Source organism: Pseudomonas sp. Ost2, assembly GCF_018326065.1.
GTDB classification, from domain to species: Bacteria; Pseudomonadota; Gammaproteobacteria; order Pseudomonadales; family Pseudomonadaceae; genus Aquipseudomonas; species Aquipseudomonas gingeri.
Window position 1 is genome coordinate 706,717 of record NZ_AP021904.1, and the last position, 108,284, is coordinate 815,000.

A 108,284-nucleotide genomic window follows, 5' to 3' on the forward strand; every position below is an offset into this window, starting at 1 on the left:
CAAGATCCTGGGTGTTGAGCCGACGGCGGACGACAAGACCATCAAGGCCGCGTACCGCAAGCTGGCGCGCAAGTATCACCCGGATGTCAGCAAGGAAAAGGACGCCGAGGCGAAATTCAAGGACGCCTCCGAAGCCTATGAAGCGCTGAAAAGCGCCGACAAGCGCGCCGAATATGACGATCTGCGCAAATACGGCCAGCATGGCCAGCCGTTCCAGGGCCCGCCGGGCTGGCAGGGACGTGGCGCGGGCGGCGGTTTTGGTGGCGCTGGTGGTGGTGACTTCTCGGACTTCTTCAGTTCGATCTTCGGCTCGCGCGGTGCCGGTTTCAGTAGCGGACAATCGGGCCGCAGCGCCGGTCGTCGAGGGCAAGACGTGGAAATGGAACTACCGATCTTCCTGGAAGAGAGCCTGACCAACGAATCGAAGAAGGTCACCTTCCAGGTCCCGCAGTACAACGCGGCCGGCCAGCATGTGAGCAACACCAGCAAGAGCCTGAACGTGAAGATTCCGGCGGGGGTGACCGACGGCGAGCGCATCCGCCTCAAGGGCCAGGGCGCGCCGGGGCTCGGTGGCGGGGCCAATGGCGACCTGTACCTGACGATCCGCTTCGCACCCCATCCGAAATTCGATGTCGAAGGTGAAGACCTGATCATCACGCTGCCCCTGGCGCCGTGGGAACTGGCACTGGGCACCGAAGTGGCGGTGCCGACCCTGACCGGCAAGATCAACCTCAAGGTCCCGGCGGGCAGCCAGAACGGCCAGCGCATGCGCGCCAAGGGCCACGGCCTGTTGAACAAAGCCGGGCAGCGCGGTTATCTGTTCGTGCAACTCAAGGCGGTCATGCCCAGGCAGAGCGACGATGCCGTGAAGGCGTTGTGGCAGGAACTGGCGAAGAAGGCCGCATTCGACCCGAGAGAGCAATGGAGTAGCTGATCATGAGCCCAGCCCTGAGCGTCGTTCAACTGGATATGCAAGCCTTCTGCGAGGCGTCCGACCTGCCGGTCGCCTACGTGATCGAAATCGTCGAACACGGCATCCTCGAACCTCAGGGCCGCTCACCGGAGGCCTGGCGCTTTCTCGATCATGAACTGGTCATCGCCCGGCGCGCGGCGAAGCTGCGCCACGACCTCGAACTGGAGTGGGAAGGCGTCGCCCTGGCCCTGGAGCTGCTGGGCGAGGTCCGTGAGCTGCGGGCGGAAAACCGCATGCTCAGGCAGCGCCTGGACCGGCTGGTCGACGAGTAGCCCGACCGCCGCTCAGGATTCGGCGCGCGAGACTCGCGGCAGCACGACCCTGAACCGCGTGCCTTCTTCCTCGCTGGAGCTGACCTCGACACTGCCCTGATGGGCCGTCACCACTTCCTTGACGATAAACAGGCCCAGCCCCAGGCTGGTCGAGGCGCCCGTCTGGCCGAGTTCCTCGGCGGCGTTGCGGACCAGCGGATCGAAGATCGTCGCCAGCGACTCGGCCGGAATCGGCGGGCCGAAATTGTGCATGGACAGGCTGACGCTGTCTTCGCCACCGATCAGGGTCAGGGTCACCTTGCGCTGGCTGGCACCGTGCTGCAGGGCATTGCCGATCAGGTTCTGCAACATCTGTTCGATCCGCCCCCGATCCCAGACCCCATGCATATCGCCTTCGACCTTCAGGCTCGGGCGACACTCCGGCTGGCCGGCCCAGGCTTCGTTGAGGACGGCTTTCGCCGCGCTCACCAGGTCCATGGGCGCCGGGTCTATCGGCAACTGGCTGCCCAGGCGGCTGCGCACGAACTCCAGCAGGTCGTTGACCATCGCGCCCATGTGGCGGGCGCTGCTCTTGATGTTCTTCACATAACCCATGGCGGTTTCATTGAGCTGGGTCTTGCGCACCAGCATTTCCGCGGACATGGTCACCGCCTGCAAGGGCGCGCGCAGGTCGTGTCCGAGAATGGCGAGGAAGATGTCCCGCGAGCGATTGACCTGCTCGGCATAGGCGACGGTGGACTCGGCGAGGGCTTCATCGATGGCTTCGTTGAAGCGGATCATGTCCTGGAAGTAGGTCAGTTGCGGCGAGGACAGGTTGTTGACCCAGCGCCGGATCACACAGGCGCGCAGGTGACGGAACTCCGACGTCATCTGGACCAGGTCGAAACCGACGTTATGGCGCAATTCACCATGGCTGGCGGCGGCGATATCGAGGCTGGGGCTGTTCTCCGGGCCTTCGCCCTTGGCCTTGTCCGCCTGCTGGCTGGCGCTCTGGGCTGTTTCCATGTCCCGCGCGGCCGCCAGCAGGATCGACTTGGCATGATCGCGCAGGGCGACCCGGCCCATGCTGTCCGCCGCTGGCGTCAGGGTTTTGGCAAACTGCTCCCAATCATCGACGATGGCGTCAACATGCTGCACGATAAAGTCAGACAGGCGCATGACCGATACCTTGATGAAGACTGCGAAAGGGGCTGGATGTGTTGCATCTTAGCCCCTAATCATTGCCCTGCCTGCTCCTAGAAGAGGAAATACCTCTGCGCCATCGGCAGCACCTCCGCCGGCTCGCACCAGAGCAGCACGCCATCGGCCTTGACCTGGTAGGTCTGCGGGTCGACGTCGATATCCGGCAGGTAGTCGTTATGGATCAGGTCGGTCTTCTGTACCGTACGGCAACCCTTGACCACGGCGATCCGTTTCTTCAGCCCCAGGCTTTCGGGCAGGCCCGCATCCCGGGCCGCCTGGCTGATGAACGTCAGGCTGGTGGCGTGCAGCGAACCGCCATAGCTGGCGAACATCGGCCGGTAGTGGACCGGTTGCGGCGTCGGGATCGAGGCGTTGGCGTCGCCCATGAGGCTGGCGGCAATCGCCCCGCCCTTGAGGATCAGGGTCGGCTTGACGCCGAAGAAGGCCGGGCGCCACAGCACCAGGTCGGCCCACTTGCCGATCTCGATGGAACCCACCTCATGGCTGATGCCGTGGGTGATCGCCGGGTTGATGGTGTACTTGGCGATATAGCGCTTGACCCGGAAGTTGCTGTTGCCCTCGCCATCGCCCGGCAGCGGCCCGCGTTGCTTGTGCATCTTGTCGGCGGTCTGCCAGGTACGGGTGATGACTTCGCCGACCCGGCCCATGGCCTGGCTGTCGGAACTGATCATCGAGAACGCACCGAGGTCGTGGAGGATGTCCTCGGCGGCGATGGTTTCCCGGCGGATGCGGCTTTCGGCGAAGGCCACGTCCTCGGCGATGCTCGGATCGAGGTGATGGCAGACCATCAGCATGTCCAGGTGTTCGTCGATGGTGTTGCGGGTGAAGGGCCGGGTCGGGTTGGTCGAGCTCGGCAGGACGTTGGCGAAGCCGCAGGCCTTGATGATATCCGGCGCATGGCCGCCACCCGCACCCTCGGTGTGATAGGTGTGGATGGTACGACCCTTGAACGCGCCGAGGGTGGTTTCGACAAAGCCGGATTCGTTGAGGGTGTCGGTGTGGATCGCCACCTGCACATCGTACTGGTCGGCCACGCTCAGGCAGTTGTCGATGGACGCGGGCGTGGTGCCCCAGTCTTCGTGGAGCTTGAGGCCGATGGCGCCGGCCCTGACCTGCTCGACCAGCGGTTCCGGCAGGCTGGCGTTGCCCTTGCCGGTGAGACCGATGTTCATCGGGAAGGCATCGGCGGCCTGCAGCATGCGCGCCAGATGCCAGGGCCCGGACGTGCAGGTGGTGGCGTTGGTGCCGGTGGCCGGCCCGGTGCCGCCGCCGATCATGGTGGTGACGCCGCTCATCAGCGCTTCTTCGATCTGCTGCGGGCAGATGAAGTGGATGTGGGTGTCGATGCCGCCGGCGGTGAGGATCATGCCTTCGCCGGCGATGACTTCGGTGCTGGCGCCGATGGCGATGGTCACGTCGGGCTGGATGTCCGGGTTGCCGGCCTTGCCGATGGCGGCGATGCGTCCGTCCTTGAGGCCGACGTCGGCCTTGACGATGCCCCAGTGGTCGATGATCAGGGCGTTGGTGATCAGCGTGTCGACCACCTCGGCGGCCAGCAACTGGCCCTGGCCCATGCCGTCACGGATGACCTTGCCGCCGCCGAACTTCACTTCTTCGCCGTAGGTGGTGAAGTCCTTTTCCACTTCGATCCACAGGTCGGTATCGGCCAGGCGCACCTTGTCGCCGACCGTGGGGCCGAACATGTCGGCGTAGGCTTGTCGGGAGATTTTCATGCAGGTTCCTTGTCCAGGTCGCCCATGACGCGTCCGGCAAAGCCGAACACCCGGCGCAGCCCCGCCAGATCCACCAGTTCCACTTCGCGGGCCTGGCCCGGTTCGAAGCGCACGGCGGTGCCGGCCGGGATGTTCAGGCGCATGCCGCGGCTGGCGGCACGGTCGAAGTCGAGGGCATCGTTGGTTTCGAAAAAGTGGTAGTGGGAACCGACCTGGATCGGTCGGTCACCGCTGTTCGCCACGTTCAGGCGCAGGGTGCGACGACCGGCATTGAGCTCGATCTCGCCGGGCTGGATCTGGTATTCGCCAGGAATCATGCGGGTAACCCCAGTGTCTTGTAGTAGAGGGTGGTCGCCTGGTGGCGACCGTCCGGTGTCATGCAGTAGTTCGGCAGCTCGCCGACGCGGGTATAGCCCAGGGCGCTGTAGAACGCCTCGGCGTCGGAGCCGGCCTGGGTATCGAGGTACAGCAGGCCGCGCTTGTGGTCCCGGGCCGCCTGCTCCACGGCCTGCATCAGTTGCTGGCCGAGGCCATGGCGGCGCGCTTCGCTGAAGACCAGCAGTTTCTGCACTTCGGCGCGGTTCAGGCCGTTGGGCTTCTGGCACAGGCCCAGTTGCACGCTGGCCTGCACCTGCTCGTTGCGCACCACCACCCAGAGCAGCAGGCTGCCGTCCCGCAGGGCGGCCTGCACCTCGTCGAAGTAGGTGCGGGCCTGGTGGGCGTCGAGGTCGGCCATGAACCCCACGGAAGCGCCATGCCCCACGGCATCGAGCAAGAGATCGATCAGACCCTGGCGGTAGTGCGCAAAGCTTTCGGCATTGACGCGACGCAGTTGGGCGGCGTTCATCGGCGGATCACTCCTGGTTGGCGGTGGGCGGTTCTGCGCCCGGATTCAGGCAGAGCTGCATGAAAGTCAGGTCGAGCCAGCGGCCGAACTTGACGCCCACCTGGGGCATCTGCCCGGTGCTGGCGAAGCCCAGGCGCTCGTGCAGGCGGACGGAGGCGGCGTTACCGCTTTCGATCGCGGCCACCATGATGTGCTTGCCGCCTTCCCTGGCGCGCTCGATCAGCGCCGCCATCAGCCTTGGACCGAGGCCGTTGCCGCGCTGGTCGTTGCGTACGTAGACCGAGTGTTCGACGGTGTGGCGGAAACCTTCGAAGGGCCGCCAGTCACCATAGGAGGCGTAGCCGAGCACGCTGTCCGTGGCATCGACGATCACCAGGATCGGATAGGCCTGGGCCTGGCGGGCGCTGAACCAGGCCTGGCGATTGCCCAGGTCGACCGGTTGCTCGTTCCAGATCGCGGTGGTGTTGAGCACCGCGTCGTTGTAGATGTCGCGAATGGCCGGCAGGTCGGCATGCTGGGCGTCGCGGATAACGTAGGACATGAAGAGCCTCAGGCAATCGGTTGGTGGACGGTGACCAGCTTGGTGCCGTCGGGGAAGGTCGCTTCCACCTGGATCTCCGGGATCATCTCCGGGATACCTTCCATCACTTGTTCCCGGCTGAGCAGGGTGGTGCCGTAGTGCATCAGTTCGGCCACGGTCTGGCCGTCACGGGCACCTTCGAGCAGGGCGGCCGAGATATAGGCCATGGCTTCCGGATAGTTCAGTTTCACCCCGCGGGCCAGGCGCCGTTCGGCAACCAGACCAGCGGTGAAAATCAGCAGTTTGTCTTTTTCGCGGGGAGTCAGGTCCATGGTTCAAGGATCCATTGGCAGGCAGGGAAAAGGCAGGCAGTTGAACAGGCACGTCATGTGTTCCAGATCCTTGGCGGCACCGCCTCACGACCCAGCAGTGCCGGGCGCAGCAGCCGCCACAATTCGATCAGCCAGGCCCGGGCATGCAGGGCCTGGCCAGCCAGGCAGCGGGCCACCAGCAGGCCGGGGAGCTGGCTCAGGTCGCCGCGTACGGCTGTCGACAGGTTGCGACAGCGCTCCAGCAACTCGTTGTCGATTTCACCGGTGACCAGCAGGGTGGCGAACACCGGCTGGCCGTCGAGCCCGATCGGCGAATCCAGCAGGCCGTCGTCGCCCTCGATGCGCTGGCGCTCGTGCCACAGCGGCTGGCCGTCGCGGCGGATATCGAGGTGCGCCTGGAAGTGCCCGCGGTCGAAACGTTCGCCGCTGGCCGGGCGGCCGAGGGCGACCATGTCCCAGTAGAACAGTCGCGCGTCGCCCTCCAGCTCGATGCGGGTGGCGAGCTCGGCCTGGGCCGCGCTGAAGACGATGGTTTCCTGGGGCAGCCATTCCAGGGTGGCCCCGGCGGCGACCTTGAGGCTGAGGGTCTGGCTGGCCGGGCCGGTTGCGCGATACCACTTGGCGGCACCGGGGCTGGTCAGCTGTGCCCAGGCATCGCGTTCGACGCTGGCGCGGATATCCAGGCGATCACCGCCGGCAATCCCGCCCGGCGGGTGGACGATGATGTGCTGGCAGACCTCCGGGCCTTCGGCATACAGGTGTTTCTGCACCCGCAGCGGGCCCTTGTGGCGGCGCTGGACCGGGCGCGTGGTGGCGCCGAAACGGGCGTAGCCGAGCTCCAGCTCGGCGTGCCAGCTGGGGGTGAACAGGGCGGTGGAGGCGGGCAGGTTCATGAGTTCCGATTATCGTCAGGACGCTACAGGTTAGATCGTAACCAGGCCGCGTACACCCTCGGCTTCCATATTTTCTCCGCGACCCTGCTGGACGATCTCGCCCCGGGACATCACCAGGTACTGATCGGCCAGTTCGGCGGCAAAATCATAGAACTGTTCCACCAGCAGGATGGCCATGTCGCCGCGGGCCGCGAGCTTCTTGATCACCGCGCCGATCTCCTTGATCACCGAGGGCTGGATGCCTTCGGTGGGTTCGTCGAGGATCAGCAGGCGCGGACGACTGGCCAGGGCGCGGCCGATGGCCAGCTGTTGTTGCTGGCCGCCGGACAGGTCGCCGCCACGGCGTTGCTTCATCTGCAGCAGGACCGGGAACAGTTCGTAGATAAACGCCGGGACTTCCCTGGCTTGCGACCCCGGGAAGCGCGACAGGCCCATCAGCAGGTTTTCCTCCACCGTCAGCCGGCCGAAGATTTCCCGACCCTGGGGGACGTAGGCGATGCCGGCATGCACCCGCTGGTGCGGCTTGAACTGGGTGATGGGCTTGCCTTCCCACTGCACGACACCTTCCTTGGCCGGCAGCAGGCCCATCAGGCACTTGAGCAGGGTGGTCTTGCCCACGCCGTTACGGCCGAGCAGGCAGGTGACTTCGCCGACCTTCACGTCGAACGACAGGCCCCGCAGGATGTGGCTACCGCCGTAGTACTGGTGCAGCTTGTCGACTTGCAGCATGTTCGGATTCCTTGTGGTTCAGCGCCCGAGGTAGACCTCGATCACCCGCTCGTTTTCCTGCACCTGTTCCAGCGATCCTTCGGCCAGCACGCTGCCCTGATGCAACACCGTGACATGGTCGGCAATCGAGCCGACAAAGCCCATGTCGTGTTCCACCACCATCAGCGAATGCTTGCCGGCGAGGGTCTTGAACAGTTCGGCGGTGAACTCGGTCTCGGCATCGGTCATGCCTGCCACCGGCTCGTCGAGCAGCAGCAGTTGCGGGTCCTGCATCAGCAGCATGCCGATCTCGAGGAACTGCTTCTGGCCGTGGGACAACAGACCCGCCGGGCGATTGACCGAGGCCGTCAGGCGGATGGTTTCCAGGACCTGGGCAATGCGGTCCTTCTGCTCGCCGCTCAGGCGCGCCCGCAGGCTGGCCCACACCGACTTGTCGGTCTTTTGCGCCAGCTCGAGGTTCTCGAACACGCTGAGGGCCTCGAACACCGTGGGTTTCTGGAACTTGCGGCCGATCCCGGCCTGGGCGATCCGCACTTCGCTCATCTGCGTCAGGTCGAGGGTTTCGCCGAACCAGGCCTTGCCGTGGCTGGGCCGGGTCTTGCCGGTGATCACGTCCATCAGGGTGGTCTTGCCCGCGCCGTTGGGACCGATGATGCAGCGCAGTTCGCCGACGCCGATATACAGGTTGAGGTCGTTCAGCGCCTTGAAGCCGTCGAAGCTGACGCTGATATCTTCCAGGGTCAGGATGGTCCCGTGGCGGGTGTTCAGGCCCGTGCCAGCGGCCTGGCCGAGACCGATGGCATCGCGGCTGCTGCCGGCGTCCCGATTGGCATCAAAGGCAGGGGGTTCGAGAATGGGTTCCAGCATGAACTGCGCCGTTGCTGTGATTCTCATTGTTCACCCCTTTTCTTCAACAGGCCGATCACACCCTTGGGCAGGTACAGGGTCACGACGATAAACAGCGCACCGAGGAAGAACAGCCAGTATTCCGGAAAGGCCACGGTGAACCAGCTCTTCATGCCATTGACCAGGCCAGCGCCGAGCAGCGGGCCGATCAGCGTGCCGCGCCCGCCGAGGGCGACCCAGACGGCGGCCTCGATGGAGTTGGTCGGCGACATTTCGCTGGGGTTGATGATGCCCACCTGCGGCACATACAGCGCCCCGGCCAGGCCGCACAGCACCGCGCTCAGGACCCAGACGAAGAGCTTGAAGCCGCGCGGATCGTAGCCGCAGAACATCAGGCGGTTTTCCGCGTCGCGCAGGGCGGTCAGCACCCGGCCGAACTTGCTCCGGGCCAGCCGCCAGCCGCAGTACAGGCTGGCGACCAGGAGCAGCACGGTGGCGAGAAACAGGACCGCGCGGGTGCCCGGCTCGGTGATGCCGAAACCGAGGATGCTGCGGAAGTTGGTGAAGCCGTTGTTGCCGCCGAAGCCGGTCTCGTTGCGGAAGAACAACAGCATGCCGGCGAAGGTCAGGGCCTGGGTCATGATCGAGAAATACACGCCCTTGATCCGCGAGCGGAAGGCGAAGAAACCGAAGACCAGGGCCAGCAGTCCCGGCGCCAGTACCACCAGGCACAGGGCCCAGAGGAAATGGCTGGTGCCGGTCCAGTACCAGGGCAGCTCGGTCCACGACAGGAAGGTCATGAACGCCGGCAGTTCATCGCCGGAGGCCTCGCGCATCAGGTACATGCCCATGGCATAGCCGCCCAGGGCGAAGAACAGGCCATGGCCCAGGGACAGCAGGCCGGCATAACCCCAGACCAGGTCCAGGGCCAGGGCGACAATGGCGTAGCAGAGAATCTTGCCCACCAGGGTCAGGGTATAGGCGGAGACCTGCAGCGGGTTTTCCGGCGCCAGCAGCGAGAGCAGCGGCAACGCCAGCAGCAACAGCAGCACCACGGCGCCGACGATCAGGGTCACCTTTGGCCCGGCCTTCTGGCTCGCGGTCAATATCAGGGGCTGGTTCATCAGTCGATCACCCGTCCTTTCAGTGCGAACAGCCCTTGCGGACGTTTCTGGATAAACAGAATGATCAGCGCGAGGATCAGGATCTTGCCCAGCACGGCGCCGATCTGCGGTTCCAGGATCTTGTTGGCGATGCCCAGGCCGAAGGCAGCCATGACGCTGCCCGCCAACTGGCCGACGCCGCCGAGGACCACCACCAGGAACGAGTCGATGATGTAGCTCTGGCCCAGGTCGGGGCCGACGTTGCCGATCTGGCTCAGGGCCACGCCGCCGAGGCCGGCGATGCCGGAGCCGAGGCCGAAGGCGAGCATGTCGACGCGACCGGTGGGCACGCCGCAGCAGGCGGCCATGTTGCGGTTCTGGGTCACCGCCCGCACGTTCAGGCCCAGGCGGGTCTTGTTCAGCAGCAGCCAGGTCAGCACCACGACGAACAGGGCGAAGGCGATGATCACGATACGGCTGTAGGGCAGGACGAGGTTGGGCAGGACCTGGATGCCGCCGGACAGCCACGCCGGGTTGGCGACTTCGACGTTCTGCGCGCCGAACACCAGGCGCACCAGCTGGATCAGCATCAGGCTGATGCCCCAGGTGGCGAGCAGGGTTTCCAGGGGGCGGCCGTAGAGGTGGCGGATCACCGTGCGTTCCAGGGCCATGCCGATGGCCGCGGTGACGAAGAACGCCACCGGCAGGGCCACCAGCGGGTAGTAGTCGATGGCCTGCGGCAGGAAGCGCTGGAACAGCAACTGCACCACGTAGGTGGCGTAGGCGCCGAGCATCAGCATCTCGCCGTGGGCCATGTTGATCACCCCGAGCAGGCCGAAGGTGATCGCCAGGCCGAGGGCCGCCAGCAGCAGGATCGAACCGAGGGACATGCCGCTGAAGGCCTGGCCGAGGATCTCGCCCACCATCAGCTTGCGCTTGACCTGGGCCAGGCTTGTCTCGGCGGCGGTATGCACGCCGGCATCGGCTTCGACGCCGGGGGCGAGCAGGCCTTCGAGGCGGGTCCGGGCCAGGGGATCGCCGGTCTCGCCGAGCAGGCGTACGGCGGCCAGGCGCACGGCCGGGTCGCTGTCCACCAGTTGCAGGTTGGCCAGGGCCAGGCTCAGGGCCGCGTGGACATCGGCATCGGTCTCGCCGGCCAGTTGTCGGTCGAGGAAATTCAACTGTGCGGGCTTGGCGCTTTTCTGCAGTTCCCGGGCGGCGCCCAGGCGCACCTTGGCGTCGGCGGCGAGCAGTTGCTGGGCGGCGACGGCGGTCTCGATCAGGCCGCGCAGGCGGTTGTTCAGGCGCACGGGTTGCGGGGGAGCGCCGTCGACGCTGATCTCGCCCTGTTGCAGGCTGTTGATCAGTTCGACGCGCGCGGGATCGGGCTGGGCGGCCCAGCTTTCCAGGAGCTTGGCCTGTTGCAGCGGATTGGCCGCGACGAAGTCGCTGGCATCGCTGGCGTGGGCGGCCATCGGCAATAGCAGCGCGAGGGCGAGGAACAGACGGTATAGGGCAGTGGACATATCATCGGCCTTGCATAAGACCCTGTAGGAGCCGGCTTGCCGGCGATGAGGCCGGCAAGTCCTGCGTCGACCTTGCGGCCGCCATCGCCGGCAAGCCGGCTCCCACAAGTGGTGTGGTTCAGCCCGCGTACAAGCGTCGGGCTCGACCTTCAGCGGCGGTTCAGTTGCTCTTCACCGCATAGTCCGGCTTCTTGTCGTTGCCCGGGATGAACGGGCTCCACGGCTGGGCACGGATCGGCCCTTCGGTCTGCCAGACCACGTTGAACTGACCGTCCGGCTGGATCTCGCCGATCATCACCGGCTTGTGCAGGTGATGGTTGGTCTTGTCCATGGTCAGGGTGTAGCCCGACGGCGCGGCGAAGGTCTGGCCGGCGAGGGCCTCACGGACCTTGTCGACGTCGGTGGACTTGGCTTTCTCGACCGCCTGGGCCCACATGTGGATACCGACATAGGTGGCTTCCATCGGGTCGTTGGTCACGGCCTTGTCGGCACCCGGGAGGTTTTTCTTCTTGGCGTAGGCTTTCCAGTCGGCGACGAATTTCTTGTTCGTCGGGTTATCCACCGACTCGAAGTAGTTCCAGGCCGCGAGGTTGCCCACCAGCGGCTTGGTGTCGATACCGCGCAGTTCTTCCTCGCCCACGGAGAACGCCACCACCGGTACGTCGGTGGCTTTCAGGCCCTGGTTCGCCAGTTCCTTGTAGAACGGCACGTTGGAGTCGCCGTTGACGGTGGAGATCACCGCGGTCTTGCCGCCGGCGGAGAATTTCTTGATGTTGGCGACGATGGTCTGGTAGTCGGCGTGGCCGAACGGGGTGTAGACCTCTTCGATATCCTTGTCCGCCACACCCTTGGAGTGCAGGAACGAACGCAGGATCTTGTTGGTGGTGCGCGGATAGACGTAGTCGGTGCCGAGCAGGAAGAAGCGCTTGGCGCCGCCGCCGTCTTCGCTCATGAGATATTCCACCGCCGGGATCGCCTGCTGGTTGGGCGCGGCGCCGGTGTAGAACACGTTCGGCGACATTTCCTCGCCTTCGTACTGCACCGGGTAGAACAGCAGGCCGTTGAGTTCCTCGAACACCGGCAGCACCGATTTGCGCGATACCGAAGTCCAGCAGCCGAACACCACCGCGACCTTGTCCTGGGTCAGCAACTGGCGACCTTTCTCGGCGAACAGCGGCCAGTTGGAGGCCGGGTCGACCACCACCGGTTCGAGCATCTTGCCGTTGACGCCGCCCTTGGCGTTGATCTCGTCGATGGTCATCAAGGCCATGTCCTTGAGCGAGGTTTCGGAGATCGCCATGGTGCCGGACAACGAATGCAGGATCCCGACCTTGATGGTTTCGGCGGCCTGGACGGTCCAGGTCATGCCCATGGCGGCAATGGATGCCGTCAGTGTGAAAGCCTTGATCAAGCTACGACGCTTCATGGTGCGATCTCCAGATTCTCAACGTTTTTTTTGGTTGGCAGATGCAGATGCTGAAGGGGCTTTTGCAAGGGGTGTGCCGAGTGGCCTGTGTGACCGGTCAACTTCGGCGCCATAAGCCCTCGCCCTGTGTTGCCGTTCCTCGCCATGGCGGGCCATGACTCGTCACAGCGCCTTGGCCAGGAACTTCCGGCATCCGAATCTGAGCCGGCTGACAGGTGGTTTTTGCGGGGCGCGTGGTCTGAACAGTTGCACCAGGCGGGGGCGACATTGGCGTTGTGGTGCGCGAGGAGCGCCAGATTGGTGCCGATGGCCTTGGCGGTGGGCTTGTCGGGACGCCGCACCGCCACGAAGAGGACCTTACGACTGCCAGCGCAATAGCCGCGGCAGTCGAGCACTGTGGGAGCGGGCTTGCCCGCGAAGCTTTTAGCGACGGCGCATCAAGCCGATGAAGAACAGCCCGCCAATGGCCGCGGTCGCCACGCCGATCGGCAAGTCCTCGGGGGCGATCAGGGTTCGTGCCGCGACATCGACCCAGACCAGGAACACGCTGCCCAGCAGTGCCGACACCGGCAGCAGGCGGCGATGCTCGGCGCCCACCAGGCGCCGGGCAATATGCGGCACCATCAAGCCGACAAACCCAATGGAGCCGCTGATGGCGACCAGCACGCCGGTCATCAGCGAGGCGATCAGGAAGACCCGCAAGCGCACATTGCGTGCATTCAGGCCAAGGGTCACGGCGGTCTGTTCGCCGGCCATCAACGCATTCAGCGAGCGGGCCATGCTCAGCAGCAGGACCAGCCCCAGCAGCACGATCACCGACGGAACCGGCAGCAGTTCCCAGCGCGCCAGCCCCAGCCCGCCGAGCATCCAGAACAGCACCGCGGAGCTGGCCCGGTGGTCGCCGAGAAACAGCAGCAGGTTGGCGATCGCCATCATCACGAAGGACACCGCCACCCCGCACAGCAGCAGGCGATCGCTGTCCAGCCGGCCCTTGCGGCTGGCGATGGCGAGCACCGCCACCATGCTGCCCAGGGCGCCGATAAAGGCGGCGATGGGCAGCGTCAGCAGGCCGATGATTTCACCGACGTGCAGCACCACGATCACCGCGCCGAGGGTGGCGCCCGAAGTCACGCCCAGCAGGTGCGGGTCGGCCAGCGGGTTGCGGGTAACGGCTTGCAGCACCGCGCCGATCAGGGCCAGTCCGGCGCCGACCAGGGCGCCGAGCAGCATGCGCGGGACGCGGATCAGCCAGACGATATGTTCCTGGCCGGCGCTCCAGTCGACCGTGCCGGTGCCCAGCAGTTTGTACAACAGGATCCGCCACACCACGTCCACCGGCACCCGCGCCGGGCCGAAGCCCAGCGACACCACGCACGACACCAGCAACAGTGCACCGAGGGCGACCAGCAGCAGGGGGTAGCGGCGGCTCATCATTGTGGGTGGAAACCCTTGGCCAGGGTTTCGATGGCCTTGACGTTATCGATCCCCGGCGTCGCCTCGACATAGGGAATGACGATAAAGCGCTTGTTGCGAATCGCATCCACCGACTGCAGGGCCGGGTTGGTCTCCAGGAAGTGCTGTTTCTGCTCGGCGGTGACTTCGCTGTAGTCGACGATGACGATCACCTGCGGGTTCTTCTCCACCACGGTTTCCCAGTTGACCCGGGTCCAGCTGGCGTCGACATCGTTCAGCACGTTGCGCCCGCCCGCGGCTTCGATCAGCGCCTGGGGCATGGCCAGGCGGCCGGAGGTCATGGCGCGGTCCTCGCCGCTGTCGTAGAGGAATACCCGTGGACGCTCGGCGGGCAGGTTCTTGCGCACTGCGGCGACCCTGGCCTGCATCTGGCTGATCAGGGCTTCGGCGCGGTCCTGGACATCGAAGATGCGGCCCAGGTTACGCAGGTCGTTGTAAGTGTCGTCGAGACTGGCGCCCGGGCGCTTCATCACGAAGGCACAGGACTCGGTCAATTCGTAGACATTGATGCCCAGCGGCGCCAGGGTCTGCGGGGTGAGGTCGCCGCCGATGCGCATGCCGTAGTCCCAGCCGGCGAAGAAGAAGTCGACGTTGGCATTGAGCAGGGTTTCCACGGACGGGTACTTGGCCGCCAGTTCCGGCAGGCCGTCGAGGATCCTGGCCATTTCCGGGGTCACCGCTTTCCAGCCGCTGATGCCGCTGTAGCCGGCCATCCGCGACTTGAGACCCAGGGCGAGCATCATCTGGGTCATGTTGATGTCGTGGCTGACCGCGTGTTTCGGTGCCTCCTTGAAGGTCACCTGGCGGTTGCAGCTCTGCACCGTCAATGGGTAGTGGGTGGGCTCGGCCAGGGCGGTGAGGGAGGCGAACAGGGAACCGAGGCAAAGCGCCAGACGCAGTAACTTCATGGTTGGGTTATCCAGGTGATTCGTGGGTAGCCGCAGAGGGGGTGGCTGTCGATCAGGGCCTCGACGCCGAACACGGCGCGCAGCAGATCCGCCGTCAGCACCTCGTCGGGCGTGCCGCTGGCGACGATGCGGCCATGGTTGATCACATACAGCCGGTCGCAGAACGCGGCCGCCAGGTTGAGATCGTGGATGCTGGCGAGCGTGCCGATCTTCAGGCGCTTGACCAGGGTCAGCAGCTCCAGCTGATAGCGCGGATCGAGGTGGTTGGTCGGTTCGTCGAGGATCAGCAGTTGCGGCTGCTGGGCCAGGGCGCGGGCGAGGATCACCCGCTGTTTTTCACCGCCGGACAAGGTGGCGAAGGCGTGCTCTTCGAAGCCCAGCAGGCCGACCGATTCCAGGCATTGGCGAACCAGCTGGCGATCGAACTCGCTGTCGCCGTCGAACAGTTTCTTGTGGGGCGTGCGGCCCATGGCGACCACTTCGTCGACGGTCAGGCCAAAGGCATCGGGAAACTCCTGGAGCACCACCGCGATACGCTGGGCGCACCAGCGGGGCGACTGTTTCCAGACGTTCTGGTGTTCGAGCAGGACCTCGCCGCTTTCCGGCTGGCTGAAGCGATAGGCGCACTTGAGCAGGCTGGTCTTGCCGCTGCCGTTGGGGCCGATCAGGCCGACGAATTCACCCGCCGCCACCCGCAGGTTGGCGTCACGCAGCTGGAACTGGTGATGGCAGTGGTTCTGGCCCAGGGGTGTCCAGGCCAGGTTGGCGAGGGTCAGCGAGGTCATTCCATTCCTGTCTGTGATTGATCGTTCCCACGCTCGGCGCGGGAACGCATACCGTGACGCCCTGCGTCACAAGAGCGGACGCGGAGCGCCCATAGCGGCGTTCCCACGCCGGAGCGTGGGAACGATCCCGGTACTGTCAAAAGGTGTAGTCCGCGGTCACGAAGAACGAGCGTGGCTGCCCCATGATCCATTGTTGGCCGCTATTGTATTGGCTTTGCGCGTACTGGCGGTCGAACAGATTGTTCAATTGCAGGCCCAGGGTGGTGTTGCGCAAGGCTTTCCACGACACGTTGGCATCGACCACGGTGTAGCTCGGCAGTTCGGCGGTATTGGCGAGGTCGGCATAACGCGCGTCGACATACCGCACACCGGCACCGGCTTTCACCTCGTCGGTGATCGCCTTGCTCAGCCAGAGGTTGGCGGTGCGGCGGGGCACATCCACAGGACGGTTGCCCTTGTAGGACACGACCGTGCTGCCGACCGACTGGTCGAAGTCATCGTATTGCGCCCTGAGGATCGAGGCATTGGCCTGCAACTGCCAGTCGCGGGCCAGTTTCAGGTCGAGGCTGGCCTCCAGGCCGTCGGACGATTGCTGGCCGACCTGCAACTGGTTCTGCGAGTTGCCCGGGTCGGTGGTCAGCAGCTTCTTCTTGACGATGTGATAAGCCGCCAGGGTCCACTCGCCGCGCTGGTCCCAGAACATCTGCTTGAGGCCCACTTCCGATTGCCTGGCGGTGGACAGGTCGAAATTCTGCGCCTTCGGCCCCAGGGTCACCAGGCCGTCGACGCCTTCGGTGCTGGTGGCGTATTGGCCGTAGAGCGACGTGTCTTCGCTCAAGGCGAACACCAGGCCGACTTTCCAGTTGTTGCCGGCCAGGCTCTTGTCGCTGCGGGTGTCGTTGATCTGGTCGTCATTTTCGATATGCACATAGTCGCGGCGCACCCCGGTCACCAGCGACCAGCGCTCGCTCAGTTGCGTGCGGTTTTCGGCGAACAGCGAGAACTGTCTGGTGGTCGTCGCGAACTGGGGCTGGTAGGCGTCGGCACTTTCGAACTGGCCGGGTTGCGGGTGGTTCAGGTCCAGTGGCGGGCTGCCGGGCAGGTCGTCGAAGCCGGCGTTGCTGTTGAGCTGGAAGCGGATACGGTTGATATCCACGCCGGTCAGCGTCTGGCTGTCGAGCCCGAACAGGCTGTGTTTGAAGGTGAAGGTCTGGCGGTCGCCGGTCTGCTCCTCCTCGTGCTTGATGCCGATATAGCTGGCCCGCGACAAGGTCTGCGTCGCCGGGTCGAAGTTGTAGTTCTCGGCGTTCTGCCAGCGGCGTCGGGCCTTGAGGTAATACAGTTCGTTGCTGGAACTGATGGCATCGGAGATCTGCCAGTCGGTGCGCAGGCGGGTCCATTGGTCGTTGTAGTGCAGCTTGTCGTTGCTGACGTTGTAGTTCTTGAAGCGCAGGCTCTTCTGGTAGCTGCCGTTGATCAGTGGCGAACCGAAGTAGTCGGTGGGCTGCTGGTCGCCATAGTCGGTGGACAGGGTGAACACCAGGTCATCGCTGGCCTGCCAGCGCAGGGCAGCGCTGAAGAAATTGCTGCTCGATTCGCCACGGTCGACCCAGCCGTTGCTGGCCAGGCGGTTGATATTGACGCGATAGCTCAGGTTGTCGGTCAGCGAGCCGCCGCTGTCCAGGGCCTGCTGCTGGCTGTCGTAGGAACCATAGCCGAGGCGCACATGGTTTTCGATTTCGCCCGAGAACGGTTTTTTCGGGAGGGTGTTGATCACCGCGCCGGTGGCGCCTTCGCCATAGAGGACCGAGGCCGGGCCGCGCAGGACGTCGACCCGCTCGACCGACCAGGCATCCACCGGAAAGGTCACGGTGCCCGCGCCGCTGTACAGGCGGGTGCCGTCATACAACTGCATCACCGAGTTCTGCCCGGTGAAACCACGGGCCTGCAATGACGTGCCGCCATCGCCGGGCGTGCCGGTGCGGCTCAGGCCGGTGCTACGCGACACCGCGTCCTGCACGGTGTTGTCGCCGCGTTCGCGAATACGTTCCCCGGTGAGACTTTCCGTGCTGGCCGGTGTTTCAAGCGCGGTCAGGCCCAGGCGCGAGCCTGCCGTGGTGGGCGTCTTCAGATCGACTGCGTCGCTATCGACGGCAGGCGCGGTGATGGTGCCGGTGGGCAGGGTCAGCGTGGCATCCGCCTGGGCATGGTTGACCGCCAGCAGGCAGAGGCCGGATACGAGGTACTTGTTCATCGGGGTGGTAAGTCGCTTATCTTCAGGAAGACCCGCAGCGGGCGGCTGTGGGTCGGGTATCTCGCGATATTGTTATACTATAACAATATAGGGTTGCAAGACGATGCTCCCGAAAGTTTATAGAACCCTCTGTTTCGCGCATCTCAACGCTTTTCAGGATGAAGGTGAGGTCGATTCATGTTGGCGGTTCAGGCGCGACAGCACTAGCTTGTCGACCACCCAGATCACGATCAGCGAGACGCCCACCAGCGGGAACAGGATCGCCAGGGCAAACATGATCAGCATCGCGCTTTTCCACTTCGGCAGGTCGTGACGCAGCGGCGGAACCCCGAGGCCACCTTGCGGGCGCCGTTTCCACCACATGATCACGCCGCTGATCGAACTCAGCAGGATCATCAGGCAGATCAGCAGGATCGCCAACTGGTTGAGCGGCCCGAAGAGTTTGCCTTCGTGGAGCATCACCCCCATTTCCGTGGCCCGGGCGACATTGCCGTATTGCTGCCAGCGCACGTCGGCGAGAACCGTGCCGGTGTACTGGTCGACATGCAGGGTGGCGTCGTTGCGCGGGTCGTCGGCGAACACCGCGATGGTGAACACGCCTTCGGCGGTACTCGGCGGGGTGATGCTGTAGCCGGGTTCGATGCGGCGCGCCCGCGCGATCTCGACCACCTGTTGCAGGGTGATGGTCGGCGCGGCCGGACCGGCGTGGGCCGCGCCATGGTTCATGTGCTCGGCGTGGTCGCCGGACATCGGCATCGGCGTGTTTTCCATGGCCCAGGGCACGGTCTGGCGGGTGGCGGTGTTGAGGCTGCGGGCCTCGACGTCGGACTTGGGCACGCTGTTCCACATGGCATCCGGGAACTTGTTCCAGACCTCGGCATATTGCTTGCCCCAGAAGCCGGTCCAGGTCATGCCGCTGAGCAGCATGAACAGCAGCAGCGCCGCGCCCCAGAAGCCGGTGACCGCATGCAGGTCGCGCCACAGCAGTCGGCCACGGCTGGTCAGGCGCGGCCAGAGCACGCCGGCTGGAGAGCGCCCGCGCGGCCACCAGAGATAGACCCCGGACACCACCAGCACCACGCCCCAGCCGGCGGCCAGTTCCACCAGGCGGTCGCCGACCGTGCCGATCATCAGCTCTCCGTGCAGGGCGCGGGCGATGGCTTGCAGGTTGCGCTTGGCATCCTGGTCGCCGAGGACGTTGCCGCGGTAGGGGTCGATGAACACGTTGAGTTCCCGCGCATCCTGGATCACCACGAACTGCGCGCTGTGCCCGGCGTCGACCGGCGGCAGGTACTGCTTGATGCGGCCCTGTGGATAGGCGGTCTGGACCCGCTGTAATTGTTCATCGGCGCTGATCAGGTGATGACCGGGCTCGACCTTCAGCAGATTGCCGTACATCAGCGGATCGAGCTGGGGCTTGAACAGGTAGATGATCCCGGTCAGGGCCAGCAGGATCATGAACGGGGCGACGAACAGCCCGGCGTAGAAATGCCAGCGCCAGGCGAGGTTGTAGAAGGGTATCTTTGGTTGGCTCATCGGGAGTGCTCCGCAAGATTTGGGTTTATTTGAGGCTGTACCCTGTGGGGGCGGCTTGCTGGCGATCCAGGCGACGTGATCCAGCGAGGCCGCCACGTCGATGCCATCGCCGGCAAGCCGGCTCCTACAGGTTCTGCGGTGTGTTTAGAAACTCATGTCCACCTTGGTCCAGAAGGTCCGGCCCGGTTCGTTGATGGCCCGCGGGTCATTGGCCGGATACCCGAACCCGGCATTGCCCGCCAGGTTCAGGTGTTCGGCGTAGGCTTTGTTGAACAGGTTGTCGACGCCGGTGCTGACCTTCAGGTGCCGGTTGATCCGGTAGGCGCCATTGAGGGAAAACACACCGAACCCGGCACTGTTGGAGAAGTCCTTGCCGACCACGTTGCCCTTGTCCGGGTCGATGCGGTTCTGCGCCGAAACCATTCGCCACAAGGCACCGGCGCTCCAGTCATCCTGGCTGTAGGTCAGGCCCAGGCGGGTATCGAGTGGTGGTATCTGCGGCAGCGCCCTGCCGTCGCTGGTGTTCTTGCCCCAGGCATAGGCCAGGGTCGCATCGGCCTTCCAGTTGGACGTGAGCGCGTAGGCCGCGCCCAGTTCGCCGCCCATGATCCGTGCATCGATGTTCCGTGCCTGGGAGGTCATGCCCATCATCCCCGGCTGGTAGTCGAACAGGATGAAGTCGCGCACCTGGCCGACGTAGCCCGATGCCCAGGCCTCCAGGTCGGCGGTCTTGTACTGCACGCCGAAGTCCAGTTGCGTGGTCTTCTCCGGCTTTATCCCGTCGAAGGCGTTGGCTGAACCGGCCGGGCCGCTATCGGGGGAGAACAGCTCCCAGTAGTCGGGGAAACGTTCGGCGTGACCGAGACCGGTATAGAAGGTGGCCGGGCTGTCGGCGAGGTCGTGCTCATAGCGTACGAAACCGCTGGGCAGGGTATCGGCGCGGGTGTCGTTGGCGGTCGGGTTCGCGCGGGCGCCCATGCCTGAGCCGATGCGTTGCCGAAAGTCCCGGGCCGAGGCGCGGTCCACGCGGGCACCGCTGATCAGGCGGTCATGTTCGGCGGCGTACCAGGTCAGCTCGCCGAATACCCCGTAGTTGTGGAAGTCGGCGTCCCTGGTGCGTGGCAGGTCCTTGTAGGTATCGATGCCCATGCTGCTGCGGGCGCGATGTTCGTTGGTCTGGGCATCGAGGCCGCCGATCAGTTGCCAGTCGGCCCAGCGCCAGGTGGCCTTGAGCCGCGCACCCAGGGTACGCCGGTCGACATTGGAGGCCATGGGGCCGGCCATCATCCCCGTCCCGGAGGGTTGGCGCAGGGTGTAGTTGTCCATCACGTGGTCGGCGTAGTTGTAGTAGACCTGGGCCTCGAGCTTGTCGAGCACGTCGCCGATATCGGACTTCTCGAAGCGCAGGCCCAGGCTTTCGCGCTTGAACTGCGAGCCGTCCATGCCCCGCCCGGCGTAGCGCGCCTCGCCGTCGCCCTTGCCGGCGGTCAGCTCCAGCAGGGTGTCGGCGTCCGGGGTCCAGCCAAGGGCGACATCGCCGTTCCATTTGTCGTAGCGCGAAGCCACGGTGTCGTTGTTGCCGTCCTTGTAGTCATCGGCGTGGGCCTGGTTGCCGATCACCCGCAGATAACCCAGGGGGCCGCCGGCGGCGGCGTCGATCACCTTGTCGAAGCGGCCGTTGGAGCCGGCCAGGACGCTGGCGTCGAGCCGCGTGCCGAGTTCACCGAAGTGCTCGGGCTCACGCTCGAAGAGGATGGTGCCGGCCGAGGCGCCCGGCCCCCAGAGCACGGTTTGCGGACCCTTGATCACGGTCAGCCGGTCGTAGGTTTCCGGCGAGATGTAGGACGTGGGTGCGTCCATCCGGCCAGGGCAGGCGCCGAGCATCATGCTGCCATTGGTCAGGATATTCAGGCGCGAGCCGAACATGCCACGCAACACCGGATCACCGTTGGTGCCGCCGTTGCGCACCAGGGCGAAGCCGGGGATGGTCTTGAGGTAGTCGCCACCGTCGCTGGCCGGTACCGGCTGGCGCGGATCCCCGGGGTTGGTGACGATTGTCAGTGGCGAGCTGGGGGCGACGGCGGTAATGACTGTCGGACTGATTTCCCGGGCTTGCGGCGAGGGATCGTCGACCGTCTCGGCGGCGAACAGCGTCGGTGCCAGCAGAGCCCCGCACACCAGGGTGGTGGCCTGGCGCAAGCGGGCACGGGGTTCGGCGGGAGCGAAAGGGAGTGCCGCCCGCGTAGCGCGCAGGCGAGTGTTTGCTGTGGACATAAGCGTTCCATCATTCAAGCGAATACAACACAGTCACCGCGCAGCAGCTGTTTGCCACCGTGCGGGACGACCGTGTGAGCGTTGTGGGATTGCCTAGCCGAATGCGGGTGGGGCGCGGGTGCGGGCACCGGGGAAGATGGTGCGCTGGGCATGGCCCAGGCGGGTTTGCGTGGCGGTCTGCGCCGTGGGCCGGGGGCCGTCGAGGGCGGCGAAGGTCAGGGTCTGGGGCAGGGCCGGGCAACTGAACAGCAGTGTGCAGTAGCCGCACTTTTCCCAGAGGGCGTGATGTTCGCCGCCGCTGCCGTGATGTCCTCTACCGGCATGCCCTGCATCCGCGTCCTCCTGTCCGGGCATGTCCATGGGCATTGCCATGTTCATGTCCATCGACATCGACATGGCGTGATGGTCCATCGGCATCGCCTGGGATATCAGCGGGCCGACAAAGATCATCAACATGGCGAACAGGCTCAGCCAGCCGCCACGTACCTGGACGTGGGAGGGCTTGGGCCTGAGGTGGGAACGGCGCATGGCGCTCAGTGGGATCGTCGGTTACTGGGCGTGCTGATGTTCCGTGTCGCCCGTCGTGGCGGGCGCCTGTTTCTGCACCGCGACCTCGACGGTCACGCTGCCGGCCTTTTCAAAATGCAGGGTCAACGGGAAGTGCTTGCCGTCCTGCAGCAGGCTGCGATCCTTCAGGTCCAGCAGCATCACGTGGTAGGCCATGGGCGCGAATTTCACCTCGCCCTTGGCCGGGATGTCGACGCCCGGTACCTGCTGCATCTTCATCAGGTCGCCCTGCATCACATGTTCATGCAACTCGGCCTTTTTGGCGATGGGGCTGTCGACGCCGGTCAGGCGGTCGGGTGTGGCTCCCTGGCTATGAATCACGAAATAGGCGGCTACGGTCGGCGCGTTGGGCGGTAGTTCCTGTGACCACGGGTGGGTGATTTGCAGGTCGCCAACCTTGAATTCATGAGCATGGGCAAAGCAGGCAGGCAACATCAGCGCCATCAGGAACAGGGCATTCTTGAGCATGGGAGTTCTCCATAACGATTCAAAACGCAAAGGGTTGCGAGTGTGAATCAGCTTGGCGGAGAGGCTCGGGGGTTGAGCGAGGGCCATTGCTGGCGGGGTGTGGGTGTATCGACAGGTCGGCCGGCACGGCTGTGGCTGGCGTCCAGGCGCGCAACCTGTAGCTGGGGCATGTGTCCGGGTAACGCCACCAACGGCGCCGAGCCGGAACAGCACCAGCAGTGCTGCATATTGGAGTGTTCGTCGCTCGCCGGGGCCTTCTGCTCCAGCTTGCCGAGGTCGATGGCAACGAGCCGGCTGCCGCTGGCGGAGCAGAAGCTGCCCCACAGCAGTTGTTCCGACACGGAGCGATCCAGCGATTGCGCCATGGCCCCGGAAATCGGCATGGCGAGCAGATTGAACAGCACTGCGCAGCAGGCGATCCAGGTAGCTACTGCGAGCCGTTGTCGGGACATGGAAGGATTTCCGTCAGATGTTTCAAGGCAGTGGGTTATTTAGCCTGAACGTCCTTCATAAGTAAAAGCAGGCGCTGCGGTGAAAGGTCGCAACAAGGCAGGGGATTTATCCCCGGCAGGCTTCGGTGAAGCGTAGCAGCAAGCACTCAGGTTGCCGGCACCGCGTGTACTTCAATGCTGACCCCCAGTGTTGTGCGGATCACGGAAAAAATGGCTGCCAGGTTGTCCATGCTGGGATTGCCGTTGGCGGAGAGCATGCGGTGCAGGCTTTTGCTGGGTTTGTCGGTTTCCCTGGCCAATCCCTCGAAGCCGACTGTCGCGTTGACCAGGTCGCGCAGGATCACCCGGGCCATTTCCGGTTCGCCATTGAGAAACAGGCTGGCGGCTTCGTCCAGCAACGCCTCGGCGAATGCCGGATCGCGTTGTGCCCGTTCGGCGACGGTTTGCTTGAAGCTGCGGGTCAGGGCCATTGGCGTTACCTCGTATGCAGTTCTGCGCTTTTGCGGCGCTTGTATTCGTCAACCAGCAACTTGGCGCGCCGGATGTCTTTTTTCTGGCTGGACTTGTTGCCCCCGCCAAACAGAATGATCAGGCGCTTGCCATCCTGTATCAGATAGATCCGATAACCAGGGCCCCAGTCGATACGGTATTCCCCGAGCCCGTCAAACCATTTGATATTGGAGGTATTGCCCATTTCCAGCCGAAGGAGGGCGGTGGAAACCTTGGCGGCCGCTTGCACATCCAGTGAAGCGAACCACTTTTCGAACGGGTTGCCGTGGTTGTCCCGTATGTATTCTTCGACATCGATCATCCGCGTCCTCAAGGTAACAAATAAGTTACTATTTTGACAAGCGACGATCGTGATCTATTGAAGGGCGATTGCCAACGCCTCAAGTGTTTCCTCGAGCGTCTGGAACTCGCGTGCCGCAGCCGGTAATACCGGGCGCTTGAGGATCAGTACCGGCAGTGCGCGTTCGCGGGCCACCTGCAGCTTGGGCTCGGTCGCGCTGCTGCCGCTGTTCTTGCTGATCAGCACGTCGATGGCGCGACGTTCGAACAGGGCTCGCTCGTCCTCCAGGCGGAACGGGCCACGGGCACCGATCACTTCGCAGCGTTCGTTGCCGGGGTACTCGTCGAGCGCGCGCAAGGTCCAGAATTGTCCGGCGGGGATTTCGTCCAGGTGTTGCAGCGGTTCGCGGCCGAGGGTGAACAGCGGTCGCTGGAACGGTTTCAGGGCGTTGACCAGTTCGGCCCAGTCCGCGACTTCCCGCCAGTCGTCCCCGGGCTCGGCCACCCAGGCAGGGCGGCGCAGTGCCCAGCAGGCAATGCCGCTGATAGCGGCCGCCGCGACGGCATTGCGGCTGATCTGCGCGGCATAGGGATGGGTGGCGTCCAGCAGCAGGTCGATGCCCGCTTCGCGGATAAAACCCGCCAAGCCCTCGGCCCCGCCATAGCCGCCGACCCGTACCTGGCAGCGCAGGTCGCCCGGCACCCGGCCAACCCCCGCGAGGCTGTAGATATGCCGCGGACCCAGCGTACGGGCGATCGCCAGGGCTTCAGTGACGCCGCCCAGCAGCAATACCTTCATCGGAAAGCTCCCGCATGACCCACGACACCGCCCTGGCGATCGATGGCGAAGACTTCGACCTGTACCTGCGCCGGAACCACGCTGCGGGCAAAGTCCAGCGCATGCCGGCAGACCGCGTCGCCGAGGGCGATCCCGGCGGCGCTGGCCATGGCGAGGGCCTGCTGGCTGGTATTGGCCTGGCGGATGGCGTCCTGCAAGGTCTCATCGGCCCCCACCGCCGCGGCCCATTCGGCCAGTTGCGGCAGGTCGATGCTCGAATGCCGGCTGTGCAGGTCCATGTGCCCGGCGGCCAACTTGCTGATCTTGCCGAAGCCGCCGCACAGGCTCAATTTATCCACAGGCACTTTGCGCAGGTGCTTGAGCACGGCACCGACGAAGTCGCCCATTTCGATCAGGGCGATCTCCGGCAGGTTGTACACGCGGCGCATGGTGTCTTCGCTGGCGTTGCCGGTGCAGGCGGCGATATGCAGGTAGCCGTTGGTCTTGGCGACGTCGATGCCCTGGTGGATCGAGGCGATATAGGCCGCGCAGGAAAACGGCCGGACAATGCCGCTGGTGCCGAGGATCGACAGCCCGCCGAGAATGCCCAGGCGCGGGTTCATGGTCTTCAGGGCCAGGGCTTCGCCGCCCTCGACGTTGACGGTCACCGAGAAACCACCGGCATAGCCGTGTTCGGCCGCCAGTTGCCGCAGGTGGTCGCTGATCATCTTGCGCGGCACCGGGTTGATCGCCGGTTCGCCGACCGGCAGCACCAGGCCCGGGCGCGTCACGGTGCCGACACCGGCACCGGCGTGAAACTGCACGCCGGGCTCGGCGATCAGGCGGACTCGCGAATACAGCAGTGCACCGTGGGTGACATCCGGATCGTCGCCGGCATCCTTGAGGGTCCCGGCCTCGGCACCGTCTTCGTGCAGGCGGCAGAACTCCAGGCGCATTTCCACCTGCTTGCCCTTGGGCAGGATGATCCGCACCGCATCGTGGCTGACGCCGGCCAGCAGCAGCCGCGCCGCCGCCAGCGAGGTGGCGGTGGCACAGCTGCCGGTGGTCAGGCCGCTGCGCAGGGGGGCGGGTTGTTCGGCGGTTTCGTCACGCATCGCGAGACTTGACCACATCGAGCAGGGTGATGGGCAGCGCCTGGCGCCAGGTATCGAAGTCACCGAGGGGCTGGGCCTGGGCGATATGGATACGGGTCAGCTCGCCGCCATGGACCTGCCGCCAGTGCATCAGGAGCGCTTCGCTTTGCAGGGTCACGGCATTGGCCACCAGGCGTCCGCCGGGCTTGAGCCGGGCCCAGCAGGTGTCCAGCACGCCGGGGCGGGTCACGCCGCCGCCGATAAAGATCGCGTCCGGCGGCTCCAGGTCCGCCAGGGCCTCCGGCGCGCTGCCGCGCACCAGGCGCAGGCCGGGCACGCCGAGGGCGTCGCGGTTGTATTCGATCAGTTGCTGGCGACCGTCGTCCGCCTCGACGGCAATGGCCCGGCAACCGGGGTGGGCACGCATCCATTCGATGCCGATGGAGCCGCTGCCGGCGCCGACATCCCACAGCAGTTCGCCGGGCACCGGGGCGAGACGGGCCAGGGTGATGGCGCGGACGTCGCGCTTGGTCAATTGGCCGTCATGGCGGAAAGCCGAGTCCGGCAGGCCGCCGATCCGCGACAGGCGCGGCGTCGTCGGATCGGCCAGGCAGTCGATGGCGACCAGGTTCAGTTTGGCGATGGTGGGCTCCTGCCAGGTGTCTGCCACCCCATCGACGCGACGCTCCAGCGCACCGCCCAAGTGTTCCAGTACGCTGATACGGCTCGGCCCGAAACCCCGTTCGCGGAGCAGGGCGGCGATCGCGGCGGGACTCTGCCCGTCATTGCTCAGCACCAGCAGGCGCACGCCCGTATGCAGTTGCGCACTCAGGGCCGCGACGGGCCGGGCGACCACCGACAGGCACACCACATCCTGCAGGGCCCAGCCCAGGCGGGCGGCGGCCAGCGAGTAGGCGGAGGGTGCGGGCAGCACCTGCATGTCCTCTGCGCTCACCTGGCGCGACAGGCTGGCACCGACGCCGAACAGCATCGGGTCGCCGCTCGCCAGCACGCAGACCGACGTACCGCGCAGGGCCAGCACCGGTTCGATGGAGAACGGGCTGGGCCAGGCCTGGCGTTCGGCACGGATGCACGCCGGCAGCAGGTCGAGCTGGCGTTGCCCGCCGAATATCCGCGCAGCCCCCAGCAGTGCGCGCCGGGCATTTTTGCCCAGGCCACTGAAGCCGTCTTCACCGATTCCCACTACTGTCAGCCAGGGCGTCATCTAAAATCCTCAAAACACGGCTGTTCCGACGGGCAGTCTTTTCATGCCTTCGGACAAAGCAGGCATAATACCGCGCCTTCGACGGCGAAACGCCTTTCCCTTACTGTCGGTTGCCCCTTGAACGAACACCCGCTTGCCAATGCCATCCGCCCCTCGGCCTGTCCGGGGTTGTTGCGCATCGTCCCGGCACTGGATGGCGGTATCTGTCGGATCAAGCTGGCCGGGGGCGTGATCAGCGCCGTCCAGGCCCGGGCCGTCGCCGAGGCCGCCGAGCGTTATGCCGGCGGGGTGATCGAGGCGACCAACCGGGCCAACCTGCAGATTCGCGGGATCGGCGAGCAGCATGCGGCCCTGGTCGCCACCTTGCTGGCCGCCGGTCTCGGGCCCGACGCCGAGGCGACGGACACCGCTCCCACAGGAGCAGTGATCTCCACAGGGGGGCAGGTTGCCAATCAGGCGCAGACCTCCGGCGCCGATGACGTGCGCAACCTGATGCTCAGCCCCAGCGCCGGTATCGACGCCCGGATGCTGATCGACACGCGCCCCCTCGCCGCGCAGATCCTCGCCACGTTGCAGGGCCAGCGGCGCTTCCATGAGCTGTCGGCCAAGTTCGCGTTGCAACTCGACGGCGGCGAAGCCCTGGCGATGCTCGAACATCCCCATGACCTGTGGCTGTCGGCGCTGTCGATCGAGGGCAGGCCGTGGCTGGCATTCGGTCTCGCCGGCTGTCCGGCCCATGACGCGCCCCTGGCCGCAGTGCCTCTGGAGCAGGGCCACGACCTGGTGGTGGCGGTGCTGGAACTGTTCCTCGACCTGGCCCGAGCGGAGCAGACGCGCATGCGCCACCTGCTGGGCGAGGTGCCGGTCGAGTCGTTCCTGGCGCAGTTGGCCGCGCGTCTCGGCAGCGCACTGACGCCGGTCCCGCACTGGCAACGGCCTGCCGCCACCGACCTGCGGCATATCGGCACTTATCCACAGCGCCAGCCGGGCCTGGTGCATATCGGTGCCGTGTTCCCGTTGGGACGCCTCGATGCCCCGATGCTCGACGGCGTGGCCCGGCTGGCGCTGCAACAGGGCGATGGCAGCCTGCGCCTGACGCCCTGGCAGAGCCTGCTGCTGCCCAATATCCGCGAGGAGGACGCGGCCAGCGTCACCGCGCGCCTGCGACAACTCGGCCTGCTCTGCGACGCCGACCAGGCGCTGGCCCGGATCATCGCCTGCACCGGGGCCGGCGGCTGCGCCAAGGGCCTGGCCGACACCAAGGCCGATGCCCGGCGCCTGGCGACGCTGCTGTCCGGGCGGGCCCAGGCCGTCCACCTGTCCGGTTGCGGCCGCTCCTGCGCCGCGGCCCATGTGGCGCCGAGCACCTTGCTGGCGGTCTCGCCCGGCCACTACGACCTCTATTTCCGCGATGCAGCCCAGCCCGGCTTCGGCCTGCTGCACGCGCGCAACCTTACTATTGATGCGGCGGGCGCGTTGCTCGAAGCCCGCTCACGGAGCAGTACCGATGATTGATTACATCCGCGATGGTCAGGAGATCTATCGCAACTCCTTCGCGATCATTCGCGCGGAAGCGAACCTGGCGCGTATTCCCGCCGATCTCGAAAAGCTCGCCGTGCGGGTCATCCACGCCTGCGGCATGGTCGATGCCATCGACGGCCTGCAGTTCTCGCCGGGTGCCGGCAAGGCCGGGCGCGATGCCCTCGCGGCCGGCGCGCCGATCCTCTGTGACGCGCGCATGGTTTCCGAAGGCATCACCCGCGCCCGCCTGCCGGCGAACAACCCGGTGATCTGCACCCTGCGCGACGAGCGTGTGCCGGAGCTGGCGCGGGAGCAGGGCAACACCCGCTCGGCGGTGGCCCTGGAGTTGTGGCGGCCGCATCTGGAAGGCAGCGTGGTGGTGATCGGCAATGCCCCGACCGCGCTGTTCTACTTGCTGGAAATGCTCGATGCCGGCGCGCCGAAGCCGGCGCTGATCCTCGGTTTTCCGGTGGGCTTCGTCGGTGCCGCCGAGTCAAAGGCGATGCTCGCCGCCGACAGCCGTGGCGTGCCGTTCGTGATCATGCAAGGCCGCCTGGGTGGCAGCGCCATGGCCGCCGCCGCCGTCAACGCACTCGCCACGGAGATTGAATGATGCAGCAGCCTGGACGTCTGATCGGCCTCGGCGTGGGGCCGGGTGACCCGGAACTGATCACCGTGAAGGCGCTGCGCCTGTTGCGCGAGTCGCCGGTGGTGGCGTACTTCGTCGCCAAGGGCAAGAAGGGGAATGCCTTCGGTATCATCGAGGCGCACCTGCAGCAAGCACAGACCCTGTTGCCGCTGGTCTACCCGGTGACCACCGAGGCCCTGCCGGCGCCGCTGTCCTACGAGCAGGTGATCAGCGACTTCTATGACGAGGCCAGCCTGGAAGTGGCCGCGCACCTGGATGCCGGCCGCGACGTGGCGGTGATCTGCGAAGGCGATCCGTTCTTCTACGGCTCCTACATGTACCTGCACGACCGCCTGGCCGAGCGCTACGACGCCGAGGTGATTCCCGGCGTGTGCTCGATGCTCGGTGGCGCTTCGGTGCTCGGTGTGCCGCTGGTGTACCGCAACCAGAGCCTGTCGGTGTTGTCCGGCGTGCTGCCCCATGACGAACTCAAGCGGCGCCTGGCCGATGCCGATGCGGCGGTGATCATGAAACTGGGGCGTAACTTCCACAAGGTCCGCCAGGTGCTCGAAGAGCTGGGCCTGGCCGGTCGCGCGCTGTATGTGGAGCGGGCGACCATGGCCAACCAGAAGATTGTGCCGCTCGATGAGGTCGAGCCGATGTCCTCGCCTTACTTCTCGCTGATCATCGTGCCCGGCGAACGGTGGCAGGGATGAGTCGCCCGCAACCGGCCATTGTCATCCTCGGCAATGGCAGCCTCGCGACGGCCCGCAGGCTGCAACAGATCTATCCGGATGCGCTGGTCTATGGCCTGGCCGAGCGGGTCGACGGCGCGGACCGGCTGTATCACGAATTTGGCGCGACGATGCGCCAGCTCTACCAGCAGGACACGCCGATCATTGCCCTGTGCGCCGCCGGCATCGTGATCCGCACGCTGGCTCCGGTGCTCCTGGAAAAAGGCGCCGAGCCGCCGGTACTGGCCGTGGCCGAGGACGGCAGCGCGGTGGTGCCGCTGCTGGGGGGCTCGGTGGGGTGAATGTCATGGCCCGGGAAATGGCGGCAGGCCTGGGTGTGGCGGCGGCCATCACCACCAGCGGCGAGCTGCGTTTCGGCACCTGCCTGCTGAACCCGCCCAGTGGCTACGCGCTGGGCGACCTGGAGCTGGGCAAGCGGTTTGTCTCGGACTTGCTGGCCGGCGAAAGCGTGCGTATCGAAGGGGCGGCGCCCTGGCTGGCGCAGGCGCACTTGCCGGAGGACCGTCAGGCGCGCCTGTCGATTCATGTCGGCAGCGCCGAGCGTGCGCCGGTGGCCAATGAGTTGCTGATCTATCCGCGCAGCGTCCTGGTGGCGGTGACGGCCGCGGTGCCTGGGCTGGCCGGTGCGGTTCGTGACGCCTTGCACGGGGCGAACATCGCCTGGCAGTCGCTGGCCTGCCTGCTGGCGGCGGACAGCGAGATGGCCAGTCCTGCGCTGCGTGAAGCGGCGGTCGAGTTGGGCGTGCCGTTGCGTTTTATCGCGTCGAACGGCTCTGTCGCGACCATGGCGCAACAGGCGGTACCGCAGTTGCTGCCGCCGATCTGTGTCGGCGAGGGCCTGGCGATTGCCGTCGCCAGCCAGCCGCTGGAACCTGAGCGCATCGGTCGTCCGCGCGGGCGCCTGGCGGTGATCGGCCTCGGGCCCGGCGCTGCCGAGCTGATGGTGCCGGCGGTCAAGGCCGAGCTGGCCCGGGCCAACGACGTGCTGGGCTATGAAACCTATGTGCGCATGGCCGGACCGTTTCGTGCCGACCAGGTGCTGCATTGCACCGACAACCGCGAGGAAATGCAGCGCGCCCGGCATGCCTTTGAACTGGCGGCCGAGGGCCGTTCAGTGGTGGTGGTGTCATCCGGCGATCCGGGCGTATTCGCCATGGCCGCGGCGGTGCTCGAAGCCCTGCATGAGTCCGACGATTCGGCCTGGCACAACGTCGAGCTGGAAATCCTCCCCGGCGTTTCCGCCTCGCTCGCCACGGCGGCCCAGGCCGGTGCTCCCCTGGGGCATGACTTCTGCGTGATGTCCCTGTCGGACAACCTCAAGCCCTGGACGATCATCGAGAAGCGTCTCGACCTCGCGGCCCAGGCCGACCTGGCCCTGGCGTTCTACAACCCGATCTCGCGCTCGCGTCCGTGGCAACTGGGTCGTGCGCTGGAAATCGTCGCCCGACACCGCACGCCGCAGACGCCGGTGGTGCTGGGCCGGGATATCGGCCGGCCGGGACAGACCTTGCGGGTGACCACCCTGGGTGAGCTGACGCCGGAGCAGGTGGACATGCGCACCATGGTCATCATCGGCTCGTCCACCACCTGCGTCTTCCCGCGGGCCGACGGCGGCGAGTGGGTCTATACGCCGCGCTGGTACGGTGAAAAGCCTGGTTCCTGAGGGCGTCGGTGACCGCACCGGGTCCTGATTTCACGGCACCAGGTAGCCGCGCACCCCAGTGAAGATGATCTGCGCCGCCAGGGCGCAGACGAACAGTCCCATCAGGCGGCTGACGATCTGCAGGCCCTGGTCGCCGAGGATCCGTTCGATCCGGTTCGACAGGTACAGCACCACGCCGACGGTAAAGCTCGCCAGGGCGATACTGACGATGGCGGTGAGCTTGTCGTCCCAATGGGGCTGGCTGACGCCCATGACCAGCAGGGCGCCGATGGTGCCGGGGCCGACGGTCAAAGGAATGGTCAGCGGGACGATGGTCACGTCTTGCTGCACGTTGTCGGTCTGCACGGCCGACTTGCCCTGGGCCATGCCCAGTGCCGAGATGAACAGCACGCTCCCCGCGCCAATGCGGAAGGCGTCCACGGTGATGCCGAACACACTGAAGATCACTCTCCCGAACAGATACAGCAGCACGCTGGAGACCAGGGTGGCGAGCGCCACTTTCCAGGCCAGGCGCCGGCGCTCCTTGCTGGAGTAGCCGCGGGTCAGGCTGATAAAGCAGGACAGGACGAAGAACGGGCTGTAGAGCACCAGCATCTTCAGGTAAACGCTGAACAACACGTGGAGCATGGCTTGAGCTCGAACGGAGGAGGGCGGACGCAGTCTATCAGGCGCCGCGCGGTCTGTCGGCTCAGGAGGTGGTGGGGGCCTGGACTTGCTGGCTGTCGCGTTGGGCGACCCAGTGCTCCACCAGCTCGCGCAGTTGCGAGAGTTCCACCGGCTTGGCCATGTGGCCGTCCATGCCGGCCTGGCGCGCCCGTTCCTTGTGCTCGCTGAGGATATGCGCGGTCAGCGCCACCACCGGCGTGCGCACGCGCTGGTTGCCGACTTCCCATGCTCGCAGTTGCTGGGTCGCGGAGAAGCCGTCGAGGATCGGCATTTCGCAGTCCATCAGGACCAGGTCGTAGCGCTGGGCCTTCATCGCGCGCAGGGCTTCTTCGCCGTTGCTGGCGGTGTCGGGCTGCAGGTTGAGCTTGCCCAGCATGCCGCGAATCACCTTGGTGGAGATGCTGTTGTCTTCGGCCACGAGGATGCGGAAATCGCTCGGCACGGTGATGGGGGCCACGGCCGGCGTGCTCGGGGCGGGCACCGCGGCCGGGCCCTTGCTGCGCTGGGTCAGTTCGTCCGCCAGGGTGGTCTTGAGGGTGTAGCCGGCCACCGGCTTGGCGAGGATGCGCTTGATACCGGCATTGCGCGCGATGATCTTGCTCGGCGCATTGCTGATACCGGTCAGCATGATCAGCAGGATGTCGTGGTTGAGGCTCGGGTCTTCCTTGATCTTCGCCGCCAGTTGCATGCCGGTCATGCCGGGCATGTTCTGGTCGAGCAGGACCACGTCGAAGTAGTCGCGCAGGTGCGCCTTGGTGCGCAGCAGGGCCAGCGCTTCCTTGCCCGAAGGCACGGCGCTGACGTTCAGGCCCCAGGCGCTGCATTGCTGCACCAGGACCTTGCGACAGGTGTCGTTGTCGTCGACCACCAGCACCCGCGCGCCCTTGAGCGGGCCGTCGAGGTCGGAGGTCGGGTGTTCCAGGTGCAGCGGATCCAGCGGCAACGTCAGCCACAGGGTGCTGCCCTGGTTGGGGCTGTTCTTGATACCGAACTCGCCATGCATCAGCAGGATCAGCTGACGGGCGATCACCAGGCCCAGATGGCCGCCCAGGCGGGTCGCGGCGAGGAAGTTCTTGCTCTGCAACTCGGCGTGCAGCAGGGCATCGCGCTCTTCGTCATCCATCGGCATGCCGCTGTCCTGCACCGCGATGCGCAGGCGTGGCTGGCCACTGCGTTCGTCGAGGGCGACGACGATGAGGATCTCGCCCTCGTCGGTCTTTTTCAGGGCGTTTTCCAGCAGGCTGAGCAGGGCCTGGCGCAGGCGCGTCGGGTCGCCGCTGATCACCCGCGGGACCTGCGGCTGGATGAAGCTGATCAGTTCGACGTTCTGCTGCTCGGCCTTGGCGCGGAAAATACTCAGGCAGTCTTCGATCAGGGCATTGAGGTCGAATTGCACGTCGTCGAGCTCGATCTGCCCGGACTCCAGCTTGGAGATGTCGAGAATCTCGTTGATCAGGGTCAGCAGTTCGTTGCCGGCGCTGTGGATGGTCTGCACGTAGTCGCGCTGCTTGACCGACAGCGGCGTGCCCAGCAGCAGCTCGGTCATGCCCAGCACGCCGTTCATCGGGGTGCGGATCTCGTGGCTGATCTTCGCCAGGAACTCGGCCTTGGCGGCGATTTCGGCGTTGCTCGCGGCCAGGTCGCGGCTGACGCTGAACTGGTCTTCGGTGATGCTGCGGCGGCGCTCGCCGAGGGCGATGCTCATCAACAGGCCGCTGATGCAGATGAAGATCAGCAGGGCGACGATCAGGCCCTGCGGCGGCACCAGGGTCAGGCCCAGCAGGGCGGGGAGGATGACCAGCGTGCCGATATTGAAGATGACCATGGCGACGACGAACAGTCGCGCCGGACGATAGCCCTTCTGCCAGTGATAGGCGGCGACCAGCAGGATGCTCAGGCTGGCGAGCCCGACCAGGCCGTAGGTCATCACGTTCAGGGGCAGGGTGTCGACGAACAGCAGCAACAGCCCGCCCAGGCAGATCACCAGGATGTCGCCCAGCAACAGCTTGTTCAGCGGATGCGGCCCCAGGGGGGAGAAGAAGCTGTAGGTGAACATCAGGCCGCAGGGCGCGGTGAGCAACAGCGCCAGGTAGGCGCCGGGCGTCTGCGCGCCGTGCCAGTCGGGCAGCCACGGCCCCGCCAGGTTGAGCAGGAACAGGGCGCTGAGCAACAGCAGGGCCTCACAGGACGCCAGCCACAGGCTGCTGCGCGAACGGGTATAGGCGAAGCGGGTCAGGTTGTGCAGGATCAGCATCGACAGGCAGCCGAACAGCAGGCCGTAGAGCAACGTCTGGCCCTGGTCGGCGGCGCTCATCACCGCCGATTCGAGGGTGATATGGGGACGCAGTTCGTGTTTCGAGACCAGCCTCAGGTAGATGTCGAGGGGCTTGGGGCTTTGTATCAGGGGCAGCATGAAATCGCTGCTGGGCAACGGTCGTTCGGCTTTCGACAGGTCATTGCCGCTGCGGACCTGGTCGATCAGCGTGTCGCCGTCGAGGGTGTACAGGTCGAGGCGGGCGAGGTCGGGGGCAAAGACCCGCAGCAATTGTTCGTGTTTGCCCGGCTGCAGACGGAAGCGCAACCACAGCGCGCCATCGGGCTCGGCGGCGGTCAGGCGGTCGAGTTCGACGGGGCTGAATTGGTTGATGTAGCGCGAAGAGCGGATATCGCTGAGTTGCAGGTCGGCCTGATCGTCGAACAATACCGCCCAGCCACTGCCTTGCGAGGCGTGGGCGGCCGATGCGAGGCAAAGCAGGGTCAGCAGGCTGACGGTGAAACTTATGGCAATCCTGAGCCAGCGCACGGCGAAATCCCTTCGTAGGTTGATGCCTGAGTCATAACTATGCGCGGGGCGGGAATAAGACGGCAAGGGCCTGAAGCCCTTGCCTATCCGATCGGATAGCTTATTCCTGGCTTTCTGCGCGTTCGCGTGCAATTGCACGATAGCCGATATCGCTGCGGTAGAAGCAGCCTTCCCAATTGATTTTAGCTGCCAACCGGTAAGCCTGCTTTTGTGCCGCGTCGACGCTGTTGCCCAGCGCCGTGGCGCAGAGCACCCGGCCACCGGAAGTCACGACCTGGCCATCCTTCAGCGCGGTACCGGCGTGGAAGACCTTGCCTTCCAGACCAGCGGCATCTTCCAGGCCATTGATCGGCGCGCCCTTGGCGTAATCGCCCGGGTAACCGCCGGCGGCCAGGACGATGCCCAGGCTCGGACGCGGGTCCCACTGGGCTTCGACTTTGTCCAGGGCCTGGGCCAGCGCGGCCTCGACCAGCAGCACCAGGCTCGATTGCAGGCGCAGCATGACCGGCTGGGTTTCCGGGTCGCCGAAGCGGCAGTTGAACTCGATGACTTTCGGATTGCCGGCCTTGTCGATCATCAGCCCGGCGTACAGGAAGCCGGTGTAGACGTTGCCTTCCTCTGCCATGCCGCGCACGGTCGGCCAGATCACCAGGTCCATGACACGCTGGTGCACCTCGGAGGTGACCACCGGGGCCGGGGAGTAGGCGCCCATGCCGCCGGTGTTCGGGCCGCTGTCGCCGTCGCCGACGCGCTTGTGGTCCTGGCTGGTGGCCATCGGCAGGACGTTCTTGCCGTCGACCATGACAATGAAGCTGGCTTCTTCGCCATCGAGGAACTCTTCGATCACCACCCGCGAACCGGCTTCGCCGAACGCATTGCCGGCGAGCATGTCGCGTACGGCGTCTTCGGCTTCGGCCAGGGTCATGGCGACGATCACACCCTTGCCGGCGGCCAGGCCGTCGGCCTTGATCACGATCGGTGCGCCTTTCTCGCGCAGATAGGCCAGGGCCGGCTCGATCTCGGTGAAGTTCTGGTAATCGGCGGTCGGGATCTTGTGGCGGGCCAGGAAGTCCTTGGTGAAGGCCTTGGAACCTTCCAGCTGGGCGGCACCGGCAGTCGGGCCGAAGCAGTCCAGGCCGCGGGCCCGGAACAGGTCGACAACACCGGCTACCAGCGGCACTTCCGGGCCGACGATGGTCAGGGAAACGTTTTTCTCGGCAAAGTCGGCCAGTTGCTCCAGGGCCAGGACGTCGATGGCGACGTTCTCGCACTTGGCTTCGATGGCAGTGCCGGCGTTGCCCGGGGCGACGAAGACTTTCTCGACACGCGGATCCTGCGCCACTTTCCAGGCCAGGGCGTGTTCACGGCCACCGCTGCCGATGATCAAAACATTCATTTCAAAAACCTCGATGACGCTGAATTCTAAGAGAGCATTGCAGGAGCCGGCTTGCTGGCGATAACGGCCGCAAGCTCAATGCCAGGCTCGCTGGCCTCATCGCCAGCAAGCCGGCTCCCACAGGGGCTGTGTTATCAGTGACGGAAGTGGCGCATGCCGGTGAATACCATCGCGATACCGGCTTCGTCGGCCGCGGCAATCACTTCATTGTCACGCATCGAGCCGCCCGGCTGGATCACCGCGGTGATACCGACCTTGGCCGCGTTGTCGAGGCCGTCGCGGAACGGGAAGAACGCGTCCGAAGCCATGACCGAGCCCTGCACCTGCAGGCCAGCATGCTCGGCCTTGATTGCAGCAATGCGAGCGGAGTTGACGCGGCTCATCTGGCCGGCGCCGACACCGATGGTCTGGCGGTTCTTGGCGTAGACGATGGCGTTGGACTTGACGTACTTGGCGACTTTCCAGGCGAAGATCAGGTCATGGATTTCCTGTTCGGTCGGTGCGCGCTTGGTCACCACCTTGAGGTCTTCGCTGCCGATCATGCCGATATCGCGGCTCTGTACCAGCAGGCCGCCGTTGACCCGCTTGTAGTCCCAGGCCGGGGCGCGGTTGGCATCCCACTGGCCGCAGGCCAGCAGGCGCACGTTGGCCTTGGCGGCGACGATGGCACGGGCCTCTTCGCTGACGGACGGGGCGATGATCACCTCGACGAACTGGCGCTCGACGATGGCCTTGGCAGTTTCGGCATCCAGCTCGCGGTTGAAGGCGATGATGCCGCCGAAGGCCGATTCGCTGTCGGTGGCGTAGGCCAGTTCGTAGGCCTGGCGGATACCGCCCTCGGCGTCAGGGCTCACGGCCACGCCGCACGGGTTGGCGTGCTTGACGATGACGCAGGCCGGCTTGACGAAGCTCTTCACGCATTCCAGCGCGGCATCGGTGTCGGCCACGTTGTTGTACGACAGCTCCTTGCCTTGCAGCTGGGTCGCGGTGGCGATGCCGACTTCGGCCGGCCTGGCTTCCACGTAGAACGCCGCGCTCTGGTGCGGGTTCTCGCCGTAGCGCATTTCCTGGGCCTTGATGAACTGGCTGTTGAAGGTGCGCGGGAATTCGCTGCGGCCTTCGGTGCTCAGGGTTTCGGCGGCCTGGTTCACGGTGCCCATGTAGTTGGCGATCATGCCGTCGTAGGCGGCGGTGTGTTCGAAGGCCTTGAGCATCAGGTCGAAACGCTGGGCGTAGGTCAGGCCACCGGCCTTGAGGCTTTCCAGGACCTGGGCGTAGTCGCCGGCATTGACCACGATGGCGACGTCCTTGTGGTTCTTGGCCGCCGAGCGGACCATGGTCGGCCCACCGATGTCGATGTTCTCGATGGCGGTCGGCAGGTCGCAGCCCGGCTTGCTGATGGTGGCTTCGAACGGGTAGAGGTTGACCGCGACCAGGTCGATCGGGCGGATGCCGTGCTCGCTCATGATGTCATCGTCGATGCCGCGACGGCCGAGGATGCCGCCGTGGATTTTCGGGTGCAGGGTCTTCACCCGGCCATCCATCATTTCCGCAAAGCCGGTGTAGTCCGCGACTTCCACGGCGGCGACGCCGTTGTCCCGCAGCAGCTTGAACGTACCGCCGGTGGAGAGGATTTCCACGCCCAGGGCTTCCAGTTCACGAGCGAAATCGAGGATTCCGGTCTTGTCGGAAACGCTGATCAGGGCGCGGCGGATCGGCAGGCGGGTAGTCTGGTCGGTCATCTCAATGTCCATCAAAAGCAAGGGGTCAGCAAATAAGGCGACCGGTTCCGGGTTCTGTACGGAAACTGCCTGCGCGACAATCATGCTGCGTTGAAAACAGGCTCGGAATGCTCATGTAGGCCTCTACACTCCGCTTCCTCGCCTGTTTTTGCCTTGCCTGATCGCCGCTTGGCGAGTTTTCTTGCAGGCCCTGGGGCGCCTTTCTGGTTTGATTGAATGCTTACAGCAAATCGTACTGCTTGAGTTTCTTGCGCAGGGTGCCGCGGTTCAGGCCGAGCAGTTCGCTGGCCTTGGTCTGGTTGCCCTTGACGTAGTTCATCACGCTTTCGAGCAGGGGAGCCTCGACTTCGGAGAGCACCAGGTTGTACACGTCCGTGACGGCCGCGCCCTCAAGGTGGGCGAAATAATTGTGCAGCGCCTTCTCGACGCTACCGCGAAGGGTCTGGCCTTCTTCGCTCGGCGTATTGAGGTGCTGTTTCAAATTGACGTTGTCGCTCACGGGCGTTGTTCCACTCACTAAAGTCTCGGTCATCATCGTCATGCGGCCACCCCCTCTCCGTCCCCTGTCACCAGGCTCTTGTAACGTTCGGCAAAGAACTCACGAACGTTGGCGCATTGTGCTTCCGTATCTTCCAAACGATTGAAGTGGGCGCGAAACTCCCTGGCGCCCGGCAAGGTTGCGAGATACCAGCCGACATGCTTGCGGGCAATGCGGACGCCCATGACCTCCCCATAGAAGGCATGCAGCGCGGCCAGATGCTCTAGCAGAATGCGTTCCACTTCGAACAGCTCCGGTGCCGGGAGGGTTTCGCCGGTACGCAGAAAATGCTCGATCTCACGGAAAATCCATGGCCGCCCCTGGGCGGCCCGGCCGATCAACAGGCCGTCGGCACCGGTCGCCTGCAACACGTACCGGGCCTTTTCGGCCGAATCGATATCGCCGTTGGCGAAGACCGGGATCGACACCGCCTGCTTGATCGCGGCAATGGTGTCGTACTCGGCTTCACCGGTGTACAGGTCGGCACGGGTTCTGCCGTGCACCGCCAGGGCGGTAATGCCCGCCTGCTCGGCGATCTTCGCCACCGTCAGGCCGTTCTTGTTCGCCCGGTCCCAGCCGGTCCGTATCTTCAGGGTGACCGGGACATCGACTGCCGCCACGACGGCGTGCAGGATTTCCCTCACCAGGTCTTCATCCTTCAGCAACGCGGAACCGGCGGCCTTGTTGCAGACCTTCTTGGCCGGACATCCCATGTTGATGTCGATAATCTGTGCCCCCAGCTCGACATTGGCCCGGGCCGCATCCGCCAGCATCTGTGCATCACCGCCGGCGATCTGTACCGAGCGGGGCTCGGGATCACCTTCGTGGATCATGCGCAGACGCGACTTGCGGCTGTTCCACAGGCTCATGTCGCTGGTTACCATTTCCGAAACCACCAGGCCCGCGCCCAGGCGTCGGCAAAGCTGACGAAAGGGCTGGTCGGTGACCCCCGCCATCGGGGCGAGAATCAAGCCGTTCTGCAGTGTGTATGGGCCGATGCGTACCGCCGACATAGGACTTCCCTGTTGTGGGGCCGGATCATTAGAGTTCGAAAAAGGGTTGGCATGATACCCGCTCTCGATGACCGGATAAAGGCAAAATTGGATAAAATCTGAACAGTTATTCCGTTATCGCCAGCAGTTTGGTTACCGCCGGAAAAACACCGTCAACGAGCACGGCAGGCCCTGAATCACTCGGGTGAGTGGAAGCTGAGGCTGTAGTTCACGGCCTTGGCGCCTGGATCGAGGATGTCCAGGGCGATATGGATCGGGGTCTGCGGTGGCATTTCGCTCTGGCCGCTGAGGTCGCCGCCCAGGTATTCGCCGGGTTTGAAGCGCCGGCTGGCGATCAGATGGCCGTTGAGATCGGCGAAGCGCAGCTCCAGCAGCGGGAATGGCTGGGAGAACGATGCGCGATTGTAGATGATCGCGTCCACCACCAGCGCACCATTGAAGTCCGGGTGGCTGCGCACCACCAGGTTGCTGCTCTTGATTCGGGCGATATCGACCTTGGAAGGCACCTTGCAGCCGATTTCCGGGCACAGTTGCTGGAACCACGGGCGATACTGGTCCTGGCGCGCCAGTTCGTCGAAGTGATAGGCGATGTATTGGCCGGCCAGGGCCGCGGCGGCCAGCAGTACCAGCAACAGCCACAGCAGGCGCTTGCCCCAGGGGGACCGGCGGCGTTGCCAGTCGAGATGAATCGGGTCGTCCTCGAGGTCCAGCAGCACGTCGTCGTGCATGCCGGGTTCGCTGCGGGTGCGCGCAGGCTTCTTCGGGGCGGCGGCCGCGGGTTCGTCTTCGTCGTGCTCGTCGGCGGCCAGCGGTTCGTGGGTCGTGGCGTCTTCCAGCTCGTCGTCTTCGATTTTCAGGCGCGGAGCCTGGGGCTCGTCATCGAGGTCGGCGAGATCGAACGACAGCGACGGCTCGGTACGGCTCGGCCGCGGTGGCTCTGGCTTGCGCTCGGTCCTGGTCGTGACGGTGGGCGCGGGCGGCCCGTCGTCGGCGATTTCATCGTGTGCGCCGGCCGGTTCGCTGAACAGGCTGCCTGACCACTGGGCCTCGTCGTCATCGCTGTCGCGGCGGGCGCTGAAGGACTCGCCCTGGCCGCCGTGCTCGCCGAAGGCCTTGGCCGGCTGGATTTCCCGTTGCTCCAGGCGGGCCAGTTCTTCGTCGAGATCGAGGTCGTCCAGATCCAGCTCTTGCGTCGTCCACTGCTTCTGGCTGATGGCCCGTGGCGGTGGAGCGGGAGGTGTCGCCGGAGTGGGGGGCAGCAGGGGCGCGGGGGGCGCGACCGGGGTGGCCGCCGCGACCGCTGCCGGCTGGGCTGTCCCGGCTTCCCGGGCCGCGCGTTGCTCCAGCAGTTGCCGCGCGGCGTTGAACACCTGCAGGCAGGAGCCACAACGAACCACCCCGCGCGCCACGCTCAATTGGGCGTGGCTGACGCGGAAGCTGGTCTGGCAATGCGGGCACTGGGTGACGAAGCTGTCGGTCATGCGGCGATCCGGTTTATCCAAGCGCCCATTCTAGCGCCGACGGCCACTGATGCGCACCCAACCATCGCGATCGGCAATCGGGTCCAGATCGAAGTCCTTGGCATAAGCGGCAGCCACTTCCTCGCCCTGTTCGGCGAGGATGCCGGACAGCGCCAGGCGGCCGCCCGGCCTGACCAGGGTGGACAACTGCGGGGCCAGGGAAACCAAGGGGCCGGCGAGGATGTTGGCGACCAGCACATCAGCCTGTACCTGTGGCAATTGCTCCGGCAGATACAGCGGGAACAGTTCCTCGGCGATGTTGTTGCGTCCGGCGTTGTCGCGGGAAGCTTCCAGGGCCTGCACGTCGATATCGGTGCCGACCGCTTCGCGGGCGCCGAGCAGCAGCGCGGCAATCGCCAGGATGCCCGAGCCACAGCCGAAGTCGAGGACATTGCAGTCCTTGAGGTCCTGGCCGTCGAGCCATTCCAGGCAGAGCGCGGTGGTCGGGTGCGTACCGGTGCCGAAGGCCAGGCCCGGATCGAGCAACAGGTTGACCGCGTCCGGCTGCGGGGCGGCATGCCAGCTGGGCACGATCCACAGGCGCTGGCCGAAACGCATGGGCTGGAAGTTGTCCATCCAGCTGCGTTCCCAGTCCTGGTCCTCGATCACTTCGCTGTGGTGCTCGGGCAGTGGCGAGCCGGTCAGCAATTCCAGGTGCGCGAGGACGCTGGCCGCCTCGGTGCCGCCTTCGAACAGCGCCAGCAGGTGGGTATGGGACCACAGCGGGGTGGTGTTGAGTTCGGGTTCGAAAATCGGCTGATCTTCGGCGTCCATGAAGGTTACCGAAACAGCGCCGACTTCAAGGAAAGCGTCTTCGTAGGTTTCGGCTTGTTCCGGGCTGATGGCGAGGCGTACTTGCAGCCAAGGCATGGCGGGCACCTGTGAAAAAAGTGAATGTGCAACCGGCTCGGTTGCGAGAAGCGCGCCAGTTTACGCGAGCAGGCGCATGGGCGGTATGCAAAAACGACAAAGCCGCTCGAAAGCGGCCTTGTCGTTGGGATCACCGGCTCATTGATGGGCGAGCTTGTGTTCCAGGTAGTGAATGTTCACACCACCTTCGCAGAACCCGGCGTCGCGAACCAGGTCGCGGTGCAACGGGATGTTGGTCTTGATCCCGTCCACGACGACTTCGTCCAGGGCATTGCGCATGCGCGCCATGGCTTCGTCGCGAGTGGCGCCCCAGGTGATCAGCTTGCCGATCAGGGAGTCATAGTTCGACGGAACCTTGTAGCCGCTGTACAGGTGCGAGTCGACCCGCACGCCGTTGCCGCCTGGCGCATGGAAATGCTTGACCAGGCCCGGGCTCGGAATGAAGGTCTTCGGGTCTTCGGCGTTGATCCGGCATTCCAGCGCATGGCCGTGGATCTTCACGTCGTCCTGGGTGTACGACAGCGGATTGCCAGCGGCGATGCTCAGCATCTCCTTGACGATATCGATGCCGGTGACCATTTCCGATACCGGATGCTCTACCTGCACGCGAGTGTTCATCTCGATGAAGTAGAAGCGGCCGTTCTCGTACAGGAACTCGAAAGTGCCGGCACCGCGGTAGCCGATATCGATACAGGCCTTGACGCAGCGGGCCAGCACTTCTGCGCGCGCCTGCTCGTCGATGCCCGGTGCCGGGGCTTCTTCCAGGACCTTCTGGTGACGGCGCTGCAGCGAGCAGTCGCGGTCGCCGAGGTGGATCGCATGACCCTGGCCGTCGGAAAGCACCTGGACTTCCACGTGGCGTGGGTTGGTCAGGAACTTTTCCAGGTAGACCATCGGGTTGCTGAACCAGGCACCGGCTTCTTCGCGGGTCTGCTTGGCCGCTTCGATCAGCTCGTCTTCGCTGTGTACCACGCGCATGCCGCGACCACCGCCGCCGCCAGCGGCTTTGATGATCACCGGGTAGCCGACTTCGCGACCAATGCGCAGGGCGGTTTCCGGATCTTCGGGCAACGGGCCGTCGGAGCCGGGAACGGTGGGTACGCCGGCAGCGATCATCGCGGCCTTGGCCGATACCTTGTCGCCCATCAGGCGAATGGTGTCGGCTTTCGGGCCGATGAAGGCAAACCCGGATTTCTCGACCTGTTCGGCAAAATCGGCGTTTTCCGCGAGGAAGCCGTAGCCCGGGTGAATCGCCGTGGCGCCGGTGACTTCGGCGGCCGCGATGATGTTCGGGATATTCAGGTACGAGCGGGTAGCCAGGGGCGGGCCGATGCAGATGCTTTCGTCCGCCAGTTTCACGTGCATCAGTTCCGTATCGGCCGTCGAGTAAACAGCGACGGTCTTGATGCCCTCTTCCTTACAGGCGCGCAGGATACGCAGGGCGATCTCGCCGCGGTTGGCGATCAGGACTTTTTCCAGCTTCGCAGGTTTCAACATCGAAGGCGCTCCGCGGTTCAAACGATGGTGAACAGCGGCTGGTCATACTCAACCGGCTGACCGTTTTCTACCAGAATGGATTCGATCACACCGCTGGCTTCGGCCTGGATGTGGTTCATCATCTTCATCGCTTCGACGATGCAGATGGTGTCGCCTTTCTTGACGGTCTGGCCGACTTCGACGAACGCCGGGGAAGTCGGGGCCGGGGTGCGGTAGAAGGTACCGACCATCGGCGACTTGACCACGAAACCGTTCAGCTTCGGTGCGCCAGCGGCTTCAGGAGCTGCGGCGGCGGCAACCGGAGCGGCCGGGGCGGCGACGGGAGCCGGAGCCTGGGCAGGCATCGGAGCGTAGTACTGCTGCGCCGGGGTCTTGCTGTGGCGGCTGATGCGTACGGACTCTTCGCCTTCCTTGATCTCGAGTTCGTCGATACCGGACTCTTCCAGCAATTCGATCAGTTTCTTAACTTTACGGATATCCATGAATCATCAACTCCCAAGGGTCGGTCAGGGGCGTTTAGCTTGTAGTTCAAGCTGCTCTAGTGCGGCCTCCAGGGCCAGTCGGTAACCGCTGGCGCCAAGGCCGCAGATCACTCCTACCGCAACATCTGAAAAGTAGGAGTGATGGCGGAAAGGTTCGCGTTTATGCACGTTCGACAAATGCACTTCGATGAATGGGATGCTCACCGCCAGCAGCGCGTCACGTAATGCGACACTTGTATGTGTAAAAGCTGCTGGATTGATCAGAATGAAATCCACGCCTTCGCCGCGGGCGGCGTGGATCCGGTCGATCAATTCGTACTCGGCGTTGCTCTGCAGATACATCAGATGGTGCCCGGCTTCCCGGGCCCGACGCTCCAGATCCTGGTTGATCTCGGGCAGTGTGACCGCGCCGTAGACACCCGGCTCGCGGGTGCCCAGCAGGTTCAGGTTGGGTCCATGCAGGACCAGTAGGGTCGCCATCGGCTGTTTCCTTGTTATCTGTGCGCAATTGTCAATGCGCGCCGACTATGCCGCAAAGCCCGGATGACTGTCCAGTTACCTGCAATAGCCAGCACGATGTCCGATGTTTGCGCGAAATTTGTGACTCATTTGTTAAAAGCGGTCATTCGCTTTCGTCACGCGTTCGACGAAGTCCCGCGCACTGATCTCGCCGATGACCCGGACATCGGTCCTTTCGCTGCCATCCTTGGCGAAGAACATCAGCGCCGGCGGTCCGAACAACTGGTAGCGGTCGAGCAGGGCGCGTTGTTCGGCGTTGCTGGCGGTGATATCGAACCGCACCAGCTGGTAGCCCTGCAGCTTTTCGAGGACGTTCGCCTCGTTCAGCACTTCATGTTCGATGACTTTGCAACTGATGCACCAGTCGGCGTACCAGTCCAGCAGCAATGGCTGACCGGCGCTTTTCGCCGCGGCCAGGGCGCTGTCGAGTTCGGCCGGGGTACTGATGGTCTGCCACTGGCCGTTGGTGGTGGGCGAGCTGCCGGCGGCCGTCGGTGTCCCGCCGATGGGCTGGAACGGGTTGCTCTGGCCGCTGAAGGCGCCGTACCAGCAACTCAGGGCGTAGGCCAGCAGGAACAGGCCGAGCAGTTGCGCGAGGCGTTGCCTGGCGGTTTTCTCGACGAACTCCAGGGCGCCGAGAAACAGCGCGACACCCGCGGCGAGCAAGCCGCCCAGGAGCAGGGTGATCGGTCCGGGCAGCACGCGGCTGAGCAGGAACAGCGCGACCCCGAGCAACAGCACGCCAATGGCGTTCTTCACCGTGACCAGCCACGGGCCGCTTTTCGGCAGCCAGGCCGCGCCGCCGGTGGCGACCAGCAACAGCGGCGTGCCCATGCCCAGGCCCAGGGCGAAGAGTTTCAAGGCACCGCCCAAGGCGTCGCCGCTGGCGCTGATATAGAGCAGGGCGCCGGCCAGGGGGGCGGAAACGCAGGGTGAAACCAGCAGGCTCGACACCACCCCGAGCACGGCCGCGCCCCACAGCGAGCCGCCCTGGGTGCCGCTGGCCAGTCGGTTCAGGCGGCCACTGATGGCCTGGGGCAGTTGCAACTCGAACAGACCGAACATCGCCAGGGCGAACACCACGAAGAATCCGGCGAAGGGCACCAGCACCCAGGCCGATTGCAGGCGTGCCTGCAGGTTCAGTTGGGCGCCGAACAGGCCCATCAGCGCGCCCAGCAGGGCGAAGCAGGCGGCCATGGCCAGCACGTAGGCCAGCGACAGCTTGAAGCCGCGCACGCCGCTGACGCGTCCGTGCAGCACGAAACCGGAAATGATCGGCAGCATCGGCAGGACGCAGGGTGTGAAAGTCAGTGCCAGGCCGCCGAGGAAGAACAGCGCCAGTGCGCTCCAGCTCCAGGCGGTTCCGGCTGCCGCGGGGGCGGCGCCGGAAGACGCGGGGCTGCCGTCGATACGCAGGCGTTCGGTTTCCGGCGGGTAGCACAGGCCCTTGTCGGCGCAGCCCTGGTAGGTCACCGCGAGGGTAAAGGCGCGAGTGTCGCCGGCGGAGCGGGGCAGGGTGACATCGAGAATGCCGTGATAGACCTCGACATCGCCGAAGTACTCGTCGTGTTTCTGCTCTCCGGCGGGCAATTGTGCGGCGCCCAGCTGGATATCCGCCGGCTCGGCGCGGAACTGGAAGCGGTGGCGGTACAGGTAATACCCTTCGGTGGGGACGAAACGCAGGGTGATCGCTTGCGGCGTGCTGCTGACCAGGCTCAGCTGGAAGGCCTCATGCACGGGCAGGAAGTCCTTGCTGTTGTTGATGGCGCCCAGGGTCGAGCTGGGGCGGCCGTCGAGCAGGCTGGCGCCGAAGGCCGGGAAGGCACACAGCAGGAGCATCAGGCAGAACAGGCGGCGCATGGCGATCTCGCGAATCGGAAGAGTGCGCATGATAACGAAGTGCGCCGCCGCCGCGAGGGGATTAAACGCGGAAGGCTTGCACCGCCGTATGCAGTTCCGTGCCCAGTTCCAGCAGGCGTTCGCCCTGGCTGCGGCCCTCGCCGATGCGCAGCAGGTTGTCGCCGCCCAGTTGGTGGATGCGTTCGCTGTGATCGCGGATTTCGCTGACCGCGCCACTCTGCTGGGAGGTGACGTCGGCGATGCGCACCGCGGTATCGGAGATGGTCTGGATCGCGCCGACGATTTCATCCAGCGCGCCATCGGCGGCCTGGGCCTGGTCGGCGGTGGCCTCGGCGTGCTCGACCTGCGCACGCATGCCTTCCACCGACTGGCGGGCCGCGCTCTGCAACCCGGCGATCAGTGTCTGGATTTCCCCGGTGGCGCCGGCGGTACGCTGGGCCAGGGTGCGCACTTCCTCGGCGACCACGGCGAAGCCGCGGCCCATTTCCCCGGCGCGCGCGGCCTCGATGGCGGCGTTGAGCGCCAGCAGGTTGGTCTGGTCGGCAATCGAGCGGATCACCGTCAGCACGCCGCCGATAGTCGCCGATTCTTCGGCCAGGTGTTCGATCATCTGCGCGTTGCCCTGTACCTCGCCGACCAGCGCATGGAGGCCGGCCAGGCTCAGGCCGATGACCTTCTGCCCGTGTTCCACCGCCGCGCCGGCGCTGCGGCTGGCGTCCGCGGCCTGACTGGCATCGCCGGCCACCTGCTGGATGGTTGCCTCCAGCTCGCCCAGGGAGTCGCGAATCTGTGCCGTATCACCGGCCTGGCGCTCGGCCCCGGTATGCAGGCCGCTGCTCAGTTGCGCCAGGGCGCGGCTGCTGCCGGCGACCTGTTCGGCGTTCTGGCGGATGGTCCCCACCAGATCCACCAGGTAGGCGCGCAGGCGGTTCAGCGAGGCTTCGATATCGTGCAGTTCGCGATTGGTCTTGCCCAGCTGGATATCCCGGCTGAAGTCGCCTTCGGCCCAGGTCGACAGGGCCGGGGCGAGGTTGGTCAGGACCCGCGCCAGCTTGCGCTGCAGGGTGTCGATCAACAGGGCGATAAGCAGGATCAGGCCGATCATCACGCCCTGCATCAGGCGTACTTCACCCTGGATCTTGCCGTGCTGGGCCCGCACCACCGGCTCCAGCGCGGCGATGGCCTGTTGCACGGCGCTGATCTTCAGGTGGGTCGCGGTTGCCAGGTCGGCCCGGCGCTGGATCTGCTCGCGGGTGCGGGTCAGTTCGGCCGGGTAGCGGGTCAGCAGGCTGTGCAGTTCGCGCTTGAGGTCGACGCCGGTGTCCACTGCCGCGGTTTTCTCGCTGCTTTCCAGACCCATCATGGCACTGAAGTCGTCGGTGTTGGATTCGCTGCTCGAGGTCACGCCCAGCAGGGGCAGGGCTTCCAGCTGTCCGGCCTGGCTGCTGATACTGGCCAGCTCGCGCTCGACATCGGCGGCCAGTTCACTGCGACCGCTGCTGACCAGTTTGTCCCGGGCCAATGACAGCTTGGCCAGGTGCGAGGAGGCCGCCAGCAACGGTGGCAGGTAGGCAGCGGCCTCGGGACTTTTCGCGCCGGTCGCGTATTGGCTCAGTTGTTCGAGATTGCCCCCCAGCTCGCGTTCGGCCTGCAACAGCAGGGCTTGCGGGTCGCCGGCCAGTTTGCCGGCGGCCAGCAGGTCGGTCTTGCTGAAGTCGTTCAGGGCGGCGAGGCTGGGGCGCAGGGTCTCGGTCATCGAGGGCGGCAGGGCGGCGAGTTCCTGCTCGATCGCCTCCATGGCCTGGCTCGCGCTGCTCAGGCGCAAGGCATCGCCGCTGCCCAGGTAATCCTCGATATTGCGCGCCGCCTGGTTCTGGAACTGCTGCGACAGGCCGAGGTAGCGCTCCATCAACTGATAGGGACGCTCCAGCGCCTGTTGCGACCACCACAACGTAGCCCCGAGCGCCAGGCACACGGCAACGAGCAACAGGGTATTGAGATTGGTCAGCAGCTTCAGGCGCATTCAGGATTCTATCCACGACAAAGAGTGGTAAGTGCCTGAAGTTATTGCTGTTTGGTTACAGTGTCATGACGGTATCCGTCGAATCCGATGAAAAGCTGGCACTTTGCCGTGCGACCTGCACGCGATTGCGTCCCGCATGCTTGGCACGGTAGAGCGCTTCGTCGGCCTGGGTCGCCATCATCAGGCTGTCGCTGTCTTCATGCAGTTCGACCACCCCGGCGCTGAAGGTGCACCACAGGTCCTGGGGTTGCGCCGGATAATGGATTTCCGCGAAGCGCTGGCGGATCTCGTCCAGCACCTTGTAGGCCGACTCCAGATCGGTGTCGGGCATGACGATGGCGAATTCTTCACCGCCATAACGACCGATAAAGTCGGTCTTGCGCAGGCGCTGCTTGAGAAACAGCGCCAGGCTCTTGATCACCCGGTCGCCCATGGGGTGGCCGTGGCTGTCGTTGACCCGCTTGAAGTGGTCGATATCGAGCATGGCGAAGCTCAGCGGCTTGCATTCGCGGCGGGCGCGGAAGCTGCAGTCTTCGAGCAGTTGCAGGATATGGGTGTGGTTGTACAGGCCGGTCAGGCTGTCGCGGACCATCCGCGCCTTGAGGTTGCGCGCCCGTGCCGCGCGGTTGCGCACGGTGGTGATCAGGTGGCGCGGCTTGATCGGCTTGGTCAGGAAGTCGTCGCCGCCTTCGCTCATGGCGTCGAGCTGCTTGTCCAGGTCGTCTTCGGCGGACAGGTAGATAATCGGCACGCTGACATAACGGTCGTTATGGCGGATCACCTTGGCCAGCTCGGTACCGGTACAGGCCGGCATATACATGTCGAGAATGATCAGGTCGGGCTGGAAATCCGCCAGTTCGGCCATGGCCTGGATCGGATCGATCAGGGTCCGGGTGACGATCCCGGCGCTGTTGAGCAGGCGCTCGGTGTGCAGCGCCTGGGCCCGCGAGTCATCGATGACCAGGACCTTGTACGGGTCGTACTGGGCAACGCAGGTCAGGACTTCGATTTTCTCCAGCAGGCTGGAAGCCTCCAGGGTGCCGGTGAGGAACTCCTGGCCGCCGGCGCGCACGGCGGCCAGGCGGGTCGGCGTATCGGTTTCATGCAGGCTGAAAAACAGCAGCGGCAGTTTCTGTTCCAGGCCGAGCTGGGCTTCGGCCGCCAGGTGCAGGCCCATGCCGCTGCCGCTGAAGTCGACGTCCATGACGATCGCCGCCGGCAGGCGCTCGGCCATGGACGAGCGGAACGCGGCGACACTGTCCAGCGACTGCGCGCTGAGGCCGAAGAATTCCAGCTGCTTGGCCAGTCGCTCGGCGCGCTCGTGGTCCTGCAGCATCACGTAGACCGGCTTGCGCAGCGGTGGCAGGAAGGTCTGGTCGAGTTGATCGCCATGGCGCAGGCCGGTGCGCGACAGGCGTTGCATCAGGCGATTGAGTTCGGTGATCAGGCTGCTGCTCAGGCGGCCGCGGTTGGCGTTCACCGCTTCCAGCGAGCGGCTGATGCCATGGGCCAGCTGGGTATGTTCCGGTTGCTCGAAGCGTTCGGCGAAACGCAGCAGGCGCAGGTTCGCTTCGCTGAGCTCGGACATGTCGCCGCTCGACCATTCGCTGCGCTGCAGGCGTTGCCATATCTCAAGAATCTGACGTGCCTGATGAATGACCCGCTGGGCAAAGTGATGCTTGAGGCGCTCGCGACTGGGGTCTTCTGGCTCGGTCATATCCTGACTACTGGTTAGACGAACGACGGAGGAATAACTGGTGGCTCTATGCTAGCACCTCTTTCTGTCAATACACGTGCCACGTGTCAATTTATCCGATTCATTTGGTGACCGGTCGGTCGGCCTGCGGGCCTTGTGTGGCGGGCATCGCCAATTGGATGGCGCTTGTGTGAAGCGTCCCGGGGCGGCTTGATTTATAGTTGCCCGACGGATGGCAACGCTGCCGTGTCTGGTTTTATTTGCCCGGGTCGATTTAAGCCGGGGCAGGCAAGGCACGATGGAGTAGGGTTGTGGTCGAACCGATGAACTCAAGTGATTGAAAGGATAGAGCCATGCTGGACTGGAAAAAACGCGCAGGCAGCGCGCCGGATCGTGCTGCCGAACCCAAGTCGGCGACCCGCGGCTATTTCGGCGGCCTGCTGTTCAGTCGTGCCCTGGCGACCCTGATCGGGTTGTACCTGGTGGTGACGATCCTGCTCGGCTGGTACTGGAGCCAGGAGCCTGCGCTGTTTCCCGTGCAGCAGAACGCCCAGATCGCCGCCGAGAAGGAAGGGCGCAAGATGGTCGTGGGCTTCACCACGGTCGAAACCCTCAAGAGCGTGGCCGGCACCCTGCTGACCAAGCCGGGCGGTTATCTCTCCAACGACCGCTTCCCACCGGGCCTGTGGCTGGACAATATCCCCAGCTGGGAATACGGCGTGCTGGTCCAGGTCCGCGACTTGACCCGCGCCCTGCGCAAGGACTTCGCCCGTTCGCAGTCGCAATCGGCCGAAGACGCCGATCTGGCGAAGGCCGAACCGCGCTTCAACTTCGACAACAAGAGCTGGATGCTGCCGTCCAGTGAGTCGGAGTACCAGGAAGGGATCAACTCCCTGAGCCGCTACCAGGCCCGCCTGTCCGACCCGAACCAGAACAACGCGCTGTTCTACGCCCGTGCCGACAACCTGAACAACTGGCTCGGCGATGTCGCCACGCGCCTGGGCTCGTTGTCCCAGCGCCTGTCGGCCAGCGTCGGGCGGGTCAAGCTCAACACCGCGCTGAAAACCGAAAGCGTGATCCCCGGCCAGGCGCCGCAGGTCGATGAGGAAGTGGTCGAGACCCCGTGGTTGCAGATCGACAACGTGTTCTACGAGGCCCGCGGCCAGGCCTGGGCGCTGTCGCACCTGCTGCGGGCCATCGAGGTCGACTTCGCCGATGTGCTGGCGAAGAAGAACGCCACGGTCAGCGTGCGGCAGATCATCCGTGAACTGGAGGCTTCGCAGGAGCCGGTCTGGAGCCCGATGATCCTCAACGGCAGCGGCTTCGGCATTCTCGCCAACCACTCGCTGGTCATGGCCAACTACATCTCGCGGGCCAACGCCGCGGTGATCGACCTGCGCCAACTGCTCAACCAGGGTTGATCGATGAATGTCTCTGCGAGGGAGGCTGCGCATCGCGCCGCCTCCGATGCCGAACAGATCGCCTGGGTCGATGGCGAGGACCGCCTGCTGGGCGCTCTCGGCCGGGCCGAGTTGCGCGAGCGCGGCCTGATCGGCCGCGGGACCTATATCCTGCTGTTCAATTCGGCCGGCGAGTTGTGCGTGCATCGCCGGACCTTGAGCAAGGCCATCTATCCCGGCTACTGGGATGTGGCGGCGGGCGGCATGGTCCAGGCCGATGAAAGCTACGCCGAATCGGCGGCCCGCGAGCTGGAGGAAGAGTTGGGCGTCGGTGGCGTGCCGCTGACCGCCCATGAACATTTTTTCTTCGATCAGCCCGGCAACCGGCTCTGGTGTGCGGTGTTCAGTGCCGTCTGGGACGGGCCGTTGCGGTTGCAACCGGAAGAGGTGCTGGAAGCGCGTTTCATCCCGGTCGAGGCTGCCCTGCGCGAAACGGCGCAAAAGCCTTATTGCCCGGACTCCCTGGCGGCGCTGAAGCGCTATTTGCAGGGCCGGGGCCTGGAGGTCGCAAAACCTTCATGAAATGGCGCCGATTGGCTCTTGGGTCATCGGCTTTTTGCCGTTACACTGCGCGACTTTTCAAGCTTGAGCGGCCTGGCCGCTCGAGTTGCGCTGCCCCTGCCTGAGTGGGGCTTCGCGGTCGCAAACGCCTGCCCAGGTGTCACGACCAGTCTTTGTCCTCCCAAGAGGATTGCCGGTGGCCAAAAAAGCCGCATCCTTCGCCGCCCTCGGCGGCCTGGTGTTCTCCACCGACGCAGGTCGACATTGCCCGGACTGTAGCCAGCCGGTGGCCGCCTGTATCTGCAAACAAACCCAGATCCCCGCCGGTGACGGCATTGCCCGCGTGCGTCGCGAAAGCAAGGGCCGTGGCGGCAAGACGGTGACCACCATCACCGGCGTGCCGCTGGCCGAAGACGCCCTCAGGGAACTGGCAACCACGTTGAAGAAACGCTGTGGTACCGGTGGCGCCTTGAAGGACGGTGTCATCGAGATCCAGGGCGATCACGTCGAGTTGCTGTTGGCGGAACTGGTGAAACACGGTTTCAAGGCGAAGAAGTCCGGCGGCTAGCAGCCTCTGTGAAAACCACCGTGAAGTTGACCTGCCGGCCCGGCTGAACCTGGCCAGGCGGTCGTCCCCATGGTTTTCACAGAGCCTGTTCCCGAACAGCCTCTAAACTCGAAGCTGGATTCAAGGTCTTAGTCCCTTGCATGCAGGCGAATCGTCATTTTCATTCTTTAGACTGCGCGCAGCCTGGATCCAGGTGGCGCTATTTGACTTCTTTATAGGGGACTTCGATGTCCGTACGACGCACACGCAAAGACGATGGCAGCCAGTGGACAGTTGCGGACAGCCGCAGTGTTTATGGGATTCGCCATTGGGGGCCGGGTATTTCGCGATCAATGACGCCGGTCGCGTCGAGGTTCGTCCGAACGGCCCGAGCAGTTCGCCCATCGACCTCTTCGAGCAGGTCGACGAACTGCGCAAGAGCGGTCTGTCCTTGCCGCTGCTGGTACGTTTCCCGGATATCCTGCAGGACCGCGTGCGCCAGTTGACCGGCGCGTTCGACGCGAACATCGAGCGTCTGGAATACCAGAGCAAGTACACCGCGCTGTACCCGATCAAGGTCAACCAGCAGGAAGCGGTGATCGAGAACATCATCGCCACCCAGAACGTCTCCATCGGCCTGGAAGCCGGTTCCAAGCCGGAACTGCTGGCGGTGCTGGCGCTGGCGCCGAAAGGCGGCACCATCGTCTGCAACGGCTACAAGGACCGCGAGTTCATCCGCCTGGCCCTGATGGGCCAGAAGCTCGGCCACAACGTCTTCATCGTGATCGAGAAAGAATCCGAAGTGGAACTGGTGATCGAAGAGGCGGCGTCCCTCAAGGTCAAGCCCCAGGTCGGCCTGCGGGTGCGCCTGTCATCGCTGGCTTCGAGCAAGTGGGCCGATACCGGTGGCGAGAAATCCAAGTTCGGCCTGTCGGCGGCGCAACTGCTGTCGGTGGTCGAGCGTTTCCGCGCCGCCGGCCTGGACCAGGGCATTCGCCTGCTGCACTTCCACATGGGCTCGCAGATCGCCAACCTGGCGGACTACCAGTACGGTTTCAAGGAAGCGATCCGTTACTACGGCGAGCTGCGCAACCTCGGCCTGCCGGTGGACCATATCGACGTCGGCGGCGGCCTGGGTGTCGATTACGACGGTACCCACTCGCGCAATGCCAGCTCGATCAACTACGACATGGATGACTATGCCGGTGTCGTGGTCGGCATGCTCAAGGAGTTCTGCGACGCGCAGAACCTGCCGCATCCGAACATCTTCTCGGAAAGCGGCCGCTCGCTGACCGCCCACCACGCCATGCTGGTGGTACAGGTCACCGACGTCGAGAAACACAACGACGACGTGCCGCATATCGAGAACCCCGAGAACCTGCCGGAAACCGTGCAGTGGCTGGTGGAACTGCTGGGCCCGACCGATATCGAGATGGTCACCGAGACCTACTGGCGCGCCACGCACTACATGAGCGACGTCGCCACCCAGTACGCCGACGGCAAGCTGACCCTGGCCGAGAAAGCCCTGGCCGAGCAGTGCTACTTCGCCGTCTGCCGGCGCCTGCACAACTCGTTGAAGGCGCGCCAGCGTTCGCATCGCCAGGTACTCGACGAACTCAACGACAAGCTGGCCGACAAGTACATCTGCAACTTCTCGGTATTCCAGAGCCTGCCCGACACCTGGGCCATCGGCCAGGTGCTGCCGATCCTGCCGTTGCACCGCCTGAACGAGGAACCGCTGCGCCGCGCCGTGCTGCAGGACCTGACCTGCGACTCCGACGGCAAGATCAAGCAGTACGTCGACGAGCAGAGCATCGAGACCAGCCTGCCGGTGCACGCGCTGAACGAAGGCGAGGACTACCTGCTGGGGATCTTCCTGGTGGGTGCCTACCAGGAAATCCTCGGTGACATGCACAACCTGTTCGGCGATACCGACTCGGTGAACATCTACCAGAACGCGGATGGCAGCGTGTACCACGCGGGTATCGAAACCCACGACACCATCGAGGACATGCTGCGTTATGTGCACCTGTCGCCGGAAGAGCTGATGACGCACTACCGCGACAAGGTCGCCAGCGCCAATATCAGCGCGAAAGAGCGGACCCAGTACCTCGACGCCCTGCGTCTCGGCCTGACTCGTTCTTCCTACCTGTCCTCTTGAGGCAGGGCCGAAAGTTCCTGGGAAGAAGCCCTTTCAGTAAAGGGCTTTATCCTTTGATTGTGTAGGCAGCGTCTGATTGTCGAAAAACCCACCCTTAGCGGTGGGTTTTTTGTTGGCTGACGGCAAAGTGATGGCTTCCTCGGTTCCGCGTTTTGCGTAGGTCGTTTCTCTAACACCTCTTCGGCCCTCTACTCGGTCTTGTCTGTCGGCGAGAATCCCAAGTCGAATCCCCAGTCGGGTTCTACCCAGTAGCTCCATAGAGGAAAGCCAATGTCCGATCCAGTCACCGAGTCGTTCTTTCGTCTGGATGTTGCCGGCTTGTCCCGTTCTCTGACCGTCACCTCGTTCAGTGGTCATGAGGCGGTCAGCGAACTGTTCGCTTTCGAGCTGGATGTGCTGGACGAGGAAGCCGGCCCGGACCTGGGCGGACTGATGTACCGCGGTTGCTTCCTGGCCCTCGGGAAGGATGGCCAGGGCATCCACGCGCAGATCCAGGGCGTCAACCTGCGGTGCGCGGGGTTGGCGCGGGGCCACTTCCGCCTGCATCTTGGGCCGCGCCTGGGATGCCTGGCACAGCGCTGGCGGCGGCGACTGTTCCAGCAGCGCTCGGTGCCCGGCATCATTGCCCAGGTGCTCGGCGAGCATGGCCTGGGCGAGGACGCCTTTCGCTTTGTCCTCAAGGGGCGCGGCACCTTGCGTCCGTATTGCGTGCAGTTCGACGAATCCGACCTGCAGTTCATCCAGCGACTGTGTGCCGAAGAGGGTATCCACTTCCACTTCTGCCACACCAGGAACAATCATCGGCTGGTGTTCGCCGACAGCCTGGGGGCCTTGCGTCGCGCGCGCGAGGCGCGTTTCTGTCCGGACGAAGGGGCGGGCGTGCGGGATTTCTGCGTCAGCCTGTCGGGTCAGGGTCGTCGACGTGCCGGCCGCAGCCAGGAGTCGGCGCAGGGCGAAAGCGATCTGCCGGGTCTGCACTGCGCCAGCTTCATGCCGTTGTCCGGCCATCCGTGTGCGCCGTGGAACCGCCTGTGGCTGCTCACGGCCCTTGAGCATCGTGGGGACAGCAACCCCATGGACCCGCGCTCGATGATTTACAGCAATATCTTTCGCGCCACGTCCTGGGAGGTGGCCGTGCGGACCCCGACCCGTTACCCGAGACCGAAGCTGTCCGGCCTGTTTCGCGCCTGGGTGGTGGCGGACAAACACGGGGCCAGATGCGACGCCCGGGGACGGCTGGCGGTGCAGTTGCTGGCGTTCTACCAGGGCGAGGGGGCCCGCCACGGCGAATGCTGGTTACCGCTGGCGCAGCCGACGGCAGGCGAACCCCAGGCCTTTGCGGCGGGACTCGAGCCGGGAACCGCGGTCTGGGTGCGTTTCCTCGAAGGCGATCCGGATCGACCGCGCATCGTCGGGCGGTGTGACGCCAGGTGCGCGACCCCGGCGCGAGGCAGCGGACAGCGGCACCCTGGCGGGTCGGCCTTCGAGCTGTTGCGGGAGGGGCATCCACTGGTGCTGTTGTGCCCGCCCGCGCTCGCGGGTGAGGGGCCCGCTTCCTGCGATTGCCCCGGCACCGTGGCGGGTGGCCAGGGCGGTGTCTCATGAGGGACGTCGATTGCGCAATACCCGGTACGCTGTGGCTGCTCCTGGACATTCCCGGTGCTCCGGGGCTGGTCGCGGCGTTGCAGGAACGCTACGCCAGCTACGAGAGCCACTTGCTGTTCGACGGCACGCCGTTCCATGGCGTACGTGACTGGGGGCCGCGCCTGGTGAGGCTGACCGCGGACTGCCCCCTGGCAAAACTGAGCCAGACCCGACCCCGCCAATGGGCCGGGCTTTTCCTGCTCAGCCGGGCCCCCGTGGCGATCCTGCTGGCGCATTTGCGGCAGATGCTGGTGGTGCGTTTCGACGCGGATCGCCAGGGTGTGCTCAGTTACTACAATCCGCAGACTGCCAGTTACTTCTTCGATGGCGCCGATGCCCGCGAGCTGAGCCGCTGGCTCGGACCGATCATCCTGCTCTACTGGCATGGCGGCACCTGGGCCGACAAGGCCGTTGGCAGTCTTGGCTGGCAGCAACTGATCAATCCGCGCCTGCCGGGCCCCACCCTGGGCCCGCGGGAGTTTCTCGGTGCCCGGCAGCAGCAGCGATTGCAGACCTGCCTGCTGGAGCGGCATGCCTATCAGTGGAGCTGTGCCAGCGGCCATGACTACGGCAAGACCTGGCACCATCTGCAGGAAGGGGTTGCCCAGGGGTTTCGCGACAGTGGGGCGCTCGATGACTGGCTGGGGTTGCGCGCGCAGTATCCGGCGGCGTCGTTTCCGCCGGGCCTGGAGGGCGACACGCCGGGCGAGCGCCTGGAAAACCTGCGTCGGGCCTGGAGCCGGACACATGGCTGAGGGGGAGCGATATCCGCTGTCAGTGAGCCGGGCTGTCGAACCAGCGATCCTGCCGGCGCAGCTTCAGGGCACTGGCGGCCAGGGTCAGGCTGCGCAGCAGCATGAACAGCAGGAAACTTATCCACAGGCCGTGATTGCCGTAGCCGCTCAGGACCCAGGCAACGGGCAGGCTGAACAGCACGCTGAGCAGCATGGCGTCGCGCATTTCCCGGGCACGGGTGGCACCGATGAACAGGCCGTCGAGCAGGTAGCTCCACACCGCGATCAAGGGCAGCACAGCCAGGTAGGGCAGGTAGCCGAAAGCGGTTTCGCGCACGCTGGGGATATCGGTCTGCAGGGCGATGAACAGGTGGCCGCCGAGCAGGAACAGCAGGGCGAAGGCCAGGCTGGCGAGCAGCGACCAGCCGGCGGCAACCACCAGCGAGCGGCGCAGGGTCTGCCGTTCGCGGGCGCCGATGGCATGGCCGCACAGGGCTTCCACCGCGTGGGCCAGGCCATCGAGGGCATGCGCCGTCAGCAGCAGGCCGTTGAGCAGCAGGGCGTTGGCCGCGACGGTGGCGTCGCCGAGGCGCGCACCTTGCACCGTGATCAGGAAAAACACCGATTGCAGGGCCATGCTGCGGATGAAAATATCGCGATTCACCGTCAGCAGCGGTCGCCAGTTCTGCCACAGCGCCAGCGCGGCCCAGGCGACCTTGCCGGGGTAGGTGCGCAGGGCGTTGCCGGTCAGCGCCAGGCCGAGCAGGGCGCCGCTCCATTCGGCGATGACCGAGGCCCGGGCCGCGCCGACCACGCCCCAGTCGAGGCCGAGCACGAACCACAGGTTCAGCGCGATATTCATCAGGTTGGTGGTCAACAGGATCGCCAATGGCGCACGGGCGTTCTGGGTACCGAGGAACCAGCCGACCAGAGCATAGCTGGCCAGGGCGGCCGGCAGCCCGAACAGCCGTGTGTGGAAGAAGTCCAGGGTCAACTGGTGCAGTTCGGTGGACGGTTGCATGATCTTCAGCGCCAGGTCGCTGAAGGGCAGGGCGATCGCCCCGAGCAATGCCGCCAGCCCCAGGCTCAGCAGCAACCCCTGCAAGAGGATCTGCCGCAGTGCCGTGCCATCGCCGCGACCGGCGGCCTGCGCGGCGAATCCGGTGGAGCCCATGCGCAGGAAGCCCATGGCCCAGGCCAGGAAAATGTACAGGCTCGCGCCTACCGCCACGGCACCCAACTGATGGGCGTGGGGCAGGTGGCCGATCACGGTGCTGTCGACCAGGGCCACGAGCGGAACGGAGATATTCGACAGGATCATCGGCGCGGCGAGCGCCCAGACCTTGCGGTGGGTCGGGCGGTCGCGCCAGTCAGCGATCAGGGTGGACATGCGGGCTCCTCGAAAGAGCGCGCATTGTAGCGCCGGCCCTGGCGGTCGCGGTGGCTGTCAGTGAATGATCCAGCTCAACAGCCACAGGCCGAGCACCAGCCAGATGATGCCGAAAATGATCGAGGCGCGCATGAAGGCGCGGACCGCCGAATAGAGGAACATCAGGCCGATGATCAGTATCAGGATGCTGATCAGCGAGGTGTCCATGCCCAGGGCCCGGGCCATGCCATCGACGAAGTTGCTGCCGGCGTGGGTCAGCAGATTGAACAGCCCGCTCAGTCCGTCGACGATAAAACGGATCGCCGATCCCAGTACCTGGCCCAGCCACCCGAAAAAACTTTCTACCTGCATGTGTGCATCCCGATGAGCGTGTGGTGACGGATTCCAGCCTTTGGCCATGCTGCGAGCCGTCGAGTTCCCTGAAGCATAGAGGTTTGCAAGGGGAAATTCAGGATGGTGTGCCGGCGTGGCGACGGCTTACTTGGGCGCGAGGCCCGGATCAAGTGAGTTTTCCGGCTGTCGATACTGGAAATTGTATATATACAACTTAAGTCATAGGTTTGTTTTGTTGTACCGGTGCGATTCTATTTGTATTTGATAGATATGGATTTTTATATTGGCGCCAAGGAAAGGTTATTTACTTGGTATTAACTTTTTTGTCGATTCTACGAGGTTTATATTAGTTGTTAATACCAAATTTAGCGTTGTTGGAAGTGGGTTTCGGGACTGTCATGTCTGTACGGAAGAAAGTATCTCCCTTTCACGAGGATCGGGGGGCTTTCAAAAAATAACAGGCAGTACACAGGTGCAAGGACTCACGCTCATGAACACTCAAATATGGTGGAAAACAGGTACGGCATTGATGTTGGTTGTGGCAGTCAGCCTCGCGGGTTGCAGCAGTGGTGGCGGTGGCAGTCACAGTGAGACGAGCGCCTCGGACGGCAGCTCGGGAGCCAGCGGCGGCTCCGGTGGCGGCACTGGTGGCGGTACAGGTGGTGGAACCGGTGGCGGCACGGTTGCCCCTCTGGTGACCAGCCGGGTGGTCAGCAGTGTGGGCTCCACCACCGATGGCGTCGGCGATCTGGTCAGCACCCTCGGCACCAATCTGGCGGCAGTACCGCTGCTGGGCAGTACGGCCCTGACCGGTGGCGTCGGTGGCCTGGTGGACTCGACCGGTAATGCGGTCAGCAGCCTGAGCGCCGGCCTGACCAACGGCCTGGGCCAGTTGGGCACCGACGGCAATGCCCTGGGCACCACCGTCGCCGGCGTCGGCGATGCCACCGGCGACCTGGGCACCGGCGTGTCCCGCCTCGGCAAAGGGGTAACGGCCTTTGCCGCCACGGCGCCCGTCCAGAACATTCCGATTGTCAGCCCGGTCGTGGGCCAGGTCGGCACCCTGGTGGATGGCGTCGGCCAGCGCGTCACCATGCTCGGTGACACCCTCAGTACCGCCTCCACCACCGGCCCGTTGGGCGGCGTGACCCAGGGTGTCGGTGACAGGCTGGTCCCGGTGATCTCGCTGGTGGAAAGCACCACGGCCAAGGTGGGCAGTGCGACCGGCCTGGGTAATCCGGTCGGTGGCCTGCTCAACCGCGTCGGCACGGCGCTGGACAATACCGGCGACCAGGTGACCGATGCCGGCAACAACAATCCCCTGACCAACACCGTCGGCGGGCTGCTCGGCAATGCCGGGACCCTGGTGGGCACGGCAGGTGGCTATGTGAATCCCAACGGCTCGGGCAGTGGTTCCGGCTCGGGTTCCGGCGGCCTGCCAGGCCTGGGCGGTGCCGGCTTGCTGGAAACCGTGGGCGGTATCGTCGGCGGGGCCGGTAGCGGTGTGGCAGCCGGCAGCAGCAATGGCCTGCTCGATTCGCTGGGGCTGACCGGTCTGTCCCTGGGCAACAACATCGCCTCGCTGGGCACCGCGTTCGGCGGCACCGGAATGGCCAACACGGGCGCCGGCGCACCGCTGGCCAGCCTCGGCGGCAACCTGGGCAATGCGCTCAATCCGGTGACCTCCGGAGTCGCCAGCCTGACCCAGAACATCGGCAACACCACCGGCCTGGGTAGTCCCGTGGGCGGCCTGCTGGGGCAGATCGGCAGCGGTGTGAGCGGCATCGGCACCAAGCTCGACAGCAGCAGCGGCAATCCCGTGGTCAGCTCCCTGGGGCAAACCGTCAACGCCGTGGGCGCCACCATCGGTTCGGTCGGCGGTCTGGTCAACGGCGGTGTGGGTGCCGGCGGCACGGGCACCGCTACCGGTGGCAGCACGGGCGGTCTCGGCGGGCTGCTCAATGGCCTGGGCCTGACCAGTCGAAAATAGCGAATTGCACCTGGCCGGTTCGACGGCCATTCCTACAGCGCCTACGCTTGGTTGAGACGAGGGATTCAATTGATTCTCTCGTCTTTTTTCGAGTGCAGTAGCAAGGCGCCTGGATCGGTCGCGTCACGGCAGATGATGCACCGCGAGCCTTGTTTCTCTTTATCGCAACGCCGCTGCGGTCTGGCAATGGAGTGTCCCATGCGCGTTTTTGCCCTGTTTTCGTTGTGCGCCCTCTGTTCATCCGTCTACGCCGATACCCTTCCCAGTTTTCTCAACAGCAACGACACCGTCCGCACCCTGCCGACCCCGAACCTGCCCGCCGATGCCTACCGTCCGCAGGCCATCAGCCCGCAGTTGCCCCAACCCGGCGCGAGCCAGGGGCAGGCGTTGCTGATGGGGACCCGGGTGACCATCCGCAAATTGCAGATCGAAGGCGGGACGATTTACCCGCTGCAGGAACTCGGTGCGCTCTATCAGCCGTTGATGGGGCATGAGACGACCCTGGCCGACCTGATCGAGGCGACCCGCGGCATCACCCGCCGCTATCAGGAAGATGGCTACCTGCTGTCCTACGCGTTCCTGCCTCCGCAGGATTTCAGCCAGGGCCTGGCCCGCGTGGTGCTGGTCGAGGGCTATATCCGCGACTACCAGTTGCAGGGGGATATCGGCGCGGTGTCCGGGCTCCTCGACAAGCTGGTGGCCAAGCTCAAGGCCGAGCGTCCGCTGACCCGCAAGACCTTCGAACGCTACACCACTCTGATGAGCCGGATTCCCGGCGTGGCCCTGCAAGCCCAGGTCCCGCCGCCGGGGACCACCGACGGTGCGACCAGCCTGATCGCCATCGCCAGCCGAAAACCGTTCACCACCTCCCTGAATACCGTGGACAGCAGTCGTGACAGCCTGCAGGCGCTGCTCGGCGCCAGCAGTAACGCCTGGACGTCGATGGGCGAACAACTGAGCGTGAGCGGGCTGTTTCCGCCGGGCAAGGACAAGGAGCACTACTACCGCGTCGACTACAGCCAGTTCCTCAATGCCGAAGGCACCCAACTGAGCCTGTACGGGTCGCACTATCGCAGCGATCCCGGCAGCAACCTGATCCTGGACAACAACCTGGAGCTGGAACCCCATCGGCAGAACGATCGGTTTTCCATCGGCGTCAGCCATCCGCTGATCGCCGCCAGCAACGAATGGCTGAGTCTCGGCGGGCGGTTGTACGGGGTGAACGACAAGACCCGTTACCAGGTAGTCGGGCAACCGCTGAAGGTGGAGGAAAAAACCGACCTGCGAGCACTGGCGTTCGAGGGGGACTGGCGCAAGTCGGATGCCGAGCGCCTGCGTATTCTCAGTGCCGGCGTCTACCAGGGCATCAATGGCATGGGCGCCAACACCAACAACGCCCTGTTCGACCTGGACTTCTTCCGGCTACGGCTGTCCGGGGTGCAGAGCGACAAGTTTTTCGAGCACTGGCAGGGGGTGATCTCGGCGGCGCTGTACTGGAGCGGGGACAATCTGCCGGACAGCGAGCGGGCGGTATTCGGCGGACAGAACTTCGGCCGCGGTTACCCCGATGACCAGGGTAATGGCGACAAGGGCTGGGGCGTGGCCTACGAACTGAACTACAGCTTCAGTCGCGACGGGGCCTGGGTCAAGGTACTGCAGCCGTACGTGGTACTGGACCGCGCGCGGGCCTGGTTCAACGACGCGCCGATCAAGGCCTCGGACATGTCCTCGGCGGCGCTGGGCTTTCGTTTCGGCGACGGGCGTTATTACAACATCGCCCTGGAGGCGGCCAAGCCGATGTCCGATATGGCGCTGGACACCTTCAACCGGCGGCCACGCTATACCCTCAGCTTCAGCTATCAGTTGTAGGGTGGGGCAGGCGCCAGTCGGAGGAGGCGCGTGCTTCAGGAGCCGACGACGTGGATCCGTGGCTGCGGAAACAGATTGTTGAGGGTTTCCAGCAGGCGCACGTGATAGATGGGTTTGCGGAACAGATCGAGGACCTGCAGGCGCAGCATATCGCTGACATCGTCCATATCGGCATGACCGGAGGTCACGATCACCGGCAGGTGCTGGCGGGAGGTGTGTTCGCGCAGACGCTTGATCAGCGACATGCCACTTTCCTCGGGCATGCGCAGGTCGGTGATGACCAGCGCGATGTCCGGGTGTTTGGTCAGGTGGAACAGCGCCTGCTTGACCGAAGTGGCGGTAAAACAGGAAAACCCTTCTCCCTCCAGCAGCTCGGCCAGTTCCAGAAGGGCGTCCTCTTCGTCATCCACTAAAAGGAGCTGTTGGCGTGGGGGAACAGAGGAGGTCATGGACGATTCCTGTCACTGGGTTTGCATGGGAGTGTAGCGCCTCTTTGGGGGACGTGAGGAGTGGGGTCAGGAACCTATGCCGTTTTGGATATTGGTGAATACCGTCTTGATTTTGTCACCTATGCCTCCCGCCAGACCCGCAATCACGACGGCGACCATTGCCGCGACAATCGCATATTCGATACCTGATGCGCCCTCTTTCCTGTGAAAGAAAACCTGGACCTGCACATATAGTCTGATAACCAACTCAAGGAACATCTGACATCTCCTTGCGCTTGAAAGCGCCGTTGCAGCGGTCTTGCGACATGGTTTCCCTATGCCATCACAGCATTGTCAAGAAAACGACGAGCAACAACTGTAAGAACGGATTAATCCCAAAGTATTAATCCGGAAGTTGGCGTCAATAAAGTCCGGTTTTCTTTCTATTCATTTGTATATTTTCCACGCGTTAATGGCGTTTTGTCCTAGCTGCGCTACCTTCAAATAGCGAAATAGTTGATGTTCATAGCTGCCTGAATGCGCAGGTTTTTCAGTCTGTCGTGCAGCAGGAAAGGGAGAGCCGTCATGAACAGTCGCGTGACCATGGTGCTTGCGGTCATCTTGTTGATCGGTGCCATCATTGCCGGTTATTGGGGATTGACGCTGAGTCGTCAGCCGGCACCGGTCGCTCCGCCAGAGGCGCCCTCCGCGCCTGTCGAAAAAGCTGTGGCCAGCGCCGAAGACCAGACCCGTCAACCCGTGGTGGTATTGGCCCACGATGTCCCGCCCTTTGTGCCGCTGACCGCCGCCGACCTGGTGGTCGAACGGCTGCGCAATGCACCCGCCGGCAGCCTGGGTTCGTTGCAACAGGCGGTCGACCGCACACCCTGGCGTCCCCTGAAAGCCGGGACCTGGCTCAGTGACGAAAGCTTCCAGGCCGGTGGCCCGTTGGCGCGGATGATCCGTGCCGATGAGCGCGCGCTGGCGGTGGCGGTGGATGAAGTGATCGGCGCTGGCGGTCAGTTGACCCCGGGCGACTATGTCGATGTGCTGCTGTTCCTGCGCCAGGATGCGAGCAACCTGCAGCAGTCGGCCCAGGTGGTGATCCCGGCGATGCGCCTGCTCAGTGTCGGCGAGCAACTGGGCCTGACCAATGACGGCAAGCCCGCCACGCCGGCCCTGACGGCGGACGACCGTGTCCGCCAGGAGCAGCGGCGCGCCGGTGCCCGCACCGTGGTCCTGGCGGTGCCCGAACAACTGCTGAGCCGGCTGATGCTGGCGACCCAGGTCGGCACCTTGCGCCTGGCCGTGCGCAGTGCCGACGAGCATCTGTTGCCGCGCTACTGGGCCGGGGAAAACGTCGGCACGGGCCACCTCGAGACCGCCAACCACGAGTTGTTCCAGTTCACCCAGCTGGCCTTGGCCGGCGCGCCCAGGGGCCAGTCCCTGGCGACGCCGGGAACGGGACATGGCCGTGGTGTCGAGGTGATTCGTGGCAATCAAATCAGTCAACAAACGCCCTGACCTGCAAGGAAGTTCCGCATGAGTGGATCGCTGTCGAGCGTAAAACGCGTGGTCTGGGCCCTGGTCCTGGGGAGTTTGCCGCTGGAGTCGGTGCTGGCGGCTTCGACGGCATCCTGCTCCGGCCTCGGGCAGTTGCCGGCCGTGCTGGAAGTGGGCGAAGGCCAGCAGCAGGCGTTGCAGTCGCCGGTCGCAATCACCCGGCTGGCGGTGGGCGATCCGAAGATCGCCGACGTACACCTCAACGGCAACCAGGCGTTCCTGCTCACCGGCATGGCGCCGGGGGCCACCAGCCTGATGGTCTGGACGGCCTGCTCCAGCACGCCGCGCCAGAGCATGGTGTTTGTCCAGGGCAAGGCCACGGCGGGGCTGACCACGGCTTCGGCAGCCCCTTCGGCGGATCCCTCGTTGCCCAGCCAGGTACAGACCGATATTCGTTTTGTCGAAGTCAGCCGGACCAAGCTCAAGGAAGCTGGAACCTCGATTTTCGGCCAGGGTAAAAACTTTCTGTTTGGCACCCCAGGCACGCAGGTCGGCAGCAGCCTGACCGGAGGGCTGCCGTTCGATACCGGCGGTTTCAATATCGGCTTTGGCGGTGGACGGGTCAAGGCGCTGATCAATGCCCTGGAAAGCAGCGGCTTCGCCTACACCCTGGCGCGTCCCAGCCTGGTGGCGCTGAGCGGGCAGAGCGCGAGTTTCCTGGCCGGTGGCGAGATCCCGATCCCGGTACCCAGCAGCGGCAGCGACACCATCTCCATCGAGTACAAGGAGTTCGGTATCCGCCTGACACTGACGCCGACGGTGATCGGCAAAAACCGCATCACCCTGAAAGTCGCACCCGAGGTCAGCGAGCTGGACTACAGCAACGCGGTGACCATTTCCGGCACACCGGTGCCGGCGCTGACCATCCGGCGCACCGATACCAGCATTTCCCTGGCCGATGGCGAGAGCTTCGTCATCAGTGGCCTGATCAGCACGCGCAACAGCTCCCAGGTCAACAAGCTCCCCGGACTCGGCGAGATACCGGTGCTGGGTGCGTTCTTTCGCAACTCGAGCCTCAAGCGTGAAGAGCAGGAACTGCTGATGATCGTCACCCCGCACCTGGTCCAGCCGCTGGCGGCGGATGCCCAGTTGCCCGGCCTGCCCGGGGAGAAACTGCGCGAGTACGACCCGAACTGGTTCCGGCTGTTCTTCCTCGACAACGGCAACTACGACCGCCGCAGTGGGTTATCGCAATGAGCCAGAGCCTGAGCCAGACCTTCCTGGCAATCACCCGCAACACCACCGACCTGGAGTGGCTGCAGGGCGCGCTGGCGCCGCTGGGGCAGGTGGTCAGTGCCGGCGGCAGCCTCGATGAATTGCTGTCGCTGGTGGACGTCACTTTCGCCGGGCTGATCTTCGTCGGCCTCGACCGCGAGAACCTGGTGGCCCAGAGTGCCTTGATCGAAGGCGTGCTGGAGGCCAAGCCGATGCTGGCGATCGTTGCCCTCGGCGATGGCATGGATAACCAGCTGGTGCTCAATGCGATGCGTGCCGGTGCCCGGGATTTCGTCGCCTACGGCTCACGTTCCAGTGAAGTGGCCGGCCTGGTCCGGCGTCTGAGCAAGCGCCTGCCGGCGGTGACGCCGAGCACCCAGCTGGGTGGTTTTACCGTGCTCTACGGGGTCCAGGGCAATGCCGACGGGGCGTTGCTGGCGACGCACCTGGCGCTGGTGGTGCAGAAGAGCGGGCAACAGACCCTGCTGCTCGACCTGGGGTTGCCCCGTGGCGACAGCCTGGCGCTGCTGGGCCTGGAAAGTTCGTTTCACTTCGGCGATGCCCTGCGTCATCTGCGCCGGCTGGATGCGACGATGATCGACAGCGCCTTCACCAGCGCCGAGGCGGGCCTGCGCATCCTGGCCTACGCCAGCGGCGACGAGCCGCTCAAGCGCACCAGCGCCGCCGAGCTGTACATGCTGCTCAGCGCCCTGCGCCAGCACTTCCAGCACATCGTGGTGAACCTCACCGGGCAGTCCGACAGCGAAGCCCTGCGCACCTTTGTCAGTCATTGCGACAAGCTGCTCTGGTACACCGACCAGAGTGTCCTCGACTGCCGACGCAACCTGGCGGTGCTCAACCTGTGGCGCGAGAAAGGCATGAAGCTCGACCACGCCCGGCTGTTGGTCGATCGCTACCTCAAAGGGGTTTCGCCGGACTCGGAAACCCTCGGCAAGACCTTCGGCTTCGAGGTCATCTCGGTGCTGCCCTATGGCGCCGAGGTCCGGCTCAATGCCAAGAACCAGGGCCAGACCCTGTTCGAACTGGCCCCCCGCGAAGCGCTGACCCAGGGCCTCAAGACCCTGGGTGAGCGCCTGGCCAAGCGCTCCGAGGGACGCACCAAAACGGCCGAGGGCTGGCTCAACCGGCTCTGGGGACACAAGTGATGGCCGAGAAACTGTTTGGCGGCCAGTCGCGCTCGTCGGCCGGCAACACCGACCACGAAGGCCTCAAGCTGGTCCTGCACCGTTACATCATCGATGCCATCGAGGAGTCGGGAAAGAACCTGCTGGAAGGTTCGCGCCAGGCCCTGGCGCAGTTTGTCATCGACAAGGTCGGCGAGTACGTGTCGCGCCTGCACCTGGCGATTTCCCGCTACGAGATGGAGCGGCTGGCCGAAGAGATCGTCGACGAACTCACCGGCTTCGGTCCGCTGGAAGTGCTGCTGCGCGATACGGCGGTGACCGAGATCCTGGTCAACGGCCCGCACCGGGTGTTTGTCGAGCGCGACGGCATCCTGCACCAGAGCGACCTGCGGTTTATCGACGACCATCATGTGGAGCGGGTCATCCAGCGTATTCTCGCGCCCCTCGGCCGTCGGCTGGACGAATCGTCGCCGATGGTCGATGCGCGGATGCCCGATGGCAGCCGGGTCAACGCGATCATCCCGCCGATAGCCCTGGACGGGCCGTGCCTGTCCATCCGCAAGTTCCGCAAGGACATGCTCAAGAGCAGCGACCTGGTGGCGATGCAGACCATCGACCAGGCTATTTTCGAGTTTTTCCAGGAGGCCGTGGGCAAGCGCTGCAACGTGCTGATCAGTGGCGGTACCGGCACCGGCAAGACCACCTTGCTGAATATCCTCAGCCAGTTGATCAACCGCCATGAACGTCTGGTCACCATCGAAGACGTCGCCGAACTGCAGCTCAATCATCCCCACGTGGTGCGCCTGGAAACCCGCCCGCCGAACGCCGAGGGCCATGGCGAGGTGAAGTCCAGCGACCTGATCCGCAACGCCCTGCGGATGCGGCCGGACCGGATCATCCTCGGCGAGATCCGCGGCGTCGAAGTGCTCGATGTGCTGACCGCGATGAACACCGGTCACGACGGTTCCATGAGCACCGTGCACGCCAACAATGCCCAGGATGCCCTGCTGCGCCTGGAGACCCTGGTAGGGCTGACCGGACGTCAGGTGGCGGAGAAGACCCTGCGTCAGATGATCTGCGCGGCACTGGACGTGGTGATCCAGTTGACCCGCATGCCCGATGGTCGACGCTGTGTCAGCGAGGTGGTGGAAGTGGTCGGGGTGCGCGACGACGTCTATGTCACCAACACCCTGTTCCGCCTGGACCGGCGGAGCGGTTTCGGGTTCCTGCGCGATGCCGTCAATCCGGCGGGCGACAAGCTGCGACGCGAGTCGTCGCTGACCTTTGATGATTGAGGAGGCTCGACCATGCTCGGTGCGCTGTTGCTCGGTCTGATCGGCCTGTTGCTGCTCGGCGCCTCGGTGCGCCTGTTCTACCTGGGCATGCGCAAGACCGGCAATGAGCGGGTATTGAGCCGGCTGGCCGAGGGGCAGCCGGAGCTGGTCAGTGCCGTGAGCCCGACCCGCAATCGCCTGGACCGGCTGTTTCTGCGTGCCGGCTTCGACCGCCCGGGGGAGCGGCTGGGCCTGTGGCTGGTGATGTGGGCAGTGCTCGTGCTGGTGGGCTGGGCGGCGGCTGGCCTGATCGGCGTGCTGGTCATGCTGGTGGTACCGCCGCTGGGCCTGCGCCTGTTTGTCGATTGGCGCTACCGGCGCCGGGTACGGCGCATGGTCGAACAACTGCCGCCCGTGCTCGACCATGCGATGCGCAGCCTGAAATCCGGCAAGACCCTGGCCGACGCGATCCTCGGTGGCATCGACGCGTCGGCGGATCCGCTACGCGAGGCCATGGGCCGGGTGCGCCGCAATGTCGATCTGGGGGTCAGCCTGCCCGAGGCGGCCAATGATTTTGCCGAGTTCTACGAGCGCGAGGAGTTTCGTTTCCTGGCGCTCGGCCTGAAGGTCAATCACCGCTATGGCGGCAATGCCAGCGAGCTGCTGGAGAACCTGATCAAGCTGATCCGCGAGCGTGAGCAAGGCGCGCGGCAACTGCGTGCCATGACCGGCGAGACACGCATGACGGCGGTTGTCCTGGCCTTGTTGCCGGTCAGCGTGGCGGGCTACTTCATGCTGACCAATCCCGGCTACCTGCTGAACATGTGGCAGGACCCCAGCGGCCAGCGCATGTTGCTGGTTTCCTTCGGCCTGCAGGTGTTCGGTTGTCTGGCGCTGTGGCGCATGTTGCGGAGCGTATGAGATGGCCCTGTTGATCAGCGCACTGTTGTTTCTCGCCGCCCTGGTGCTGATGGTCGGCAGTCTGTTGCGGGACCGCCAGCGCGAACGGGCGGTGACGCAACGCCTGCAGGGGCATATGGTGCGCGAAACCGGCAAGCTGAGCGGCTGGTTGCGGGCCTTGGGCGATAGCCGCTTCGGCCAGCGCTCGGTGAGCCTGGATAACGAAACCCAGGTGTTGCTCAACCGTATCGGGTGGCGCAAGGCGAGCCAGCGCTCGCTGTATGCCGCCAGCCAGATCGGCGTGCCGTTGCTGGCACTGGGGATTGTGCTGCTGGGCCAGGGCGTGTTTTTCCCCACGGTCGAATCCCCCTGGATCGCCCCCTTTCTGGCCCTGGCGGCGGGTTACCTGTTGCCCAAGCGCGTGCTGGCGGCGGTCGCCAGGAACCGCCAGAAACAGGTGGCCATCGAGGTCTCGACCTTTATCCCGCTGCTGCGGATCCTCTTTGAGTCGGGCATGGCCGTGGAGCAGGCGTTGCGGGTGCTCGCCAACGAGTCCCGGCAGTTGCTGCCGGTGCTGACCAGCGAACTGCGCCTGGTGCTGGCGCGGGTCGATTCCGGCCTTGAGCTCGGTGAAGAGTTGGGCAAGGCGGCGCGGCTGCTGGCGGTGGACGAATTGGACGACACCTGCGTGATTCTCCAGCAATTGATCCAGCAGGGCGGCGGGGCGATGAAATCGCTGCTGGCGCTCAAGCAGTTGCTGGACGACCGGCGCCTGACCCGCCTGCAGGAATACATCTCCAAAATGTCGGCGAAGATGTCGGTGGTGATGATGGTGTTTCTGTTTCCGGCGTTATTGATTGTCCTCGCCGGGCCGGGCTTTACCGCCTTGGCCAGGGCCTTTGCCACGACCTAGGGAGTGATGCGATGAAAGCGGTGATTGCGGGCTTGGCCCTGTTGGCCCTCGGCGGCTGTGCCACGGATGGGCGCGCGCCGTGGGCGGCACTCACGGGGACGGGGGGCAGTTGCGGCAAACCGAGTGCCGATCAGGAGCTGTCGCTGAACCTGGCGGACGATATGGCCAACGAGGGCAAGCTGCACGCCAGTCTCGCCAATCTGCAGAAGCTGCCGGAGAGCCTGGACGAGGTGCGCTTGCGCAAGGCCCGGGTCTATCGGCAACTGGGCCGCGGCGAGGCGGAGCCGCTGTACCGCAGCCTGCTCGGCACCTGCCTGGCGGCCGAGGGCGAGCATGGGCTCGGGCAACTGGCCGCCGCGCGCAAGGACAACGGCCAGGCGATGGCACATTTGCAGCGGGCGGCACGCCTGGCACCGACCGATGAAAAGGTGCGCAATGACCTGGGGGTGGTCTACCTCAATCAATTGCGCTTGGAGGATGCGCGTTTCGAGTTCCTCACCGCCATCGAACTCAAGCAGTCCGACCCACTGGCCGCGGTGAACCTGGTCACGCTGCTGATCTACCAGGACAACTGGAGCCAGGCGGCCCAACTGGTGACCCGCCTGGGCCTGAGTCCCGAACAGGTCGGCGACGCCCAGGCCCGCGCGCAGCAACTCAAGAACCCGACAGGCTCCGGATCGGATCAGGTGGCGGTGGTGGCCGGGGCGGACAAGCCGGCGGTCAAGTAAGTCGAGGCCAGGTTGAGGCCAGGTTGAGGCCAGGTTGAGGTCAGGGAGAACGAGATGAACTATCGAGCAGGGTTGGCCGCAGGGTGTCTGTTGTTGTCATCGACGCTCCAGGCCATCGAGCCGGGACCGTCGTCGCGCTATCAGCAGGAGACGGAAAACTGGCTGCAGTTGCAGCTCCAGGGCCAGCAACGTTCGCCCACGCCCCAGGTGGCGACGCCCAGCGAGCGCGAACAGAGCATGCAGCGCTGGCTGGACAGCTACAAGCATCCGATTCCGGATTTCTACAAGCAGGATGAAGGGGGCAAGGTGAAGAGCAACTGAGCCTGCCCCGAGTCATTCGGCGCCTGAGCAGGCGCCATCGCCGGCATACCGGCTTCCACGGTTTTTGTCGGCCGCCGATTTTTTGTGCGACACAACACTGTGGGAGCCGGGCTTGCCCGCGAAAGCGTGCTGATGGGCAACGCCGGTCTCGGGGCCGCTCAGTGCGCGGTGACGTCCCGCTGGCGCGCACCGCCGGGCGACAGGGCCAGGGCCAGTTGCGTGCGGTTGTGCATGTGGGTCAGGCGCAATACCTGGGACACGTAGAGCTTCACGGTGTTTTCGGTGATGCCCAGTTCACAGGCGATCTGGTAGTTGGTCTGGCCCTTGCCCACCAGCCGCGCCACATCCACCTGCCGGGGCGACAGCTGATTGAAGATGGCCGGTATTTCCAGGTTGTCGGCGTCGTTCGGATCGTCCCCGCTAGCGACATCACGCGTGCCCTGGGGGGCACGGCGAACCATGTCCAGATCGTGATAGAGATCGTCGATGGACTCGGCGAGGAACTGCAGTTTCTGATTCAGGTGACCGAGGTTGTCACTCTGGCTGCGTTCGGCGATCACCGCCTCCTGGCGCTGGATCCCTTCGAGCAATTCGTCGAGGTCCACGGGCTTCTGGTAGTAGTCGGCAATCCCGGCGCGCAACGCCTTGATCACGTCCTGCTTGTCGGCACGGCCGGTCAGCATGATCGACTCGAAGATCCGCCGCTTGCCGGCCAGGCGTTGCAGTTCCTGGACCAGCTCGATGCCGTCGAGCTCGGGCATGTGCAGGTCACACAGGACCAGCCCGATGCTGGCATCTTCCCTGAACCGCTCGATGGCCTGGCGGCTGGAGAGGCAGGGTATGCAGCGGTAGCCGCTGCTTTCCAGAAACTCGCAGAGTTCTTCCACGATCAGCGGCTGGTCGTCGACTACCAGCACCTTCACTTGCGATACAAGCTTGTTCACGCGCCACTCCATGCCTTACGAGCCAATGACTACGAGTTCCCTGCCCACACGCGCAGCTTCGGGGGCTTTTGAATTAAAGTAGACGCACTTTCCTACTATGTACATAGAAGTAGCCTGGACCGCGACTAATGGATGCCGAGTGTCATACAAAAAAGGCCGATCCACAGGAAGGGCGCGAATGGCTGTTTCCTTGACAGGCCAGGTTCGAGATGGCGCAGGACATGCCTGAGACGTTGACCCAGCCGTGACCACAGCCTGGGGCCCAGCCAGAGCCAGAGGACACTGGCCACGCCGGCGCCGATAAAGGTGCCGAGCAGGTAGCGGCTGTCGCTCGCCAGCGCCAGTGCGGCGAGCAGCTTGACGTCGCCGGCACCGAGTCGCCCGGTGGCGTAACCGGGCAGGGTGAACAGCAACGCCAGCAGAAACGCCCAGCCGCCTTGTTGCGCCGTGGCCCCCAGCCAGGTCGTGCCGGTCCAGAGCAGATAGGCCAGGGCCAGTGCCGCGGCACCCAGGGTCAGGCTGTTGGCGATTTCCCGTTGGCGCAGATCCTGCGCGGCGCAGAGAGCGAACCAGAGAAGCAGGACAAGGCTGTGCATCGGGTAAAAAACGTCCCTTTCCGGCGAATGATTCTATGCTGATAGCTACGTGCAGTTGTCAGGGTAGACGCAGTCATGACCCCAAGCCTCCCCGAAAAGCAAAAAGGCGCCGCCGCCATCGAGTTCGCGCTGGTGTTCGTGATTTTTTTCGCGGTGCTCTATGGGCTGGTCAGCTACAGCCTGCCGCTGCTGATGATGCAGTCATTCAACGCGGCGACGGCCGAGGCGGCACGACAAGCGGTGGCGGTTGATCCGAACGCCGCAGGCTACCCGGCCTTGGTTCAGACCACGGCCAAGGCCGCCGCGCAGCAGAGGCTGGGCTGGATCCCGACGGCGCTGAACTTTCAGAACGGTGATATCACCACGCAGTTTACCGCGGCGAAGGTGCTCACCGTCACGATCAGCTATCCAACCTCGAGATTGCGCAACGTTCTGCCTTTCCTGGTCCTGCCCGGTATCGGCACGGTGCCCAGCCTGCCCGACACTCTCACCTCGACCACGAGCATGCAGTTTTGAACTCAGGGGAGAAGCTGTTCGGGCGCCTGCTCGGCCGGGCGGGCGAACCGGCTCCTGTCCTGCTGCCCGAGCCGACCATCTCCTCGGCGGGGTTGCAGATCCAGCTCGACGAAGAAGGGCACGTCCTCAGCGTGGGCGGCCCGTTGCGCCACGGGCTCGCAGCATTGCCCCATGGCAGGCCGTATCGGCTGCGCGACCTGCTGGCGCTGTCCAGCCGGTTGTCAGTGGAAGGCGTGCCGGCCGATTGGCTCGGGCACAGCCTCGACCTGGACTTCAATGGCCTGGCCGGGCAAGTCGTGCAGACCCGCGGTTGGCTCCAGTCGCATCAGGGGGGCTGGCTGTTGCAGGCGCTGGATATCGGCGACCTGCTCAGGCACAACCAGGTTTCGGAGAGCCGCGAACACCTTCAGCATTTCGCCGCACAGCTGAGCGAGCAATTGCGCCTGTGCAGTCTGGCGCGCCTGCCGCAGGTGCTGGCGGATCAACTGCAGAGCCTCGCCCAGCGCTGGCACATCCCCTGCGTGGCCCTGGCCTTGCTGGACGAGTCGCAGCAACAGTGGCAGATCCACAGTCACTACCGGGGTCACGATGCGCCGACGCTCTGGCACACCGGCCAGGCCCTGGGCACCGGCCTGGACAGCCTCAACGGCATGGCGCCGTTGCGCCTGGGCGTGCGCGATGGCTTGAGCGAGCACCTGCGCTTGCAGGGATTCATGGGCAATGCCGATGGTTTCCTCGTGCCCTTTCGCGATGACCATGGCGTGGCCGCCTGGCTGCTGTGCGGTTTCTACCCGGTACAACAACGGGCACCGGAGCTGACGGACCAGGATTGGCTGCTACTGGCGGCGGCCCTGGCCGCGCCGCTGCTCAGCCGCTGGCGCCAGCAGCGTCATCATCTGCAACTGGAACGCCTGGACGTGTTGCAAGGGTTGCTGGGGACGGGCTGGTGGGAGTGGTCGCCGGCCAGGGACGAATTACAACTGGCGGCGTCATTGGCGATGGGCCTGGGGCTTGGCGAGACGGCCTCGATAGTGTCCATGGACGAATGGCTGGCCCTGATCCATCCCGCCGATCGCCAGGAACTGGCCAGCCGCATGCGCGACTTGCAGCAGGGCAAGGACATGCTGCTCTGCGTGCGCCTGTACCAGGAAGATCCGGCCGGCGCTGCCCGCTGGTATCGACTGCAGGGGCAGGCGCTGGGGGCAGGCGAGGCGCAGCGCATCGTCGGCTTCATGCTCGATATCAGCGACGTCAAGAACCAGGAACAGGCCGCCGCAGCCGCCCATGCGCGGCTGGACAACCTGATCGCCAGTTCGCCGGCGGTGATCTATGTCCAGCGCTATGTCGAAGGTGCCCTGGTCCCGGTGTTCTTCAGCGACAGCCTGCTGCCGCTGCTCGGCCTGGCATTGGCCGACTGTGCCGGGGGCGGCCTGGTGCAATGGATTCACCCCGAGGACCGCGATCGTTATTTCGAGCGTACCCGCCAGCTGTTGCGCGAGGGCCATGTCAGTTGCCGCTACCGGATCCGCGACAAGGGCGGCGAGTACCACTGGCTGCTGGATGAGGCGCGACTGTTGCGCGATGACCTGGGCTTGCCGGTGGAAGCGGTGGGCTTGTGGATGGATGTCACCGAGGCGACCCTGGCCGCCGAGCGGATCGAGAAAAGCGAGGAGCGCTACCGGATCCTGGTGGAGGATTCGCCGGCGATGATCTGTCGCTACCGCCCGGACCTGACCCTGATTTTCGGCAACAAGCCCCTGGCAAGCTACCTGGAATGCGCGCCCGAGCAACTGCCAGGGGTGAACCTGGGGAGCTGGATGTCGCCGGAGCAACAGGCGGCGTTTGTCCAGCGCCTGGCCCAACTGACCCCCGAACAGCCGGTGAGCACCGCGGAAATCAGCCTGCAGTTGCCCGGGCGCGAGCATGCCTGGTGGATCTGGTCGGACCGTGGCGTGTTCGATGAACAGGGGCAGTTGCTCGAAGTCCAGGCCGTGGGCCGCGACAACACCGAGGTCCGTCGCTCCCAGCAGCAACTGACCCAGAGCGCGAAAATGGCCACCCTCGGCGAGATGGCGACCGGCCTGGCCCACGAGATCAACCAGCCGCTGAACGTGATGCGCATGGCCATCGTCAACGTGCTCAAGCGCCTGGGCAACGGCGATGTGCAGATCGACTACCTGCAGGACAAACTCAACCGCATCGACGCCCAGGTCCAGCGCGCGGCGCGGGTGGTCGACCATATGCGGGTGTTCGGTCGTCGTTCGGAAATCGAGGCCGCGCCGTTCAACCCCGTGCAGGCGGTCGAAGGCACGCTGTCGCTGCTGAGCGAGGGCATGAAAGGCAAGGGCGTGGAGTTGCGCGTGCCGCCGATCGAGTTCGAGGTCCAGGTGCGCGGCTTTGTCGATCAACTGGAGCAGGTGCTGATCAACCTGATGGTCAATGCCCGGGATGCGCTGTTGAGCAAGCGCGAGAAAAACCGCGATTTCGAGCCGTGGATCTCGGTCACGGCCGAGCGCGATGAGCGGGTTGTGCGGCTGATCGTCGAGGACAACGGCGGCGGCATCGATCCCCGGTTGCTGGAACGGATCTTCGAACCGTTCTTCACCACCAAGCCGGTGGGCATCGGCACCGGCTTGGGGCTGTCGGTGAGCTACGGCATCGTCGAGAACATGGGCGGGCGCATGACCGTGCGTAATGGCGACGATGGGGCGCGGTTCTGTGTGGAGTTGCCGGTGGTGTTGACGGACTAGATCACCAGTTCGGCCCGTCCCGGTGGCTTGCAACTGAGGTTGGCGCCGACTTCGATCTGATTCAGGTTGATACCAAGATTATTGAGTAATCCGTTCAGGATCGGATTGAGTAGCGGTGTTAGCACGCCGCTGATTATGCCCCCCAGAGTGGTGTTCAGATCGTTGAGAACGTTGCCGATCCCTGTCAGCAAGCTGCCCAGGACATTAGAACCTGTCGGTTTGTAGATATTCAGCTTCAGGCCTGTGAGTGCCCCGGTGAGATCTCCCACGATGTTGGAGGTGGGTTGCGTCCAGTATTGCGGAGGTTGTTTGATTTCCGGCGGCTGGTTGTACTGGTGGGTACTGCGGTTTGCCGTGGCATTACCAGCCGTGCTGTCGATGCTCAATCCAATCCCTCCTCCATAAAATGGAACTCGGGTGGATGGGATGCAGCCTCCCAAAAGCGAGCACGTAACTACGCCAATATCCACCAGGGGGAGCGGCGCTACAACTATGTCGCTCGAAGAGTCAAATGCGTGTGAAGGGTCGAAGGAGCCGACTTTTACCTTGACCAGCGAAGCATTGGTTTGTGTAGTCAGTGTCTTGGTCGCGTCACTCAAACAAGTGAATCCGGTAACGTGGCTGTCGGCACTACCGACCTCGAGATCAATATTGATGCTGGCGGTGGGCAGCACTTTAAGGTCGGTCCTCTGACACGATACCGGGCAAAGCAGACTGTTCAATGCACCCACGATGTTCAGGTGCAGAAGATTGTTCAACGTATCCGAGAGTGTTCCCACGAGCCCCGTCAGCACGCCGTTGACGAGAGGAGTATCCAGTACCGGCAGGCTCAATGTGACGATCGTCCGTACCTGGGCAGTGCGGACATAAATCTGACTGGCAGGATCATTGGGGTTATCGACGGCTGTCTGCGGATTACCTGTCGCGGAAAGCTGAGGAGGCTCGATGACTTGCACTTTGACGCCGCCATTGAGCAATCCCGGGATGCTGAGCGGTATGCTCGCGACGGCGCCGTTCTTGGTATTCGCCAACTGGACGAATGCTTCGACCAGTTGAAAGACTTGAAGGGTGGCGTCCAGTCCGGAGGACGGCGTTGCGGTCTGCAGTTTGAGCAGGTCGCCCAACTTGACCTGGGTATTGCCCACCGCAGCCTTGAGATCGGTCAGCCCGCTGACTGCGATGCTGGTGGTCGTCCCCCCGCCGTCAAGACCGTAATCGCTGTATCAATCAGCCGTGTCAGGGTGGTATTGGTGCTGAGAACACTGTTGTAGTCTCCGGCGGACAGGTGCAGATCGATTGCCAGTTGGTTCATGTAGCTCAGCAGGTTGATATTGGTATCGACCAGGCCTTGCCAACCCGCCACGCTCAGATTGAGGTTGCTCCTCAGCATCTGACCGAACAACAGGTTGAGGGCCGCCGATTTGCTCGAGTCGACCGTGACCAGCGTGCTGCGAATGGTCAACTGTGCCAGCGGCGGCAAAGGTTTTGGGGAGGCAACGGCGGTCGCTGTCAGTGTCGTGTTCAGGTTGGCGGCGCCGGAGAACAGTGCACCTATGCCGGCTGCAATACTGGTGGGGACAGTCCTGGTGGCGACCACCCGGATGGCCTGGGATTTCGTGGCGTCGGCGGAGAAGGTTCGAATATTGTTGGCGCCGGTCACCAGTGTTCCGCAGGTCGTGGTGAGCGTGCGATTGCCGTTGGCGACGACAAAGGCATTGCGTACGGCATTCTGATTGGCATAGCTGGCAGCTGTAACGTCCGGCGCGACGCAATTTCCCCCCCGGCTCATGGCTTCCAGCGCCGCCGAATCCGCTACTCGTTGCAATGAACGCTTTTCCAGGTACAACCGCCCGCTATCAACCACCACCACCATGCACAACAGCGCCAGCCCCAGGGTCAGGGCGGCCATCAGGCCGATTGCGCCGCGTTGCCTCGACGGGCCGCGGAACGCCATTGGACGGCGAGGGAAAGACATCGAGCACTCCTTTGCCGGCGCATGGCCGAGCGCTTACTTTCCTGTACTGCATGGCAGTGTAGTCAAGGCTGGAAGGGGGGGCTGGCGAGTCGCCGGTTTGGCGACTGATGGAAGGCGGGAGGGGCAGAAGTGTCTTGGGGCCTGGGCTGCCGTCTTCGCGGGCAAGACCGTTCCTGGAGGTTCCTGGTCGTAGTCGATATCCGGACTCGCCCGCGAAACCGTGGGAGCGGGCTTGCCCGCGAAGGCGTCCGCCCAGGCACTCCGGGAGCTGCTAGCGGGGCGGATAGTTCGCCATCACCTGGGCCACGGTCTTGTTGATGGCGGCGCTGCGCTCGGCCGGGGTTGGCGTTTCGTTGACCACCTGCTCGGCACTGCCGCGCCAGACCAGCTTGCCGTCCTTGCCATCGAGCAGGTCGACCTGGATCGTCGCGACCTGATAGTCGACATTGCGGGTTTCGCTGTATCCCGGGCCGCCCCAGAAGCCGCCGCCACGCCATGGGCCACCCCAGCCACCGCCGTAGTTGGTGCTGATCTGCTGCTGGCGGTTGTCGACGATCAGGTAGGCCTGCACCCGCACATCGGCCTTGCCACCGGCCGGTGCAGGACGCAAGCCACGCTGGTCGAGCTGTTCACTGACCGCCTGGCGGATGCGTTGCTCGGTCAGGTCACTCTTGATCCGTGGATCGTCCGGCCGATATTGCAGGGCGGGTTCTTTCCAGCTCCAGCTGCGATACGCCGCGAAATCGCGGCTGGCGTCGAAGTCGTGGCTGACCTGGGCGGTTTGGCAGGCACTGAGCAGCACAGCGAAAGCTACTAAAGCGAGACGGCGGAACATGATTTTTCTCCGGTTGCCTGGCGAGGTTGTCTAGCTGGGTGGATACGCGGCCAGGGCTTTGTGCACCGCTTCGCGCAAGGCATCCGCGCGTTCGAGCTGGTTGCCCTGGCTGCTGGTTTCAGCACTGGCGCTCCAGACCGGCTGACCGGTCGCGGCGTCGAACAGGCTGATGCGCGCTACGAGCACCTGGACTTCATAGGTGCGCACGATCGGCACGCTGTTATACATACCGTAGCGGTTTCCGTACGGACCACCACCGTAGGCGCCGGCATAGCCATAGTCTTCCTGGACCTGGCGCAGGCGTTTTTCCAGATGCACGTCGGCACTGACCCGCAGGTCTGCCGGGGCATCGGCGCGGCGAGGGCGCAAACCCTGCTCGTCGAGGGCGTTGCCGACCATCTCGGCCAGTTGCGCCGAATCGGCCCAGGTCGTGCCGGCGGGCAGCCGGTCATTGAGCCAGGCCCAGGTGCGATAGCGGCCATAGTCGCGGGCCGGTGCCGGGTAGGCGCTCAGGTCCAGGGTTCCGGCCGCCTGCGGTGGGGCCGGCGGGATCGGTCGCGAGTCGGCGGTATAAGGGTTCGGGCTCGAACAGGCGGCCAGCCCCAGGCACAGTGTCAACAAGACAAAACGGCGATTCATTGCATCCTCCGCATCACACCGGACGGCAGATCCAGTGCAGGTAACGCCCAAGCCCGGCAAAGCTTGGGTGACGACGATGGGCCAGCTCCATTTCCAGCAGGTCGATCAGTTCGGCACGGGCCTGGAACTCGACCGGCATGTAGTCGTGGAAGACCCGCACGCCACTCTGGGTCTCGACTGCCCACAGGCCTTCGAGTCGCGCCGCCAGCTCCCGTGGATCGAGGGGCTGCTGTGGGGTCAGGCTCTGCTTTTCGCCGGCCATGTCGTTCTTGCGCATCTTGCGGAAATGGCCCTTGAGCAGATTCCGGTAGATCAGCGCATCACGATTGTAGAAGGCCAGGGACAGCCAGCCCTGTGGTCGCGTCAACTGGTGCAGCACCGGCAGGATCGCATGGGGTTCGGCCAGCCATTCCAGCACCGCATGGCACAGCACCAGGTCATAGGGCTCGGTGAGTTGCCCGAGCAGGTCCTGCCAGGGCGCCTGGATAAAGGTCGCCGGCTGGCCCGCCTCGGCGAAGCGCTGGCGTGCCCCTTCGAGCATCGGCTCGGCGGGTTCGGCGAGGGTGACCTGGTGACCTCGCTCGGCCAGCCACAACGACATATGGCCCAGCCCGGCACCGATGTCCAGTACCCGCAATGGCCGGTCCGGCAGGGTTTCGGCGAGGTCGGCCTGGAGCACCGCCAGGCGGATCGCCCCCTTGGCACCGCCGTAGATCTTCTCGGCGAAGCGCGTGGCCAGTTGATCGAAATGACGGTCGCTCATTGGGCAAACCGCCGTTCGCTGTCGGCCAGCTTGGCCCGCACCACTTCGTTCATGTCCAGCCCCAGTTCGCTGCACAGCAGCAGGAGATAAAGGATGATGTCACCGACTTCCTGCCCGGCATGGGCCAGCTTTTCCGCCGGCAACTGGCGCGACTGGGCTTCCGTCAGCCACTGGAAGATCTCCACCAGCTCGGCCATTTCCACGCTGGCGGCCATCGCCAGGTTTTTCGGGCTGTGGAATTGTTTCCAGTCGTTGCGATCACGGATGCCGTGCAGGCGTTGGGTCAGTTCGTCGAGGTTCATGCGCAGTGTTCTCCTTCAAGGCGACTAGCTTCCGGCGGATGAGAACGGGAAGCAAGGGCCTTGCTACTGGGAGAACACCGCGGGCGGATGAAATATTCATCACGGTCAGCAAGCTGTCAGCTTGGCGGTCGTGGCTCAGCCGATGGGATGCCAGTTGCCGGTCATGTGCTCCAGCTCTCCGGCGCCGGTCAGGCGCAGTTCCCCGCTCGATCCCGGCGCACTGGCATACAGCAGCACTTCGTTGGGCAGGCGCACCGGCTTGCGGAAGGTCACGTCGATTTCGATATTCGCCGCCGGCAGGTGATTGCCCAGGGCAGCCAGCGTCCGCGCCTTGTTCCACAGGCCATGGGCGATGGCCTGGGGAAAGCCGAACAGCCTGGCACTGAGGGCGCTCAGGTGGATCGGGTTGTAGTCGCCGGAAACCCTGGCGTATTGGCGGCCGATATCGGCCGGGCATTGCCAGCGGGTCAGTTCGGTCAGTTCTCCGGGTTGCCGGTCGACTTCCTCGGGCGCATCCCCCGCCAGCTCGACTCCGCGGCAGAGCATGCGGCTCTCGGCTTCCCACAGTGGCCCCAGGGCATCGTCGACCTGGGTCAGCAGGTCGAAGGTCGCGCCCTTGGCATGGGGCTGCAGGTTCTGCACCTGGACGCCGACCCGCAGGCTGGTGACCCCGCCCAGCGGACGCAGGATGCGGATGCGGTTGCTCAAGTGGACCAGGCCCATCAGGGGGAAGGGAAAGTCCTTGGCGGTGAGCAACTGCATTTGCAGGGGAAATGCCAGCACATGGGGATAGGTCGCCGGCATCAGGCCGGTATCGGCAAACCCACAGACCTTGCGGTAGGCCGCCAGACGCTTGGTGTCGACGGTGACCCAGCAGCACAGGCCCTCGGCCGGCAACTGGGTACCGGTGATCTTGCGCCGCCGGGCGGCCCGTACGTACAACCCCGGCAGCCCGGGGGCAATGGTCAGGTACTGCCAATTCACTTGCATGTTCAGGCCCCCAATACACTTTGTCCGCAGACCCTCAAGGCTTGACCGCTGAGCGCTCCCGAGCCCGGCTGGGCGAGCCAGGCCACCGCCTCGGCGACGTCCTGGGGCAGGCCGCCCTGGCCCAGGGAGCTCATGCGTCGTCCGGCTTCGCGCAGGGCGAAGGGAATATGCGCGGTCATCTGTGTCTCGATAAAACCGGGGGCCACGGCGTTGATGCTGATGCCGCGTTCGCCCAGCAGCGGGGCCCAGGCCTGGGCCAGGCCGATCAGCCCGGCCTTGCTCGCGGCATAGTTGGTCTGGCCGCGATTGCCAGCGATACCGCTGATGGACGCCAGCAGGATCACCCGGCCGGCATCGTGCAGGGTGCCGCTGTCGAGCAGGGCGCGGGTCAGCACCTGCGGGGCATTGAGGTTGACGGCCAGTACCGCGTCCCAGAACTCGGGCGTCATGTTCGCCAGGGTCTTGTCGCGGGTGATGCCGGCGTTGTGGACGAGAATATCGAGGCCATCGGGCAGTTGCTCGACCAGTTGCGTGGCGGCGTCTTCGGCACAGATGTCCAGGGCAATGCTGCGCGCGCCGAGACGGGCGGCGAGGGCATCGAGGTCGGCCTTGGCCTGTGGTACGTCCAGCAGGATGATCTCGGCGCCGTCGCGGGCCAGGGTCTCGGCAATCGCCGCACCGATGCCGCGCGCCGCGCCGGTGACCAGCGCCTTGCGCCCGGCCAGCGGGCGGCTCCAGTCCTGGACCTGGCTGGCGCAGGCCGCCAGGTGCAGCACCTGGCCGCTGACGTAGGCGCTCTTCGGCGACAGAAAGAAGCGCAGTGCGCCTTCGAGCTGATCTTCGGCATCCTCGTCGACCCGCAACAACTGCAGGGTGCCGCCGTTGCGCAATTCCTTGGCCAGCGACCGGCTGAAGCCTTCCAGGGCCCGTTGCGCACTGGCCGCGAAAGGATCGCGCAGGTTTTGCGGGGCGCGGCCGAGGATCACCACATGGGTGCAGGACTCCAGGTTCCTCAGCAACGGCTGGAAGAATTCGCGCAACTGCTTGAGCTGGTCGGTCTGCACAATCGCGCTGGCGTCGAATACCAGGGCCTTGAGCTTCGGTCCGTGGCCGGGAATCCAGGCGGTGCATCCGGGCACGTCGCTGCCGTAGCTGTAGACGGCATCGGTCAGCCGCAGGGCGAATGCGCCGACTTTTGCCGCCAGTGGCCCGCCGCCCAGGAGCAGGGCGCCTTCCACCGGTCGCAGGCGTCCGGCCTGCCAGCGTTCCAGGCGTGTCGGCGCCGGCAGGCCGAGGGCGCCTACCAGGCGTTGACCGATTGTCGAGTTGGCGAAGTCGATATAACGGTCAGACATGGAACGCTCTCCGGCGGCAGGGGTTCAAAGGTTGACCGCAAAGGACCGTCACTGGTTCGTTTTGCAGGAAAGGGCCTACTCTTTTAGCGGCAATGTCACTCAAATAATAGGGAGTTTTTTATGAATTCGTTGCGCCGTGTTGCCATTATCGGGGGCAACCGCATCCCGTTCGCCCGCTCCAATGGCCCTTATGCCACCGCGAGCAACCAAGCGATGCTGACGGCGGCGCTGGAGGGCCTGATCGAACGCTTCAACCTGCACGGCCTGCGCCTCGGCGAAGTGGCGGCGGGGGCGGTGCTCAAGCATTCGCGGGATTTCAACCTGACCCGCGAGTGCGTGCTGGGCTCGCGGCTGTCGCCGCAGACCCCGGCCTACGATATCCAGCAGGCCTGCGGCACCGGGCTGGAAGCGGCCCTGCTGGTGGCGAACAAGATTGCCCTGGGGCAGATCGAATGCGGTATCGCCGGCGGCGTCGACACCACGTCCGATGCGCCGATCGGGGTCAACGAAGGGCTTCGACAGATCCTGTTGCAAATCAATCGAAGCAAAAGCACCGGCGACAAACTCAAGGCGCTGCTGCAATTGCGCCCGCATCACCTGAAGCCGGAACTGCCACGCAACGGCGAGCCGCGTACCGGGCTGTCCATGGGGCAGCACTGCGAGTTGATGGCGCAGACCTGGAACATTCCCCGTGGCGAGCAGGATCAACTGGCCCTGGAAAGTCACCAGAAGATGGCCGCGGCCTATGCCGAGGGCTGGCATGACGACCTGCTCACGCCCTTTCTCGGCCTGACCCGCGACAACAACCTGCGTGCGGACCTGACCCTGGAAAAGCTCGCGGCGCTCAAGCCGGTGTTCGAGCGCAGCGCCAAGGGCACGCTGACGGCGGGCAACTCCACGCCGCTGACCGACGGTGCCTCGCTGGTGCTGCTGGGCAGCGAGGAATGGGCGAGGGAGCGCGGGCTGCCGGTCCTGGCCTATCTGCGTGACGGCGAAGCGGCGGCGGTGGACTTCGTCAAGGGCGCCGAAGGGCTGTTGATGGCGCCAGCCTATGCGGTGCCGCGGCTGCTGGCGCGCAACAACCTGACGCTGCAGGATTTCGACTACTACGAGATCCACGAGGCTTTCGCCGCCCAGGTCCTGTGCACCCTGAAGGCCTGGGAAGATCCCGAGTACTGCAAGACCTGCCTGGGCCTCGACGCGCCGCTGGGCTCGATCGACCGCGGCAAGCTCAACGTCAAGGGTAGTTCCCTGGCGGCCGGGCATCCGTTCGCCGCCACCGGCGGGCGGATCGTCGCGAGCCTGGCGAAGCTGCTCGACACGGCGGGCCAGGGGCGCGGCCTGATTTCTATCTGTGCCGCCGGTGGCCAGGGGGTGACGGCGATTATCGAGCGGTGAGGCCGCCAAAAGCTTTGTGGTCTCTGTGGGAGGGGGGCCTGTCCCCGAAGCCTTTGGTGCATTCACTGGCCTCTTCGCGGGCAAGCCCGCTCCCACATAAGCTCGCGGTCTGTGTGGGAGCCGGCTTGCTGGTGATAGCGGTGGGTCTGTCGAGCTTCTGCAGGAGAGCGACTTTTGTAGGTGGGAGGGGGCTTGCCCCCGAAGCTTTTGGTGCATCCACTGGCCTCTTCGCGGGCAAGCCCGCTCCCACACAAGCCCGCTCCCACATAAGTCCACTCTCACACAGGGCCGCTCACTGAAGAGGTTTTCAAAGGCATTGTCAGGCGGGAGGTTCTTGGCCTAAGGTCGCACCCGCCAGCCATCGCGCGACATAAGGTTGATCCATGCCGACCAACGGACAACGTGGTCCCGAAAGACAGATTCCCGTGCTGTCGGCCCTGCCGCGCCCGCTCTATGCCCGTGCCGAAAGCCTGAATGCCGGCTCCTGGACGCCGCGCCACCGCCATGACTGGGTACAGTTTTCCTATGCCATCAGCGGCGTGCTCGGGGTGCATACCTCCGAAGGCAGTTTCTTTGCCCCGCCACAGTGGGGCGTGTGGATTCCGGCCGGGCTGGAGCATGAGGTGGTGACTTCGATGCAGGCGGAAATGCGCAGCCTGTATGTGCGCCGCGAGGATTGCCCGTGGGCGGCGGAGCGCTGCCGGGTGCTGGAGGTGACGCCGCTGGCGCGGGAACTGATCAAGAGCTTCTGCCTGCTGCCGGCGGATTATCCCCAGGAGGGCAGCGCCCAGGCGCGGTTGGTGCAGGTGTTGCTGGACCAGTTGGCGAGTCTGCCGGAGGTCGGCTTTTCCCTGCCGTTGCCCCGCCATCCGCGGTTGTTGGGATTGTGCAACGAGTTGATCGAAAGCCCGGAGCAGGGCGTGACCTTGAGCGAATGGGCGGTGCGCCTGGGCATGTCCGAGAAGACCCTGATGCGCCTGTTCCAGCGCGAGACCGGCCTGAGCTTTCGCGGCTGGCGCCAGCGCATGCGCCTGTTGTCGTCGCTCAGTGCCCTGGAAGAGGGCGACAGCGTGACCCGTGCCGCGCTGTCCTGCGGCTATGACTCCACCTCGGCGTATATCGCGGCCTTCAAGGGCCTGTTCGGTTATACGCCGGGAGAGTTGTTCCGCTAGTCGCCCCCCGACTCAGGTCCGGAAGCGTTTCACCAGGCCATCCAGCTCGCTGGACAGACCCGCCAGGCTCTGGGAATCGAGCCGTGCCGAGTTCGCCAGCTCTGCCACCAACTGCGCATCGCCATGGATCTGGCTGATATGCCGGTTGATGTCTTCGGCCACCTGATGCTGTTCTTCCGCCGCCGTGGCGATCTGGGTGTTCATGTCGCGGATCACGTCCACCGATTCGCGGATCTGCCCGAAGCTGGTGCGCGCCAGGCCGATGCGGGTCACCGATTGTTGCGAGACCTCCAGGCTGGCATGCATCTGCTGCGCGACCTGGCTGGTGCGCTTGGCCAGGTTGCCCAGCAGGCCATCGATTTCCGCCGTGGAATCGGCGGTGCGCTTGGCCAGGGCGCGCACTTCGTCGGCCACCACGGCAAACCCGCGACCCTGTTCGCCGGCGCGGGCGGCCTCGATGGCGGCGTTCAGCGCCAGCAGGTTGGTCTGCTCGGCGATGGAGCGGATCGTGCCGAGGATCGACTGGATGTTGTTGCTGTCGCTTTCCAGTTGCTGCATGGACTGGGCCGACTGTTCGATCTCCTGGCTCAACTGATCGACGCTGTGCACGGCCGCATCGATCTGCTGCTGGCCTTCGCGGGCCTGGCGCTGGCCGCTGTCGGCGGACTCGGCCGCCTGGCTGCAGGAGCGCGCGACTTCGTTGGCGGTGGCGACCATCTCGTGGAACGCCGTGGACACCATGTCCACCGCTTCACGCTGGCGCCCGGCGGCGTCGGCCATGTCGCCCGATACCCGGGTGGAATTACGCGACGAGTCGAGGATCTTGTTCGCCGACAGGCCGATATGCTGGATCAGGCTGCGGATCGCCGCCAGGAACTGGTTGAACCAGCTCGCCAGTTGCGCGGTTTCGTCGCTGCCGCGGATCTGCAGGTTCTGGGTCAGGTCGCCGTTGCCCTGGGCGATGCCTTCCAGGCCGCTGGAGACGCTGCGGATCGGCCGTACGATCAGGCTGGCGAAACTGGCGCCGACGATGGCGAAGATCACCGCGAGCACGGCGGCGATGATCGCGATCAGCCAGGTCAGCTGGTTGGCCGTGCCCATGACTTCGCTTTGCTTGACCAGGCCGATGAAGGTCCAGCCCAGTTGTTCCGAAGGCCAGATATTGGCCATGTAGTGCTCGCCGTTGAGTTCGACTTCCACCAGGCCCTTGCCGGCCTTGGCCAGGTCGGCATAACCGCTGCCCAGGCTGCCCAGGGCCTTGAAGTTGTGTTCCGGCTGCTTGGGGTCGACCAGCAGGTTGCCGCTGTTTTCCAGCAGCATCAGGTAGCCGCTTTCACCGAGCTTGATCTGCTTGACGATCTCGGTGAGCTGCTTGAGGGTCACGTCGATGCTGACCACGCCGCCCGGGTTGCCGAGCTTGTTGGCGACGGTGCGCACGGTACTGACGTAGGTCGCGTCGTCCTGGGCCCAGTAATAGGCGGCGGTGCGCAGCGGCTTGCCCGGGTTGGCCATGGCGGTCTTGTACCAGGGGCGCTGGCGCGGGTCGTAGTTGCTCAGCTTCGGATCGTCGGGCCAGGACACGTAGCCGCCGGCTTCGGTGCCGATGATCGCGTAGGCATAGGCCGGATGGCTGGTGCCCAGGGCTTCGAGGAAGGTGTAGACCTGCTTGTCCATGTCGCCCTGGGGGACCTTGGCGGCATCGGCGCTCATGTAGGTCTTGAGGCTGCCATCGCTGTTCTTGATCAGCGGCTGGTTGGCCAGGTATTCGACGTTCTGGCTGATGCCTTCGAAGAACAGCTGCATGGCGTTGCTGACCTGGCGGATCTCCCGGCCGCTGCCGTCGGCAAAGCTGTTGCGCGCTTCGCTGCGCAGGTTCATTACCACCAGGGTGGCGACCAGCACCACCGGCAAACAGGCGACGATTGCAAACGCCCAGGTCAGTTTTTGCTTGATGTTCATCCGCGCTCCAGATTCTTCCAGATTTTTTTCTTGTGGGCCCACGACGTACCGATGGCGCGCGAAGCTGGGCTGCTGTGAAAGTCTTGCGGTGTTGAAAATCCGTTTCGCGGGCGGTGTGCTGATTGTCCGACAAACGCTCCTCTGTCTCTGAGCGCTTCGGCCCGGCCAGGAAAAAATTGAGGCCGTCTGGCGAAAATTCCCGTTTTTGCCGAGTATTCGACGGCTGGCAATGGTCGGAACTGACAGAGTGCCCGCCTGGTAGTGGTCTGATGAGTGTCAGCTATTATCCTTGGGGCTCGTGGATTTGCCGCGGTAATCTGGCACATTGAGTGCATTGGAGAACATTCGAGGTCGGCATCTTCCTTCCTGCTGTGAGAGGATGGCCGTACAACGAGTGACATTCGCGTGTTTGGTAATAAAGGACCCACAATAAAAGCTGATGAAGACTCCAAAACGCATTGAACCCCTGATCGAGGACGGTCTGGTCGACGAGGTGCTGCGCCCACTCATGAGTGGCAAAGAAGCAGCTGTTTACGTGGTGCGCTGTGGCAACGAGCTGCGTTGCGCCAAGGTTTACAAGGAGGCGAATAAACGAAGTTTTCGTCAGGCGGCCGAGTATCAGGAAGGCCGCAAGGTGCGTAACAGTCGTCAGGCCCGCGCGATGGCCAAGGGCTCGAAGTTCGGCCGCAAGGAAACCGAGGACGCCTGGCAGAACGCCGAGGTGGCGGCCCTGTTCCGTCTGGCCAGTGCCGGCGTACGGGTGCCCAAGCCGTTCGATTTCCTCGAAGGCGTGCTGTTGATGGAGCTGGTGGCGGACGAGTACGGCGATGCCGCGCCGCGTCTCAATGACGTGGTCCTGGAGCCGGACCAGGCGCGCGAGTACCACGCGTTCCTGATTTCGCAGATCGTGCTGATGCTGTGTACCGGTCTGGTGCACGGTGACCTGTCGGAGTTCAATGTGTTGCTGACGCCGGATGGCCCGGTGATCATCGACCTGCCCCAGGCGGTGGATGCGGCCGGCAACAACCACGCGTTCAGCATGCTCGAGCGTGACGTCGGCAACATGGCCTCCTATTTCGGCCGGTTTGCCCCGGAACTGCGGCGCACCCGTTATGCCAAGGAAATGTGGGCCCTGTACGAGGCTGGCACCTTGCATCCGGCCAGCGTCCTGACCGGCGAGTTCGACGATCCGGAAGAACTGGCGGATGTCGGTGGCGTGCTGCGCGAGATCGAAGCGGCACGTTTCGACGAAGAACGTCGCCAGGCCATCCGTTCGGCAGACGACGCCCCGCCGGGCAAGCTGGCCGAAGAGCCGCCACCGCCCTGGATGCAGCACTGATCGTGTTGCTGATCGTTCCCACGCTCTGCGTGGGAATGCCTCTCAGGATGCTCCGCGTCCGCTCTTGTGACGCAGAGCGTCACGGGCTGCATTCCCACGGGGACCGTGGGAACGATCAACGATCCTGGGGCGGGCTCAGGTGGGCTCGCAACAGTTCCCCGATGCCAGGTCCTTGAGGATCGGGCAGTCCGGGCGATGATCGCCCTGGCAGTGCTCCACCAGGTCTTGCAGGGTATCGCGCAGCCCGGCGAGTTCGCTGATCTTGCGGTTCAACTCGTCGATATGTTGCCGGGCCAAGGCCTTCACGTCGGCGCTGGCGCGCTGGCGATCCTGCCACAGCGTCAGCAGCTTGCCGACTTCTTCCAGGGAAAACCCCAGGTCCCGCGAGCGCTTGATAAACGCCAGGGTATGCAACTCGTCCGCTCCGTACAGGCGATAGCCGCTGTCCGTGCGCGTGGCTGCCTTAAGCAGGCCGATGGATTCGTAATAACGAATCATCTTTGCGCTCAGCCCGCTCTGGCGGGCTGCTTGGCCGATGTTCATGCCATCTCCTTCAGTCGAGGTCTTCGGGTTTCCAGGTCTTGAGCAGCAAGGCATTGCTGACCACGCTGACGCTGGAAAGGGCCATGGCCGCCCCCGCCAGCACCGGGTTGAGCAGGCCGAAGGCGGCCAGCGGGATACCGATCAGGTTATAGACGAATGCCCAGAACAGATTCTGCCGGATCTTCGCATAGGTCTTGCGGCTGATTTCCAGCGCCGCCGGCACCAGCCGTGGATCGCCGCGCATCAGGGTAATGCCGGCGGCATGCATGGCGACATCGGTGCCGCCGCCCATGGCGATGCCGATATCCGCGGCGGCCAGGGCCGGGGCGTCATTGATGCCGTCGCCGACCATGGCGACGACGCCGCTCTTCTTCAGTTCGCTGACCGTGGCGGCCTTGTCCGCCGGCAGCACTTCGGCATGCACATCGCGGATACCCAGGGCTTCGGCGACCACCCGGGCGCTGCCGCGGTTGTCGCCGGTCAGCAGGTGGCTGCTGATATGGCGCGCCTGCAACTGCTCGATGGCCTGCCGGGCACCTGGCTTGAGGGTGTCGCCGAAGGCGAACAGGGCCAGCACCCGTGGCTGTGGACTCTGCTCGATCAGCCAGGACAAGGTGCGGCCCTCGGCCTCCCAGGCGCTCGCCGTTGCCTCCAGGGCTCCGGCCGCCAGGCCGCTTTCGTCCAGCAGGCGGCGGTTGCCCAGGGCCAGGGCACGACCGTCGAGTTCGCCGGCGATACCGCGTCCGGTCAATGAGCGGCTGTTATGGATATCCGCCACTGCCAGGCCACGTTCCGCGCAGGCATCGAGTACCGCCTTGGCCAGCGGGTGTTCGCTGCCACGCTGAAGAGCGCCGGCCAGTTGCAGGGCGAGTGCTTCGTCACCGTCGACGGCGCTGAAGTGGGCAATCCGCGGGGTGCCGGAGGTCAGGGTGCCGGTCTTGTCGAAGACCACGGCGCTGACTTCATGGGCGCGCTCAAGGGCTTCGGCATCCTTGATCAGGATGCCATGGCGCGCGGCGACGCCGGTACCGGCCATGATCGCGGTCGGGGTGGCCAGGCCCAGGGCACACGGGCAGGCGATCACCAGCACCGCCACGGCATTGATCAGGGCGGTCTCCAGGGGCGCGCCGTGCAGCCACCAGCCGACCAGCGTCGCCAGGGCCAGCAGCAGTACGCTCGGGACGAATACCTGGCTGACCTTGTCCACCAGCTTCTGGATCGGTGCTTTGGCCGCCTGGGCGTCTTCCACCAGGCGGATGATCCGTGCGAGCACGGTTTCCGCCCCCAGCGCCTGGGTCTTGACCAGCAACCGGCCTTCACCGTTGATGGCGCCGCCGGTGACCTTGTCTCCGGGCTGCTTCGGCACTGGCAGGCTTTCACCGCTGATCAGGGCCTCGTCGGCATGGCTCTGGCCTTCGACCACTTCGCCATCCACCGGAAAACGTTCACCGGGCTTGACCAGCACCAGGTCGTCGAGGCACAAGGCACTGATGGCGACGTCCTGTTCGCGGCCGTCGATCACCTGGATCGCCCGTTCCGGACGCAAGGCTTCGAGGGCACGGATGGCGCTGGCGGTCTGGCGCTTGGCGCGGCTTTCGAGGTATTTGCCCAGCAGCACCAGGGCGATCACCACCGCCGAGGCTTCGAAATACAGGTGGGGCATATGGCCGTGGCCGGCGTTGGCCCATTGGTAGAGGCTCAGGCCGTAACCGGCGCTGGTGCCGAGGGCGACCAGCAGGTCCATATTGCCGGCTCCGGCCTTGACCGCCTTCCACGCGGCGACATAAAAGCGTGCGCCGAAGATGAACTGCACCGGCGTCGCCAGGGCGAATTGCAGCCAGGCCGGCAGCATCCAGTCGTAGCCGAAGGGCTGGGCGAGCATCGGCAACACCAGCGGCAGCGCCAGGGCGATGGCCAGCAGCAGCGACCAGCGCTCGCGGCTCAGGCGCTGCTGTTGCACCTGGGCCGTGGCGGCTTCGCTCTGACGCAGGGTGGCGGAATAACCGGCGGCGCCGACGGCGGCGATCAGCAGCGCCGGATCGACCTGGCCAAGCAATTCGAGGTGGGCCCGTTCATTGGCCAGGTTGACGCTGACGCTGCGCACCCCGGCGACCTTGTTCAGGGCACGCTCGACGCGGCCGGCGCAGGAGGCGCAGGTCATGCCGCCGATGCTCAGTTCCAGGCTCTGGCTGGGCACCTGGTAACCGGCCTGTTCGACGGCCTGCAGCAGTGCCGGCAAGCTGTCGGCGGGGGCCTGGACGCGGGCCTGTTCGGTGGCGAGATTGACGCTGACCGCGCTGGTCCCCGTTACTTTGCGCAAGGCGCGTTCGACTCTGCCGGCGCAACTGGCGCAGGTCATGCCGGCGATCGGCAGGTCGAAAAGGGTGGATTCGAGCATGGGCGATACTCCTGGAGAAGTTGCCCACAGGATCAACCTTGCCACCTTGGCAAGGTCAAGCCTCTCTTTTGCGCAGGGTTCGACTTACTGATAACCCAGCGGCACCTGCTTGAGGCGCAGTCCGTTCGGCCCGGCGACAATGGCGAACTTGCGCACGTCCCCGCCATTGAGCTTGATCAGTTGCTGCGGGGCCGCCAGCATGCTCGCGTTACAGCCAGGGGCCTGGCCCGGCAGCGCCTTGAGGCGCACGGAAACATCGCCGGGCGGCAGGTTGAAGGAGGTGGCCTGTTCCTGGAACAGTCGCGCCGACAATTGATCCTGCAGGTAGACGCCGATTTCGCAAGGCGTCGAAACCTCCAGGCGCTCACGGGAGATGATCAGCACCCCGTAGTTTTCTCCGGCGGCGCTGGCAAAGGGTGTCGCACCGAAAAGGCTGAGAAGGCCGAACAGGCTGAAAACTGACCAGCGCATGGCTGAATCTCCTACGGTTGGATCGTCGATGACGAAGCTTGGCGCAGGGGCGAGCGAAATGCCAGCCCGGCAGCTTCACGAGGAACTTGACCTTGCCACGATGGCAAGCTTGAGACTGCTCCCAACCTCAATACAGGAGAAGTGTCATGCAAATCTTCAATGTCCAGGGCATGTCGTGCGGTCACTGCGTCAAGGCCATCACCCAGGCCGTGCAGGCCCGCGATCCGGCGGCCAGCGTGCAGGTGGACCTCGGCGCGAAGGAAGTCGGCGTGCAGAGCCGGTTGTCGGCCGACGAGGTCATCAGTGTGATCAGCGATGAAGGTTACGCGGTGCAGCTGGCGAGCTGACCGCTCCGATCGTTCCGCCGCTCTGCGTGGGACAGTACCAGGCCGTGCCCGGAGCGGCCTGGCAATCCCGGGAATTTCCCGGTCATTTATTTAGTTAGCGACCTATCGGAATGTTCAAGGCATCCCCGCGCAGTTAGACTAGGCGGCTGCACGCACTGCTACCGGATGCCCGATGAACCTACGATTGATCCTCATCCTCGGGGCCCTGAGCGCTTTCGCGCCCCTGGCCATCGACTTCTACCTGCCGGGTTTCCCGTCGATGGCCATCGCCTTCGGCACCGATGAAAAGCATATCCAGCTGACGCTGGCGGTGTATTTCCTCGGACTGTCCATCGGGCAACTGGTCTACGGGCCATTGGCGGATCGCTTTGGTCGGCGGGGGCCGTTGCTGGTCGGGGTGTTCCTGTTCACCCTGGCGTCCCTGGCCTGCGCTTTCGCCCCGAACCTGGAATGGCTGATCGCCGCGCGTTTCCTGCAGGCGCTCGGCGGTTGCGCGGGGGCGGTGATTTCCCGGGCGGTGGTCAGCGACAAGTGTGACGCCATCGGTTCGGCCAAGGTCTTTTCGCAACTGATGCTGGTGACCGGCCTGGCGCCGATCCTGGCACCGATGCTCGGCGGCGTGCTGGTCAATCTCTATGGCTGGCAGTCGATCTTTATCGTGCTGACCCTGTTCAGCGCGTTGTCCGCCGTCGCCGTGGCCCTGGGCCTGCCGGAAAGCCTGCCGGCCACTCAACCGCGGCAGCCGCTGTCGGGGGCGTTGCGCCAATACGCCAGCCTGCTGTCGGACCGGGTGTTCTTCGGCCATGCCCTGACCGGCGGGATCGCCATCGCCGGGATGTTCGCCTACATTGCCGGTTCGCCCTTCGTCTTCATCAAATTGTACGGGGTTCCCGCCGAGCACTATGGCTGGCTGTTCGGCAGCAACGCGGCGGGATTCATCCTGGTGGCGCAAATCAACGCGCGCCTGCTCGGCAAGCGCGGGCCGGCCTTTCTGCTGGCGCGTGCGGTGTGGGTCTATCTGGCGGCGGGACTCACGCTGCTGGGCATCAGCACCCTGCATACCGCGCAGCTCTGGCCGCTGCTGATCCCGCTGTTCATCTGCATTTCCAGCCTGGGTTGCATCATTCCCAATGCGGCGGCCTGCGCCATGCGTGGCCAGGGGGCACGGGCCGGCAGCGCTTCGGCGATGTTCGGTTGCCTGCAGTTCAGCGTCGCGGCGGGCGCGGCGTCGCTGGTCGGGCTGTTGCATGACGGCAGCGCCACGCCGATGGCGCTGGTGATCGGCCTGTGCGGGGTGCTGGCGGTGATGGTTGCCATGGGGACTCGTCGTCTCGAGAACGCCCGAGTCGCCCAGAGCTAGATGACGCGGATCAGCCGACGGCTTGCCGTTGCTGTTCTGGAAAGGAATGAGGGGCGTGCAGGCGTGCTTGCAGCGTGCTGACAAAGGCGCGGGCTTCGGTTTCGCTGCGGAAGGTGACCGCATGCTGATCGAGCCGGACCTGCCATTGGCTGCCGTGGGGTTTTGCTAACTCTTTTACAAGGATCTTCATGGCTGACTTCCTTTGGTTGGCAAAGGCGGCCAGTGTAAACCTGAATACGTTCGCTGGGATGACAGGGATCAAGGATCTGACTGACGGTATTTCCGCTTGTCTTGTAGGTCTTGAATGACCTGCGGGAACGGCAGGGCTGTGCGCCCTGACCAAGGGTGGGAGGGGGCTTGCCCCCGAAGCTTTTGGTGGTTTTGGGGACCCCTTCCAGGCAAGCCCGCTCCCACAATGCTCGGTTCCAGCAAGCCCTCTCCTGTGACTCAGAAGCCTTCCAGCACGATCTTGCCCTTGGCCTTGCCGCTTTCCAGCAGGGCATGGGCACGGCGCAGGTTGGCGGCGTTGATCTGGCCGAAGTGCTCGCCGACCGTGGTCTTCAGCACGCCGGCATCGATCAGTTCAGCCACCCGGTTGAGCAGGTTGTGTTGCTCGATCATGTCTTCGGTCTCGAACATCGAGCGGGTGTACATGAACTCCCAGTGCAACGACAGGCTCTTGCGCTTGAGCTTGCTGACGTCCAGGCCTTTCGGATCGTCGATCAGGCCCAGCTTGCCCTGCGGCTTGAGGGCCTCGACCAGTTGATCCAGGTGCGTGTCGGTCTGGGTCAGGCTGGCGACGTGAGTGACATGCGGCTGACCTTGCGCCTTGAGTTCATCGCTGAGGGGCTTGCTGTGGTCGATCACCAGGTCGGCGCCCAGGGCCCGCACCCAGTCCCGGGTTTCGGCACGCGAGGCGGTGCCGATGACTTTCAACCCGGTCAGCTGGCTGGCCAGTTGCGTCAGGATCGAACCCACGCCACCGGCCGCGCCGACGATCAGCAGGCTCTGGCCCTGATCGGCCTTGTCTTCGCGCACTTGCAGGCGCTCGAACAGCAATTCCCAGGCGGTGATCGCGGTCAGCGGCAACGCGGCCGCTTCGGCGAAACCGAGGCTCTCGGGCATATGACCGACGATGCGCTCATCCACCACATGCAGTTCACTGTTGGCGCCGGGACGGGTCAGGGAGCCGGCGTAGAACACCTTGTCACCGACCTTGAACAGACTGGCGTCGCTGCCGACCGCCTTGACCACGCCGGCCACGTCCCAGCCGAGGACCTTGGCCTCGCCGTTTTCCGGTGGCATGTACTGGCGGACCTTGGTATCCACCGGGTTGACCGAGATGGCCTTGACCTCGACCAGCAGGTCGCGGGGGCCGGGGACCGGCACTGGCAGTTCGATATCTTGCAACGACAGTGGATCGTTGCTGGGCAAGGAAGAATAGAAGGCAATGGCTTTCATGGGGGAGGCTCCAGGGAGATGGGCAAACAAGGGGGTGTCAGGAGAGAAACCGCAGGCGTTTGAGCTCGAACTGCTCGATCAGGCCTTCTGACTGTTGGCGGAAATCCTCGAAGTGGGGCGCGGCGAAATGGCTCGCCAGCGCGGCTTCATCGGTCCACTGCTCCAGCATGTAGAGGGTGTCGGCATGCTCGAGGTCGTCATGCAGATCGTATTGGCGGCAACCGGGTTCGGCACGGGTTGGCACTTGCAGTGCTCGCAAGAGTTGTTCAAGCGCGGGGCGCCGGTCAGGTTTGGCAACCAGGATGGCAAGGGTGGTCAGTGTCTGGGACATGGGTGACGCCTCATGTTGCAGCGATGTGTGGCAGCATCATTAGTCATTTCCCTTGAGGATAAAACCGGCTAAAACAGCAGTCTCTTTCAATATTTTTTTGATAATCAGGAGGCTTTGGTGCTGCGTTTCGACGATTTGCAGTTGTTTGTGCGTGCCGCCGACCTGGGTAGCCTGTCGGCGGCGGCGCGGATCATGGACTTGTCGCCGGCGGTGGCCAGTGCCTCGCTCAAGCGCATCGAGCAGCAACTGGGCGCGCGCCTGCTCGCCCGCTCGACACGCAGCCTGCGCCTGACTGCCGAAGGCGAGGGTTTCCTCGAATATGCCCGGGCCGCCCTGAGCAACCTGGACGAGGGGCGCCGGTTGCTGACCAGCGCTCAGGACCAGGTCAGCGGGGTCCTGCAACTGTCGGCGCCTTCGGACTTCGGGCGCAATCTGTTGCTGCCCTGGCTCGACGAGTTCCAGCGCGAACATCCGAAGCTGACGGTGCGCCTGCTGCTGGGCGATCGGATCGCCGACCTGTTCCGCCAGCCGGTGGACATCGCCCTGCGTTATGGCGAACCGGAGGACTCGAGCTTGGTGGCGCTGCCGATCGCCCCGGATAACCGCCGCGTGTTGTGCGCCGCGCCCGATTACCTGGCGCGCCATGGCGAACCCGCCACCCTGGAGCAACTGGCCCAGCACAACTGCCTGCTGTTCATGCTCGGCAGCCGGGTCCATGACCAGTGGAGCTTTCACGATGGCAAGCGCGATATCAGCCTCACGGTCAGCGGTGATCGCTTCAGCGATGACGCCGATGTGGTGCGCCTGTGGGCATTGGCCGGAGCGGGGATTGCCTACAAGTCCTGGCTCGATGTCGGCACCGATGTGCTGGCCGGGCGGCTGAAGGTGTTGCTCCCGGAGCTGTCCTGCGAACGGGCACCGCTGAATCTGCTGTGCGCTCATCGCGCTCAGTTGAGTAAGCCGGTGAACCTGTTGCGCGAAATGCTCAGTCGGCGTTGCGCCGAGCTGTCGCGGCGGGCCCCGGCGCGTCATGCTGGCGGCGGATGATGGCGTGGCTGCCCGGTGCGTGACTTGTTACAACCGGTGCAGGAATAAAAGTCGGCACCGGTTCCATTGTGGTTTAGGCTTGAATCATTGGATCCAATGTTTTTCCGGCTGAAACGCATTTTGTTACGTTCGCCGGAGTTACTTGCCGAAATGAGAAAATTTCCCGGATTTTGGCACTTTTGCGTCTTGGCTGGAGTGCCGGGATTTCTCAGTATGGCTTCGTGCGGTCGATCAATGTTTCAACAGGGAGTGAAGACATGGAATATGCACCTTGCATCAGTCAGATAGCCGCGTTGCTTGCAGACCCCAAGCGCAGCGCGATGATGTGGGCGTTGCTCGATGGCAGCGCACGGTCTGCCGATGAACTGGCCTTGCTGGCCGGCTTGTCCCTTTCATCGGCCAGTGCCCACCTGGCCCGCTTGAGCGGTGGCGGGCTGTTGCGGCTCGAGGCCCGTGGCCGCAAACGCTTCTTCCGCCTGGCGGCGCCGGAGATCGCCACGGCCGTGGAGGCCCTGGCAAGTGCCTCCCTGGCCAGCGCACCGCTGGCGGTACAACACTCGATCAAGCTGCAGGCCCCGGATGCCGCGGCGCTCAAGCGTGCCCGGCTGTGCCACGATCACCTGGGCGGGGAGCTGGCCTGCGAGCTGTATCAACGTCTGTTGCTGGCCGGCTGGATCGAACAGCACGAGCAGCGGGTCCGCGTGACCAGTGCCGGCGCCCAGCGTTTTGCCGAGCGCGGGCTGTATATCCAGGCGCTGGCCCACGGCAGCCGCGAGATGGTCTGTGTCTGCCATGATGTGCGCGAGCGCCGTCCGCACCTGGGCGGTGTCCTCGGGGCGGGGCTGTTGCAGCTGTTCCTGCAGTCGGGCTGGCTGGCGCCGATGGATGAGTCCAGGGCCTTGCGCCTCTCCCCCCTCGGAGAGCGGCAGATCGACAAGTTCGCCGCCATGGTCGAGCTCGAACTGGCCGGTTGACCCCACCCGCCGCGGTTGCCTGCGACAGGGACGCCGCAGGCGTCGCTCAGGGATGCGAACAGGTCGCACCGAGCAATAGCCCCATCCGGTGATACCGCACACTCGATCGAGCATTCGAATCGAGGGATATCCCATGGAAACTCAAGGCTACAGCGCGGCAGAACGTCTGGAGCGGCTGCCCATCAGCGGCTATCACCGGTTGATCTTCATCATCATTGCCCTGGCCTTTTTCTTCGACTCCATGGATCTGGCCATGATGACCTTCCTGCTCGGCTCGATCAAAGCCGAGTTCGCCCTCAGCAGTGCCCAGGCCGGCCTGCTGGCCAGTTCGAGCTTTTTCGGCATGGTGCTGGGCGCCTCGCTCTCGGGCATGCTCGCCGACCGTTTCGGCCGCAAGCCGGTGTTCCAGTGGAGCATCGTACTGTGGGGGCTGGCCAGTTACCTGTGCTCCACGGCGCAGACGGTGGAGATGCTCACGCTGTTCCGCATTCTCCTGGGGATCGGCATGGGCATGGAGTTTCCGATTGCCCAGTCGATGCTCTCGGAACTGATCCCGGCCAAGCGCCGCGGACGCTATATCGCCCTGATGGATGGTTTCTGGCCGCTGGGTTTTGTCGCCGCCGGGGTGCTGTCGTACTTCCTGCTGCCGCTGGTGGGTTGGCGCGATATCTTCCTGGTCCTGGCGATCCCGGCGGTGTTTGTCCTGGCGATCCGCTTTTTCATTCCCGAGTCGCCGCGCTGGCTGGAGCAGGCCGGCCATCATGGCGCGGCGGACAAGGTGCTGTGCGGCATCGAGGATCGGGTCCGCGCCTCGCTCAAGCGCGCCGCCCTGCCGATGCCGGTACGCCTGCCACGCAGCGTGGACCGTCCGCCGAGCTTTTTCTCGGCCTTCCGCCAGTTGTGGTCGCCGCTGTACCGCCAGCGCACGATGATGATCTGGAGCGTCTGGTTCTTTGCCTTGCTGGGTTTCTACGGCCTCACGTCCTGGCTGAGCGCCTTGCTGCAGCAGTCGGGATTCGCAGTGACCCAGTCGGTGTACTACACGGTGCTGATTTCCCTCGGCGGTATCCCGGGGTTCCTGGTGGCGGCCTGGCTGGTCGAGCTATGGGGACGCAAGCCGGTGTGCATCGTCACTCTGCTCGGCGGCGGGGTGATGGCGTTCCTCTACGGCCAGAGTGCGGTCTTCGGCGGGAACGTGAGCCTGCTGATCGTTTCGGGCTTGCTGATGCAGTTCTTTCTGTTTGGCATGTGGGCCGTGCTCTACACCTATACCCCGGAGCTCTATCCGACTTCGGCGCGGGCCACGGGCTCGGGGTTCGCCTCGGCCATCGGCCGGGTCGGCTCGTTGCTCGGGCCGCTGGTGACGGGGCTGGTGTTCCCGGTGACCGGGCAGGGCGGGGTGTTTGCCCTCGGCGCCCTGTGCTTTGCGATCGCGGCAGCGGTGGTCTGGCGCTTCGGCATGGAGACCCGGGGCAAGACGCTGGAGGAGTTGAGCGAAGGGGTGCCGGGCTGATCTCAGGGCCAGGCCTTATTGGCAGGAACGGAGCTTGCCGGCGAAGAGGCCCTTGGGGCCGCCAAAAGCTTCGCGGGCAAGCACCGCTCCCACAGGCCGCAGGGCTCTCCACCGGCCGCAGGGCTAGGGCTTGACCAGGCGCGCATCCAGGCTGTTCTGCGCCAGGCGTCGGGCCTGGTCCTGGGTCATGCCCAGGTGGGTGTGCAGCGCATGGAAGTTCTCTGTGACATAACCGCCGAAGTACGCCGGGTCATCCGAGTTCACCGTCACCTTCACTCCACGTTCGAGCATCTCGAGGATGTTGTGTTGGGACATGTGGTCGAACACGCAGAGCTTGGTGTTCGACAGCGGGCAGACGGTCAGCGGAATCTGCTCGTCGATGATCCGCTGCATCAGCCGTTCATCTTCGATGGCCCGCACGCCGTGGTCGATCCGCTGGATCTTCAGCAGGTCGAGGGCTTCCCAGATGTATTCCGGCGGACCTTCCTCGCCGGCGTGGGCGACGGTCAGGAAACCTTCGTGGCGCGCCCGGTCGAAGACCCGCTGGAACTTGCTCGGCGGGTGGCCCATCTCCGAGCTGTCCAGCCCGACCGCGACAAACGCATCGCGAAACGGCAGCGCCTGGTCGAGGGTTTTCTGTGCTTCGTCTTCGCTCAGGTGACGCAGGAAGCTGAGGATCAGGCCGCTGCTGACACCCAGTTGCTGCTCGCCGTCCTTCAGGGCCGCGGCGATGCCGTTGAGCACCACTTCGAAAGGGATGCCGCGGTCGGTATGGGTCTGCGGATCGAAGAAGGGTTCGGTGTGGATCACGTTCTGCGCCTTGCAGCGCAGCAGGTAGGCCCAGGTCAGGTCATAGAAGTCCTGGGACGTGCGCAGCACATCGGCGCCCTGGTAGTACAGGTCGAGGAATTCCTGCAGGTTGTTGAAGGCGTAGGCCTGGCGCAGGGTATCGACGTCGTTCCAGGGCAGGGCGATCTTGTTGCGCTCGGCGAGGGCGAACAGCAACTCCGGCTCCAGCGAGCCTTCCAGGTGCAGGTGCAATTCGGCCTTGGGCAGGGCGTTGAGCCAGTCGTACATAGGTTTTTCTCATCAGGTGCAGATGGACGGCATTCTACAGATGACGGCCGAAGTATTGGCTAAAACCTGACCGGACGGTTCAAAGCCCCCACACTTCCTGCCGGGACGATGCCTCCCGACCCCGACCAACGCTGCGCTAAGGTGTAACGAAACGTTGGCGGCTCGCCGCAGTCTGTAAGCCATCACCCTTGAGGTCGTGCGATGCTCACTCTGTTGCGAGAAGAAAGATTCCTGTTGCTGGCCGTGGTCATGGCGGCGGTCGCCTTCCCGCTCGAACACTGGCTGTTGCACAGCGGGCAGGGTGTCGCGCTGGTCGCCGGGCTGGTGTTGATCGGGGCGATCGTCTGCGCCTCGATGCGTGTCGCCCACCATGCCGAGTTGCTGGCAGAGAAGGTCGGCGATCCCTACGGCACGATGATCCTGACCTTGTCGGCGGTGCTGGTGGAAGTGGTGATCCTGGCGATCATGATGAGTAACGAGGCTTCGCCGACCCTGGTGCGCGACACCATCTATTCGGCGGTGATGCTCGATATCAACGGCATCCTCGGCCTGGCGGCGCTGATGGGCGGGATCAAGCATGGCGAGCAGTCCTACAACGATGATTCGGCCCGCAGCTACAGTGTGATGATCCTCACCGCGATGGGCGTGTCCATGGTGGTGCCGGAATTCATTCCCGAGGCAGACTGGAAGCTCTACTCGGCCTTCACCATCGGCGCGATGGTGTTGCTGTACACCTTGTTCCTGCGCATGCAGGTCGGTCCCCACAGCTATTTCTTCAGCTACAGCTACCCGGAAAAGAAGCGCAAGAATCCCAGCCAGGTGGAGACGCCGCCGGTCAACCTGGGGCAATCCATCGCCACCCTGGTGTTTGGTATCGTGGTGATCGGCGCGCTGGCCGAGGTGATGTCCAAGACCCTCGACCTAGGCCTGGAGCACACCGGCGCCCCCCCGGTGGTCACGGCGATCCTGGTGGCGGCGATTTCCGCCGCACCGGAAATCCTCACGGCCCTGCGCGCGGCCCTGGCCAATCGCATGCAGTCGGTGGTCAACGTGGCGCTGGGGGCGTCGTTGTCGACGGTGATCCTGACCGTGCCGGTGATGGAGGCCATGGCGCTCTACACCGGCCAGCCGTTCCAGATGGCGATGACACCGGTGCAGACCGTGATGGTGCTGATCACCCTGATTGTCAGTGCGATCAACCTCAACGACGGTGAAACCAACGCCATCGAGGGCATGACCCACTTCGTGCTGTTCGCCACCTTTATCATGCTCTCGCTGCTGGGGCTCTAGGCCCCGCGCCGCTTACCAGGGAATGGTCTCGCCCTTGTAGTTGATGAAGTGATGCCCACCCTTGCCGGCAAAGGCGTTCACCTGATCGACCAGGCCACGGGTGCTGGTGGCGACATCGATGTCGGCGCCTTCACCGCCCATGTCGGTTTTCACCCAGCCCGGATGCATCGACAGCACGGTAAAGGCCGGGGCCTCGATTTCGCTCAGGAAACTGTTGGTCATGGAGTTCAGCGCTGCCTTGCTCGCCTTGTAGAACGCCAGCTCCGGCGCATCCGGCACGGTCACGCTGCCCAGGCCCGAACTCATGAAGGCGATCACCCCGTAACCCGGACGGATCTGACCGACAAAACGCTGGGCCAGGGCCACGGGGGCGATGGCGTTGGTCATGAACAGCTGGCCGATTTCCGCCAGCGAGGCATTGCCCGGTTTCTGGTCAGCCGGGCCCTTGACGCCGGCATTGACGAACAGCAGGTCGAAGACCTGGCCATCCAGGCGCCGGGCGAGGGCGGCAACCGCCGACTGGTCGTCCATATCCAGGGTTTCGATCTGCACGTTGCCGACAGCTTTCAGTGCATCGGCCTTTTGCACATCGCGCACGGTGGCGGTGACATTCCAGCCGTCGGCCAGCAGTTGTTGCACCAGGCCCAGGCCGAGGCCCCGGGAGGCACCGATGATCAATGCGTTCTTATCGCTCATGAGCGGATTCCTTGTGAAGTGAAGACTGGGTTCTCAGAGGACAACTCTGTTGCAGGCGATGCTGCAATTCCTTGCGCAACTCGCCGAGTTCGGCGATGCGCGCCTCGATCAGGTTCAGTTTGTCCTGCAGCAGTTGCGTGACCGCGTTGTCCGGGTCGGGCGCGTTCCACAGGGCGGCGACGCTGTTGCCGATCTCGCCGAGGCTGAAGCCCAGGCGCTGGGCGGTCTTGATATACAGCACCAGTTGCAGCATCTCGGGAGCGTAGTCGCGATATCCGTTGGCGCTGCGCCGGGCGACGATCAGTCCGCGCTGTTCGTAGAAGCGCAGGGTATCGCGGCTGACAGCACTGGCCTGGGCCAATTCACCGATGCGCATGGGACGGGCTCTCCGAGGGCTTGACCCTGGAGCATACTCCAGGCTTCAGACTTTGTGCTCCTTGTCCGAATCCGGAGTTGCAGCATGTGGAGCACAACACACTATCGTCGATTGGTCCGGGCCAGCGCCTGGTACGACCTGATCGTCACCGCCGCGTTTGTCACCCCCTGGAGTTTTCTCGCGTTGCACGCCGTGCTGCGGGGGGTTAGCCAGGCATTGGGCCTGCCGGGGGAGCTGCCGCCCTTCGAGCCTGTGCATATGTTGATGGCCAATCTGCTGGGCTCGATCGTCTGTGTCTGGGCGGTACTGCGCATCCGTGATCCGCAACCGCTCTTCGGTCGTTACGACGCCGTGGGCCGGCTGCTGTTCGCGACCTGGCAGGCCTATGCCCTGAGCCAGGGGGCGAGCGCGATCATCGCGGTGTTCCTGTTCTTCGAAATTGCCTGGGGGATCGCGCAACTGTTGCCGCTAAAGGAAGGGGTGTCATCCGTACGGCTCGACGCAAGGCATTGAATCGCTGCGACGCTCACCCAGGGGCTTCGATGCGCAGCGTTTCCTTGATCAAAAAACAACCAATCGTTCACAAGCTCGACCAGACCGGCAACCGGGACACCCTTGCACTGGTTATCCACAGGTTGCTCCACAGTATTTGTGTGCAAGCACAAAACTTGGGCATAAGCGCCGGGCAGCTATTTCCCAAACGCGATAAACCCGGCTAAGCCGTTGTTTTCAGAAAGTTTCGGTGGTTGCGGAGAATAATTGGACGAAAATTGATCAGTGCCCGCAAAGCCACGTTGCAGAAGGGTTACAGGCGGATGTGCTCAGGTTATCCACAGTCGGGTGCACAGTCATTGTGGGCAAAAGCCCACGTTGCCGGTCGCCGCCATCCCGCGGCTGTGGACAACTCGGCGGCGGTTTATCGTTGCAGGAGGATGCGTCCGCGACTGAGGTCGGCCAGCTGGCGTTGCAGGGTGTCGATATGACGTTCGCCAAGGGCCAGTTGCAGCTCCACGCCGTTGGCGGTGAATTGCTCCTCGACCACCAGGCCGCCGGCTTCGGCGACCCGCAGCTTGACCAGCGCCAGTTCACTGAAGCCACAGGCACAACTGAGCGGCACCCGGCTGATCAGCTCGATGCGTTCGGCATTCTGCAGGCACTTGTTGGCGCCGCCGCCATAAGCACGGGCCAGTCCGCCGGTGCCCAGCTGGATGCCGCCGTACCAGCGGATCACCAGCACCGCCACCTGGTCGTAGTCCTGGGCCTCGATGGCGGCGAGGATCGGCCGTCCCGCCGTGCCGCCTGGCTCGCCGTCATCGCTGCTGCGGTATTGATCGGCGAGTTTCCAGGCCCAGCAATTGTGGGTGGCATCCAGGTCGCTGTGCTGCTCGATAAAGGCCTGGGCCTCGGCGACGCTGGTGATCGGGGCGGCGAGGGTGATAAAGCGGCTTTTGCGAATTTCTTCGCGATATTCGCAAGGGCCGGCAAGGGTAAAGGGCATACGGGATCGGCTTTGAGTGAGGGTCAGAGCGGCGGCGTCAGGCCACAGCCCTTGAGAATGATACGGATCAGGTTGTTGCCGGCTTCTTCCATATCCTGCTTGGTCAGGCGCGTGCGGCCGGTGACGCGGCAGATCTGGGTGGCGAAGTCGGCATAATGCTGGGTGCTGCCCCAGAGCAGGAAGATCAGGTGCACCGGGTCCACCGGGTCCATCTTGCCGGCGTCGATCCAGGCCTGGAACACATCGGCCCGGCCCTGGAACCAGGCGCGATAGTCCTGGCTGAAATATTCGCTCAGGCATTCGCCGCCGCTGATGATCTCCATGGCGAAGATTCGCGAAGCCTGTGGCTGGCGGCGGGAGAATTCCATCTTGGCGCGGATGTAGCGCGTCAGGGCCTGCGCCGGATCGTCCTCGGCCGTCAGGTGGTTGAAGGTGCTGTCCCACAATTCGAGGATGTTGCTCAGCACCGCGACATACAACCCCAACTTGTTGGTGAAGTAATAATGCAGGTTGGCCTTGGGCAGCCCGGCATTCTGCGCGATGGTGTTCATGCTGGTGCCCTTGAAACCATGACGGGCGAATTCGTCTTCGGCGGCCTTGATGATCGCCTCTTCGTTTTTCTGGCGAATGCGGCTGGCGGGTTTTCCGACGTGGGCAGGGACTTCAACGGTCATAGGCAGTTCCGGACTGATCTGTGGGTGCAACCTGTGCACAGATAACTTACCCACAGGAATCAGACAAGCCTTACTGCCATATAAAGCTTCGATGGGGTTCCATCCTGTCGCTTTCGAGGGCGTGATTTGCGTCAGACGCCAAACCCCGTGGGGCGGAGCCTTTTGTGGTCTCAAGGGATTCTTCGTCGCGGTGCCGCCCGGAACAAGCCCGCTCCCACAGGCCTGGCAAACGTCTGTTCAGCGCGTCGCCGCCAGGTTCTCCAGGAAGCTTTCCAGCACCAGGTGGGGACGCCGGCCCTTGCGCGTGACCGAGGCCAGGCTGAGGTCATAGAAACGGCTGCTGGCCTTCAGCGCACGTAGCCGGCCCTGTTGTACCCAGAGACTGGCGTAGTGATCCGGCAGGTAGCCGATATAGCGGCCGGTCAGGATCAGGAAGGCCATGCCCTCGCGGTCCGACGCGCTGGCGGTGCAGTTGAGCGCCTGGTAGTGGGCCTGGATATCGGCCGGCAGGCGGAAGGTCGGGGCAATCGCGTCCTGGTGGTTGAGGCGTTCATCCTCCAGCTGTCGGTCATCGACATAAAACAGCGGATGCCCCACCGCGCAGTAGAGCAGCGAGCGCTCGCTGTACAAGGGCTGGTATTCCAGCCCCGAGAGGGCGCTGGCCTGGGGGACCACGCCGACATGCAGGCGACCGTCGAGCACGCCCTGTTCCACCTCGTTGGGGGCGATCATGCGGATCTGGATCTGCACGTCCGGCCCGCGCTCCTTTAGCTGGGCCAGGGCATGGGTGATGCGCATGTGGGGCAGGGTGACCAGGTTGTCGGTCAGGCCGATGATCAGTTCGCCACGCAGGTGCCGGTGCAGGCCGTTGACCTCGGTACGGAAGCTCTCCAGCGCACTCAACAGTTGCAGGGCCGATTGGTAGACCTCGCGTCCTTCCTCGGTCAGCGAGAAACCGGCGCGCCCGCGCTGGCACAGGCGCAGGCCGAGGCGTTGTTCCAGGTCGCTCATCTGCTGGCTGATGGCCGAACGACCGATGCCGAGCACGGTTTCCGCCGCGGAAAATCCCCCGCATTCCACCACGCTGCGAAAGATCCGCAACAGACGGATATCGAAGTCGCTGACTTGCGCCAGGGGATCGGGGCGACGGCTGCTCATGGTTTAGTCTGCCATTAACTGAAGGTTAGAAAAGTTGCATTTCACCGACTTTATCGCCGTGGCAATTTAGTCGCAAGAACGCTTTTAACGCCCACGCCGCTTAACGCCTTGCGAGGTTTCGCTCATGAACATGCCTGAAAACGCTCCGTCGTCCCTGGCCAGCCAGCTCAAGCTCGATGCCCACTGGATGCCGTACACCGCCAACCGCAACTTCCAGCGTGACCCACGCCTGATCGTCGCGGCCGAAGGCAGCTGGCTGATCGATGACAAGGGACGCAAGGTCTATGACTCGCTGTCGGGCCTATGGACCTGCGGCGCCGGGCACACCCGCAAGGAAATCCAGGAAGCGGTGGCCAAGCAACTGGGCACCCTCGACTACTCGCCGGGCTTCCAGTACGGCCACCCGCTGTCGTTCCAGCTCGCGGAAAAAATCACCGCGCTGACGCCGGGCAACCTGAACCACGTGTTCTTCACCGATTCCGGTTCCGAGTGTGCCGACACCGCGGTGAAGATGGTCCGCGCCTACTGGCGCCTGAAAGGCCAGGCGACCAAGACCAAGATGATCGGTCGTGCCCGTGGTTACCACGGGGTGAACATCGCCGGTACCAGCCTCGGCGGCGTGAACGGCAACCGCAAGCTGTTCGGTCAGGCGATGATGGATGTCGACCACCTGCCGCACACCCTGCTGGCGAGCAATGCCTTCTCCCGTGGCATGCCGGAGCAGGGCGGTATCGCCCTGGCCGATGAACTGCTCAAGCTGATCGAACTGCATGACGCGTCGAATATCGCCGCGGTGTTCGTCGAGCCGATGGCCGGTTCCGCCGGTGTGCTGGTACCGCCACAGGGTTACCTCAAGCGCCTGCGGGAAATCTGCGACCAGCACAATATCCTGCTGGTGTTCGACGAAGTGATCACCGGTTTCGGGCGTACCGGCTCGATGTTCGGTGCCGACAGCTTCGGTGTGACCCCGGACCTGATGTGTATCGCCAAGCAGGTCACCAACGGCGCCATCCCGATGGGCGCGGTGATCGCCAGCAGCGAGATCTACCAGACCTTCATGAACCAGCCGACGCCCGAGTACGCGGTGGAGTTCCCCCACGGCTACACCTACTCGGCCCACCCGGTGGCCTGCGCGGCCGGCCTGGCGGCACTCGATCTGTTGCAGAAGGAGAACCTGGTGCAGAGCGTGGCGGAAATCGCACCGCATTTCGAGAACGCCCTGCATGGCCTCAAGGGCAGCAAGAACGTGATCGATATCCGCAACTACGGCCTGGCCGGGGCGATCCAGATCGCCGGTCGCGACGGCGATGCCATCGTGCGTCCGTTCGAGGCCGGCATGGCCCTGTGGAAAGCCGGGTTCTACGTGCGCTTCGGCGGCGACACCCTGCAGTTCGGCCCGACCTTCAACAGCAAGCCGCAAGACCTCGATCGTCTGTTCGACGCGGTCGGTGAAGTGCTGAACAAGCTCGACTGATCCTTCTCTATAGAAAAGCTGCTTTTGCGGGAGCGAACCGTCGCTCCCGTCGACCCTGTCCAGGAGCCCGTAATGAGCGCAATCCAACATTTGATCGACGGCCAGCTGGTCAGCGATTCCGGTCGCACCGCCGCGGTATACAACCCATCGACCGGCGAGGTCATCCATCAGGTGCCGCTGGCGGATCGCGAGACCATCCAGCAAGCCATCGACTCGGCCAAGGCGGCATTCCCGGCCTGGCGCAACACACCACCGGCCAAACGCGCCCAGGTGATGTTCCGCTTCAAGCAACTGCTGGAGCAGAACGAGGCGCGTATCGCCCAGCTGATCAGCGAAGAACACGGCAAGACCCTGGAAGATGCCGCCGGCGAACTGAAGCGCGGAATTGAAAACGTCGAATACGCCTGCGCCGCTCCGGAAGTGCTGAAGGGCGAGTACAGCCGTAACGTCGGTCCGAATATCGATGCCTGGTCGGACTTCCAGCCGCTGGGCGTGGTGGCGGGTATCACCCCGTTCAACTTCCCGGCCATGGTGCCGCTGTGGATGTATCCGCTGGCGATCGTCTGCGGCAACTGCTTTATCCTCAAGCCGTCCGAGCGTGATCCGAGCTCGACCCTGCTGATCGCTCAACTGCTGCAGGAGGCCGGCCTGCCCAAGGGCGTGCTGAACGTGGTGCACGGTGACAAGACGGCAGTGGATGCGCTGATCGAGGCGCCGGAAGTCAAGGCGCTGAGCTTTGTCGGTTCGAC

The 108,284-nt window shown here is 64.5% G+C and carries 101 protein-coding genes and 2 pseudogenes (2 of these 103 only partly in view); 36 read left to right on the forward strand and 67 right to left on the reverse strand.

The window, feature by feature from the left end:
* Positions 1-934: the 3' portion of a DnaJ C-terminal domain-containing protein gene (locus KI243_RS03015; protein ID WP_177083305.1), read on the forward strand. It extends 20 nt beyond the left edge of the window; only the last 934 of its 954 coding nucleotides appear in the window; its start codon lies beyond the left edge, outside the window; it ends in the stop codon at positions 932-934.
* A 2-nt stretch (positions 935-936) separates the two neighbouring features.
* Positions 937-1,245 (forward strand): chaperone modulator CbpM, encoded by a 309-nt coding sequence (locus KI243_RS03020; protein WP_017125668.1) that lies wholly within the window; start codon positions 937-939, stop codon positions 1,243-1,245.
* A 12-nt stretch (positions 1,246-1,257) separates the two neighbouring features.
* Here KI243_RS03020 and KI243_RS03025 read toward each other — a convergent pair whose 3' ends face one another.
* From KI243_RS03025 to cbiE, 26 genes are all read right to left on the reverse strand, one after another.
* Positions 1,258-2,403 carry a HAMP domain-containing sensor histidine kinase gene (locus tag KI243_RS03025; RefSeq protein ID WP_212810434.1) on the reverse strand — a complete coding sequence of 382 codons (1,146 nt, stop codon included), beginning with the start codon at positions 2,401-2,403 and terminating at the stop codon, positions 1,258-1,260.
* 77 nt (positions 2,404-2,480) lie between these two features.
* Complete coding sequence (gene ureC, locus KI243_RS03030) at positions 2,481-4,181, reverse strand: urease subunit alpha (protein ID WP_017125666.1); 1,701 nt, start codon at positions 4,179-4,181, stop codon at positions 2,481-2,483.
* The gene (locus tag KI243_RS03035; RefSeq protein ID WP_017125665.1) at positions 4,178-4,498 is read right to left on the reverse strand and encodes an urease subunit beta; all 321 of its coding nucleotides are present in this window, start codon (positions 4,496-4,498) and stop codon (positions 4,178-4,180) included. Before KI243_RS03035 ends, ureC begins: the two co-directional genes overlap by 4 nt.
* Positions 4,495-5,028, reverse strand: coding sequence for a GNAT family N-acetyltransferase (locus KI243_RS03040; RefSeq protein WP_212810435.1), 534 nt, complete (start codon positions 5,026-5,028; stop codon positions 4,495-4,497). The genes KI243_RS03035 and KI243_RS03040 overlap by 4 nt, the downstream gene beginning before the upstream one ends.
* Positions 5,029-5,035: 7 nt before the next feature.
* The gene (locus KI243_RS03045) at positions 5,036-5,569 is read right to left on the reverse strand and encodes a GNAT family N-acetyltransferase (RefSeq protein ID WP_017125663.1); all 534 of its coding nucleotides are present in this window, start codon (positions 5,567-5,569) and stop codon (positions 5,036-5,038) included.
* Between the two features lie 8 nt (positions 5,570-5,577).
* Positions 5,578-5,880, reverse strand: a complete 303-nt coding sequence (ureA, locus tag KI243_RS03050) for an urease subunit gamma (RefSeq protein ID WP_007937143.1) — start codon at positions 5,878-5,880, stop codon at positions 5,578-5,580.
* A 53-nt stretch (positions 5,881-5,933) separates the two neighbouring features.
* Positions 5,934-6,773: an urease accessory protein UreD gene (locus KI243_RS03055; protein WP_212810436.1), complete on the reverse strand. Its 840-nt coding sequence runs from the start codon at positions 6,771-6,773 to the stop codon at positions 5,934-5,936.
* A 30-nt stretch (positions 6,774-6,803) separates the two neighbouring features.
* Positions 6,804-7,502, reverse strand: coding sequence for an urea ABC transporter ATP-binding subunit UrtE (gene urtE, locus KI243_RS03060; protein ID WP_103033009.1), 699 nt, complete (start codon positions 7,500-7,502; stop codon positions 6,804-6,806).
* 18 nt (positions 7,503-7,520) lie between these two features.
* Positions 7,521-8,369: an urea ABC transporter ATP-binding protein UrtD gene (urtD, locus tag KI243_RS03065; RefSeq protein WP_017125660.1), complete on the reverse strand. Its 849-nt coding sequence runs from the start codon at positions 8,367-8,369 to the stop codon at positions 7,521-7,523.
* Positions 8,370-8,392: 23 nt separating this feature from the next.
* Positions 8,393-9,472 carry an urea ABC transporter permease subunit UrtC gene (gene urtC, locus KI243_RS03070; protein WP_017125659.1) on the reverse strand — a complete coding sequence of 360 codons (1,080 nt, stop codon included), beginning with the start codon at positions 9,470-9,472 and terminating at the stop codon, positions 8,393-8,395.
* The gene (gene urtB / locus KI243_RS03075) at positions 9,472-10,977 is read right to left on the reverse strand and encodes an urea ABC transporter permease subunit UrtB (protein ID WP_177083297.1); all 1,506 of its coding nucleotides are present in this window, start codon (positions 10,975-10,977) and stop codon (positions 9,472-9,474) included. Before urtB ends, urtC begins: the two co-directional genes overlap by 1 nt.
* Positions 10,978-11,137: 160 nt before the next feature.
* A complete protein-coding gene (urtA, locus tag KI243_RS03080) occupies positions 11,138-12,403 on the reverse strand; it encodes an urea ABC transporter substrate-binding protein (RefSeq protein ID WP_017125657.1) in 1,266 nt (421 codons plus the stop codon).
* A gap of 423 nt (positions 12,404-12,826) precedes the next feature.
* Positions 12,827-13,837 carry an iron ABC transporter permease gene (locus KI243_RS03085; RefSeq protein ID WP_212810437.1) on the reverse strand — a complete coding sequence of 337 codons (1,011 nt, stop codon included), beginning with the start codon at positions 13,835-13,837 and terminating at the stop codon, positions 12,827-12,829.
* Entirely contained in the window at positions 13,834-14,784 is a 951-nt protein-coding gene (locus KI243_RS03090; protein ID WP_177083295.1) for an ABC transporter substrate-binding protein, read from the reverse strand. The genes KI243_RS03085 and KI243_RS03090 overlap by 4 nt, the downstream gene beginning before the upstream one ends.
* Positions 14,781-15,569: an ABC transporter ATP-binding protein gene (locus tag KI243_RS03095; protein WP_212810438.1), complete on the reverse strand. Its 789-nt coding sequence runs from the start codon at positions 15,567-15,569 to the stop codon at positions 14,781-14,783. Before KI243_RS03095 ends, KI243_RS03090 begins: the two co-directional genes overlap by 4 nt.
* 136 nt (positions 15,570-15,705) lie before the next feature.
* Positions 15,706-17,823, reverse strand: coding sequence for a TonB-dependent receptor (locus KI243_RS03100; RefSeq protein WP_103033006.1), 2,118 nt, complete (start codon positions 17,821-17,823; stop codon positions 15,706-15,708).
* A gap of 153 nt (positions 17,824-17,976) precedes the next feature.
* A complete protein-coding gene (locus tag KI243_RS03105; protein ID WP_177118090.1) occupies positions 17,977-19,359 on the reverse strand; it encodes a PepSY domain-containing protein in 1,383 nt (460 codons plus the stop codon).
* A gap of 144 nt (positions 19,360-19,503) precedes the next feature.
* On the reverse strand, positions 19,504-21,633 hold the full coding sequence (locus tag KI243_RS03110) for a TonB-dependent copper receptor (protein WP_177083289.1): 2,130 nt from the start codon (positions 21,631-21,633) through the stop codon (positions 19,504-19,506).
* Between the two features lie 93 nt (positions 21,634-21,726).
* Positions 21,727-22,161, reverse strand: a complete 435-nt coding sequence (locus KI243_RS03115; RefSeq protein ID WP_177083287.1) for a DUF2946 domain-containing protein — start codon at positions 22,159-22,161, stop codon at positions 21,727-21,729.
* Positions 22,162-22,182: 21 nt separating this feature from the next.
* Complete coding sequence (locus tag KI243_RS03120; protein WP_177062623.1) at positions 22,183-22,668, reverse strand: copper chaperone PCu(A)C; 486 nt, start codon at positions 22,666-22,668, stop codon at positions 22,183-22,185.
* Between the two features lie 47 nt (positions 22,669-22,715).
* Positions 22,716-23,120 carry a DUF2946 domain-containing protein gene (locus KI243_RS03125; RefSeq protein WP_212810439.1) on the reverse strand — a complete coding sequence of 135 codons (405 nt, stop codon included), beginning with the start codon at positions 23,118-23,120 and terminating at the stop codon, positions 22,716-22,718.
* Between the two features lie 146 nt (positions 23,121-23,266).
* A complete protein-coding gene (locus KI243_RS03130) occupies positions 23,267-23,590 on the reverse strand; it encodes a transcriptional regulator (protein ID WP_017125648.1) in 324 nt (107 codons plus the stop codon).
* Positions 23,591-23,595: 5 nt separating this feature from the next.
* Positions 23,596-23,931, reverse strand: coding sequence for a type II toxin-antitoxin system RelE/ParE family toxin (locus tag KI243_RS03135; protein WP_212810440.1), 336 nt, complete (start codon positions 23,929-23,931; stop codon positions 23,596-23,598).
* 54 nt (positions 23,932-23,985) lie between these two features.
* Positions 23,986-24,708: a cobalt-precorrin-6A reductase gene (locus KI243_RS03140; protein WP_212810441.1), complete on the reverse strand. Its 723-nt coding sequence runs from the start codon at positions 24,706-24,708 to the stop codon at positions 23,986-23,988.
* A complete protein-coding gene (locus KI243_RS03145) occupies positions 24,705-25,802 on the reverse strand; it encodes a cobalt-precorrin-5B (C(1))-methyltransferase (RefSeq protein ID WP_177083282.1) in 1,098 nt (365 codons plus the stop codon). Before KI243_RS03145 ends, KI243_RS03140 begins: the two co-directional genes overlap by 4 nt.
* Positions 25,795-27,006, reverse strand: coding sequence for a precorrin-6y C5,15-methyltransferase (decarboxylating) subunit CbiE (cbiE, locus tag KI243_RS03150; RefSeq protein ID WP_212810442.1), 1,212 nt, complete (start codon positions 27,004-27,006; stop codon positions 25,795-25,797). The genes KI243_RS03145 and cbiE overlap by 8 nt, the downstream gene beginning before the upstream one ends.
* Positions 27,007-27,123: 117 nt before the next feature.
* Here cbiE and cobG point away from each other — a divergent pair, with 117 nt between their 5' ends.
* The 4 genes and pseudogenes from cobG (at position 27,124) to cobJ (ending at position 31,573) form a co-directional block, all read left to right on the forward strand.
* Positions 27,124-28,521 carry a precorrin-3B synthase gene (gene cobG, locus KI243_RS03155; protein ID WP_177119733.1) on the forward strand — a complete coding sequence of 466 codons (1,398 nt, stop codon included), beginning with the start codon at positions 27,124-27,126 and terminating at the stop codon, positions 28,519-28,521.
* Positions 28,514-29,140: a precorrin-8X methylmutase gene (locus KI243_RS03160; RefSeq protein WP_017125642.1), complete on the forward strand. Its 627-nt coding sequence runs from the start codon at positions 28,514-28,516 to the stop codon at positions 29,138-29,140. Before cobG ends, KI243_RS03160 begins: the two co-directional genes overlap by 8 nt.
* The gene (locus KI243_RS03165) at positions 29,140-29,871 is read left to right on the forward strand and encodes a precorrin-2 C(20)-methyltransferase (RefSeq protein WP_017125641.1); all 732 of its coding nucleotides are present in this window, start codon (positions 29,140-29,142) and stop codon (positions 29,869-29,871) included. The genes KI243_RS03160 and KI243_RS03165 overlap by 1 nt, the downstream gene beginning before the upstream one ends.
* Positions 29,868-31,573: pseudogene (gene cobJ / locus KI243_RS03170) on the forward strand (precorrin-3B C(17)-methyltransferase). Before KI243_RS03165 ends, cobJ begins: the two are co-directional and overlap by 4 nt.
* A 30-nt stretch (positions 31,574-31,603) precedes the next feature.
* Here the strand turns inward: cobJ and KI243_RS03175 are convergent.
* From KI243_RS03175 to KI243_RS03240, 14 genes are all read right to left on the reverse strand, one after another.
* Positions 31,604-32,200, reverse strand: a complete 597-nt coding sequence (locus tag KI243_RS03175) for a MarC family protein (RefSeq protein ID WP_017125639.1) — start codon at positions 32,198-32,200, stop codon at positions 31,604-31,606.
* A 61-nt stretch (positions 32,201-32,261) separates the two neighbouring features.
* Positions 32,262-35,042 carry a hybrid sensor histidine kinase/response regulator gene (locus tag KI243_RS03180; protein ID WP_103033005.1) on the reverse strand — a complete coding sequence of 927 codons (2,781 nt, stop codon included), beginning with the start codon at positions 35,040-35,042 and terminating at the stop codon, positions 32,262-32,264.
* A 100-nt stretch (positions 35,043-35,142) separates the two neighbouring features.
* Positions 35,143-36,438 carry a phosphoribosylamine--glycine ligase gene (gene purD / locus KI243_RS03185; protein ID WP_017125637.1) on the reverse strand — a complete coding sequence of 432 codons (1,296 nt, stop codon included), beginning with the start codon at positions 36,436-36,438 and terminating at the stop codon, positions 35,143-35,145.
* A gap of 134 nt (positions 36,439-36,572) precedes the next feature.
* Positions 36,573-38,180: a bifunctional phosphoribosylaminoimidazolecarboxamide formyltransferase/IMP cyclohydrolase gene (gene purH, locus KI243_RS03190; RefSeq protein WP_042935135.1), complete on the reverse strand. Its 1,608-nt coding sequence runs from the start codon at positions 38,178-38,180 to the stop codon at positions 36,573-36,575.
* Positions 38,181-38,400: 220 nt separating this feature from the next.
* Entirely contained in the window at positions 38,401-38,721 is a 321-nt protein-coding gene (gene fis, locus KI243_RS03195) for a DNA-binding transcriptional regulator Fis (protein WP_003186237.1), read from the reverse strand.
* Entirely contained in the window at positions 38,718-39,731 is a 1,014-nt protein-coding gene (gene dusB / locus KI243_RS03200) for a tRNA dihydrouridine synthase DusB (RefSeq protein ID WP_017125635.1), read from the reverse strand. Before dusB ends, fis begins: the two co-directional genes overlap by 4 nt.
* A gap of 176 nt (positions 39,732-39,907) precedes the next feature.
* A complete protein-coding gene (locus tag KI243_RS03205) occupies positions 39,908-41,212 on the reverse strand; it encodes a DUF3426 domain-containing protein (RefSeq protein WP_017125634.1) in 1,305 nt (434 codons plus the stop codon).
* Positions 41,213-41,242: 30 nt separating this feature from the next.
* Positions 41,243-42,121 (reverse strand): 50S ribosomal protein L11 methyltransferase, encoded by an 879-nt coding sequence (gene prmA, locus KI243_RS03210; protein WP_017125633.1) that lies wholly within the window; start codon positions 42,119-42,121, stop codon positions 41,243-41,245.
* Positions 42,122-42,259: 138 nt separating this feature from the next.
* Positions 42,260-43,618: an acetyl-CoA carboxylase biotin carboxylase subunit gene (gene accC, locus KI243_RS03215; RefSeq protein WP_017125632.1), complete on the reverse strand. Its 1,359-nt coding sequence runs from the start codon at positions 43,616-43,618 to the stop codon at positions 42,260-42,262.
* A 17-nt stretch (positions 43,619-43,635) separates the two neighbouring features.
* Positions 43,636-44,100, reverse strand: coding sequence for an acetyl-CoA carboxylase biotin carboxyl carrier protein (gene accB / locus KI243_RS03220; protein WP_017125631.1), 465 nt, complete (start codon positions 44,098-44,100; stop codon positions 43,636-43,638).
* Between the two features lie 24 nt (positions 44,101-44,124).
* Positions 44,125-44,580, reverse strand: coding sequence for a type II 3-dehydroquinate dehydratase (gene aroQ / locus KI243_RS03225; protein WP_017125630.1), 456 nt, complete (start codon positions 44,578-44,580; stop codon positions 44,125-44,127).
* Between the two features lie 132 nt (positions 44,581-44,712).
* Positions 44,713-46,479, reverse strand: coding sequence for a protein-disulfide reductase DsbD (locus KI243_RS03230; RefSeq protein WP_212811166.1), 1,767 nt, complete (start codon positions 46,477-46,479; stop codon positions 44,713-44,715).
* Positions 46,480-46,540: 61 nt separating this feature from the next.
* A complete protein-coding gene (locus tag KI243_RS03235; protein ID WP_103033004.1) occupies positions 46,541-48,502 on the reverse strand; it encodes a methyl-accepting chemotaxis protein in 1,962 nt (653 codons plus the stop codon).
* A 55-nt stretch (positions 48,503-48,557) separates the two neighbouring features.
* Positions 48,558-50,219, reverse strand: coding sequence for a PleD family two-component system response regulator (locus KI243_RS03240; protein WP_017125626.1), 1,662 nt, complete (start codon positions 50,217-50,219; stop codon positions 48,558-48,560).
* A 332-nt stretch (positions 50,220-50,551) separates the two neighbouring features.
* On the opposite strand from KI243_RS03240, the gene KI243_RS03245 reads away from it, so the two are divergent.
* The 6 genes and pseudogenes from KI243_RS03245 to KI243_RS03270 all read left to right on the forward strand — a co-directional run bounded on the left by KI243_RS03245 (position 50,552) and on the right by KI243_RS03270 (position 57,266).
* Positions 50,552-51,619 carry a DUF2333 family protein gene (locus KI243_RS03245; protein WP_017125625.1) on the forward strand — a complete coding sequence of 356 codons (1,068 nt, stop codon included), beginning with the start codon at positions 50,552-50,554 and terminating at the stop codon, positions 51,617-51,619.
* A 3-nt stretch (positions 51,620-51,622) separates the two neighbouring features.
* Entirely contained in the window at positions 51,623-52,180 is a 558-nt protein-coding gene (locus tag KI243_RS03250) for an NUDIX hydrolase (RefSeq protein ID WP_017125624.1), read from the forward strand.
* A 175-nt stretch (positions 52,181-52,355) separates the two neighbouring features.
* Positions 52,356-52,727, forward strand: a complete 372-nt coding sequence (locus tag KI243_RS03255) for a translation initiation factor Sui1 (RefSeq protein WP_017125623.1) — start codon at positions 52,356-52,358, stop codon at positions 52,725-52,727.
* 227 nt (positions 52,728-52,954) lie between these two features.
* Positions 52,955-54,867: pseudogene (speA, locus tag KI243_RS03260) on the forward strand (arginine decarboxylase).
* Between the two features lie 270 nt (positions 54,868-55,137).
* Positions 55,138-56,472: a contractile injection system protein, VgrG/Pvc8 family gene (locus tag KI243_RS03265; protein ID WP_212810443.1), complete on the forward strand. Its 1,335-nt coding sequence runs from the start codon at positions 55,138-55,140 to the stop codon at positions 56,470-56,472.
* Positions 56,469-57,266: a DUF4123 domain-containing protein gene (locus tag KI243_RS03270; RefSeq protein WP_177108972.1), complete on the forward strand. Its 798-nt coding sequence runs from the start codon at positions 56,469-56,471 to the stop codon at positions 57,264-57,266. Before KI243_RS03265 ends, KI243_RS03270 begins: the two co-directional genes overlap by 4 nt.
* 19 nt (positions 57,267-57,285) lie before the next feature.
* Here KI243_RS03270 and KI243_RS03275 read toward each other — a convergent pair whose 3' ends face one another.
* Positions 57,286-58,635: an MATE family efflux transporter gene (locus KI243_RS03275; RefSeq protein ID WP_178989687.1), complete on the reverse strand. Its 1,350-nt coding sequence runs from the start codon at positions 58,633-58,635 to the stop codon at positions 57,286-57,288.
* Between the two features lie 57 nt (positions 58,636-58,692).
* The gene (locus tag KI243_RS03280; protein ID WP_017125618.1) at positions 58,693-58,986 is read right to left on the reverse strand and encodes a hypothetical protein; all 294 of its coding nucleotides are present in this window, start codon (positions 58,984-58,986) and stop codon (positions 58,693-58,695) included.
* Between the two features lie 511 nt (positions 58,987-59,497).
* Here KI243_RS03280 and KI243_RS03285 point away from each other — a divergent pair.
* Positions 59,498-60,958 carry a collagen-like triple helix repeat-containing protein gene (locus KI243_RS03285; protein WP_348529731.1) on the forward strand — a complete coding sequence of 487 codons (1,461 nt, stop codon included), beginning with the start codon at positions 59,498-59,500 and terminating at the stop codon, positions 60,956-60,958.
* A gap of 198 nt (positions 60,959-61,156) precedes the next feature.
* The gene (locus tag KI243_RS03290; protein ID WP_212810445.1) at positions 61,157-62,827 is read left to right on the forward strand and encodes a ShlB/FhaC/HecB family hemolysin secretion/activation protein; all 1,671 of its coding nucleotides are present in this window, start codon (positions 61,157-61,159) and stop codon (positions 62,825-62,827) included.
* Between the two features lie 35 nt (positions 62,828-62,862).
* On the opposite strand, the gene KI243_RS03295 is transcribed toward KI243_RS03290, so the two are convergent.
* Together KI243_RS03295 and KI243_RS03300 are read right to left on the reverse strand one after the other, a co-directional pair.
* Positions 62,863-63,276: a response regulator gene (locus tag KI243_RS03295; protein WP_026007664.1), complete on the reverse strand. Its 414-nt coding sequence runs from the start codon at positions 63,274-63,276 to the stop codon at positions 62,863-62,865.
* Positions 63,277-63,342: 66 nt separating this feature from the next.
* A complete protein-coding gene (locus KI243_RS03300) occupies positions 63,343-63,534 on the reverse strand; it encodes a Flp family type IVb pilin (protein WP_177109010.1) in 192 nt (63 codons plus the stop codon).
* 306 nt (positions 63,535-63,840) lie between these two features.
* Between KI243_RS03300 and cpaB the strand changes: the two genes are divergently transcribed.
* The 8 genes from cpaB to KI243_RS03340 are packed head-to-tail and all read left to right on the forward strand — an operon-like array spanning position 63,841 to position 71,314.
* Entirely contained in the window at positions 63,841-64,779 is a 939-nt protein-coding gene (gene cpaB, locus KI243_RS03305; RefSeq protein WP_212810446.1) for a Flp pilus assembly protein CpaB, read from the forward strand.
* Between the two features lie 18 nt (positions 64,780-64,797).
* Positions 64,798-66,015: a type II and III secretion system protein family protein gene (locus KI243_RS03310; protein ID WP_177127873.1), complete on the forward strand. Its 1,218-nt coding sequence runs from the start codon at positions 64,798-64,800 to the stop codon at positions 66,013-66,015.
* Positions 66,012-67,199: a protein TadZ gene (locus tag KI243_RS03315; protein ID WP_017125611.1), complete on the forward strand. Its 1,188-nt coding sequence runs from the start codon at positions 66,012-66,014 to the stop codon at positions 67,197-67,199. Before KI243_RS03310 ends, KI243_RS03315 begins: the two co-directional genes overlap by 4 nt.
* Positions 67,196-68,473 carry a CpaF family protein gene (locus KI243_RS03320; protein WP_085983768.1) on the forward strand — a complete coding sequence of 426 codons (1,278 nt, stop codon included), beginning with the start codon at positions 67,196-67,198 and terminating at the stop codon, positions 68,471-68,473. Before KI243_RS03315 ends, KI243_RS03320 begins: the two co-directional genes overlap by 4 nt.
* Positions 68,474-68,485: 12 nt before the next feature.
* Entirely contained in the window at positions 68,486-69,373 is an 888-nt protein-coding gene (locus KI243_RS03325; protein ID WP_212810447.1) for a type II secretion system F family protein, read from the forward strand.
* 1 nt (position 69,374) lies between these two features.
* The gene (locus tag KI243_RS03330; protein WP_212810448.1) at positions 69,375-70,265 is read left to right on the forward strand and encodes a type II secretion system F family protein; all 891 of its coding nucleotides are present in this window, start codon (positions 69,375-69,377) and stop codon (positions 70,263-70,265) included.
* Positions 70,266-70,276: 11 nt separating this feature from the next.
* Positions 70,277-70,993: a tetratricopeptide repeat protein gene (locus KI243_RS03335; protein WP_017125608.1), complete on the forward strand. Its 717-nt coding sequence runs from the start codon at positions 70,277-70,279 to the stop codon at positions 70,991-70,993.
* Positions 70,994-71,047: 54 nt separating this feature from the next.
* Complete coding sequence (locus KI243_RS03340; protein ID WP_212810449.1) at positions 71,048-71,314, forward strand: DUF3613 domain-containing protein; 267 nt, start codon at positions 71,048-71,050, stop codon at positions 71,312-71,314.
* Positions 71,315-71,472: 158 nt separating this feature from the next.
* Here the strand turns inward: KI243_RS03340 and KI243_RS03345 are convergent, their stop codons facing one another.
* The gene (locus KI243_RS03345; protein ID WP_212810450.1) at positions 71,473-72,258 is read right to left on the reverse strand and encodes a response regulator transcription factor; all 786 of its coding nucleotides are present in this window, start codon (positions 72,256-72,258) and stop codon (positions 71,473-71,475) included.
* Positions 72,259-72,383: 125 nt separating this feature from the next.
* Positions 72,384-72,854 (reverse strand): prepilin peptidase, encoded by a 471-nt coding sequence (locus KI243_RS03350; RefSeq protein WP_017125605.1) that lies wholly within the window; start codon positions 72,852-72,854, stop codon positions 72,384-72,386.
* Between the two features lie 75 nt (positions 72,855-72,929).
* Between KI243_RS03350 and KI243_RS03355 the strand changes: the two genes are divergently transcribed.
* Both KI243_RS03355 and KI243_RS03360 read left to right on the forward strand, forming a co-directional pair.
* On the forward strand, positions 72,930-73,370 hold the full coding sequence (locus KI243_RS03355) for a TadE/TadG family type IV pilus assembly protein (RefSeq protein WP_017125604.1): 441 nt from the start codon (positions 72,930-72,932) through the stop codon (positions 73,368-73,370).
* On the forward strand, positions 73,367-76,120 hold the full coding sequence (locus KI243_RS03360) for a PAS domain-containing sensor histidine kinase (RefSeq protein WP_212810451.1): 2,754 nt from the start codon (positions 73,367-73,369) through the stop codon (positions 76,118-76,120). Before KI243_RS03355 ends, KI243_RS03360 begins: the two co-directional genes overlap by 4 nt.
* Here the strand turns inward: KI243_RS03360 and KI243_RS33150 are convergent.
* The 8 genes from KI243_RS33150 to KI243_RS03395 all read right to left on the reverse strand — a co-directional run bounded on the left by KI243_RS33150 (position 76,117) and on the right by KI243_RS03395 (position 82,979).
* Entirely contained in the window at positions 76,117-77,265 is a 1,149-nt protein-coding gene (locus KI243_RS33150) for a hypothetical protein (protein WP_348529732.1), read from the reverse strand. The two genes, KI243_RS03360 and KI243_RS33150, sit on opposite strands and share 4 nt — an antisense overlap.
* 17 nt (positions 77,266-77,282) lie before the next feature.
* Positions 77,283-78,095, reverse strand: a complete 813-nt coding sequence (locus KI243_RS33155; RefSeq protein ID WP_348529733.1) for a pilus assembly protein TadG-related protein — start codon at positions 78,093-78,095, stop codon at positions 77,283-77,285.
* 271 nt (positions 78,096-78,366) lie between these two features.
* Entirely contained in the window at positions 78,367-78,930 is a 564-nt protein-coding gene (locus KI243_RS03370) for a DUF4136 domain-containing protein (protein WP_017125601.1), read from the reverse strand.
* A gap of 30 nt (positions 78,931-78,960) precedes the next feature.
* The gene (locus KI243_RS03375; RefSeq protein ID WP_017125600.1) at positions 78,961-79,569 is read right to left on the reverse strand and encodes a DUF4136 domain-containing protein; all 609 of its coding nucleotides are present in this window, start codon (positions 79,567-79,569) and stop codon (positions 78,961-78,963) included.
* Between the two features lie 13 nt (positions 79,570-79,582).
* The gene (locus tag KI243_RS03380; protein ID WP_017125599.1) at positions 79,583-80,332 is read right to left on the reverse strand and encodes a methyltransferase domain-containing protein; all 750 of its coding nucleotides are present in this window, start codon (positions 80,330-80,332) and stop codon (positions 79,583-79,585) included.
* Entirely contained in the window at positions 80,329-80,634 is a 306-nt protein-coding gene (locus KI243_RS03385) for a MazG-like family protein (RefSeq protein ID WP_017125598.1), read from the reverse strand. Before KI243_RS03385 ends, KI243_RS03380 begins: the two co-directional genes overlap by 4 nt.
* 135 nt (positions 80,635-80,769) lie before the next feature.
* Positions 80,770-81,624, reverse strand: a complete 855-nt coding sequence (locus tag KI243_RS03390) for a MaoC/PaaZ C-terminal domain-containing protein (protein ID WP_178992414.1) — start codon at positions 81,622-81,624, stop codon at positions 80,770-80,772.
* A 2-nt stretch (positions 81,625-81,626) separates the two neighbouring features.
* Entirely contained in the window at positions 81,627-82,979 is a 1,353-nt protein-coding gene (locus tag KI243_RS03395; protein ID WP_212810452.1) for a 3-oxoacyl-ACP reductase, read from the reverse strand.
* Positions 82,980-83,099: 120 nt separating this feature from the next.
* Here KI243_RS03395 and KI243_RS03400 point away from each other — a divergent pair, with 120 nt between their 5' ends.
* Both KI243_RS03400 and KI243_RS03405 read left to right on the forward strand, forming a co-directional pair.
* Positions 83,100-84,377 (forward strand): acetyl-CoA C-acetyltransferase, encoded by a 1,278-nt coding sequence (locus KI243_RS03400; protein WP_212810453.1) that lies wholly within the window; start codon positions 83,100-83,102, stop codon positions 84,375-84,377.
* Between the two features lie 383 nt (positions 84,378-84,760).
* A complete protein-coding gene (locus KI243_RS03405; RefSeq protein WP_042934928.1) occupies positions 84,761-85,549 on the forward strand; it encodes a helix-turn-helix transcriptional regulator in 789 nt (262 codons plus the stop codon).
* A gap of 12 nt (positions 85,550-85,561) precedes the next feature.
* On the opposite strand, the gene KI243_RS03410 is transcribed toward KI243_RS03405, so the two are convergent.
* Positions 85,562-87,508, reverse strand: coding sequence for a methyl-accepting chemotaxis protein (locus KI243_RS03410; protein WP_017125131.1), 1,947 nt, complete (start codon positions 87,506-87,508; stop codon positions 85,562-85,564).
* A 439-nt stretch (positions 87,509-87,947) separates the two neighbouring features.
* Here KI243_RS03410 and KI243_RS03415 point away from each other — a divergent pair, with 439 nt between their 5' ends.
* Positions 87,948-88,847 (forward strand): PA4780 family RIO1-like protein kinase, encoded by a 900-nt coding sequence (locus tag KI243_RS03415; RefSeq protein ID WP_017125132.1) that lies wholly within the window; start codon positions 87,948-87,950, stop codon positions 88,845-88,847.
* A 135-nt stretch (positions 88,848-88,982) separates the two neighbouring features.
* On the opposite strand, the gene cueR is transcribed toward KI243_RS03415, so the two are convergent.
* The 3 genes from cueR to KI243_RS03430 all read right to left on the reverse strand — a co-directional run bounded on the left by cueR (position 88,983) and on the right by KI243_RS03430 (position 92,259).
* On the reverse strand, positions 88,983-89,390 hold the full coding sequence (cueR, locus tag KI243_RS03420; RefSeq protein WP_017125133.1) for a Cu(I)-responsive transcriptional regulator: 408 nt from the start codon (positions 89,388-89,390) through the stop codon (positions 88,983-88,985).
* 10 nt (positions 89,391-89,400) lie between these two features.
* The gene (locus tag KI243_RS03425) at positions 89,401-91,788 is read right to left on the reverse strand and encodes a heavy metal translocating P-type ATPase (RefSeq protein ID WP_212810454.1); all 2,388 of its coding nucleotides are present in this window, start codon (positions 91,786-91,788) and stop codon (positions 89,401-89,403) included.
* An 84-nt stretch (positions 91,789-91,872) separates the two neighbouring features.
* Entirely contained in the window at positions 91,873-92,259 is a 387-nt protein-coding gene (locus KI243_RS03430; protein WP_177083241.1) for a hypothetical protein, read from the reverse strand.
* 146 nt (positions 92,260-92,405) lie between these two features.
* Between KI243_RS03430 and KI243_RS03435 the strand changes: the two genes are divergently transcribed.
* Together KI243_RS03435 and KI243_RS03440 are read left to right on the forward strand one after the other, a co-directional pair.
* Positions 92,406-92,606, forward strand: a complete 201-nt coding sequence (locus tag KI243_RS03435; protein WP_017125135.1) for a cation transporter — start codon at positions 92,406-92,408, stop codon at positions 92,604-92,606.
* A gap of 172 nt (positions 92,607-92,778) precedes the next feature.
* Positions 92,779-93,966, forward strand: coding sequence for a multidrug effflux MFS transporter (locus KI243_RS03440; protein WP_042934933.1), 1,188 nt, complete (start codon positions 92,779-92,781; stop codon positions 93,964-93,966).
* Between the two features lie 10 nt (positions 93,967-93,976).
* Here KI243_RS03440 and KI243_RS03445 read toward each other — a convergent pair whose 3' ends face one another.
* The 3 genes from KI243_RS03445 to KI243_RS03455 form a co-directional block, all read right to left on the reverse strand.
* Positions 93,977-94,156 carry a hypothetical protein gene (locus KI243_RS03445; RefSeq protein ID WP_017125137.1) on the reverse strand — a complete coding sequence of 60 codons (180 nt, stop codon included), beginning with the start codon at positions 94,154-94,156 and terminating at the stop codon, positions 93,977-93,979.
* Positions 94,157-94,413: 257 nt separating this feature from the next.
* Positions 94,414-95,427 carry a zinc-binding alcohol dehydrogenase family protein gene (locus KI243_RS03450; protein ID WP_177119805.1) on the reverse strand — a complete coding sequence of 338 codons (1,014 nt, stop codon included), beginning with the start codon at positions 95,425-95,427 and terminating at the stop codon, positions 94,414-94,416.
* A 37-nt stretch (positions 95,428-95,464) separates the two neighbouring features.
* The gene (locus tag KI243_RS03455) at positions 95,465-95,758 is read right to left on the reverse strand and encodes a putative quinol monooxygenase (RefSeq protein ID WP_177083235.1); all 294 of its coding nucleotides are present in this window, start codon (positions 95,756-95,758) and stop codon (positions 95,465-95,467) included.
* 117 nt (positions 95,759-95,875) lie between these two features.
* Between KI243_RS03455 and KI243_RS03460 the strand changes: the two genes are divergently transcribed.
* The 3 genes from KI243_RS03460 (at position 95,876) to KI243_RS03470 (ending at position 99,292) form a co-directional block, all read left to right on the forward strand.
* Positions 95,876-96,805: a LysR family transcriptional regulator gene (locus KI243_RS03460; protein ID WP_017125141.1), complete on the forward strand. Its 930-nt coding sequence runs from the start codon at positions 95,876-95,878 to the stop codon at positions 96,803-96,805.
* Between the two features lie 257 nt (positions 96,806-97,062).
* Entirely contained in the window at positions 97,063-97,779 is a 717-nt protein-coding gene (locus KI243_RS03465; protein ID WP_177083233.1) for a helix-turn-helix transcriptional regulator, read from the forward strand.
* Positions 97,780-97,912: 133 nt separating this feature from the next.
* The gene (locus KI243_RS03470; protein WP_017125143.1) at positions 97,913-99,292 is read left to right on the forward strand and encodes an MFS transporter; all 1,380 of its coding nucleotides are present in this window, start codon (positions 97,913-97,915) and stop codon (positions 99,290-99,292) included.
* Positions 99,293-99,415: 123 nt separating this feature from the next.
* On the opposite strand, the gene KI243_RS03475 is transcribed toward KI243_RS03470, so the two are convergent.
* Positions 99,416-100,369: an adenosine deaminase gene (locus tag KI243_RS03475; RefSeq protein WP_017125144.1), complete on the reverse strand. Its 954-nt coding sequence runs from the start codon at positions 100,367-100,369 to the stop codon at positions 99,416-99,418.
* A gap of 201 nt (positions 100,370-100,570) precedes the next feature.
* On the opposite strand from KI243_RS03475, the gene KI243_RS03480 reads away from it, so the two are divergent.
* Positions 100,571-101,659, forward strand: a complete 1,089-nt coding sequence (locus KI243_RS03480; RefSeq protein ID WP_017125145.1) for a calcium:proton antiporter — start codon at positions 100,571-100,573, stop codon at positions 101,657-101,659.
* A gap of 12 nt (positions 101,660-101,671) precedes the next feature.
* Here KI243_RS03480 and KI243_RS03485 read toward each other — a convergent pair whose 3' ends face one another.
* Together KI243_RS03485 and KI243_RS03490 are read right to left on the reverse strand one after the other, a co-directional pair.
* Positions 101,672-102,355 carry an SDR family oxidoreductase gene (locus tag KI243_RS03485; RefSeq protein ID WP_017125146.1) on the reverse strand — a complete coding sequence of 228 codons (684 nt, stop codon included), beginning with the start codon at positions 102,353-102,355 and terminating at the stop codon, positions 101,672-101,674.
* Positions 102,345-102,731, reverse strand: coding sequence for a MerR family transcriptional regulator (locus KI243_RS03490; protein WP_017125147.1), 387 nt, complete (start codon positions 102,729-102,731; stop codon positions 102,345-102,347). The genes KI243_RS03485 and KI243_RS03490 overlap by 11 nt, the downstream gene beginning before the upstream one ends.
* An 84-nt stretch (positions 102,732-102,815) precedes the next feature.
* On the opposite strand from KI243_RS03490, the gene KI243_RS03495 reads away from it, so the two are divergent.
* A complete protein-coding gene (locus KI243_RS03495; RefSeq protein WP_042934937.1) occupies positions 102,816-103,244 on the forward strand; it encodes a hypothetical protein in 429 nt (142 codons plus the stop codon).
* Positions 103,245-103,647: 403 nt separating this feature from the next.
* Here the strand turns inward: KI243_RS03495 and KI243_RS03500 are convergent, their stop codons facing one another.
* The 3 genes from KI243_RS03500 to KI243_RS03510 form a co-directional block, all read right to left on the reverse strand.
* On the reverse strand, positions 103,648-104,229 hold the full coding sequence (locus KI243_RS03500) for a YigZ family protein (protein ID WP_177118982.1): 582 nt from the start codon (positions 104,227-104,229) through the stop codon (positions 103,648-103,650).
* Between the two features lie 23 nt (positions 104,230-104,252).
* On the reverse strand, positions 104,253-104,903 hold the full coding sequence (locus tag KI243_RS03505) for a TetR/AcrR family transcriptional regulator (RefSeq protein ID WP_017125151.1): 651 nt from the start codon (positions 104,901-104,903) through the stop codon (positions 104,253-104,255).
* 237 nt (positions 104,904-105,140) lie between these two features.
* Positions 105,141-106,061 carry a LysR family transcriptional regulator gene (locus KI243_RS03510; protein ID WP_017125152.1) on the reverse strand — a complete coding sequence of 307 codons (921 nt, stop codon included), beginning with the start codon at positions 106,059-106,061 and terminating at the stop codon, positions 105,141-105,143.
* A 124-nt stretch (positions 106,062-106,185) separates the two neighbouring features.
* Here KI243_RS03510 and KI243_RS03515 point away from each other — a divergent pair, with 124 nt between their 5' ends.
* Both KI243_RS03515 and KI243_RS03520 read left to right on the forward strand, forming a co-directional pair.
* Positions 106,186-107,535: an aspartate aminotransferase family protein gene (locus tag KI243_RS03515; RefSeq protein WP_017125153.1), complete on the forward strand. Its 1,350-nt coding sequence runs from the start codon at positions 106,186-106,188 to the stop codon at positions 107,533-107,535.
* A 72-nt stretch (positions 107,536-107,607) separates the two neighbouring features.
* Positions 107,608-108,284 carry the beginning of a CoA-acylating methylmalonate-semialdehyde dehydrogenase gene (locus KI243_RS03520; protein WP_017125154.1) on the forward strand. Its footprint extends 817 nt past the window's final position, so only the first 677 of its 1,494 coding nucleotides appear in the window; its start codon is at positions 107,608-107,610; the stop codon falls past the right edge of the window.

Bases quoted from the DNA above. Each gene is read 5' to 3' on its own strand.
- KI243_RS03020 (WP_017125668.1), top strand. From the start codon at position 937: ATGAGCCCAGCCCTGAGCGTCGTTCAACTGGATATGCAAGCCTTCTGC.
- KI243_RS03025 (WP_212810434.1), bottom strand. From the start codon at position 2,403: ATGCGCCTGTCTGACTTTATCGTGCAGCATGTTGACGCCATCGTCGAT.
- ureC (WP_017125666.1), bottom strand. From the start codon at position 4,181: ATGAAAATCTCCCGACAAGCCTACGCCGACATGTTCGGCCCCACGGTC.
- KI243_RS03035 (WP_017125665.1), bottom strand. From the start codon at position 4,498: ATGATTCCTGGCGAATACCAGATCCAGCCCGGCGAGATCGAGCTCAAT.
- KI243_RS03040 (WP_212810435.1), bottom strand. From the start codon at position 5,028: ATGAACGCCGCCCAACTGCGTCGCGTCAATGCCGAAAGCTTTGCGCAC.
- KI243_RS03045 (WP_017125663.1), bottom strand. From the start codon at position 5,569: ATGTCCTACGTTATCCGCGACGCCCAGCATGCCGACCTGCCGGCCATT.
- ureA (WP_007937143.1), bottom strand. From the start codon at position 5,880: ATGGACCTGACTCCCCGCGAAAAAGACAAACTGCTGATTTTCACCGCT.
- KI243_RS03055 (WP_212810436.1), bottom strand. From the start codon at position 6,773: ATGAACCTGCCCGCCTCCACCGCCCTGTTCACCCCCAGCTGGCACGCC.
- urtE (WP_103033009.1), bottom strand. From the start codon at position 7,502: ATGCTGCAAGTCGACAAGCTGCACCAGTACTACGGCGGTAGCCACATC.
- urtD (WP_017125660.1), bottom strand. From the start codon at position 8,369: ATGCTGGAACCCATTCTCGAACCCCCTGCCTTTGATGCCAATCGGGAC.
- urtC (WP_017125659.1), bottom strand. From the start codon at position 9,472: ATGAACCAGCCCCTGATATTGACCGCGAGCCAGAAGGCCGGGCCAAAG.
- urtB (WP_177083297.1), bottom strand. From the start codon at position 10,977: ATGTCCACTGCCCTATACCGTCTGTTCCTCGCCCTCGCGCTGCTATTG.
- urtA (WP_017125657.1), bottom strand. From the start codon at position 12,403: ATGAAGCGTCGTAGCTTGATCAAGGCTTTCACACTGACGGCATCCATT.
- KI243_RS03085 (WP_212810437.1), bottom strand. From the start codon at position 13,837: ATGATGAGCCGCCGCTACCCCCTGCTGCTGGTCGCCCTCGGTGCACTG.
- KI243_RS03090 (WP_177083295.1), bottom strand. From the start codon at position 14,784: ATGAAGTTACTGCGTCTGGCGCTTTGCCTCGGTTCCCTGTTCGCCTCC.
- KI243_RS03095 (WP_212810438.1), bottom strand. From the start codon at position 15,569: ATGACCTCGCTGACCCTCGCCAACCTGGCCTGGACACCCCTGGGCCAG.
- KI243_RS03100 (WP_103033006.1), bottom strand. From the start codon at position 17,823: ATGAACAAGTACCTCGTATCCGGCCTCTGCCTGCTGGCGGTCAACCAT.
- KI243_RS03105 (WP_177118090.1), bottom strand. From the start codon at position 19,359: ATGAGCCAACCAAAGATACCCTTCTACAACCTCGCCTGGCGCTGGCAT.
- KI243_RS03110 (WP_177083289.1), bottom strand. From the start codon at position 21,633: ATGTCCACAGCAAACACTCGCCTGCGCGCTACGCGGGCGGCACTCCCT.
- KI243_RS03115 (WP_177083287.1), bottom strand. From the start codon at position 22,161: ATGCGCCGTTCCCACCTCAGGCCCAAGCCCTCCCACGTCCAGGTACGT.
- KI243_RS03120 (WP_177062623.1), bottom strand. From the start codon at position 22,668: ATGCTCAAGAATGCCCTGTTCCTGATGGCGCTGATGTTGCCTGCCTGC.
- KI243_RS03125 (WP_212810439.1), bottom strand. From the start codon at position 23,120: ATGTCCCGACAACGGCTCGCAGTAGCTACCTGGATCGCCTGCTGCGCA.
- KI243_RS03130 (WP_017125648.1), bottom strand. From the start codon at position 23,590: ATGGCCCTGACCCGCAGCTTCAAGCAAACCGTCGCCGAACGGGCACAA.
- KI243_RS03135 (WP_212810440.1), bottom strand. From the start codon at position 23,931: ATGATCGATGTCGAAGAATACATACGGGACAACCACGGCAACCCGTTC.
- KI243_RS03140 (WP_212810441.1), bottom strand. From the start codon at position 24,708: ATGAAGGTATTGCTGCTGGGCGGCGTCACTGAAGCCCTGGCGATCGCC.
- KI243_RS03145 (WP_177083282.1), bottom strand. From the start codon at position 25,802: ATGCGTGACGAAACCGCCGAACAACCCGCCCCCCTGCGCAGCGGCCTG.
- cbiE (WP_212810442.1), bottom strand. From the start codon at position 27,006: ATGACGCCCTGGCTGACAGTAGTGGGAATCGGTGAAGACGGCTTCAGT.
- KI243_RS03160 (WP_017125642.1), top strand. From the start codon at position 28,514: ATGATTGATTACATCCGCGATGGTCAGGAGATCTATCGCAACTCCTTC.
- KI243_RS03165 (WP_017125641.1), top strand. From the start codon at position 29,140: ATGCAGCAGCCTGGACGTCTGATCGGCCTCGGCGTGGGGCCGGGTGAC.
- KI243_RS03175 (WP_017125639.1), bottom strand. From the start codon at position 32,200: ATGCTCCACGTGTTGTTCAGCGTTTACCTGAAGATGCTGGTGCTCTAC.
- purD (WP_017125637.1), bottom strand. From the start codon at position 36,438: ATGAATGTTTTGATCATCGGCAGCGGTGGCCGTGAACACGCCCTGGCC.
- purH (WP_042935135.1), bottom strand. From the start codon at position 38,180: ATGACCGACCAGACTACCCGCCTGCCGATCCGCCGCGCCCTGATCAGC.
- fis (WP_003186237.1), bottom strand. From the start codon at position 38,721: ATGACGATGATGACCGAGACTTTAGTGAGTGGAACAACGCCCGTGAGC.
- dusB (WP_017125635.1), bottom strand. From the start codon at position 39,731: ATGTCGGCGGTACGCATCGGCCCATACACACTGCAGAACGGCTTGATT.
- KI243_RS03205 (WP_017125634.1), bottom strand. From the start codon at position 41,212: ATGACCGACAGCTTCGTCACCCAGTGCCCGCATTGCCAGACCAGCTTC.
- prmA (WP_017125633.1), bottom strand. From the start codon at position 42,121: ATGCCTTGGCTGCAAGTACGCCTCGCCATCAGCCCGGAACAAGCCGAA.
- accC (WP_017125632.1), bottom strand. From the start codon at position 43,618: ATGTTGAAACCTGCGAAGCTGGAAAAAGTCCTGATCGCCAACCGCGGC.
- accB (WP_017125631.1), bottom strand. From the start codon at position 44,100: ATGGATATCCGTAAAGTTAAGAAACTGATCGAATTGCTGGAAGAGTCC.
- aroQ (WP_017125630.1), bottom strand. From the start codon at position 44,580: ATGGCGACCCTACTGGTCCTGCATGGACCCAACCTGAACCTGCTGGGC.
- KI243_RS03230 (WP_212811166.1), bottom strand. From the start codon at position 46,479: ATGCGCCGCCTGTTCTGCCTGATGCTCCTGCTGTGTGCCTTCCCGGCC.
- KI243_RS03235 (WP_103033004.1), bottom strand. From the start codon at position 48,502: ATGCGCCTGAAGCTGCTGACCAATCTCAATACCCTGTTGCTCGTTGCC.
- KI243_RS03240 (WP_017125626.1), bottom strand. From the start codon at position 50,219: ATGACCGAGCCAGAAGACCCCAGTCGCGAGCGCCTCAAGCATCACTTT.
- KI243_RS03245 (WP_017125625.1), top strand. From the start codon at position 50,552: ATGCTGGACTGGAAAAAACGCGCAGGCAGCGCGCCGGATCGTGCTGCC.
- KI243_RS03250 (WP_017125624.1), top strand. From the start codon at position 51,623: ATGAATGTCTCTGCGAGGGAGGCTGCGCATCGCGCCGCCTCCGATGCC.
- KI243_RS03265 (WP_212810443.1), top strand. From the start codon at position 55,138: ATGTCCGATCCAGTCACCGAGTCGTTCTTTCGTCTGGATGTTGCCGGC.
- KI243_RS03270 (WP_177108972.1), top strand. From the start codon at position 56,469: ATGAGGGACGTCGATTGCGCAATACCCGGTACGCTGTGGCTGCTCCTG.
- KI243_RS03275 (WP_178989687.1), bottom strand. From the start codon at position 58,635: ATGTCCACCCTGATCGCTGACTGGCGCGACCGCCCGACCCACCGCAAG.
- KI243_RS03280 (WP_017125618.1), bottom strand. From the start codon at position 58,986: ATGCAGGTAGAAAGTTTTTTCGGGTGGCTGGGCCAGGTACTGGGATCG.
- KI243_RS03285 (WP_348529731.1), top strand. From the start codon at position 59,498: ATGTTGGTTGTGGCAGTCAGCCTCGCGGGTTGCAGCAGTGGTGGCGGT.
- KI243_RS03290 (WP_212810445.1), top strand. From the start codon at position 61,157: ATGCGCGTTTTTGCCCTGTTTTCGTTGTGCGCCCTCTGTTCATCCGTC.
- KI243_RS03295 (WP_026007664.1), bottom strand. From the start codon at position 63,276: ATGACCTCCTCTGTTCCCCCACGCCAACAGCTCCTTTTAGTGGATGAC.
- KI243_RS03300 (WP_177109010.1), bottom strand. From the start codon at position 63,534: ATGTTCCTTGAGTTGGTTATCAGACTATATGTGCAGGTCCAGGTTTTC.
- cpaB (WP_212810446.1), top strand. From the start codon at position 63,841: ATGAACAGTCGCGTGACCATGGTGCTTGCGGTCATCTTGTTGATCGGT.
- KI243_RS03310 (WP_177127873.1), top strand. From the start codon at position 64,798: ATGAGTGGATCGCTGTCGAGCGTAAAACGCGTGGTCTGGGCCCTGGTC.
- KI243_RS03315 (WP_017125611.1), top strand. From the start codon at position 66,012: ATGAGCCAGAGCCTGAGCCAGACCTTCCTGGCAATCACCCGCAACACC.
- KI243_RS03325 (WP_212810447.1), top strand. From the start codon at position 68,486: ATGCTCGGTGCGCTGTTGCTCGGTCTGATCGGCCTGTTGCTGCTCGGC.
- KI243_RS03330 (WP_212810448.1), top strand. From the start codon at position 69,375: ATGGCCCTGTTGATCAGCGCACTGTTGTTTCTCGCCGCCCTGGTGCTG.
- KI243_RS03335 (WP_017125608.1), top strand. From the start codon at position 70,277: ATGAAAGCGGTGATTGCGGGCTTGGCCCTGTTGGCCCTCGGCGGCTGT.
- KI243_RS03340 (WP_212810449.1), top strand. From the start codon at position 71,048: ATGAACTATCGAGCAGGGTTGGCCGCAGGGTGTCTGTTGTTGTCATCG.
- KI243_RS03350 (WP_017125605.1), bottom strand. From the start codon at position 72,854: ATGCACAGCCTTGTCCTGCTTCTCTGGTTCGCTCTCTGCGCCGCGCAG.
- KI243_RS03355 (WP_017125604.1), top strand. From the start codon at position 72,930: ATGACCCCAAGCCTCCCCGAAAAGCAAAAAGGCGCCGCCGCCATCGAG.
- KI243_RS33155 (WP_348529733.1), bottom strand. From the start codon at position 78,095: ATGTCTTTCCCTCGCCGTCCAATGGCGTTCCGCGGCCCGTCGAGGCAA.
- KI243_RS03370 (WP_017125601.1), bottom strand. From the start codon at position 78,930: ATGTTCCGCCGTCTCGCTTTAGTAGCTTTCGCTGTGCTGCTCAGTGCC.
- KI243_RS03375 (WP_017125600.1), bottom strand. From the start codon at position 79,569: ATGAATCGCCGTTTTGTCTTGTTGACACTGTGCCTGGGGCTGGCCGCC.
- KI243_RS03380 (WP_017125599.1), bottom strand. From the start codon at position 80,332: ATGAGCGACCGTCATTTCGATCAACTGGCCACGCGCTTCGCCGAGAAG.
- KI243_RS03385 (WP_017125598.1), bottom strand. From the start codon at position 80,634: ATGAACCTCGACGAACTGACCCAACGCCTGCACGGCATCCGTGATCGC.
- KI243_RS03390 (WP_178992414.1), bottom strand. From the start codon at position 81,624: ATGCAAGTGAATTGGCAGTACCTGACCATTGCCCCCGGGCTGCCGGGG.
- KI243_RS03395 (WP_212810452.1), bottom strand. From the start codon at position 82,979: ATGTCTGACCGTTATATCGACTTCGCCAACTCGACAATCGGTCAACGC.
- KI243_RS03400 (WP_212810453.1), top strand. From the start codon at position 83,100: ATGAATTCGTTGCGCCGTGTTGCCATTATCGGGGGCAACCGCATCCCG.
- KI243_RS03405 (WP_042934928.1), top strand. From the start codon at position 84,761: ATGCCGACCAACGGACAACGTGGTCCCGAAAGACAGATTCCCGTGCTG.
- KI243_RS03410 (WP_017125131.1), bottom strand. From the start codon at position 87,508: ATGAACATCAAGCAAAAACTGACCTGGGCGTTTGCAATCGTCGCCTGT.
- KI243_RS03415 (WP_017125132.1), top strand. From the start codon at position 87,948: ATGAAGACTCCAAAACGCATTGAACCCCTGATCGAGGACGGTCTGGTC.
- cueR (WP_017125133.1), bottom strand. From the start codon at position 89,390: ATGAACATCGGCCAAGCAGCCCGCCAGAGCGGGCTGAGCGCAAAGATG.
- KI243_RS03425 (WP_212810454.1), bottom strand. From the start codon at position 91,788: ATGCTCGAATCCACCCTTTTCGACCTGCCGATCGCCGGCATGACCTGC.
- KI243_RS03430 (WP_177083241.1), bottom strand. From the start codon at position 92,259: ATGCGCTGGTCAGTTTTCAGCCTGTTCGGCCTTCTCAGCCTTTTCGGT.
- KI243_RS03435 (WP_017125135.1), top strand. From the start codon at position 92,406: ATGCAAATCTTCAATGTCCAGGGCATGTCGTGCGGTCACTGCGTCAAG.
- KI243_RS03440 (WP_042934933.1), top strand. From the start codon at position 92,779: ATGAACCTACGATTGATCCTCATCCTCGGGGCCCTGAGCGCTTTCGCG.
- KI243_RS03445 (WP_017125137.1), bottom strand. From the start codon at position 94,156: ATGAAGATCCTTGTAAAAGAGTTAGCAAAACCCCACGGCAGCCAATGG.
- KI243_RS03450 (WP_177119805.1), bottom strand. From the start codon at position 95,427: ATGAAAGCCATTGCCTTCTATTCTTCCTTGCCCAGCAACGATCCACTG.
- KI243_RS03455 (WP_177083235.1), bottom strand. From the start codon at position 95,758: ATGTCCCAGACACTGACCACCCTTGCCATCCTGGTTGCCAAACCTGAC.
- KI243_RS03465 (WP_177083233.1), top strand. From the start codon at position 97,063: ATGGAATATGCACCTTGCATCAGTCAGATAGCCGCGTTGCTTGCAGAC.
- KI243_RS03470 (WP_017125143.1), top strand. From the start codon at position 97,913: ATGGAAACTCAAGGCTACAGCGCGGCAGAACGTCTGGAGCGGCTGCCC.
- KI243_RS03475 (WP_017125144.1), bottom strand. From the start codon at position 100,369: ATGTACGACTGGCTCAACGCCCTGCCCAAGGCCGAATTGCACCTGCAC.
- KI243_RS03480 (WP_017125145.1), top strand. From the start codon at position 100,571: ATGCTCACTCTGTTGCGAGAAGAAAGATTCCTGTTGCTGGCCGTGGTC.
- KI243_RS03485 (WP_017125146.1), bottom strand. From the start codon at position 102,355: ATGAGCGATAAGAACGCATTGATCATCGGTGCCTCCCGGGGCCTCGGC.
- KI243_RS03490 (WP_017125147.1), bottom strand. From the start codon at position 102,731: ATGCGCATCGGTGAATTGGCCCAGGCCAGTGCTGTCAGCCGCGATACC.
- KI243_RS03495 (WP_042934937.1), top strand. From the start codon at position 102,816: ATGTGGAGCACAACACACTATCGTCGATTGGTCCGGGCCAGCGCCTGG.
- KI243_RS03500 (WP_177118982.1), bottom strand. From the start codon at position 104,229: ATGCCCTTTACCCTTGCCGGCCCTTGCGAATATCGCGAAGAAATTCGC.
- KI243_RS03505 (WP_017125151.1), bottom strand. From the start codon at position 104,903: ATGACCGTTGAAGTCCCTGCCCACGTCGGAAAACCCGCCAGCCGCATT.
- KI243_RS03510 (WP_017125152.1), bottom strand. From the start codon at position 106,061: ATGAGCAGCCGTCGCCCCGATCCCCTGGCGCAAGTCAGCGACTTCGAT.
- KI243_RS03515 (WP_017125153.1), top strand. From the start codon at position 106,186: ATGAACATGCCTGAAAACGCTCCGTCGTCCCTGGCCAGCCAGCTCAAG.